Source organism: Streptomyces sp. NPDC001796 (assembly GCF_042892355.1).
Classification (GTDB): Bacteria; Actinomycetota; Actinomycetes; order Streptomycetales; family Streptomycetaceae; genus Streptomyces.
Window position 1 is genome coordinate 1 of record NZ_JBIAUC010000017.1, and the last position, 115,343, is coordinate 115,343.

The window sequence follows — 115,343 nt, forward strand, 5'->3', positions numbered from 1 at the left end:
AAGAACTCGTACCACGACCCGAACAACGCCCGCTCCCGCTCCACCACCAACGGCAACGGATCCGACGAAGTCACCAGTTCACGCAACGGAAACCGAGCCAGCACCGCATCCACCTCAGGCGTCAACGCCGCCGCGAGACGGGCGACCGGTGGGCGGGACTCGTCGCGCAGGGCGCGGGCCGCCGCGCGCAGCAGGTCCCGCCGCGGTCCCTGCGGCACTCCCCCGGCCGCGCGCTCGTGGAGGTCGGCGCCCTCCTCCAGGACCAGGGCGGCGTCGATGCGGGAAGGGACCTTGATCCGGGCGTGCCGGCGCCAGGTGGTGACCGGATCGCTCCATGCCTCGACGGCGTAGGTCCAGTGGCCGACCGACAGCGGGGTCACCTCGGCGCCCCAACGGTCGCTGCCGGGCTCCAACTCGCGCATCGGCGTCCACGGGCCGGGGCGGCCCCCGGGGTCGCACAGGACGACGTTGGCGCCGATCGCGCCCTGTCCCTCACCGAGGACCGTGGCGGTGACCTGGAAGGTCTCCCCTTCGACCGCCTTGGCGGGGCGGCGTCCGCCGTCGACGGCCGGACGGACGTCCAGGACCGGTATGCGTCCGATCGGAGCCCTCACGCCCCCGGCTACAGGGCTCGCCCCGTCCCGGTGCGCGGCCTGCGGTTCCATCGGTCCTCGCCTCCTTCGCCGTCGTCGAGCCCGGTGGGCGCCGGCTCCGCGGTCATGGGTCCAGGGCTGCGTACGGGGGTCTGGCCTACCCGTCCGCCGAGGCTGCCGGGGAGGGGCGTGCGGTCCGCTCACTGTGCGTGCGGAGATACAGCTCGGCGGCGTCGGCGGCCTCGCGTGCGCAGCGCTTCCCCATGAGCACGCACAGGCTGTGACCGGTGCTCTCGAAGGTGCCGCGCACCTCCCGGTTGTCGGGGGAAGCGAGCATCAGGCGCTCCCACTCCCGATACCGCTCGAGATGTCTGGCGACCTCGGCTCTGGCCGGCAGGGGCATGGCACCGGTCACCTCCGCTCTCAGCGCTGAGTGTTTCACCTATGGTGCACGGATCATCACTCAGCGTCCTGTTCAGGATTCAATCACTGGGGCTGGAGGGCTTCCTGTTGCACGAATGGAGTAGTGCTCGCACTCTGGGACTGACTCGAGAGCGACGACCGCTCACGCTTCGTGATCGGGGCACGGCCCACAGGGGCGAGGAGGAGCGAGAGCTTCGCCGGTGAGGAGCCAACGACAATGAAGACCGCAGCGCCCTGCTACTACCACCTCGACGTCGAGGTCAGCCCGGAGCGGATCGGGCAGGTCCGGCGGATCCTGGCCGCCCACCTCCGCTACTGGGATCTGGAGATCCTCGTCGAACCCGTCTGCCAGTGCGCCGAAGCGCTGCTGCGGACGATCGACGCCCACGCCGCGGACAAGAACACCACCATCGAGATGTGGTGGAACGGTCACCACCTGATCACCGCGGTCCAGGACAGTGAGCGCGACATCCGGCCGCACTACGCGCCGAGCGGCTGCCTGGTGCAGATCGCGGCGCTGAGCAACGGCTGGGGCTGCTGCGCCACCGACGCCGGCGGAAAGATCATCTGGTTCTCCCAACGGGCCCGGGCCGGCCATCCCTCTCCGCTCGTGCCGGTGGCCCCCGCGCCGAGTCTGCGCGAGACGCGCCCCCTCCCGCGCGCACTGCCGCTCACGGCGGACGCCACGGCGCGTGAGCGGGAGGCCGCGAGGGCCGGACGACTCGAGCCGGTCGCGACCCCCGCCTGACCGCCGCGGCGAGCCGAACCGTCGTCGGGCGGCACACCCACCGCCCGGCGACTGACGTGGACTCCAGCCGTGGCGGGCACCGCCGCCGGTGCTCCGTGGCGACCTGCGGGGGCCAGGTGAGGAAGGCCGACCTCGAGGCGGCGCGCTCGGGCGGCGGGACCGCCGGCTCACCCCGTCGATCCGCCGGAGGCCCCGTCGCGTGGACAGCACGCCCCCGCGTGATCGACACTCGGCGGATGGCGAAGTACTTCGACGTTCATCCCGACAACCCGCAGCAGCGCACGATCGGCCAGGTCGCCGACAGCATCCGTGACGGTGCGCTCGTGGTGTATCCGACGGACTCCTGCTTCGCGCTGGGGTGCCGGCTGGGCAGCCGGGACGGCATGGAGCGCATCCGTGCGATCCGCCATCTCGACGAGCGCCACCACTTCACGCTGGTGTGCCGGGACTTCGCGCAGCTCGGCCAGTTCGTGTACGTGGACAAGGACGTGTTCCGCGCGATCAAGGCGTCGACGCCCGGCAGCTACACCTTCATCCTGCCCGCGACCCGCGAGGTGCCGCGCAAGCTGCTGCACCCGAAGAAGAAGACGGTCGGGGTCCGCATCCCCGACCACGTGGTGGCTCAGGCGCTGCTGGCCGAGCTCGGCGAGCCACTGCTGTCGAGCACCCTGCTCCTGCCGGGCGAGGAAGAGCCGCTGACACAGGGCTGGGAGATCAAGGAGCGGCTCGATCACGTCGTGGACGCCGTGATCGACTCCGGGGACTGCGGCACCGAACCGACGACGGTCATCGATTTCTCGGGGGGCGAGCCCGAGATCGTACGCAAGGGAGCGGGCGACACCTCACGCTTCGAGTGACGTCGCACTCCCCGAGCCGCACCGGTGAGGTGGCCGTTCGGCCGATCCGGGGGACTACCGCCGGGTGCCGTTAACGCCCCGTTCGTCCAGGGAAACGATGTCCGGGCGGTGCAGGACTGCCACCAGCAGCCGCACAGCCGTCCGCCCCACACATCAGCCAGGTCACAGGGAGGCCGCCATGGCACACGGTGGCGACGTCATCGCCGAGCTCACCACCGACCACCGGGAGGTGGAAAGCCTCTTCCAGCGGATCGAGTCGCTGCCCAGCGGACACAAGGACCGCCGCAAGCTGGCCGACGAGATGACGATCGAACTCGTACGGCATTCCGTCGCGGAGGAGCAGTACCTGTACCCGGCGGTGCGGGAGCACGTCGAGGGCGGCGGCGCGCTCGCCGACAAGGAGCTCGCCGACCACGCGCGGGTGGAGGAGGCCCTCAAACAGCTGGAGGGGTGCTCCGTGGAGGACCCCGAGTTCGACCGGACGTTCATGACCGTGAAGAACGAGGTGACCTCGCACGTCCAGGACGAGGAGAACAACCTCTTCCCAAAGCTGCGGCAGGCCTGCGGCCAGGAGATGCTCGACCAGCTCGGCGACAAGATCCGCACCGCCAAGAAGATGGCCCCCACGCGCCCCCACCCGGCGGCTCCCGACACGCCGCCGCTCAACAAGCTGCTCGCGCCGGGAACGGGTCTGGTCGACCGGGTCCGCGACTTCGTCACCGGCCGCGGCCGCTCCTCCTGAGTACGGAGCCGCCCGCCTGAACACGAGCGCCGCCCGCTTGGACACGGTGGCCGTCGCCCGCGGTCGGCCGGTCGGGGGGCGACGGATGCGGGCGCCTGGAGATGGCCGCGATCCCGTCCCGCACGGTCACCGGGGCACCGAGTCACCCGGCGCCCTCGCGCCACAGCCGTGTCAGCCGGCGACCGGGTCCCCGAGATGGCCGCCCTCGTCCACGGGCTCGCCGTGCAGTCGCTTCACGAGGGAGTCCCGGTGCAGTCCGGCGAGCGGCGCCAGCAGGTCGGGGTGGCGCAGCAGGGGCGCCGCCCGGCGGTCCTGCTCACCGGGGTCGGTGAGCCTGCGGAAGTCGAACACCAGCCCCCGGACGTGCTCGCTGCCGTCGAGCGCCGCGACGGCGTCGTGGGCGAGGGACGGCACGGTCAGCAGGCAGGCCGCCCAGCTGGCGACCACCTCGTCCACCCAGGTCCGCCAGCCGGCGTCGGCCTCGTCGACGGCCGCCGCCTCAGCTCCGGTCAGCCAGTCCAGGCGGTCGGAGCCACCGGGCCCGACGAACACGACGAGGGCCGCGTCGGCCTCGGTGGGGTAGCGCAGCCAGGCGGCGACCATGACGGCCTGGGACGCCTGGGCCTCGGCGAGGGCGGCGTCCATGGCTCCTCCGGTCCCGGGGTAGGAGCGCAGCAGCCACTGGGTGGTGGCGGCTATGACGGGGGACAGATCGGCTGACATCGGCGTCACGCTACCGGCCGGCCGGAAACGGAGAAATGGCGCCAATCACACGGGGAGCCCACCAAACGGTGTGATCCGTCACAGGTATGGTCCGCGACCGCGACACGCCGGTGTGGACCGGGCCTGGAGACAGGCGCAGGCTGGAAGAAGCCGAAGAAGAGGGACGAACACCTCGTGGTACGGGGAAGTGATCCCGATGGAACCCAAGCAGTGGACCGTGGACATCTACATCACCGAGGACGGCGACGACACCCATGCCCGCGCCGTCCTGAGGACGCCTGACGCGTCGACCGTCGCCGGCAGAGGCGCGGCCCGGCGCAACCCCGTCGACCGGCCGATCCCCGAGATCGGCGACGAGCTCGCCGCCAGCCGGGCGCTGGAGGACCTCGCCATCCGGCTGCACGACGTCGCCTCCGAGGACATCGTCCAGATGGCGGGCCCAGCCGAACCGTGACGGGCGTACCGCGCGCCTGGCGGGCCATGGGGCCGATCGGCCCTGGTGGTCGCGGCGGGTGCGTGGTGTGCTGATGGTGACGGGAAGGACCTGCGAAAGACGCGGGGAAGCGGCCTGCGGCCGCGCACCGCGCAATCAGGATCCGAGAGAACCGGATGGGTCCTTCCCGCCCGTCATGCGTCCTGGGGAGTCCCGGCGCCGAGTGCGGCCTGCGCAGCCTTCCCGGCGGCAGGAACGAAAGGACGGTGAAGCCATGGCCTCTGTCACCACCGTGGGCGCGGCCCTTCCCGCCGAGCACCGCGAGCGGCTGATGCGGATCGCCCGCGAGGTCTCCTTCGACGAGGGGACCCGGCTCTTCGAGGAAGGCCGGCGGGCCGACCGGTTCTGGATCGTACGGACCGGGACCGTGGCCCTGGACGTGCATGTGCCCGGCCGTCGGCCCGCCGTCATCGAGTCGCTGGGTCACGGCGAGCTGGTCGGCTGGTCCTGGCACTTCGAACCGCACGTCTGGCAGTTGGGCGCCGAGGCCATGACCCCGGTGCGGGCCTTCGAGTTCGACGCGGTGACCGTGCGGGCGATGTGCGCCGAGGACCCCGAGTTCGGCCGTGCCGTCGCCATCTGGGTGGGCCAGGTCCTCGCCCACCGGCTGAACGCGGCCCGCATCCGGCTGCTCGACCTGTACGGCCCTTACGGCAGCGGCAGTCCCTGAGAGCCGGCGCCCGACCGCCGGGACCGCGTCCGACCCCGAGGAGGAACCGTGACCGTCGGCCCGCACGTCGTCAGCGACGTGATGACGCACGCCGTCGTCGCCGTCGGCCGTGACGCCCCGTTCAAGGACATCGTCAAACTCATGGAGCAGTGGAAGGTCAGCGCGCTGCCCGTGCTGGAGGGCGAGGGCCGGGTGGTCGGCGTGGTCTCCGAGGCCGACCTGCTGCCCAAGGAGGAGTTCCGCGACAGCGATCCGGACCCGTACACGCAGGTGCGGCGCGTGTCCGACCTGTCCAAGGCCGGGGCGGTGACCGCGGGCGAGCTGATGACCGCTCCGGCGGTCACCGTGCACGCCGACTCGACCCTCGCCCAGGCCGCTCGCATCATGGCGCTGCGCAAGGTGAAGCGGCTCCCCGTGGTGAACGACGAGGGGCTGCTCGAGGGCGTCGTCAGCCGCGCCGATCTGCTCAAGGTGTTCCTGCGGGAGGACAACGACATCGCCGACGAGATACGCCGCGACATCGTCGACGTCCTCTTCCCCGCACCCGTGGAGCCGATCCACGTCATCGTCGCCGAGGGTGTCGTCACCCTCACGGGGAAGGTGAGCGACACGACCATGATCCCCATGGCCGTCCGGCTGGCGCGGGCCGTGGAGGGCGTGGTCGACGTGGACTGCCACCTCTGCTGGGACGAGACGGGCTGACCGCCGACCGCGCGCCTCAGGGGGGAGCTAGTGCCGCCTCAGCAGGTCCCTATTGCCACTGCGGCCCGACACACTCCCACTCCCGGGCCCATTCCTCCATGCGCTGCCGCTCCAGGCGCCCGCGCACCAGCCACCCGCAGGCCAGCACCCCGCCCGCGACACCGCATCCGACGATCGTGCCGACGAGCGATGCCTGCAGCCGTGTCTCGGCGCCGGTGGCCGGTTTGGACACCAGGTTCCCGGCGTCGTCCGTCCACACGGTGACCGGGTCTCCCGCCTTCAGCCCGAGTTCGACCTTCGACAGACCCGTGTGCGGGCCGCCGGGTGCGCTCCAGCGGACGTTCGCCCACACGCCGCCGTCGCCGTAGGCGTGCACATCCTCCGTGGTTCCCGCAGCGTCCTGGGTCAGCACCGCCCGCACGGGGTGGGAGTGGGCGGCTCGCACTGCCAGGCCGTGTTCCACTGCCCCGGCCGCCGCCCGCCCCGCGAGCACCCCGGCCAGCAGGACCAGCAACCAGGTGACGAGGACGATCCAGGCCTCGAAGCGGTCGCTGCGCCGCAGCAGCGGATTGCGCCGCCACCGCCACAGCCACACCCTGGTCCCCGCCGTACGACAGGTCGTCGCCATCGATCGTCACCTTCTCGGGGCGCGTCATCCGACGCTGCCGGCTCTCCGGGGCCACCGCGACACCTCGTCGTGCGGGAAGTCGGCCTCGAGGTCGGGAACGCGGGGCGGCCCCATGAGCGCGCAGTCCACGTCCACAACACCGTCGACGCCCCGCACCAGCCGTGCGGTGACGGGCACGAGACCCGTGTCGCGGACGCGGCCGGTGAGCCGCACGACGCCGTCCCGCACCTCCACGCGGACCGGCTCCGACGAGGCGGGGAACAGACGGGCGACGATCTCGCGGCGGATCTCCTCGGCGATGTCCTCGTCGTCGCGCAGGTACACCTTGAGCAGGTCGGAGCGGCTGACGATGCCGAGCAACCCGCCCTCGTCGTCGACCACCGGAAGACTTTTCACCCTGGCCTGGGCCATGGTCCGGGCGGCCTGGGCGAGGGTCGCCTCCGCGTGGACGGTGACGGCGGGCGCGGTCATGAGCTCCTCGGCGGTCACCGCGCCGGCCTTGGCGAGGTCGGCCGCCCGCTCCGGCGACGCGTACCGGCCGGGTTCGCCGTCGTGGAGCTCCTGCTTGCGCAGCAGGTCGGCCTCGGACACGACGCCGACGACCCGGTTGCCCTCCCGCAGGACGGGCAGGGCGCTGACCTTCCACTGCCCCATGGCCTTGGCGATGTCCTTGAACGTCGCCGCGTGGCGGACGGCGACGACCTTGCGGGTCATGACGTCTCCGACGAGGTGGGGGGTGCCGTGCATGGTGTCCTCCGATGGGTGCGACAGGCGTCCGGGCGAGGGCCGCCGGCCGCTCACACGGTGATGCGCCGTCCGGTGATTCTGTGGGGATCGATACGGATCCACAGGTCCCGTTGCCCGCCCGCCCAGGGTGTGCTGTACGCCTGCTCCTCCAGTCGCCGGACGGAGTCGGGGTCCGTCACGGTGCGGGCGTGGCCGCACACGAGCACGCTCCAGCCCTGGCTGAACGATCCGTCGATGCGGTCGACCTCGAAGGCCACCTGGGAGTCGGCGGCCTGTGAGGGCACGGCCTCCGGGCTGGTCCTGAAGACGATCGAGTCGCCGACGACGCCGTAGTTGACAGGGACGATCACCGGCCCCGACTCCGTGGGCACCGCGAGCCGCCCCACGCCGTGCGTGCGCAGCAGGTCCCGGCACTCCCGGATGCTGAGTTCGGTGAACTTCGGGTGTCCTCCGGCCTGCCCGAGGCCGGGCGGCAGGTCGACGTCCCCGCCGGTGAGTTCGAGCACGGTGGTCTCGAGTGCGCCGGCCAGCCTCAGCAGGGTGCTGACGCCGGGCGCGGCGGTGGGTTGCTCCTCCAGGTACTGCAGATAGCTCGAGGCCATGCCGGCCCGGCACGCCGCCTCCTTGCGGGACAGTCCGAGCTCCTCGCGCCGCAGGGCGATCCGGCGTCCGAGATTCCCGGGCGGGTGGTGACCCTGGTGACCCTCCACCGCGTCCGGCGATGCGTGTGTGGCCATGGCGCGTCACTTCCTTCCGTCAGGTCGCCCGGACGGCGACGACTTCGTGCTGCTCCCCGCCCAGTACGACCTTGAGCGCGCCGGTGTCGGCGCCCCGGCCGAAGACGTCGTACGCCTCCTCCATCTGCTCCAGCGGGAAGGTGTGCGTCACCAGCGACGAGGTGGGCAGCCGACCGGCGGCCGCCATCCGCAGCAGCGTGGGCGTGGAGTAGGTGTCGACCAGGCCGGTGGTGATGGTGACGTTCCTGCTCCACAGGTCCTCCAGGTGCAGGGTCACGGGCCGCCCGTGCACACCGACGTTGGCGATGTGCCCGCCGGGCCGCACCACGCGCGTGCACAGCTCGAAGCTCTCCGGCACGCCGACCGCCTCGATGACCACGTCCGCGCCCAGTCCGTCGGTGAGGTCGGCGATCAGCTCCTGGGCGTCGACGGGTTCGGCCAGTGCGTCGGCGCCGAGCCCCTTGGCGGCGTCCAGCCGCATCGCGGCCGGGTCCACGGCGACGATCCGCTCGGGGGCGAACAGCCGGGCGGTGGCGATCGCCGCGAGCCCGATGGGGCCGGTTCCGACGACGACCACGCTGTCCCCGGGGCGGACATGTCCGTTGAGCACGCCCACCTCGTAGGCGGTGGGGAAGATGTCCGCGAGCAGCACGGCGTCCTTGCTGTCGACCGCGCCGGGCATGGCGTGCACGGACAGGTCGGCGTGGGGCACCCGGACGTACTCGGCCTGGGTTCCGTCGATGACATGCCCGAGGGTCCAGCCTCCGCCGCCGCGGCACTGGCCGTACGTCCGCTCCCAGCAGTAGCCGCACCGGCCGCAGGCGGTGATGCAGGAGACCAGGACGCGCTCCCCCGGCTGCACGGCGTGCAGGTCCCGTCCGGCCTCCACGATCTCGCCGACCGCCTCGTGCCCCAGCACCGTGCCGGGGCGCACCTCGGGCACGTCGCCCTTGAGGATGTGCAGATCCGTCCCGCAGATGGTGGTGGTCTCGACGCGCACGATCGCGTCGGTGGATTCCTTGATGTCCGGGTCCGGGACCTCCTCCCAGGCGGACTTTCCGGGGCCGTGGAAGACGAAGCCCTTCATGACGATCCTTCCTTCATCCCCCCGGGCCGGGGCCCGGGGACCGTCCGGAAGCCGGTACGGCGGTACGTCCGGCGTTGAGCCGGACCTCCCCATCACATCCAGCTTGTCCCACCTTGCGCGGATCCGCTTGGGCCGGACGGCCCCCGATCACCGGCCGGGCCCGAGCGGACCGCGCTGACGGAAGCGAACGGGCCTTTCGAGTACCCCTCTGCGGCACCTCCCTCTGCGGGCCACCCCGAAGCCGGGCGAGATCCTGGTCTTCGGGAGGTCACCGGCCCTGGACAGGCAGGGTCAGGCCGCCCACGTCCAGTCCGATACCTCCGGCATGTCCGTACCGTGTTCGCGGATCCACGCATCGTGGCGGGTGCGGGCGTCCGCCATCTGCTGGCGCACGGCGGCGGCACGCACCGCGAGGCCGGGGACGCGGTCGATGACGTCCATGACCAGGCGGTAGCGGTCGAGGTCGTTGCGGACCACCATGTCGAACGGCGTGGTCGTGGTCCCCGCCTCCTTGTAGCCGCGCACGTGCAGGTTCCGGTGGCCCGTGCGGCGGTAGGCCAGGCGGTGGATCAGCCACGGGTAGCCGTGATAGGCGAAGATCACCGGCTTGTCGGCGGTGAACAGGCCGTCGTACTCGAAGTCCGTCATGCCGTGCGGATGTTCCTCGCGCGGCATCAGGCGGGCCATGTCGACCACGTTGACCACCCGGACCGCGAGTTCGGGCAGGTGCCGCCGCAGGAGCTGCGCGGCGGCCAGCACCTCCTGCGTCGGCACGTCTCCGGCGCAGGCGAGGACCACGTCGGGCTCACCGCCGTTCTCGGTACCAGCCCAGTCCCAGATCCCCGCGCCGCGCGCACAGTGGGCGCGGGCCTGGTCCAGGGACAGCCAGTCGAAGCACGGCTGCTTGCCCGCCACGATCACGTTGACGTAGTCGCGGCTGCGCAGGGCGTGGTCCGCAACGGACAGCAGTGTGTTGGCGTCGGGCGGCAGATAGACCCGGACCACCTCCGGGCTCTTGTTGAGGACGTGGTCGACGAAGCCGGGGTCCTGGTGGGAGAAGCCGTTGTGGTCCTGACGCCACACGTGCGAGGTGAGCAGGTAGTTGAGGGAGGCGATGGGCGCGCGCCAGGGCAGCCGCCGGGAGGTCTTCAGCCACTTGATGTGCTGGTTGACCATCGAGTCGACGATGTGCACGAACGCCTCGTAACAGGAGAAGAGTCCGTGGCGGCCGGTGAGGAGGTAGCCCTCCAGCCAGCCCTGGCAGAGGTGTTCGGAGAGGATCTCCATCACACGGCCGTGCCGGTCGAGGTGTTCGTCGACCTGGAGCACCTGGGCCTGCCAGGCCTTGCCGCTGGCGTCGAGGACGGCCTGGAGCCGGTTGGAGGCTGTCTCGTCCGGGCCGACCAGGCGGAAGTCCCGCCGCTGCGCGGTGTCGTTCATGATCTGTCGCAGCAAGTCGCCGAGGACGCGGGTGGGTTCGTGCAGGGCCGCGCCCGGCTTCTCGACGGGTACCGCGAAGTCGTCCAGGGACGGGATGGGCAGGCCCCGCACGAGCAGCCCGCCGTTGGCGTGCGGGGTGGCGCCGAGCCTGCGGGCACCGGAGGGGACGCAGGCCAGCACGTCGGCGCGCGGGCGGCCGTCGGCGTCGAAGAGCTCCTCGGGCCGGTACGACTTCAGCCAGGCCTCCAACTGGCGCAGATGCTCGGGGTTCTCGCGGACGCCCGCCAGCGGCACCTGGTGGGCGCGCCAGGTCCCGGCGACCGGCTCGCCGTCCACCTCGGCGGGCCCGGTCCAGCCCTTGGGGGTGCGCAGCACGATCACCGGCCAGTGCGGACGCTCGGCCGCCTCGTCCTCGCGTGCCGCGCGCTGCAGTTCGGCGATGCGGTCCAGGGCGGCGTCGAAGGCCTCCGCCATGGCGCGGTGCACCTGCAGGGGGTCGTCGCTGCTGACGTGGATCGGTTCGTGGCCGTATCCCCGCAGCAGTTCGTCGAGTTCGGGCTCGGGGAGCCGGGCCAGGACGGTCGGGTTCGCGATCTTGTAGCCGTTGAGGTGGAGGATCGGCAGGACCGCGCCGTCGTGGACGGGGTCGAGGAATTTGTTGGAGTGCCACGAGGCGGCGAGCGGTCCGGTCTCCGCCTCGCCGTCACCGATGACGCAGGCGACCACCAGGTCCGGGTTGTCGAAGGCGGCTCCATAGGCGTGGGCGAGGGAGTAGCCGAGTTCGCCGCCCTCGTGGACGGAGCCCGGCACGTCCGGTGCGACATGGCTGGGTACGCCGCCCGGGAAGGAGAACTGCTTGAACAGCTTCGCCATCCCTTCCGCGTCCCGTGTCACGTCCGGGTAGGTGTCGCTGTAGCTGCCGTCCAGCCAGGAGCCCGCGAACACGGACGGTCCGCCGTGCCCGGGTCCCCAGATGCACAGGGCGTTCAGGTCGCGCGCCTTGATGACGCGGTTGAGGTGGGTGTACACGAGGTTGAGCCCGGGAGAGGTGCCCCAGTGGCCCAGGAGGCGGGGTTTGATGTGCTCGGGCCTGAGGGGCTCGGTCAGCAGCGGGTTGGACATCAGGTAGATCTGACCGGCGGCCAGGTAGTTGGCGGCCCGCCAGTGGGCGTCGAGGGTGTGCAGTTCCTCGTCGGTCAGTACGGTGCCGGGGTGCTCGGCGTCGGGCATCGGTGACTCCACACGTCGTCGGGGCGTTCATCGGGCGCGGCGGGCTGGGGTACCCGCTGTGCGGGGGTGCGAACGCCGCCGGTCCGTCCGCCGGAGGACGACGGCGACCTGGCGGCACGGTGCAGCGGGGCCGGACCGCCGTCCCGAGCCCGGTGTCAGGCATGTGGGACGACGGCGACCGGGCAGGCCACATGGTGGAGCACGGCGTGCGCGACGGAGCCGATGTGCGGGCCGAACACGCCGTCCCGCGTCCGGCGCCCCACGACGACGAGACAGGCGCGGGTGGAGGCACGCACCAGCTGCGGGGCGGGGCGGCCCGTGGAGACGGTCTCGGACACCGGGACCCCGGGAAACTTCTCGCGCCAGGGCCGCAGCGCGGCGTTCACGAGGTGTTCCTGTTCGGCCAGCACCTCCGGTCCGCCGGCCGCGTGCGCATGGACGTCACCGACGGCGTGGACCACGTGCAGCGCGGTGCCGCGGCGGCGGGCCGAGTCGAAGGCGAACTCGATCGGCTCGTCGAGCGGGTGCCGCGGGTCGAGCCCGAGCACGACGTCGCGGTAGGGGGTCTCGGGAATCTCCTCGGGCGAGACGCCGTCCAGGGCAGGCAGGTGCTCGTCGGCGGAGGCCTCACCGGCGCGTACGAGCACCACGGGGCGCGATGCCCTGGCGATGACACGCTGGGACACCCAGCCGACCACGAACCCGGCGACGCGGCCCAGACCACGGGATCCGAGCACCAGCATCTCCGAGTCCCCGGCCGCCGCGAGCAACGCGGCCACCGGGGACTCGGCCGACAGAAGAGCCTCCACCTCCAGCCCCGGATGCGCGGCGCGAACGCTGCGCACGGCCCGCTCCAGGGTCTGCTCCCCCACCGAGCGCCGGTCGTCCCCGCACCCGCCGGACGGCGCCGGGAGCGGCTGCCGCCTCCAGGCGTGGACGACGTGGAGCGGCGCACCCCGGCGCAGCGCCTCCCGGGCGGCCCAGTGGGCGGCCGCGAGGCTCTCGTCGGAGCCGTCGACTCCGGCGGTGACGGGCCCGGCCATGGTGCGCACCTCCTGTCAAGGGATCTGCTGTTCCTGCGTCGAGCCTGGCGCGGGAACGGCGTCGCGCGCAGGGGCCGCAGGGACCCATCAGGGGGGTCCAACGGCCCAACGTGCCCACACCCCGCCCGTCACCGTCCAAGGCCCCGGCCGGGGCCTTGGACGCAGGTGGCCGGGGTCGCCGGCGCGGTGCCGTACGTCCCGGCCCGGGGGCCGGGTGGCCCATGGCCCGGGGACGGGAGGCGGGGTCACGCTGGGAGCGTCGGGTCCCCACACCGCCCCTGGAGGCCGTGATGAACGCTCCTCCCACGACCAGCATGCTGCGTGCGCTGCCCCTCGCGCATCGCGAGCGGCTGATGCGCACCGCCCGTGAGGTGTCCTTCCCGCAAGGAACGCGCCTGTGCGAGGAGGGCGGACGCGCCGACCGGTTCTGGCTCATCCGCTCCGGCACCGTCGACCTCGACCTGCACGTGCCCGGTCGCCGCGCCGCCGTCATCGAGACCCTGGGGCACGACGAACTGCTCGGCTGGTCCTGGCTGTTCGGCCCACATGCCTGGCACCTGGGCGCCGAGACGACGACACCGGTGCGGGCGTACGAGTTCGACGCCGCAGCGGTCCGCTCGATGTGCCAGGACGATCCGGTGCTCGGCTTCGCGGTCGCCCAGTGGATGGGCGGCATCCTGTCCCACCGCCTCGGCTCGGAACGCACCCGGCTGCTGGACCTGTACGCCCCCTACGGCAGCGGCAGCTTCGGCTGACGAGGGCCCGGCAGGGTCGTGGTGACCGGGACGGTCCCCTCCGGTGGACGGCTCGCCGGCGGGGCCGCCGATCCGCGGCGCCAGGGCCGGAAAGGGCGCACGTCGGTGAGTGGGGCCGGTCGGCCCTAGTGCCTGCGGACGGGGCGCGTGATGATCGTCGGCAGTGGGCGGCCCGTGGTCCGTCCTTCGGCAGAGGTTCGACAGGGGAACGAGGAGTCGTCATGGCCGAGGCGCGTACCTTCAGCGAGCAGGACCCGATCCGGGTGTTCCTGCTGGACGACCACGAGGTCGTACGGCGCGGCCTGGCCGACCTGCTGGACGCCGAACCCGACATCTCGGTGGTCGGGGACGCCGACACCGTCGAACACGCGCTCGCCCGCGGTCCGGCGGTGCGGCCGCATGTGGCCGTCCTCGATGTGCGCCTGCCGGACGGCGACGGCATCACCGTCTGCCGTGAGCTGCGCAGCCACATGCCTGAGCTGGCCTGTCTGATGCTGACCTCGTTCGACGACGAGGACGCGCTGCTCGACGCGATCATGGCTGGGGCCTCGGGCTATGTCCTGAAGCAGATCAGGGGCTCCGACCTGGTGTCCGCGGTCCGCACCGTCGCCTCCGGCCAGTCGATGCTCGACCCGGCGACGACCGCACGGCTGATGCACTCGTTGCGCGCCGACCCCGCCGAGCAGCCGGCCCTGTCACCCGAACTGGCGAGCCTGTCCCCGCGCGAGCGTGACATCCTCGCGCTGATCGGCGACGGGCTGACCAACCGGGAGATCGGCAAGAGGCTCTATCTGTCGGAGAAGACGGTGAAGAACCACATCTCGCGACTGCTGGCCAAGCTGGGTGTGCAGCGCCGCGTCCAGGCGGCCGTCCTCGCCACCCATCTGCAACCGTCCGAGTCGGCGGAGCGCACCGCCCGCTGAGCAGTGCCGCAGGCACTTCGGGACGCCGCAGCGTCACTCGCCCACCGAGCCGCTCCGCCGGTCAGCCGCCGACCGCACCGGTCACTCCCCCGCCGGCCGCACCGGCACACGCCACACCAGCCGTGTCCCGCCGCCCTGCGGACGTTCTCCCACGCCGAGCGTGCCGCCGAGGGCGACGGCCCGCTCCTCGAGGTTCCGCAGACCGCTGCGGACGGCACCGGCCGGCACGCCGCACCCGTCGTCGGCCACCGTGAGCGTCAGATCGCCCCCGCCGAGCCGCAGATGGACGTCCACTGACCGTGCCCCGGAGTGCCGGGCCGCGTTGCTCAGGGCCTCCCCGAGCACCGCGGTCACATCGTCGGCGACGTCGCCCGGGACGTCGGTGTCCACCAGGCCCTCGATGCGCAGCGCGGGCGTGAAACCCAGCGAGTCGGCCGACGCCGTCACCGTCTCCGACACCCGTCTGCGCAGCCCGGAGTCCTCCCGCCGCCGGTCGCCGTGTGCGCGCAGCCCGAAGATGGTGGCCCGGATGATCTTGATGGTCTCGTCGAGGTCGTCGACGGTCCGCGAGAGCCGTTCGGCGGCCTCGGGGTGGTCGACGAAGCGCTGGGTGCTCTGCAGGGTCATGCCGGCCGCGAACAGCCGCTGGATCGCGAGGTCGTGCAGATCGCGGGCGATCCGGTCGTGGTCCTTCAGCAGCGTGATCTGCTCGGCGTCCCGGCGCCGCTCGGCCAGCTCGAGCGCCAGCGCCGCCTGCCCCGCGAAACCGAGCAGGGGGCCGGCGTCGGTGTCCGTGAACGGGGTGCGCCCCGCGGTGCGCCCCAGCACCAGGACGCCGATGGACTTGCCGCTCGCCACCAGCGGTACGCCGACCACGGGTCCGAGTCCGGCCCACAGCGCCGAGTCCGGGTCGATCCGGTGGTCGTGCCGGATGTCGGGGTTGACCACCGGTTCGGCGGTGCTCAGCGCGGCCTCCACGAAACCGTCCTGCCGTGACATCACGAGGCCGCGGCGCCTGTCGGCCTCGAGACCGACCGCGAGCAGCGGGCGCAGCACGTCCTCCCCGGGCACCCGTTCCGCGATCATCCCGACCTCTGCGGAGGCGATCCGGCGCGCCTGCTCGACGATCAGCTCCAGCACGTCCGCGCTCGGGGCACCCGACAACAGGGCGCTCGTGACCTGGGAGCTGGCTCTGACCCAGCGCTCACGCAGCCGTGTCTCCTCGTACAGCCGGGCGTTCTCGATGGCGACGCCGGCCGCCATCGCCAGGGCGGAGAGCACGGCCTCGTCCTCGGCGTCGAACTCCTCGGCACCGCGCTTCTCGGTGAGGTAGAGGTTGCCGAACACCTGGTCGCGAACCCTGATCGGCACGCCGAGGAAGGAGTGCATCGGCGGGTGGTGGGCCGGGAAGCCGTAGGAGGCCGGGTGGTCGGAGATCTCGGACAGGCGCAGCGGCTCCGGATGGCGGATCAGCTCGCCGAGGATGCCGTGCCCGCTGGGCAGCGCCCCGATCCTGGTCCGCGCGTCCTCGCTGACGCCGACGGTGAGGAACTGGGAGAGCGTGAGGTCGTCGCCGATGACGCCCAGCGCGCCGTACTCGGCGTCCACGAGCACCACGGCCGCCTCGACGATACTGCGCAGCACCTGCGCCAGATCGAGTTCGCGTCCCACCGACAGGACGGCCTGAAGGAGGCGGTGCACCCGGTCCTGGGTGCCGCGTGCCGCGTCGATGCGGGCCTGCAGTTCGTCCAGCAGCTCGTCAAGCCGCAGCTGCGGCAGGTGCTGCTCGGACCGCCCGCGCGCTTCCCCGCTCATCGATTCCTCCGGACGGATCGCGCAGACAGGGTGCGGGTCAACGGCGACTCTCCCGCCCTCACGATACTGACTTTCTGCCCGGACGGCGGGCTCCTGCGCTCGCTCGGAGTGACCCGTCGGCGGTGTGCGCGGGGTGCGGCCATGGCGTCGGCCGTGGGGGCGCATGGTGTGGCGGTCCGTGTGCGGTTGGTGCCTACTGATTCCAGCAGGTGACCGGCGGTCGGCGCGCGGGAGGTGTGGTGGCGGACGCGGGCGGGACGGGGCGGGGGCGGCGCAGAGTGGCTGTGGTACGGGGCAGCCGGCCGTCCCCGTCCGTGCGTCTCCCTCCGCGCGTCCGGACCGCCGAACAGCCGCCCGCGGCCGAGCGTGTCGTTCCCTGGCTGCGCGTCACCGCCGCCTACGCCTGGCGCCTGGTCGTCGTCGGGCTCGTCGTCTACGGCATCTTCACCATTCTGGGCCGCTTCCAGCTCATCGCCGTCTCGCTGTTCCTCGCACTGGTGATCACCTCGGTGCTGCGCCCCCTGGCCGACCTGCTCGGCCGCTGGCTGCCACGGCCCCTGACCGTCACGGTCTCCCTCGTCGGGAGCCTGCTGCTCCTGCTCGCCCTGTTCGCCCTCGTGGGTGAAGCGGTGGCGGGCGAGTGGGGAAACCTGACCGGGGAGTTCCGCGGCGGCATCACCAGGATCGAACGATGGCTCGAGCGCCCGCCGTTCCGGTTCAGTCACAAGAGTCTCTCGCATCTGCAGGACCAGATCGGCTCCTATATCTCGTCCCACCGGGCGGCCCTGTTCAGCAGCGCCCTCAGCGGCCTGACCCGGGTCGTCGAGCTGGTCACAGGGCTCGCCCTCGCGCTGTTCTTCGCCGTCTTCTTCATCCACTCGGGCGAGCGCCTGTGGTCCTGGGTGCGCGACCAGCTTCTCCCCCGGGGCGCCCGATCGGCGTGGGACCGGGCGGGGCACGCGGCCTGGCGGACCTTCGCCGGGTACACGCGGGGCATCATCATCGTGGCCGGCACCAACGCCATCCTCGTCGGCATCGTCCTGCTGTTGCTTCGGGTGCCGCTCGCACTGCCGCTCACCCTGCTGGAGTTCTTCGCCACGTTCGTGCCGCTGGTCGGCTCGCCGGTCGCGCTCGCCGTGGCCACCGTGGTCGCCCTGGCCGGGCGCGGACCGATCACGGCCGCGGCCGTGGTGCTCCTCATCGTCGTCATCGGAGAGATCGAGGGGCACGTCCTGCATCCCTTCGTGATGAGCTGGGCCGTCCGCCTGCATCCTCTGGTCGTCGCCGTCTCCGTCCTCGCGGGCAGCATCGTCGCGGGCGTGGTCGGCGCCGTGGTGGCCGTGCCGTTCGTGTCCGTCGCCTGGGCTGTGCTGCAGGCGCTGCGCCCGGCGCCTCCTTGAGGCACGCCCCTGCCTGCTGTGCCACGCTGACTCGCGGAGGGAGCGCCGGGCACTCCGAGCCGGAGGCACGGGAGGCGATGACGGGAGGCGATGTGGGCCCTGACCAGTGGGAGGTGCCGCGGCACGGGACGGAGCACATGCCGGGGCTGCGGCGCAGGACCTTCCTGGAAGCGTGCGCGGGCGCCGGGCTCGCCCCGGCGGCCGCCGCCTGCGACCCGGCCCATTCGGCGCACGACCATCCGCCGGCGGCCGCTTCGCACCGCCCCGAGGCGGAGCGCGACCACGCCGGGACACCCGATTGGCGTATCCGCTCCCGAGGTCCTGCGACGGCCGTCGTCGGGTACGCGGACCGGGTGAGCGTGACCCCGGGCGAGGAGTGCGGTCTGTACGTGTCGACGACCGCGTCGTCCTTCCGCGTCTCGGCCTTCCGCATGGGCTGGTACGGCGGGGCCGAGGCCCGGCTGGTCTGGTCCTCGGGGCGCATACCGGGCCGCGTCCAGGCGGAGCCGCACCTGACGTCCGGCACCCGCACCGTCCGCACCGACTGGAAGCGCACTCTCGCCTTCAGCACGGCGGGGTGGCCCGAGGGCGCGTATCTGCTGCGGCTGGACGCGGAGGGCGGCCACCAGCGGTACGTCCCGCTGATCGTGCGCTCCACGCGGGGCGAGGGCCGCACGGTGCTGATGCACGCCCCGGCGACCTGGCAGGCGTACAACCGGTGGGGCGGTTACAGCCTCTACGAGGGACCCTCCGGTGCGTATGCCGACCGGTCCCTCGCCGTCAGCTTCGACCGGCCCTACGACTCCAGCGGCGCGGAGAAGTTCCTGGTGTACGAGCGGGCGGCGGTGGTGCTGGCCGAACGGCTCGGTGTTCCCCTCGCCTACACCACCGGGATGGACGTGCACCGCGACCCGGACGTGCTGCGCGGCGCGAGGGCCGTCATCTGCCTCGGTCACGACGAGTACTGGACCCCGGAGCAGCGCCGGCACGTCACCCGGGCCCGCGACGCGGGCACCAACGTGGCCTTCCTCGGCGCCAACACCTGCTTCCGCCGGGTCCGGCTGGAGCAGAGCGAGGCGCGGGCCGACCGCACCGTGGTCTGCTACAAGTCCTCCTTCCGCGCGGACCCCTGTTTCACCACCCACCCCACGCTGGTGACGACGGACTTCCGTCAGTCCCCGGGGGCCGACCCGGAGTCGTCGATGACGGGCGTGCTGTACGAGGGTTACCCGACGGACGCGCCGTACGTCGTGCACGCGGCGGACCACTGGTTGTACGAGGGGACGGGCGTACGCCCCGGAGACGGTTTCGGTCATCTGGTCGGTGTGGAGTACGACCGGGTCACCCCGGGCGCCCCCGTCCCGGAGCCCTTGGAGATCACGGCCCACTCGCCGCTGGTGTGCAACGGCCGGCGCAGCACCAGCGACTCGGCGTACTACACGGTGCCGAGCGGGGCGGGGGTCTTCGCCACCGGCACCATGCGCTGGGTGGAGGCCCTGATGGCCGGCACCCCGGACGGCGGCCGCGACCACGGCATGGACGTCCGCACCCGCGCCTTCGTCACCCGGACGACGGAGAACCTGCTGCACGCCTTCGCGCTGGGCCCGGCCGCCCGTCATCGCCCCGCGCCGCGCCCGAACGTGAAGGAGGTGTACAAGGGCTCGGCGTGAAAGGAATTCCCGGTTTTCGCCGGCCGATCCTCATTCCAGGGACAGGGTCGCTCCATGGTCAAGAGCGATTCTCCTTCCCGCGTCTCCCTCAAGCGCGTCACTCCGGAGGTGTCGGGTGCCCGGGTGTGCGTTCTGCCTGGACATGCACACCAAGGACGCCCGCGCCCAGGGTGAGAGCGAGCAGCGTCTCTACGCGCTCGGCGCCTGGCGGGAGACGTCGTTCTACACCGAACGGGAGCGTGCCGCACTGGCGTTGACCGAGGCGGTGACCCTGGTGCACGACGGGCACGTCCCGGACGCGGTCCATGCCGGGGCGGCGGAGGTCTTCGACGAGGCGCAGATCGCGGCGCTGGTCTGGGCGGCCACTGTCATCAATGCCTACAACCGGATAGCGATTGCGACCCGCATGGTCCCGGGGGCCTATCAGCCCACCCGGAAGTGAATTCATCCGAAAACAACTCGTGCGGCGCGGGGGCCCGAAAATCGGGCCCCCGCGCCTCTTGACGCAATTCAGTTACTTTCCGGCAACGGCTCCATGATGTCGTCGAGCCAGGACCGCCATTCCGTAGCACGTGCGGCAGATCCCGCCGTCATGGACCGTTCCGTCCATTCCGTCACGGGCCGGATGCCGTGCAGGGCGTTCAGCAGCCACACCTCGCGGCCGTCGAGTTCTTCGACGGTGCGTTCGCGGTGGGCGACGCGGACGCCGGTCCGGGCAGCGCGTTCCTGGACGAGGGCGACGGTCACCCCGGCGAGGACGGGCAGGTGCGGTGAGGGCAGGCACAGGGTGTCCTCCTCCCACCACACCACGCTGGAGTGGGCGGCCTCCAGCACCACCCCGGACTGGGCGATCAGCACGGCCTCCTCGGCGCCGTGCAGCGAGGCCCGGTTGCGGACCCGGGCCAGCCGGTCCAGGTCCGGGCCCTTGCGGCGGGGCGCGGTCCGCGGGTCGGGCTGGCCCACCGCCCACACCCGCACATCCGGCGCGAGCGGCGGGGCCTGACGCAACCGCAGCCTCAACCGGGGTGGCCGGGCGGTGAGTTCGACCCGTGGGAACCACTCCCCCGTGCGCGGCAGCGCGGCGGTCACGTCCTGCCAGAACTCGACGAGCCGGCGCAGCGGCGGCCCGTCGCAGCCGGCGCAGGCGCGCAGGAAACGCTCGCGGTGGCGCTCGAAGCCCCGGACACGTCCGTCGCGCAGCAGCCAGGAGTCGGCGACGAGCAGCCGCTCGCCCGTGTCGGCTCCGGCGGACAGCCCGTCGGCCGGTGTCCAGTTCAGCAGGCCCTCGGCGATGGCCGGTCGGATCATGGGGTTCCTTTCTCAGTACCTGCGGCCCGGCGCTCGCCGGCGAGCCGTTGCGGGGCCCGTACGGGGCGTGCTCCAGCCAGGCGCCGCACCACGGCAGGACGGGGCCAGGGCGGCGGTGGCACGCTGTCCGACCCGTACGATCCGGCGCTCGGGCCGCAGACGGGCCAGGGCCGTACCCGCGGCGGCGCTGTTAGGTGAGGGAGACACCGAGGTCGGGACGGATGTCGAGCGGCCGGTCCAGCGTGACGAAGACCGCTCCGTGGCGGTTCGCGGCCCGCCGGAACATCGGGCCCGGATGGAAGGCGCGTGCGTCGGCCATGGTCACCACGCTCCCCTGCGGACCAGATGGCGGCGGAGCTTGCCGGTGGGGGTGCGCGGCAGTGACGGTACGAAGCTGACGCCGCGGGGCACCTTGAAGGCGGCGAGGTTCTCGCGGGCCAGGCAGATGAGGTCGGCCTCCAGGCCGACGGGTATCGGGGTGACGGGAACGACGAAGGCACGCAGCCGGCCCGCGCCCCGGTGGTCGGTGACGGCGGCGACCGCGACCTCCCTCACCGCCGGGTGCGTGCGCAGCAGTGCCTCCACCTCCAGGGGGGAGACTGTGATGCCGCCGACCATCTCCGTGTCGTCCGCGCGGCCGAGATGCGTGAAGGTGCCGTCGGGGATGCGGCGCGCCCGGTCCCCGGTGGCCAGCCAGCCGCCGACGAGGGTGCGGGCGGTCTCCTCGGGCCGGCCCAGATAGCCGGGTGTCACCGTCGGCCCGCGCACCCACAGTTCGCCGTCCTCGCCGTCGGGCAGCGGGCGTCCGGTGTGGTCGCGCACCTCGACCTCGAAGCCGGGCACGGGGCGGCCGACGGTGCCGGGGTGGTTGTGGTCGAAGCTGTTGGCGCAGAAGGCGTGTCCGGCCTCGGTGGAGCCGATCTGCTCCAGGACGGGGGCGCCGAGCAGATCGGTGATGCGCCGGCCGAGTCCGGCGGGCAGCCCCTCCCCGGCTGACACGGCGGCGCGGACGGAGGCGAAGCACGCCTCGTGCCCGTCGGCGCGCTCCGCGACCAGGGCCGCGTACTGGGAGGGCACGGAGTAGAGCAGGGTCACCCGGTGCCGTACGACGAGTTCGTCCACGGCGGCGGGGTTCGGGCGGCGGTCCACCAGGACCGCGGAGGAGCCGGAGAACAGCGGGAAGACGAAGGCGTTGCCGAAGCCGTAGGCGAAGAACATCTTCGACACCGACAGGGTGACGTCGTCCGGGGTGATCCGCAGCAGCCGGCGGCCGACGAGGTCGTGGTACGCCTTCGGGTCCCCGTGGCCGTGCACGACTCCCTTGGGGCGGCCCGTGGGTCCGGAGGTGTACTGGACGTAGAGCGGGGTGTGCGGGTCGGCCTGGTGGGCGGCGGTCGTGGGCGGTGCGGTCAGGGTGAGCGAGACGAGCTGGTCGGCGCCGAGCCGGACGCGGCGCGGGAGCCGGTCGTCGAGGCCCGGCCCGGTCACGCACAGCACGGCCTCGGTGTCCTCGGCCATGAACCTCAGTTCGGGCGGAGTGAGTTCCGGGTTGACCGGGACCGCGACGGCGCCGAGTCGCGCGGTGGCGAGGAACGCCGTCACCCAGGCGACGGAGTCGGGCAGCGCGAGCAGCACCCGGTCGCCGGGGCCGACCCCGTGGTCGGCGAGGACGGTGGCCGCGCGGGCCGCGAGGTCGTGCACCTGGCCGTGGGTCCAGGTGCGGTGGCCCTGGTGGAAGGCCGGCCGGTCGGTCCACTCGCGCCGCTCGGCGAGCGCGGCGAGCTGGGCCGCGAGGTTGCCGGGCGCCTCGGCGTCGGCGGGAATCAGCGTGGCCTGGGGTGTGGTCATCGGGCCGGCTCCTCCTCGGTGGCCGGGGCGGCGGTGTGCTCCCGGTAGGCGCGCATCGGGGCGGCGGTCTTCAGCAGCATCTCGTCGTACTCGGCGGCAGGGTCGGAGCCGAGGACGATCGCGCCGCCGGCGCCGAGGTGCAGCTCGTCGCCGGCGATGACGGCGGTGCGGATGACCATGCTCAGGTCGGCGCCGCCGCCGCAGCCGAAGTAGCCGAGGGCGCCGGAGTACACGCCGCGGGCCTCGGTCTCCAGGCCGTCGATGATCTCCATGGTGCGCAGCTTGGGCGCCCCGGTCATGGAGCCCCCCGGGAAGCAGGCACGGACGCAGTCCACGGCGTCCGCGCCCTCGCTCAGCCGCCCCTCGACGGTGGAGACCAGCTGGTGCACGGTGGCGTGCGTCTCGGTGGCCATGAGCCGGGTGACCCGTACGGACCCGGTCTCGCAGACCCGGCCGAGGTCGTTGCGGAGCAGGTCGACGATCACGAGGTTCTCGGCGCGGGTCTTGTCGTCCACGGCCAGCGAGTGCCGCAGCCGTGCGTCCTGCGCCGGGTTCTCCCCGCGGGGGGCGGTGCCCTTGACGGGTCTGGCCTCCGCGACGCCGTCCGGGGTGATCCGCAGGAACCGCTCGGGTGAGGAACCGGCCACGTCCAGGTCGCCGAACCTCAGGAACGCCGCGTAGGGGGCGGGGTTGACCCGGCGCAGTGCCCGGTAGAAGGCGTACGGGTCGCGCGGTGCCGGTAACCGCACGGCGTCGGTCAGGCAGACCTCGTAGCTGGTGCCCGCCCGGAGCGCGTCCTTGCAGGCCTCGATGTCCGCCAGGTAGGTGGCACGGTCCCTGACGAGCCACGGCTCGGCGGCGGTGGGGTCGGGGCCGGGCTCGTCGCCCGGCGGCTCGGTCGCCGTGTCCTGTCCCGACGGGCCGGAGACAAAGGTGAGCTGGGCCGTCGCGGCGTCCAGCCAGTCGGTCGCCTCCCACGTGGCCTGCGGGGTGTCCTCGGCGAGGCAGACCGCGTAGGTGGCGCCCTCCTCGTGGTCCACGGCGATGAGGCGGTCGGCGAACAGCCAGCAGGCGTCGGGGGTCCGGGCCCGGTGGCGGTTCACGGAGCCGCAGTCGGCTTTGGTCTCGTAGCCGAAGTAGCCGACATAGCCGCCGGTGAAGTCGAAGGGCAGCCCCGCGGCGTCGACGCGGCGGGTCGCGAGCTGCCGCTTGAGGTAGTCGAAGACACTCGCGCGCACCTTGCGCGGGGGCCGGCCGGGCCGTTCGACCTCGCACACGCCGGCGTCGACGTCGTAGCGCACGAACTCGGCGAGGGGGCCGGTGCCGTCACCGAAGAACGAGAAGCGGGCGAGGCCCGGCTCGACGCGCGAGCTGTCGAGCCAGAACGCGCGCGGGGCGTCCGCGCACATCCTGGCGAAGGCGGCCTCGGTGTCGACGGCGCCGGCCAGGCGGCGGTAGTGCAGCCGGTGGGCGGGGGGCGTGGCGCGGTGGGGACGGGGGATGGCCGCGGCACGGGGAATGGTGGTGTTCTTCGTACGGGGTCTGCGGGCGCGCTCGGCGGTGAGGTTGCGGAAGTTCACGAGCATGCGGTGGCCGTAGTCGGTGAGCACGGACTCCGGGTGGAACTGCACGCCCCACAGCGGCCGGGTGCGGTGTCTGAGGCCCATCACCACGCCGTCCTCGGCCCAGGCGGTGGCCTCCAGGGTGTCCGGCAGCGGCTCGGTGACGGCCAGCGAGTGGTAGCGCACGGCGGTGAAGTTCTGCGGCAGTCCGTGGAACAGGTCCCGGCCGTCGTGCCGGACGGTGGACAGGTGCCCGTGCCGGGGCTGCGGTGCGGGCGCGATGCGGCCCCGCTCCCCCGCCGCGATGCCCTGGTGGCCGAGGCAGACCCCGAGCACGGGGACGCGGGAGTCGGCGACGATCCGGGCGGCGATACCGAAGTCCCGGGGTTCGGCGGGGTGTCCGGGGCCCGGCGAGATCACCACGTTGTCGAACTCCCCCAGGTCCGGCACGGCGTCGGCTGGGGTGTCGTTGAGGATCACCACGGGCGGCTCGCCGTTGACCTCGGCGAGCAGCTGGAACAGGTTGTACGTGTACGAGTCGTGATTGTCGATGAGCAGGGTCTTCACCCGCCCACCTCCCTTGCGTCGTTCCCGGGCCTCAAGCGGGGTCCGCCGCTTGTGCCGTCCACGGAGCGCCTGGAGCGGCGGATACAGCCTGAACGGACGGAGTCCTCGCCCCCGAAGCGGTAGATCACATGCCGGTCCGCCTCTCCGTCGACGAGCACCCCACCACCGAGAAAACCGGGCTGCTGCGCGGTCGCACGCAGCAGGGACCATCCCCGCGAGTGGAAATCGGCCTCGCGGCCCGGCACCACCTGATATGCGACGGTGACGGTAACGGGATCCCTGGTCACACCATCGAGTACGGAAGGATCTCGAGTTACGCTCAAACCTTCAAAGAAGTTCTTTTCGAGTGTCCGGAACGTAACCTTCGCGGTCGCCGCGTCAACGCCCGCTTCATCGGACCTTCATGGTGATCCGCCACAGACGGCGCGGGAGTTCGCCCTCCTCGAAGGCGTGGACGGCCGGCGCGACCGGGCCCACCCGTACATGCCCGGGTGAGCACGGCAGGGGTCCTCCCGGTGCCGCCGCTGTGTGCCGGACGGCTCCGGCCCGATCCCGGCCATGCTCCTCCGCTCCCCCGGGCTCTCCGCTCAGCAGATCCTGGGCAGTTGCTCCCCCAGCGGCATGTCCACCACCCGTGTGCCCCCCAGCCCGGTACGGGCCACCACCATGCCGGGATGGTCCCGCACCACCTCGCCGATGATCGCGGCCTCGGCACCGCGCGGATGCGCACGCATCGCGTCCACCACCGCGTCGGCGTGCTGGCGGGGCACGAACGCCACCAGCTTGCCCTCGTTGGCCACGTACATGGGGTCCAGGCCCAGCACGGCGCAGGCGTTGGCGACTGCGGGCGGGACGGGGACCTTGCGCTCCTCGATGACGACCCCGGCGCCCGCGGCGGCGGCGATCTCGTTCAGGGCGGCCGCAAGCCCGCCCCGCGTGGGGTCCCGCAGCATGTGCAGGTCCCGGGTGACGGCCAGCATGGCGTCCACCAGTCCGCCGAGCGGCGCGCAGTCACTCACGATCTCCACGCCGAACTCCAGCCCCTCCCGCACACTCATGATCGCCACACCGTGCACGCCGATCGCACCGCTGACGATCACGACGTCACCGGGGACGACCCGCTGCGGCCGCAGGTCGACGCCCGCCGGGATGAGCCCGATACCGGCCGTGTTGATGTAGATGCCGTCGCCGTGGCCGGCCTCCACCACCTTGGTGTCGCCCGTCACCACCTCGACCCCGGCCGCCCGCGCGGCCGCGCCCAGCGCGTCGGCGACCCGGGTGACCGTGTCGATCTCGACGCCCTCCTCCAGGATGAACCCGCAGGAGAGGTAGGCCGCCCGGGCCCCGCTCACGGCGAGGTCGTTGACGGTGCCGTTGACGGCGAGGTCGCCGATGCTGCCGCCGGGGAAGAACAGCGGCCGCACCACGAAGGAGTCGGTGGAGAAGGCCAGGCGCAGGCCGCCGAGCGACAGGGCGGCGGCGTCGCCGAGCCGGTGCAGCACCTCGCCCCCGAACGCGGGCGCGAACACGTCCCGGACCAGTTCCGCGGACAGCGCCCCGCCCCCGCCGTGGCCCATCACGACGCGGGACTGGTCGCGCAGCGGGGCCGGGCAGGTCCAGGCCGCCGGGTCCGGCAGGGGCGCGGTCAGGTCGATGGCGTCAGACAACGGAGGTCGCCTCCCGGGCCGCAGGGGTGGTGTCCAGGCGCCGGTAGAGGTAGTACGCGGCGCAGGCGCCCTCGCTCGAGACCATCGTGGCGCCGAGCGGGGTGCGCGGGGTGCACACGGTGCCGAACGCCTCGCACTCGTGCGGCTTGAGCAGGCCCTGCAGGACCTCGCCGCTGCGGCACGCGGCCGGCTCCTCGGTCCGGATGCCCTCGACGGAGAAGCGGTGCTCGGCGTCGTAGTCGAGGTACTTGGCGGACAGCCGCCAGCCGCTGTCCGGGATCACTCCGATGCCGCGCCAGGAGCGGTCGGTGACCTCGAAGACGTCCTCCAGCATGGCCTTGGCGGCCGGGTTCCCCTCGGGGCGGACCGCGCGCGCGTAGGCGTTGTCGACGGTGTGCTCGCCGCGCTCCAGCTGCGCCACGGTCCGGCGCACGCCCTCCAGGATGTCGAGGGGTTCGAACCCGGTCACCACGATCGGGACCCGGTGGCGCTCGGCCAGCTCCGGGTACTCCTCGATCCCCATCACGCTGCACACGTGGCCCGCGGCCAGAAAGCCCTGCACCCGGCACTGCGGGGACCGCATGATCGCCTCGATGGCGGGCGGCACACGCACATGGGAGACCAGCATGCTGAAGTTCGGGACGCCGAGCCTGCGCGCCTGATACACCGTCATCGCGTTTGGGGGCGCGGTGGTCTCGAAGCCGATGCCGAAGAACACCACCTGCCGGCCGGGGTTCTGCTGGGCGATCCTGAGGGCGTCGAGCGGGGAGTAGACGACCCGTACGTCGCCGCCTTCGCCCCGTACCTGGAACAGGTCCCGCCCGGTCCCGGGCACCCGGAGCATGTCGCCGAAGGAGCAGAAGATCACCTCGGGGCGGGAGGCGATCTCCAGTGCCTTGTCGATGACCTCCAGCGGGGTCACGCACACGGGGCAGCCGGGCCCGTGGATCAGTTCGACCCGGTCGGGCAGCAGCTGGTCGATGCCGTGGCGGATGATGCTGTGCGTCTGCCCGCCGCAGACCTCCATCAGCGCCCAGGGCCTGGTCACCGTGGCGTGGATCTCGTCGAGGAGCCGGCGTGCCAGCTCCGGGTCCTGGAACTCGTCGATGTACTTCACTGCTTCCGCGCCTCCTCGCGCGCGGGCGGCAGCACCCCGCCCGCCTCAGCGGCCATTTCCCAGGGGTCGCCGAACTCCTCCTGCAGCATGCCGAGTTCGGCGAACAGCTCGAGCGTCTGCCGCGCCGACTCCTCGTCCAGGCGCTGCAGGGCGAAGCCGACGTGGACGATGGCGTACTCGCCGACCTGGAGGTCGGGCAGGTACTCCAGGCACACCTCCTTGACCACGCCGCCGAAGTCGACGGTGGCCATCCGGGTGCCGTCACGTTCCTCGATGTCCAGCACTCTGCCGGGTACCGCCAGGCACATGGGCCTCTCCTCGCTGTGGGTGGTGCGTCGCCCGGGGCTGCCGGGACGGTCGGTCAGTCCGGGGCCGCCCCGGCACGTGCGGCGACGACGAGCTGGCCGAGGGCCAGGCCGCCGTCGCCCGGCGGGACCAGGTGGTGGCGCAGCACCGTGAAGCCGTCCGCGCCCAGGGCCCGCGCGCAGGCCGAGGAGAGCGGGGAGTTGAGGAAGACGCCGCCGGTCAGGGCGACCGTGTCCACTCCGTGCCGCTCTCGCCCGAGCGCGCACACGTGGTGCACGAGACGGGCGACGGCCCAGTGGAAACGGGCCGCGACCAGCTCCGGTCCCGTGCCCGCGCGCAGGTCGTCGACGATCGCGGCGATCACGGGCGCCGGGTCGGCCCGGAGCGGGCGGACCCCCTCCGGGCCGCCGATCTCCTCCGGACCGCCGAACCTCTCCGCCCCGCCGTCCGTCCCCGGCTCCCGTACGGCGAACGCGTACGCGGAGGTGTCCCCGGCCGGTGCCCGCAGCGCGGCGGCCTCCAACTCGACCGCGGCCTGGGCCTCGTACCCCGCCCGGTGGCAGACGCCGGCGAGGGACGACACCGCGTCGAACAGCCGGCCCATGCTGGACGTGGGAACACAGTTCAGGTTCCGTTCCAACTGCCTTTCCAGCACCGCGCGTTCGTCCGGCGGACAGGCGGCCACACAGGGCAGCTCCGCCGACCAGTCGAGGCCGGCGGCGCGCAGATGCGCGAGCGCCATGCGGTACGGCCGGTGCACCGCGGCGTCGCCGCCGGGCAGCGGCACATAGGCGAGATGGCCGAGGCGGGAGAAACCGTCGTAGTCCGCGAGCAGGAACTCCCCGCCCCATACGGCCCCGTCGTCGCCGTAGCCGGTGCCGTCGAAGGCCACGCCGAGCACCGGCCTGCTGCCGTCGAGTCCGTGTTCGGCCATGGCGGCGGCGACGTGGGCGTGGTGGTGCTGGACGCGGACGACGGGACGGCCCGCCGCGTTCCGGGCGGCCCACCGGGCTGAGCGGTAGGCGGGGTGCCGGTCGGCGGCGAGCAGCCGGGGCCGGACGGGTGTGATCGACTCCAGTTGGGCGACGGCGCGTTCGAAGGCGTGCTGGGTGGCGAGGTCGTCCATGTCACCGATGTGGGCGGACAGCCAGGCCCGGCGGCCCTCGCCGAGGCAGCAGACGTTCTTCAGGTCGCCGCCGACGGCGAGGGCCGGGCGGACGGGCACCGGAAGGGTCAGCGGCAGGGGGGCGTAACCGCGGGCGCGGCGCACGATCAGCGGCCTGCCGTCGCACACGCGCACCACGGAGTCGTCGCACGGCACATGGATGGGCCGGTCGTGGGTGAGCCAGGCGTCGGCCAGGTGCGCGAGGCGTTCGAGCGCCTCCTCGTCGTCGGTGACGATCGGCTCGCCGGAGAGGTTGCCGCTCGTCATGACGAGCAGTCGCGGGCCGTCGCCGTCGCCGTCGCCGGGCAGGCCGAGCAGCAGATGGTGCACGGGGGTGTACGGCAGCATGACGCCGAGATCGGGGCTGCCGGGTGCGACACCGTCGGCGGGCCGAAGGCGGCCTCCACACGCGGGCGTCAGGCGGCGCAACAGCACGATGGGGCGGACGGTGCCGGTGAGCAGGCTCCGCTCCTCGTCGGTGAGCCGCACCAGGTGCCTGATGTCATCCGTGTCCCGGGCCATCAGGGCGAACGGTTTGTCCCCGCGGCCCTTGCGGCCGCGCAGCCGGGCGACGGCGGCGGGGTCCGTGGCGTCGCAGGCCAGGTGGTAGCCGCCCAGGCCCTTGACGGCGAGGATCGATCCGGACGCCAGCAGCCGGCGCGCCCCGGCGACCGGCTCGGTGTCCGTGACCGGTCGTGGCGGGCCGTCGCCGTCCCGGGGGCGGACGAGCAGCCGCAGACGGGGCCCGCAGGCGGGGCAGGCGACCGGCTGCGCGTGGAAGCGGCGGTCGGTGGGATCGGCGTACTCACGGGCGCAGTCGGGACACATCGGGAAGCCGGCCATGGTGGTCGCCGCCCGGTCGTAGGGCAGGCCGGTGACGATCGTGAACCGGGGGCCGCAGTGCGTGCAGGTGATGAAGGGGTGGCGGTGGCGCCGGTCGGCCGGGTCCCCGAGTTCGCGCAGGCAGGCGGCGCAGGTGGCGGTGTCCGGTGGGATCAGGGTGCCTGCGGGGCCGTCCGTGCGGGAGGCGAGGATGGTGAACGCCGTCTCGCCGGCGGCGGGCACGTCCTGGTGGTCGACGCGCTCGACGCGGGCCAGCGGTGGGGCGTCCTCGGCGATGCGGTCACAGAACCGGCCGACGGCCGCGGGGGTCCCCTCGACCTCCACCACGACACCCTCCGGGGTGTTCGTCACATGCCCAGACAGGCCGAGGGAGGTGGCGAGGGCGTGGACGTACGGCCGGAAGCCCACGCCCTGCACCACGCCCCGCACGGTGACCCTGCGGCGCACCGGCGCCTGGACGGCGACGGCCGTCGGGGGCGGAGCGCTCACGAGCGGGACTGCGCCAGGGCGCCGGCACGGTCCGCGTCGTCATGGGTGTGGCCGTGGGACGGCCGGGCCATGACGGGTGTGTGCAGTGGGGCGCCGTCCGCGGCGGCCAGCGCCCGGTCGAGCAGGGCGCCGGGCCCCAGGTCCCGGCGGGCGGAGGTGAGCAGCACCTCCACACCGGGGTTGACCTGTTCGACGTTCGCACGGAACGCCGCCAGGTCGAAGGCGACGGCCTCGGCGATGTCGGTCTTGGTGACCACCACCAGGTGGGCGAGGCCGAAGGCGGTGGGGTACTTCAGCGGCTTGTCCTCGCCCTCGGTCACCGATGCGAGGACGACGCGAAGGGTCTCCCCCAGGTCGTAGGAGGCCGGGCAGACGAGGTTGCCCACGTTCTCCACGAACAGCAGCCGGGTCCCCTCCGGCAGCCATCCCTCGAGGTGGCGGGCGAGCATGTCGGCCTCGAGATGGCAGAGCCCGTCGGTGAGGACCTGCTTGACCGGCACGCCCGAACGCGCCAGTCGTGTGGCGTCGTTCTCGGTGGCGAGGTCGGCGGTGAGCGCCGCGACCGGCACGGACCGCTCCCGAGCCAGGACGAGCTCGCGTTCCAGGAGAGCGGTCTTCCCGCTGCCGGGGCTGGACAGCAGGTTGACGACGGTGGTGCCGCGGGCCGCGAGCTCCGCGCGCAGCGTATGCGCGGCCTGGTCGTTCTTGGCGAGCACGGCCTGCTGCAGGTCGACCACTCGGCACATGGTTCAGCGCTCCTCGGGGACGGTTTCGCGGGTGGGTGCGTGCGTCCGGGCGTCCTCCCAGTGCACGCTGACGATCTGCAGTTCGCGGCCCGACAGCAGGTCGATGGCGGCTCCGTCGCACCGCGGGCAGCTCAGCAGGGGCGGCATGCCGACGGCCCATTCGTGCGCGCACGGCTCGCAGCGGGCTCGCCCCGGGACCTCGTCGGTGACGAGGTCGGCGCCCTCCAGCAGGGTCCCGGCGCAGGCCAGTTCGAAGCAGAAGGACAGGGCGTCGGGTACGACACCGGCGAGTTCGCCCACCTGGAGCCGTACCGAACGCACCGCCGTGACGTCACCGGCCCGCTCGGCCGCCTCTTCCACCTGGCCGATCACCGCCAGCGCGATGGACATCTCGTGCATGGGTCTCCGTCCCGGCGAAGGCCGGGCCCCCGCCCCGTGGGGACGGGGACCGCGTGCGCGGCCCGCCGGGAACCATTAGAGGTGAGGTACCCCGGGCCCGTGGACCGGCACGCCGTCGCCGCCCGGCGGCGTACGCCGTTCGCCGCAAAGCATCTGCTCGATCAGCCGGACGGCCTCGGGGACCGCGGCGGACACGGGTGGGCTGAGTCCGACGCGCTCCTCCACACAGGCCGGTTCGCAGCCGACCACCAGCGTGCGGCGCGGCGGTTCGGCTCCGGTTCCGGCGCACAGGGTGTTCAGCAGGGCGAGTACGGCGTCGGGGGTCATCCGGTGGCCGTCGATCACGGCCACTTCCAGATCGTCGGCGCCCGTGTCGGCGTGCTCGATGACGTACAGGGTGCCGGGGGCCTCCCCGCGTGCGGTGGCGTCCACCAGGATCAGGGTGTCGTAGCCGTCGAGGAGCTGGTAGGCGAGGTGTACTCCGCGCACCCCGATGTCCAGCACCTCGACATCCGCGGGCAGTACGCGCCGGGTGAGCGCGCGGACGGTCTCCACGCCGAAGCCGTCGTCCCCCAGGAAGACGTTCCCGATGCCGGCGACGAGGACGGTGCCGCTCATACCTGGTCCTCCAGCGGGGTGACCTCGTCGGAGCGGAAGTAGTGGAAGGTTCCGCGCTCGCGGCGGACGTCGGCGCCCGGGTCGTCGTCCACGGTCACCGCCAGGTGGACCGAGCCGTCCACGTCGTGGCGCACCGCCTCGACGGTCGCGGGGCGGCCCCGCAGGAACACGTCCTGTGCGTCGGTGCGCCGCAGCCCCGGGTTGAGCCGCACCCGGCTTCCGGGACCCACCGGCCGCCCGTTCACCACGACCCGTCCGCCGTCCGGTTCGCCACCGGGCTCGTCCGCCGGGTCCCACCACGGTGTGTCCGCGGGTGGCACGCCCCGCGCGTCGGTCCTCGGGTGGTCCTCCAGGATGACCGGTGAGGACAGCATCACGTCGGCGCGGCCGGGTTCACCGGAGAGGACGGGCCAGGTGTGCAGATTGCGGCAGGACGCGATCGCGGCCCGGGCCCACTCGGGGGGATCGCTCATCGACAGGAAGGATCCGGCGCTCAGCCCCATCAGCAGATGGGTGGAGACCAGGGAGTGCGGCAGCGCCGCACTCCGGTCGGCGCTCTCCCCGGCCTCGGGCGCCCAGACGCTGGTGTTCTCGACCACGGCGGTGAGTCGCAGGACCGGGCAGGGCCCCTCGAGCCGGTGTGCCGACAGCCGCAGCAGACCGCGGATCTCCTCGCCCCGGCGGACCGTACGGCCGACGACCCGGCCGTGCTCGTCGAGGATCTGCTCGTGCTCCTCCCCCGCGCGGCGACCGAAGGCGACGATGACCCCGTCGCCTTCGGTGAGCTCCTCCACGGTGACGGCCGCCTCGACGCGCTCCTCGGTGCCCTCGTCGCAGCACACCAGGAGCCTTTCGCCCAGCCGGAGTTCGGACACCGTCTCGAACTCACCGTCGGCGCGGGCCCGCTGCACCGTGCGGCGCCGGGCGCGCAGGAAGCGCAGCTCCACCGCGAGGGTGGCGCCGGGCCCCGGTTCCATCAGGCATTCGGTGTGCTGGAAGTCGTACTCCTCGCTGCCCGCGCCCCAGGCGGGCGGTACGAGCACCCCGCACTGCCTTCGCAGGTGGGTGCCGGGGGCGGAGGCCCGGTACGGGTGCAGCATGCAGCCCTCGAAGAGGACGGCGTCCGCCACCTTCCTGGCGAGGGCGAAGCGGGCCTCGGTCTGCGGGGCGAACGCGGTCTCGTTCATGGCGCTCCTTCCGGTGGTGCCGGCCGGGGAGTGTGCTCGTCTGCGGGAGTGCCGGACCGTACGGTTTCAGCCGTGGTGCGGGGGCCGGTGGCCCGGGCCAGGTGCGGGGGCGTGCACGACGGCTTCTCCTTGCGGACGAAGGCGCGTCTCAGGGCGTGGTAGGGGGCGTCCGGGTCGTGGAAGACGCGGTGCATCGCGGCCAGTTCCCGTTCCCGGAAGGCGGACAGGGGCTCGGTGCTCTCCTGGCGCTCCAGTGCCTCCTTCTTCGCCGCGATCCGTGCCCGTGTCCCCGGCAGCGACGCCAGCCGCGCCGCCAGCCGGCCGGCCTCCGCGGAGAAGTCCTGCGGGGCGCACTCGATCACCCGGTCGACGAGCCCGAGGCCGAGGGCGCCGGCGGCGCTCATCGGCAGCGCCTCGCGCACGATGCGGTCGGCCGCGGCGGTGCCCACCCGGCGGGGCAACGTGTACGTCCAGTACTCCGAGCCGGTGAGGCCCATCAGCCGGTAGTGCGGGTTCAGTACGCAGCCGGAGCGGCACCACACCTCGTCGGCGGCCAGGGCCAGCATCACGCCGCCGGCCGCCGCGTTACCCGCGAGCGCGGCTACCACCAGCCGGTCCGTGGTCGTCAGGACCGCCTCGACCAGGTCGTCGATGGCGTTGATGTTCGCCCAGGACTCGGCCGCCGGGTCCTCGGCCGCCTCGATGGCGCCCAGGTGGATCCCGTTGGAGAAGAAGTCCCGCTGCCCGCCGAGCACCAGCACCGAGGTGGGGCGCGCGCAGGCCTGGCGGTAGGCGTCCAGGAGCCGCCGGCACTGCGTGGTGCTCATCGCGCCGCCGGGGAAGGAGAACGAGAGGGAGCCGACGCCGCCCTCCTCGCGGTAGCGGATGTCCGTCCAGGTGGGCCACCGCGCGCCGGGGGGCACGGGCAGGTCGGGCAGCCCGGGCAGCCGGTCGCCGAGGGCCTGCACGGCGGGGAGCTTGACCGGGCGCGGCTGCCCGGGGCGGCGCCGCCGTCGCAGCTCGGGGATCCACACGGCGCCGTCGCGTGTCGCCCGGCAGATCGCCCCGGCCCGGGTGGCGAGCAGTTCCCCGGGGGCACCGCGCAGACCGTTGTCGGGGTGGCCGCCGTGCAGGTACCACTCCTCGCCGAGCAGCACGTCCAGCACGCCGGGCTGGGAGTCGGCGGCGCGCAGCTTGCGCACGACGGTGTCGGTCGTGTCGGTGTCCCAGTCGATGCGCCGCACGCTCTGGTCGAGGTAGGGACGGGGCCGCGACGTGTCCTGCCGCACGGGCGTGTGGGTCCCGGAGGCGAAGCGCTCGACGGCGAGGAGGACGGCGGCGAGGGCCGCGTCGGCGATCTCGCCCCGGTACAGGTCGCTCTTGGACAGCGGTGGGAGGGGGCAGGCGACGGAGGCCCACACGTCACCGGCGTCCATCTCCTCCTCCGCCTGGAGAACCGTCACGCCCCAGCGCTCGGCGCCCTCCTGGACGGCCCAGTCGAGCGAGGACGGCCCCCGGTCGCCGACGGGGCCCGGGTGGACGATGAGGCACGGGTACGCCGACCACACCTCGCGGGGCACGGCCGTCTTCAGCAGGGGCGCCAGGACGAGTTGGGGGGCGTGCCGCCGTACCGCCTCGGTCAGCGAACCGTCGGGCAGGGCGAGTTCCACCGCGACGGTGTGTCCGCGATCGCGCAGTTCGGCATGGACGCGCTGGGTGAGGCTGTTGAACGCACTGGCCACGAGCAGAATGTGCACGGCGTACTCCCGGCGGACGACGGTACGGACAGATGTGCCCGGCCGTCTGCGATCGTCGGCCACACCCGTGGGCCGCCTCCGCAGACAGGCGGCAAGTTCACCCGAAAGGCGGGTACCGGGGCCACCACTCGGCCGCGGGCAGGTCACGGGAGCCGCACCGGAACCGCCACCGTCTGTGACGCCTCTCGCCTCCCGGGGCGCGGCAGTGTAGACATGGCACATGGTCCGGCTTCCGGGTCGACCCGGTACCCGTCCGCCCCGTCGTCCCAGCGGTGTGCGCGCACCAGCGCACGACCGGGCTCCAGGAGCGTCCGCGCAGGGACCGGGGCGGGCGGCGCGCCGTTCGCTCGCCCGCCGCGAGCAGGAGGCGGGCCGGTCCCGGTCGGGACTGCGTGCGGCGCTGAGCGGGCGCAGCGTCGCCGGGCAGGTCTTCGTCCTGCAGGTCGTCATCGTGCTGTTGCTGGTCGTCGCGGCGGCTGCGGCGCTGCTGCTGCAGGTGCGGCACGACACCACGCAGGAGGCCCGCAACCGCTCCCTCGCCGTGGCCGAGACGTTCGCCAACGCGCCCGGCACCGTCGAGGCGCTCGGCAGTCCGCACCCCACGGCCGTGCTGCAGCCGCGGGCCGAGGCCGCCCGCAAGGCCACGAAGGTCGACTTCATCGTCGTCATGAACACCGACGGGATCCGCTACACCCACCCGAGACCGGACCGCATCGGCAAGAAGTTCGTCGGGAACATCCAGCCGGCGCTGGCCGGGGGCACCGAGATCGAGGAGATCAACGGCACCATCGGGCGGCTGGTGCAGGCGGTGGTGCCCGTCAGGGCGCCCGACGGCAAGGTCGTGGGCCTGGTGGCGGCCGGTGTCACGACGGAACATGTGGGTGGCGCGGCGAACCGGCAGATGCCGCTCGTCCTGGCCGCCGCGGCCGTGGGCCTCGCCCTGGCCACGGCGGGCACCGCGCTGGTCAGCAGGCGGCTGCTGCGCCAGACCCACGGCCTGGGGCCGCGCGAGATGACGCGGATGTACGAGCACCACGACGCGGTGCTGCACGCGGTACGGGAAGGGGTCCTGATCCTCGGCGGAGACGGCGACCTGCTGCTCGCCAACGACGAGGCGCACCGCCTGCTCGACCTTCCCAAGGACGCCGAGCGGCGCCATGTGTCCGAGCTCGGCCTCCCCCCGGAGACCGCCGCCCTCCTGGCGTCCGGACGGGTCGCCACCGACGAGGTGCACCTGGTCGGGGACCGACTGCTGGCCATCAACCAGCGGTCCACCGACGTGGACGGCGGCCCGCCCGGCAGTGTCGCGACGCTCCGCGACTCGACGGAGCTGCGCGCCCTGTCCGGCCGGGCCGAGGTGGCACGGGAACGCCTCAGCCTGCTCTATGACGCCGGTCTGGGCATCGGCACGAGCCTGGATGTGACGCGTACCGCCGAGGAGCTGACCGAGCTGGCCGTCCCCCGGTTCGCGGACTTCGCCAGCGTGGACCTGTTCGACGCGGTGCTGGACGGCGAGGAGCCCGAGGCGGGGAACGAGCTGCGCCGTGCGGCGTTCAGCGGTGTCCGCAAGGACACTCCCCTCTACTCGGTGGGCGAGCGGATCCAGTGGGTGGAGTCCTCTCCGCAGGCCGAGGCGCTGCGCGGCGCACGGGCCGTCCTCGAGCCCCGTCTCGGCGAGGCTCCGGGCTGGCTGGCGCAGGACGCGGAGCGGACCGCTCAGGTGGTGGAGTACGGGGTCCACTCGCTGATCACGGTGCCGGTGCGGGCGGGTTCCCTGGTCCTGGGCCTGGTCAACTTCTGGCGCTGCGAGAAGCCGGAGCCCTTCGACGCGGAGGACCTGGCCCTCGCCGAGGAGCTGGTCGCCCGCGCCGCGGTCGCCATCGACAACGCCCGCCGCTTCACACGCGAGCACAGCATGGCGGTGACGCTGCAGCGCAGTCTGCTGCCGCGGACGCTGCCCGAGCAGGGAGCCCTGGACATCGCCTACCGGTACCTTCCGGCGCAGGCCGGAGTGGGCGGTGACTGGTTCGACGTACTGCCGTTGTCCGGTGCCCGGGTGGCGCTGGTGGTGGGCGACGTCGTGGGCCACGGGCTGCACGCCGCGGCCACGATGGGGCGGCTGCGCACCGCGGTGCACAACTTCTCCGCGCTCGACCCGCCGCCCGACGAACTCCTAGGGCTGCTCGACGAGCTGGTCGGCCGCATCGACCAGGACGAGGCGGCCGATCCGGGCAGCGCCCCCGTCACGGGCGCGACCTGTCTGTACGCGATCTACGACCCGGTCACCCGGCGCTGCACCGTCGCCCGGGCCGGCCATCCGCCGCCGGCCGTGATCCGGCCCGACGGCGGCGTGGAGTTCCCCGACGTTCCCGCCGGTCCCCCGCTCGGCCTCGGGGGGCTTCCGTTCGAGACGGCCGACCTGGAGCTGGCGGAGGGCAGCCGGCTGGTGCTGTACACCGACGGACTGGTCGAGGACCGGGGCCGGGACATCGACGACGGTCTGGAACTGCTGCGCACCGCGCTGGCCGGAGCCGGGCCGTCCCCGGAGGACACCTGCCGGGCCGTCCTGGAGTCGGAGTTGCCGGACCGGCCGAGCGACGACATCGCCCTGATCGTCGCGCGCACCCGGGCCCTCGCCGCCGACCGGATGGCCGAGTGGCCGGTGCCGACGGACCCGGCGGCCGTCGGTGAGGTGCGTGCGTCGGTGACCCGGCAGCTGGCGCGGTGGGGTCTGGAGGAGCTGACGTTCACCACGGAGCTCATCCTCAGCGAGCTGGTCACCAACGCGATCCGGTACGGCAGCGCGCCCGTGCGGGTCCGCATGCTGTACGACCGCAGCCTGATCTGCGAGGTCTTCGACGGCAGCACCACCTCACCCCACCTGCGGTACGCGGCCATGACCGACGAGGGCGGGCGCGGCCTGTTCCTCGTCGCCCAGCTCACCGAGCGCTGGGGCACCCGGTACACGCCCCGGGGCAAGGTCATCTGGGCGGAGCAGCCGCTGCCCTGAGGAAACGTCCGGCTCATCTCCCGCTCTTCACCTCTTTACCAGGACCTTGCCCACCGCACGGGTGGACCGCACGCGCATCACTCTGATAGGAAACCTTCCTAACAGTGCACGACCCAAGTTCCCACCCCCCACCTTCACTTGGAGTCCCTGTGGTGCATCGCAACCATGACGCGGCAGACCCCGCCGGCACCTCGCGTCGCGCCGTCCTCGCCTTCCTGGGCGCCTCGCTGGCGGCCGTCCCGCTCCTCGACGCCCCGCGCGCCTCGGCGGCCCCCGAGGCGGCGAGGGCCGTCGGGCTCGACGACCCCGCGAAGAAGGAGATCGCCATGGAGCTGGTCTCGAGCGCGGAGAACTCCTCCCTCGACTGGAAGGCCCAGTACAAGTACATCGAGGACATAGGCGACGGCCGCGGCTACACCGCCGGCATCATCGGATTCTGCTCCGGCACCGGCGACATGCTGGACCTCGTCCAGCTCTACACCGACCGCAAGCCCGGCAACGTCCTCGCCAAGTACCTGCCGGCACTGCGCCGGGTGAACGGCAGCGACTCCCACGACGGACTGGACCCGAACTTCCCCAAGGACTGGCGCAAGGCGGCGCAGGACACGGCGTTCCAGCAGGCTCAGAACGACGAACGCGACCGGGTGTACTTCAACCCGGCCGTCCAGCAGGGCAAGGCGGACGGGCTGGGCGTCCTGGGGCAGTTCACGTACTACGACGCCATCGTGATGCACGGCGACGGGGACGACCCGACGAGCTTCCGCAACATCCGCAAGCGGGCCCTGCGCACGGCGAAGCCGCCGGCGCAGGGCGGCGGCGAGGTCGCCTACCTGAACGCCTTCCTCGACGCGCGGGTGTGGGCCATGAAGCAGGAGGAGGCCCACAGCGACACCAGCCGGGTCGACACCGAGCAGCGGGTGTTCCTGCGCAAGGGAAATCTGAACCTCGACCCGCCGCTGGACTGGAAGGTGTACGGGGACAGCTACCACATCGGCTGACTCCGTCACTCGCGAAGGAGCGAGACGCCGAACGGCCGGAACCCGACGCGGGACCGCGCCCCGTCGTGGGCCCACGTCACCTCGACACCGTCGTCGTCGACCCGCACGTCGGCGACCGCCTCCGCCAGGGGCGCCGGGTCGGGTTCCGCCGTGAGACTCGCCAGGCACACGTGCACGGTGGTGCCGCCGGCCCGACCGGTGAGCCGGGGGACCCGCGCCCAGCGCGCGTAGGCGGTGCCGCCGGGCGCGGGGACCGGCTCCGTGCCCTCGTCCCAGCCGTGGAGCCCGTGCAGCGCCGACACGAGGGGCTCCTCCGTGCCGGTGGCCCAGCCGGTGTGGGTGACCCGGGCGCCGTCCGGCGCGCCGATCACACGGTGGACGCGCAGCTCGTACCGTCCGCGGACCACCGTCACGCTCTCCACCGTCAGCCCGGGGACCATCGGCGGCCCGGCGGCGAACACGGGCCGGTGCCAGGAGGCGGCCCAGCCCCAGCCGTCACCGCCGCCCGCCCCCAGGGGGTGGACGCGCCGCCGTACGGTTCCCCGTCCCTTGACCTCGACGGACAGGTGGTTGTCCGGGAGGTTCCCGAGGGCCGTGGGTCCGGTGCGGGTGGAGTACGCCTGGCGCCCGTAGTGCGGATCGTCCTCGGCGACGAACTCGCCCTCGTGGGGCCGCACACGGTCGCTGCCGTGGTTGTGCAGCCGTACGATCCCGTCGGCCCGCGTGGCCTGCACCAGCAGCCCCGGCGCCGGCAGGGCGAGCGCCCGGTCGGCCTCCTCGGCCGGCGCGGGCTCCTCCCGGGCCGTCCACAGGGGATGGCCGACGGGTGCGAGCAGGGACACGAACGCCTTCGACGCCCAGTACGGGGACGCCGGACCCGAGTAGGTCTGCAGGGTCGCCTCGTGCGGGCCGTGCCAGCCGAGGCTCAGCAGCCCGTCCTCGCTCAGTGCGCCGTGCTCCAGGAAGTAGCGCACGCTGCCGCTCGCCAGACGCCGGGAGGTGCCCGGGGTCAGCGGGGTGTGGCCGGTGAGTGCGCCCAGGCCGACGGCGGCCGACGCGGCGAAGCGGTACGCGAGGGACCGGCCGAAGTGCAAGGGCGCGCCGTCCGCGCCGAACATCAGCGAGAAGCCGTCCAGGTGTTCCCGCAGCCGTGCCCCGTAGCGGGCGGAGGACTCCTCGTCGCCGGCGAGGTGGGCGTCGAGCACCGGGTACAGGTGCAGGGCCCAGCCGTTGTAGTGGTCGAAGGCGCGGCCGTCCCCGTCCGCGTACCAGCCGTCGCCCCGGTACCACTCCTCCAGCAGGTCCAGCGCCCGCTGCCGTGCCGCGGCCGTCTCCGCGTCGCCGCGGCCGACCGACTCGAGGAACCCGGCGACGGTGTACGGGAAGAGGTACCAGTTGTTGGGCGCGGGCGTGTGGCGCAGCGCCCCGCGCAGCCATCCCTCCGCCCGGTCCTGGACGTCCGCGTCGAGGTTCTTCCACAGCCAGGGCGCCGTCAGCCTGAGGCCGAGCGCGACCGACGCGGACTCCACCATCGGCTGGCCCTGCACGTCGTGGTCGAGGATCAGCGGCCAGGACTCGGTGTCGTCGCGGCCGGGGGTGCGGGTGCCGGCGGCGAGGCCGCGCGCGTACCGCTCCAGCCAGCCGTGCGGATCGTCCCCGGCGGCGCCCGCCACCCGGAAGGCGGCGGCGAGGAACGTGCGGGCGTAGCCCTCCAGTCCGTCGGAGCGCACTCCCGAGCGTGAGGGACGCCCGGGCAGGTGCAGCAGGGCGCAGCCCGGTGTGCTCCAGCGCCACGCGGACGCCAGCAGCCCGTCGGCGACGGCTTCCCAGTGGGCCCGCGTGTATCCGGTGTACGGGCTCGACTCGCGGTTGTCAGGGGGGAGTTCGAAGGGGGTGCCGGGGGTGCTCATGCCTGGAAGGCCAGCCTTTCGCGTCGTACCGGATGCAGGAAGCCGGCGCCGGAAGCCCACCGCGCGGTCTCCGCCAGAGCGAGGTCGGCGAGGCGCCGCCACTCGTTGCCCTGGGAGCCGGCCAGGTGGGGGGTGATGAGAACGTTGTCGCAGTCCCACAACGGGTGCCCGGGCGGGAGGACTTCGGGGTCGGTGACGTCCATGACGGCCCGGATACGGCCGGCCGCGGCGGCATCCGTGAGCGCGTCCTGATCGACGACCGCGCCACGGGCGGTGTTGATCAGGACGGCGCCGGGGCGCATCGACTCGATCAGTTCGCGGCCGACCAGGCCACGGGTGGCGGGCAGCAGCGGGGTGTGCACGCTGACGGTGTCGCTGCGGGTGAACAGCTCGTCCAACTCGACCCGCGGCACGCCGAGTTCGGCGGCGTCGGCGTCGGTGACGTACGGGTCGTGCAGGAGGACGTGGAGGTCGTGCGGGCGGAGCAGCTCGATGACGCGGCGGCCGGTGAGCGAGGCGGACAGGATGCCGATGGTGCGGCGGTGGTTGCCGATGGTGCGGGGGGTACGCAGCCAGTCGTCGCGGTTGCGGGAGGCGCGGTAGGCGCGGGCGCGTTCCAGGACGTGCTTGCCGGTGAGGAGGATCATCACGAGGGTGTACTCGGCGACCGGTACGGCGTTGGCGGATGCGGCGGAGGACACGTCGATGCCGCGCTCCCAGCAGGCGTCGGCGATGTGGCCGCGGATGCTGCCCGCGGTGTGCACGACCGCCCGCAGCCGGGGTGCCGCCGCGAGCGCTTCCTCGTCGAGCGGGGGGCAGCCCCAGCCGGTGACCAGCAGGTCGACGTCGGCGAGGACGGCCCGGGCCCGGGATGTGGTGAAGTCGTCCAGGACGGGCGGCGGGGCGAGGTCGCAGAGCGCGGCGAGCGCGTCCAGCGACTCGGGGTCGAGGACGGCCTCGGCGGCCTTGGCGGACATGGCGAGGGCGGCACGGGGGCGGAAGCCGGGGCCCGGCGTCGAGACGGTCATGTCGGTGGGAGAACTCCTGACGGGAGGGGCTGTTCCGGGAACTCCTGCGAGACGGGCTACTTGACGGCGCCGGCGGTCAGTCCGCTGCGCCAGAAGCGCTGCAGCAGGGCGAAGGCGAGGATCAGCGGGAGGACGGCGAGCAGCGAGCCCATGATCACCACGGGGTGGTACTCGGGCGACACGGAGGCCGAGCTGTTCCAGGTGTACAGGCCCAGGCTGACCGGATACAGGTCCTGGTCCGAGAGCACCTGCTGTGCTGGGTGGTGGACAGGCCCAGGGCCTTCAGGTCGGGCATGGTGCCGTCCTGAGCCGCGCGCACGGCGTCGACGAGGGTGCCCTGGCCGGCGCCGACGCGGGCGAAGGAGTCCTGCATCACCTTCCCGGTGGCGGTCATCCGGGGTCCCCAGACCCAGCCGTCGCGGATCTTGTGGGCCTCCTGCTCGAAGAGGCGGTAGATGTCCTGTCCGCCGTAGTACGACCGGTCGAAGGCGGCGCGTCCCACGGCGACGAGGGCGGCGGCCGCCGGGTACTGGCTGCTGGTGCCGCTGGAGAGGCGGGCGCGCAGCGCGTCCGGGTGGGAGACCTGCCACTCGATGAACTCCATGGCGGCCTCGGGGTGCCTGCTGTCCCTGGTGACGGCGAAGGTGGAGCCGCCGTGCGTGCCGACGTAGGGCCGGCCGGTGTCCCACTGGGGCAGCGGGGCGATCCGCCACCGGCCCTTCTGCGCGGGCCGCGCCTTCATCTGGGCACCGGCGTCCCAGGCGCCGCTCAGCCGGGTGAGGACCAGCCCGTTGCCGATCTGCGCGTCGGACCGCCGGCTTTCGACGGCGTTCACGAACACCACGTCGTCGTCGATCAGCCGCTGCCAGTACGCCGCGACGCGCCGGGTGGGGGCGTCGGCGAGGGAGACGTTCCAGGCGCCGTGGGAGGTGTCGAACCAGTGGGCGCCCGCCTGCCAGGAGTAGGCGGCGAACTGCGTGGCCCCGTCGGTGGGGAACAGCACCAGCCACCGCCCCGGGGCCTTGCGCCTGACGGTTCGGGCCAGGTCCGCGAACTCCTCCCAGGTACGCGGCACTTGGAGTCCGTACTGCTCGAACAGGTCCGCCCGGTAGAGCATGACCATCGGCTCGACGTCGAGCGGGACGCTGAACACCCGCCCCTGGAACGTGGTCAGGCCGAGGGCCTGCGGGAGCAGTTCGGCACGCAGCGTGTCGCTGACGAGCGCGGTGATGTCACGGGCGACGCCGTCGATGGCGAAGCCGGGGACTTGCGGGTACTCGATGGTGGCGACGTCGGGCGCGTTGCCGGCCCGGGCGGCGTTGCTGAGTTTGGCGTAGCCGCCCTGCCCTCCGGAAAGGATCTGCTGGAAGTCGACCTGGATGCGGTCATGCGTGCGATTGAACGCGTCCACCACCTCCTGACTGCCGCGCAGGGCGGACCAGAAGGTGATGCGCGTGGTCCTGCCGGTGCCGCGCGACGGGGAACCCGCCGTGCCACTGCAGGTGCTCACGACCCCTGTCAGCGGTAGTGCGGCCATCGCGGCGAGCACGGATCGACGGCTCTGTCGACCAGGCATGGTGCCTCCCGCGACTGCTGGTGTCCGTGCGGACACGACCTGCTCGAATCACGGGAATCCTCACGGCCGCACAAGAAACGGTCAAGAGATCAATCAGAAGAAAATGAAACGGTCAAACGCTCACTTCCGTGCACGGGGGCTCCCCGGTGGAGTCGCGGACCGTCAGCGTGGGCAACAGCTCGATGCGCTGCACCGAACGGAGCGCGCCGTTGCCGGAGCCCTCGAGCCGTCGCAGCAGCAGTTCGGCGGCGACGCGGCCCACCTCGCCCTTGGGCGGCGAGACGGCGGTCAGCCGTGGAGTGCCGAGTCCTGCCACCACGTCGTCGTACGCCACGACCGAGCAGTCCTGGGGGACCCGCACACCGTTCTCGGCGAGCTGCTGAACCAGCATCAGGGCGTCGACGTCGCCGTGCAGCACGGCCGCGGTGGCCCCGAGTTTGCGCAGCAGAGCGGCCAGGTCCGTCGGCCCGCCCTCCCCGGCCGCGGGCGAACTCAACGCCCAGGCCCACTCCTCGACGAGCGGATGCGCCTCGGCGACCTCGCCCAGGGCGGCCCGCAGGGTGCGTGCGGTGGGGCTGTCGTCACGTGTCGCGAAGACGATCCGCCGATGCCCGAGACCCACCAGGTGCTGCACGGCGAGATGGGCGCCGTGCCAGTGGTCCGAGCACACCGAGTCCATCGCGTGCAGGGCGCTGCCCTTGCGGGGCCGCCGTTCCATCAGCACCGTCGGCACGCCCAGGTCCGCGAGCCACTCGTGGTCGGCTTCCTCGGCCTCCGGAGTGCGCCACCGCGGCGCGAGGAGAACACCGCGTACGCCCTCCGCCAGCGCCCGCTCCACCTGCGGGCGTTCCGCTCCGGGCACCTGCGGCGCGATGTGCAGGGCGATGCGCAGGCCGGCGTCCTCGAGCGCGGTGCGGGCGCCGTGCAGGGTCTCGTAGAGGTACGAGTGCCGCTCGGGCACCACCACGGCGACGGTGTCCCCTTCCGCGACGGGGGTGCCCGGCACCTCCTGGGCGGGAAGCGTCGAGCGGACCACCCCGTGACCGCGCCGCAGCTTCCCCTCCCGGGTCAGCTCCTCCACGTCCCGGCGGATCGTCACCACGGAGACCTGGAGCTCGGCGGCGAGGTCCCGCACCCGCGCGGCACCGCGCGACTGCACCGCGGCCAGGATCCGCCGACGCCTGAGATCGACCGGCTCACGCATGAGGCCTCCCCGCCCTTGAATGTTCGTTTGAGCGATTCGGGACCAGCATACGAGCGAATGCGACGACGGGCGTCGTGTCGTCGGAGCCTACGCCTCGACTCGCTCCAGCAGCTGAGGGCCGTTGTTCCGGACGTCGTTGACGGCCGTGGAGACGGGGCGGGCATCCAGTCGGCCGTCCGCGGGAGGGTTCAGCAGGGCGCGCAGCCGTGCCGGGTCCTGGTGCGCGGGGTCGAGCCAGGCGTCCTGGTGGCCGGGGGCGACGGCCAGCGGCATCCGGGGGTGGATGCGGCCCGCGGCGTCGGTGGCCTCCGTGGTGAGGACGGTGCAGGTCGTCCACCAGGCGGACTCGTCGTCCTCGGCCGCCGAGGGGTCGCGCCAGAACTCGTACAGACCCGCCATGGCCATGACCTGGCCGTCCTGCGGGCTGATGAAGTACGGCTGTTTACGGGCCTTCCCCTTGTGCTTGTCACCGTCCGGCACCTGCTGCCACTCGTAGAAGCCGTCGGCGGGCAGCAGACAGCGCCGCCTGAGGAAGGCCGCGCGGAAGGCGGGCTTCTCGTGCACCGTCTCCATCCGCGCGTTGATCATCCTGGCGCCGATCTTCGGGTCCTTCGCCCAGGACGGCACCAGGCCCCACCGCAGCGGGCGCAACTGCCGCCGGACGGCTCCCGAGCCGCGAGGTGCGCGTTCGAGAACCGCCCACACGTCGTCCGTCGGAGCGACGTTCCAGCTCGGCGGCAGGTCGTCCCGCTCGTCCCAGTCGGTGACCCTGAACAGTCGTACGAGGTCCTGGGGGCCGCGGGTGGAGACATATCGACCGCACATATGAAACCACTCCTCCGACCTGCGAAAGCACTGGAGCCACCTGGACACGTCCAAGGGTGGCAGATCGGTGCTGAGCATCGTCTTGGCGAGCGAGTGTCGCAGCTCGTGGGATGACCGACGGAACACGCCTGCCGCGCTCCTGGGCAACGCGGCCAGCGTGTTCGCCCCGAAGCCCTTCGTGGACCACGCATACGAGGACTACGACCGCTACCAGGCCCTCAACCGGGGCTTCTTCTTCCTCACCCGGACCGTCGCGGGTGACGTGATCATCCACGGCACCAAGTGGTGCCGCGGCCACAACGGATGACCCCTCGTCTGGAGGTTCCCATCGATGCTGCCCGCGTGCGATGCGGCGACTTGCCGATGACGGTCGTCCCCGGGCCGCCGAGGATGACGTAGCCGGGAGCCGGAGTACAGCGGTGCCCGCGCCCACGCCGGACGCTGCACGCCGCGCACACAAGCCCCACCGCATCCCGGCGGGGCTTCGATCGTCTCACGCGCTCTCACACAGGTTTCACCAACCCGTCGCTCCGCTACCGACAGACGCAGTGGTCGACCACGCCGTAGGGAGATTTCAATCCCTGAGCGTCCGCGACCTCAGTGCCATGTCACCCCAGAACCGGATGAGTTCCTTTTTGCGCGTGTCCTGCCACGCTGCCCGGTGCCGTACCGGATTCTGGAGCCACCACAGGGGCCGGCTCCACCTGCGAGAAGGGCGCAACAACGATTGTTGTTGTCGGCAGAACGTTTCTGGGAATTCCGCTCGCTGTTGCTGCCCTTTCGCTGGGTAGGGACACATTTCGAAGGGGCAGTCCGGCATGCACATGCTGCCAGGCGGGGCATCGTCTGCTCTGCCTACCGTGCGGTCGGGATGCAGCGGTTCGCGGCTCTTGGCGAGACAGGGTGGCAGAATCGTCTGGTTCGCCTTCTCGAGACGCGCATCCACTTCGTCCGGATCTCCCTCCCGTTCCGCAAGATTGAGGAGCAAAAGCACATCGGCGAGCAACTGCTGGGCGCGGGGATGGAGAGTGCTCCAGCCAACCGCAGGTGAAATCCAAAGCTTATGCTTTCGGGCGGCATGCGGGTTGGTCGGCGCGGATCCAACATTCTCCATGACCCCCTTTTCATCGATCCAAATGTACCTTTCAGGATGACCGGTCTCGATTGCCAAGGCAGCTAGCTCGGCGGCTTCCGCCACGAAGGGATGCAACCGTTCCCTCCCCTCGCTGGTGATGTCTCCCGGCTTGATGCTCCTAGGGTCTCGTTTACTGCCTGCCATTCCCAACCAGCGACCCACGATGCGCGAAGCATCACGTCTCGAGCCATCCTTGCCGACACCCGCTGCCGTCTGTCCCGGATCATCGGTCAGCTCCCACAGACACAATGCGTGGATGAGCGTCAACTGCGAGTACCAGTAGCGAGCGCGAGCCAGCATGAACTCAGCGTGCTGCACCATGAACTCACGGGTCTCCTCGTTAGCACATGCATGACGGCGACGCCGATTCGCGGCGAATTTGAAACCTTGCGCGAGGGAAATCTCCAGAATGATCGGCAATTCCGCCCGGTCGGCACCTGGCCTGTCACAGTCCAAGTGCTGAAGCCACAGCCCCACCCTCTCCCCTGCCTGTCTCCGAAACTTCTTGGTGACCGATCCCACCATCATTGGCACCAGCCATGCCCGCGCAATGTATTCTCGGCGGATCTTCGACTTTTGATCGCGGTAATAGCGCTCACGCTCTCGGAACGTGACGTCTACCGATCTCCCTGTTCGGGCACTTTCGCGCATCAGCCGGTCGAGTTCCAGACTTTCCTCTCTTTGGACTGACCGGTACCTGTCCTGATACTGGGTCCACGGGTCGTAATCGGTGGGCGGCTGTTGCTCGTCGCCGGAGAGAGGGAATCGTTGACGAAGCACCTCGAATGCGTCGTCGCCGGAGGAACCGAATTCCTGCGCCACAGCCAAACGGATCGGATACATCGGCTCATTCAGCACAATGTCAAGAAGCTGACCATAGGCCGGCTTCTTTTCGTACGCCGGATCCCTCTTGTCTTTACTTGCCTCACTGATCTCCCGAACCGTCTCCCCCACCCTGTGGACAAGGTTCTCCTTCGCCGCATTGATTGACTGTCGATCACCAACGGTAACCGTATTCCAGTGCCTGAGGAGTGCTTTTGCGATCCTCAGGTGCGAATTCCTTCCAGTTTCGCTGTCCATGCGGTCGATTTGCAGAGCAGCGGCGTACATGTCGAACGCCTTCGCATCCCTGCGTTGCTTGAGTACACCCCGCAGCAAGCATACTGTGCCTCTTCTCCGACTCTGCTGCCGTATCCGCCACTTGGGGGTCGAACCCATAGGTGCGTCCTGCAATTCTGCCGGCATCCGCGAGTTGAGCACCAGGGCGATAAGCATTTCCCGACCAGGCCTGGGCTCGCGCAACGCCTCCACGAGGCGACCATCAGAAATTTCATTCAGAAAGCGGGCTCCAAGGTACGCCTGAATGATGCTGTGATGGAATCGGACTTTGTCGCCCTTCGTCTCAATCAAACCCAGGTGCTCACCCTGAGTTGCGTAGAGGGAAAGAACATTGCGGCATGCGGATACGTCACTGCCGCGCGGTAGGGGATTCTCACTGAAATTAGCGATACGGCGTTTAAGGGCATTCCAGATCTCAGGGAAGTTGCCCTGACTTTCGACGGGTGAAGATGCAGCTTTACCCATCTGCATTGTCAGGCCCTCTGCCGGGTCGATCAACCGGCTGAAGCCGACTTCCAGAGTGTCGTCCAGCAGGCCCGCACACGCCAATGCTGAAACGACCTCGACCGTCTCATAACGCTGCCTGGCCGTCAGGGCGTAGTTCTCGTAAAGGTGGCCCTTGATCAGTGCATATTTCCACTCGTCAAGCAGACGGAGCCTCAGCGACCAACGGTCGGCACGACGAGTGTCAAGGTCTTCCCATTCTTTCCTGTGAGTCAGGTATTCCAGTCGGTGATGCTCACGCAATCGTCGCGCAATCTGCAGATACAGGGGTGACTCGGAGACCACTGCGGTTTCGACGAGCCAGTCCAGCCGTAGCGCGTCCGGAGCCGGGGACGTTTCAACCAAATAGTCAAGTGCCGCTTCCTCGCTGAGCGGCTCCAAATGAATGATGGCCGCATCAGATTCTTCCAATGGCGAGTGAGGGCGGGAAGCAATCACCAGCGGCAGTCGCTGCTCTTCTGCCAATTGTATTGCGTTCCGAATTGCTATGTCCCGCTCCTTTTGCTGGTTCCCTTCCACGAACAGTTCCTCGAGTCCGTCCGCAATGACGACCGCTCTTTCGTCGGTGAGGAGCTGCCGCCACACCCTTTCGCCATGTTGTCCGGTGGCGAGATCAGAATCGACCATCTCGCAGAACCTTTTCTGGCCGGCCTTTGCGAAATCGAGCGACGAATCGCCCTGATAGACATCGCGAAGACGTATCGGTACGGGCACAGCCTTCTTCTGTGCCAACATTTGAGTGAGCTGAACGAGAACGGCCGTTTTCCCGGCTCCGATACTGCCTACCAGGATATGAGGCCGACGCATTTTCCGGTCATGCAGTGCTCGTGTCAGGACCTGGCACAGCTCATGACGGCCGACTACATCCTCGATGATTGTGCCGGCTGTCGGAACCAGAGAGCGCGGATCCCTCTTGGCTTTTCTGCGGGCCTTTCCGGCAGCTCGAGGGTAGAAGGCGATGAGGAAAATCGTCGTTGAAAACCCGACGACGAGCAACGGGCTCAGGCTGCTGCTGATGATACTGCAAGACATATTGCCGTCACACCAGCTTGCCAGCAAACTTCTGCGATAGCCGACCACCAGAGCATGGACTCCCAGCGCGAACCAGAAAAGAAAAAGCACAGCGAGCACTGCTGCGGCACATTTCCACAAGCTGCGTCCTGACCATTTCATGCCCCATACCCTCAGATTTGGTACTCGCCGCCGAGCCACCAGATACATTCGAGCCGAGTTCCATATGCGGGTGAGGTGCTGCCAGCCGTGACTGGCGTAGCTCCTCAGGAACAGAGGGATCCTGGAGCGGTGCTGCCAGTCCTTGCCTTCGGGTTCCCTGACGATTCTCGGCATGATCTTGGACCTCCACCCTGACCACTGGACTCGGTGACACGCGACTGCGGCACACGTCGCTCGGTACACGTCACTGCTGAACCGCGCCAATCAGGAGACGGCGGCCGAGAGGAAGCAACCGCCGGCGAAGTCTCTTCACCGCCGCCGCCGGCCAAGCGCGCCCAGACTCGGTGAAGACGGTCCCCTTGTCGTTGACGAATCAACTCTGTATTCCTCAAACAGACATACGGTCCATCTTCGTCAAGCATGCGACGGTTCACAGGCTCACGCACGTGGCCGCACATGCGTCGAAGGAACCGACGACAAGCTACAGATGGTGGCAGGTCCGTGCCGGACGCCCAATGGCCACGCGCGCTTTCGATCGACTCGCCATCATGCATCCCGGGGCGCAGGATGGATACAGAAGTTCTCGCTGACGCGGTCGGGCGCGAGACCACTGTCGGTGTCTGGAAGGCCGGCCATGACCAACGCGTATTCCGCAGGGTCGTCACGGACTCCGGGCGCGATTCGGCCCGACAGCGTCGAATCAGAGGACCACCCCTGGAAGATACGCCTCGTCGACCACCCGCCACGCTATGAATCTCCGTACTTCAGAACCGCGAAGAAGATTGCGCAGAAGCTCCTCGCCGACATGCGTGACAGCGACCTGCCCTACGGTCCCCGGCCAGCCGGGGCTGAGCACTGGGAGATGCACCACGGAGGCAGCCTGTGGGTCAAAGGGCCGAGTAGCTGGCGGATGTACCGCGCGCGAGTAGGCATCGAATGGAGCATGCAATTCTGCGCCGACCCGGCGAAGGTCGATCGGCTTCGCCAGGAGGCCGCCGAACTCATCGACGCCTTCCCGCTCACACTGCCCGCCTTGAAGGCACTGGGATACACGAACGCCGAGGAACTTCTGCGCACTCCGATAACGAATGCCGAGGGCGTCGAGAAGTGGACCGACTCCCTCTTCAACGCGTGCGTGCCGCTGAGTCACGGCAACCACCGGGGAATCCTGCCCAAGGTTCCACCCGGTGAGCACCACTATCCCTGGCCTGTCAAAGGCGGGGATTTCATCCGGTACGACGATTTCCAGCTTTGGGTGAGCCTGCCTGACGGAACTCATGGGGCGGTCGCTCCCGTGGCGCGACGGGGCGAGGGCGACGGACGTGTGCGTCTGCTCCACGTCCCGGAAGGCAGCGAAGCAGCCGGCACCCTGGCGCAGGCGCAGGAGACAGGGAAGATGGCAGTTCTCCCGCCGGACAGCCCCGTCGCACGCCAAGCGTTCGCGCGGCAGAACGAAAGCGGCTGACGCACGGCATCCAGGCCCTCTCCTGCATCACCGCGGTCGGATCGAGGCCCGAACTGAGCGAGGAGGCGGACGTGCCACGTAGCATCGTGATCTGTCTCGACGGGACAGGCAACCAGGTGGGTGCCAGTCACCCCACAAACGTCGTGAGACTGTTCGAGATGCTCGAGGCAGAGGACCCGTCCCGGCAGCTGCTCTACTACGACCCGGGCGTCGGGACCATGTCATCGGCGACCGCGCGCGGAGCGGGCGGCCGTTGGCTGTCGCGTATGTGCGGCCTCGCGTTCGGCACAGGCCTCAGGACCAACCTGGCCGAGGCGTACACCTATGTGATGCAGCACTGGCACCCCGGCGACATGGTGTACGTCTTCGGCTTCAGCCGCGGCGCCTACACGGCGCGGTCACTTGTCGGGATGCTGAACAAACCCGGGCTCATGCGCCCCGGCTCGGAGAACCTCGTTCCGTACGCCGTGGCGAAGTACGCCTTCAACCAGGACATCGACAAAAGTGAGCAAGAGGTCGCGCGGTTCTCCCATGCCTTCTGCTGGCGCACCGAGAACGAGCCGCTCTGGGCGCAGGTGAAGCGCAACAACCCGCGGCAGGTCTCCCACCACGCCCTGCCGGTGGCCTACCTCGGCATCTGGGACACCGTGAAAGCGGCCGGCATCCTGCGCCCCGGCAACCTGCGATGGCCGTACACCCGCCAACTGCCCAACGCGGCTCGCATCCGACACGCCGTGTCCCTCGACGAGAAACGTCGTCCCTACATCGAGTACCTGGTGAAGCCAGACCGGCCGACGCAGCTGCAGGATACCGTCCAGGAGGTCTGGTTCGCCGGCGTGCATTCCGATGTCGGCGGCACGTTCGCGCATCAGGAGGGGGAACCGCTTCTCTCCGCGATCCCTCTCAAATGGATCACGGACGGTGTCGCCCAGGACCTGATGTTCCGTCCCGGCGCTTACGCGGAATCCTGCACTGTGACCGAGGCATTTGCCTACGCCCCGATTCACAAGAATGGATGGCTCTGGATCCTCACGGGCCGTCACTCACGTCAACTGCCCAGGGACGCACTGCTGCACGCGAGCGTTCGACTCCGCCGCGAGCGAGACCCCGAGTACCACCGGGAGCTACCCGATCCGCAGGAGGCATGGCGGTGGGTCGACCATGACTGGACCAGCAGTACTGCCGCCCGGCAGTTGGTGGACAAGCCGTCGGAAGGCTGGCAGTGACAGGTGGGCGCCCCTTCGGGGTGCCCACCCGAGTTACGTTCGCCCGGCATGGTGTGTTCGTGTGGGAGAAAGTATGGCGGTGGGCTGGAGTTCAGGCCCGAGAGAGCTCCAGTCGGTGCCGCAGATCAGTCCTTGCGAAGGCATTCCGGTCAGGATCGTCCCTCGCCGCTCCTCCGCACTCCGCGTTCGATCGGTGTGGTGCGCAGTCATGCGCCTCTGCTGATTCTTACGCTTTCGGATTCGACGAGGCGTCTGCGGGCAATCCCGATGGCGTTACCGACAGGCGTGGCATACCAGACGTTGCGGGTGATGCGGACAGCGGCACCGGATACGCGGTGCGGGTCGACGGGCAGGACATGGCCGTCGGCGGCACCAGTGCGGTGGCTCCCCTGTGGGCCGCTCTGGTCGCAAGGCTGGCCGAATCGAAGAACCGCACCCTCGGGCTCATCCAGCCCCAGCTATACGCCGGCATCGCCCCCGGCCAGACCGTCCCCGGCTTCCGGGACATCACCGACGGCGACATCGGCGACTACGGGGCAGCGTCCGGCTGGGACGCGTGCACCGGTCTCGGCGTCCCCATCGGCACCGATCTGCTGACTCGTTTCCAGGGGCGGCCGCCAGAAGGCTGATGGCATGCTGCTCGTCGTCGTAACCCGCCCGTGGAAGACGGCGGACGGCGCGTGGGTGTCCTGCTCGCCTTTCACGCGAAACGGGTCGGGTGAAGTGGCATCACACAGTCGGCAGGGGCAGCCCCGGATCACTCCAGGGCTCCAACGCAGCGACCTGCACGTTCCATCAGGAACGATCGCTGTTACGTCGCCGTCTCAGATGCCGACCGCACATGAGCCCACTGTGCCATGCGTGGTGAGGGGAAACGCAGGCTCGCATCAGGCGGTGGTCACGTGCGTCGGCAGCCGCTGCCCGCCGCGGGCGGCCGGGCGGCGCCGGGCGGGGCCACCGAGGCGAAGGCCATGCGGAACAGGTCCCAGGCGCTCGCATCACCGACCGGTGTGCTGCCGCCCTGCGCGGCTCGCAGTCGCCGGTACGCCGGTTCGGTGAACGCGGTACCGGAGCGAGCCGGTTCGGAGCCGACCGGGATCATCTCCACGGACACCCCTTCCTTCCGTACGCGCCGTCCAGGGACCGACGGCCCCACACGGCGCGCGAGCGTGGTGCCGCCCGGCAAGGCCGGGACCAAGGGGTGTCCGACCATTCCCCGCCGGGCGCGCGACACGAATTATCAGACACCCTCTAGCCCGGACGGCCCTGACCCGAGCCCGCAGCCTGCCACCCCGGCACCCCTGCACGCGCCCCCGCCCCGCATACGCGCCGCACCGACTTCGACGCGACCACCCGAACGGCCCAACGCCCGGCGCGGCCGAGCCGCCCGGGTCGCCCCCGCGCTCCGGGCCTCTGAACCCCGTCGCCCCTCACCGGTCGGATGCCGGCCTCACTCAGTCGGTCCCTTGTCCCCCTCGCCCCTGCGCACCCCCGTCGGAACGGCCTCCCTCGCCCGGTCCAGTGCGTCCGCCGACGCCTGGCCTGCGGCGCGTACCCGGTTGCGGGCCGCGACGCCCAGCGTTGCCGCGCCCGTGGTGTAGGCGCAGGTCAGTACGGCTGACGCGCGGGCGCCCGGCAGGGCCGACTCCAGTGTCCGCAGGGCCGTCTCGTGGGCCGACCACAGGGCCAGCAGGCCGCAGACCCCGGCGGCGCCCAGCAGCGCGCCACCCGTTCCGATCCGGCGCAGCGCCGCCCTGACCTCGCTCTGCACCGCGAGTATCTCGTGGCGCGCGAGCTGCGCCGTGTCCTGGGCCAGCCGCGCCGCCGCGTCGCCCACTCGGCTCCTGCCCTCCGCCGGGTCGTCGCCTTGCATCCACATCGCTGCCGCCTCCGTCTCGTTCCGCATCGGGTTCCCGCCGAGGCCGACGGCCGTCAGTCATCTCCCCGCAGTACCCGCTCAGACCGTGCCGACACGACGACTCCCCGCCCCTCTCGACGCGCCACTCACCCATACGCGCTCAATACGCGCCTATCGCAATAAAAGGTGTGATCGTTGTAAACCACTGCAATACGCACAGCTGGTCAGTGAGGAGTTACGGTGAGCGACCCCTTGGGCGAAACCGTGAGCCTGCATTCCGCGGTCGAAGAGGCGTGCGCCGTGGCCGACGCCGTCCTCTACGAGGGATACCTGCTCTACCCGTACCGCCGCTCGTCGGCCAAGAACCGGGTGCGCTGGCAGTTCGGCGTCCTCGCCCCCCGCGCCTGGGCCGAGGCCCACGGCCCGGTGACGGCGGGCGTCTCGGGGTCCGTGGAGTCCTGGCAGCAGCAGACCGAGTGCCTGTTGCGCGCGCGACCCGGTGCCGTGGTGCGGGTGCGCGTGCGCTATCTGCAGATGCAGTACCGGGGCGTGGAGCGACGGGACGAGGACGGCCACTACACGCCCGTGGACTCACTGGAGACCGCCGGTACGGTCCATCTGTCCTTCGACGAGGCGATGCCGCGCGAGACCGACCTCACCGCTCCGCTCGCCGAACTCCTCGCTCACGACGCGGAGTTCGCCTTCGGTGCCCCCGGCGGCCATGAGACCGAGCCCCTGCCCGCAGACGCGGGGCGCCTGGTGCGCCACCGCTCCCCCGTCGAGGCGCGCACCACTTTGCACCTCGAACCCGTCCCCGGCGCCGACTCCTTGTACCGCCTGCGCGTCCGCACCGAGAACACCGGCCGTACGACGCCGCCCGACGCACCCCGCGACGAGGCCCTGCGGCACTCGCTCATCGCGGCGCACACGTTCGTCGGCGGTGAGGGGCTCGGCTTCTACTCCTCGATCGACCCGCCCGAGGACGTCGCGCCGCATGTGAGGGAGTGCCGCAATCTGCACACCTTCCCGGTGCTCGCAGGTCCGGAGGGGTCCGACTCGCTCGTCCTGTCGTCGCCGATCATCCTGCCCGACCACCCGCAGGTGGCTCCGGAGAGCCCCGGCGACCTGCACGACGCCGCGGAGATCGACGAGATCCTGACCCTGCGGACGCTGCTGCTCACGGACGACGAGAAACGCGAGGCACGCGCCACCGACCCGCGGGCCGCACGGATCCTCGACCGGGTGGAGACCATGCCGCCGGAGGTGCTCGCCCGGCTGCACGGCGCCATCCGCTCCCTCGCCCCCTCCCCGGCCCCGTCCCCCTCTTCCGCCTCCTAGCCGGCGGATCCGTCCCACGTCTGTGCCGCCACCGTCCCCGACCAGGAAGGCCGTAATGGACGCCATCGAGTTGCTGATGCACGACCACCGGATGGTCGAGCAGCTGTTCCGCGACTACCACGCCGCCGCCTCCGCAGCCCAGCGCCGGGCCGTGGTGGAAACCCTGGTCCGCGAGCTGTCCAAGCACGCGGCGCTCGAGGAGCTGATGGTCTACCCGCTGGCCAAGAAGGTCCTGTCGGACGGGGATCAGCGCATCCGCGAGCACCTGAGCGAGCACAGGGCGGTCAAGGAGACCCTCCTGGCCCTGGACAAGCAGTCCGGGGACGACGAGCGCACGAGCGAACTCATGGACGAGCTGCGCCGCGAGGTCGAGGAGCACATCCGCGAGGAGGAGGGCGAGCTGATGCCCCTGCTCCGCGACGCGGTCTCCGAGGAGGAGCTGTTGCGGCTCGGCAGACTCCTGGCCCGGTCCAAGCAGACCGCCCCGACCCGACCGCACCCCAACGCGCCCGACGAGCCTCCCGCCCTGGCCTTCGCCGGACCGGTGGCCGCGGCCTACGACCGCCTTAGGGACCGACTGCAAGGGAGGCCGAGGACATGACCGTCGAAAGCGGCACCACGGAGGTCAGCGAGCAGCCCACGAGGGCTGAACAGAGGAACGGCTTCGACGAGGTCCATATCCTGTGGATCTCCGAGGGCATGAGCTGTGACGGGGACACCGTCTCGATGACGGCGTCCGGCCAGCCGGCGATCGAGGACATCGTCGCCGGGCTGGTGCCGGGCCTGCCGAAGGTGAACCTGTACAACAAGGTGCTCTCCCCGAGCCTGGGCGGCGAGGACTTCCTCGCCCCCTTCCGCGCGGCGGCCCGCGGTGAACTGGCGCCGTTCATCCTCGTCATCGAGGGCTCGATCCCCAACCAGAACATCATCGAGGGCGACGGCTACTGGACGTCGTTCGGCAACGACCAGGACACCGGCGAACCGCTCACCCTCAACTGGTGGATCGACAACCTCGCGCCCAAGGCCTGGGCCGTCGTCGCCGCCGGCACCTGCGCGACGTACGGCGGGATCCACGCGATGGCGGGCAACCCCACGGGCTGCATGGGCCTCGCGGACTACCTGGGCTGGGACTTCAAGTCGCAGGGCGCGCTTCCGATCGTCAACGTGCCTGGCTGCCCGATCCAGCCGGAGAACTTCATGGAGACCCTCACCTGGGTGCTCTACCACGCGGCCGGGTCGGCGCCGCCGCCCCCGCTGGACCACATGCTGCGCCCGCAGTGGTTGTTCGGGAAGACGGTGCACGAGGGCTGCGACCGGGCCGCCTACTACGAGCAGGCCGACTTCGCCAAGGACTACAACTCCCCCAAGTGCCAGGTGAAGATCGGCTGCTGGGGCCCGGTCGTCAACTGCAACGTGCCCAAGCGCGGCTGGATGGCCGGCATCGGCGGCTGCCCGAACGTCGGGGGCATCTGCATCGGCTGCACGATGCCCGGGTTCCCGGACGCCTTCATGCCGTTCATGGACGAGCCGACGGGCGGCACCCTCTCGTCCGCCGTGATCAGGCCCTACGGGGCCGTGATCCGGCGGCTGCGCGGCATCACCAACATGGCCGTCAACCGCGAGCCCAAGTGGCGCCACAACAAGGACAAGTTGACGAGCGGCTACGACCCGTACTGGCGCCCCGACGGGCACCGGCGACAGCGAGAGAGAGCGAGGTAGGCACGGACATGACGGCAACCGAAGCGCGGGCCGCGGCGCGGAAGCCCGCGCAGATCGTGGACATGTCCTGGGACCCGATCACCCGGATCATCGGCAATCTCGGCATCTACACGAAGATCGACTTCGCGAACCGCGAGGTGGTGGAGTGCCACAGCACGTCCTCGCTCTTCAGGGGCTACTCCGTCTTCATGAAGGGCAAGGACCCCCGTGACGCGGGGTTCATCACCTCGCGCATCTGCGGGATCTGCGGTGACAACCACACGACGTGTTCCAACTACGCCCAGCAGATGGCCTACGGCGTCAAGCCGCCGCGGCTGGCGGAGACCATCGTCAACCTGGGCGAAGCAGCCGAGTACATGTTCGACCACACCATCTTTCAGGACAACCTGGTGTTCGTCGACTTCTGCGAGGCCATGGTCAAGGCCACCAACCCGACCCTCCTGGCCCGGGCCCAGCGCACGGAGGCCCGCAACGGCTACATCCACGGCTACCGGACCGTGGCCGACATCATGCGCGCCTTCAATCCGTTCGAGGGTGAGCTGTACAAGGAGGCGCTCAAGGTCAGCCGGATCACCCGGGAGATGTTCTGCCTGATGGAGGGGCGCCATGTGCACCCGTCCACGCTGTATCCGGGCGGGGTCGGCACCATGCCGCAGCCGACCACGTTCACCGACTACCTCTCCCGGCTGCTGCGGGTCCTGGACTTCATCAAGCAGGCCGTGTCGATGAACGACGACGTCTTCGACTTCTTCTACGATGCGCTGCCCGGCTACGAGGAGGTGGGCCGCCGCCGGATCCTGCTCGGCTGCTGGGGTGCCTGGCAGAACCCGGACGTCGTGGACTACCGCTACGAGACGATGAGCGACTGGGGCAAGGCGATGTTCGTCACCCCGGGCATCGTCGTGGACGGCAGTCTCGTCACCAACGACCTGGTCGACATCAACCTGGGCATGCGGATCCTGCTGGGCAGTTCGTACTACGAGGACTGGGTGAACGAGGAGCCGTTCGTCACCCACGACCCGCTCGGCAACGCCGTCGACATGCGCCACCCGTGGAACCAGACGACGGTGCCGGTGCCGCAGAAGCGCAACTTCGAGGGCAACTACAGCTGGGTGATGAGCCCGCGCTGGTACGACAAGAACAGCGCCCAGCACCTGGCGCTGGACACCGGTGGCGGTCCGCTGGCCCGGCTGTGGTCGACGGCGCTCAACGGGCTGGTCGACACGCCGTATGTGAAGGCCACCGGGCACAGCGTGCGCATCTCGCTGCCCAAGAGCGAGAAGCTGCCGGAGATGACGTTCGAGTGGAAGATCCCCCAGTGGAGCAACACGATCGAACGCGACCGGGCCCGGCCGTACTTCGTGGCGTACTCCGCCGCCATGGCCTTCTTCTTCCTGGAGCGGGCGATGGACCACGTCCGCAGCGGTGACACCAAGATCTTCGAGAACTACGAGGTGCCCGACGAGGCGATCGGCTGCGGCTTCCACGAGGCGGTGCGCGGTGTCCTCTCCCACCACCTGGTGATCAAGGACAAGAAGATCGCGAACTACCACCCCTACCCGCCGACTCCGTGGAACGCGAGCCCGCGGGACCACTACGGCACCCCCGGACCGTACGAGGACGCCGTGCAGGGCCAGCCGATCTTCGAAGAGAACGGCCCGGAGGACTTCAAGGGCGTCGACATCATGCGCACCGTCCGGAGCTTCGACCCCTGTCTGCCCTGCGGTGTGCACATGTACCTCGGCAAGGGCAACACGCTGACCAAGCTGCACTCGCCCATGTTCGGAGCGGCTCATGGATGACTCCGTGCGGCTCGACGAGGCGGCGGTCGTGGAACGGCTCTCCCGCCTCGACGGACTGCTCGAGCAGCTCGAAGGCGCTCCGGGCCCGATGGCCGGAACGGCGATCGAGGCGGTGCGGACCCTCACCGAGCTCTACGGCGAGGCCCTGGCCCGCGTCCTGGACGCCGCCGACCCAGCCCTGGCCGGCCGTATGGCCGCTGACGACCTCGTCGGTCACCTCCTGGTGCTGCACGACATCCACCCCGAGCCACCCGAGGTCCGGGCGGCCCGTGCCGTCGAGGGGGTGCGCCCGGCGCTGCGGGAGCGGGGCGGGGACGTGGAGCTGGCGGGCGTCGAGGAGGGGGTCGCCCGGGTGCGGCTGGCCGCGAAGGGGTGCGGATCGTCCTCGGCGGCGCTGGAGGAGGCGGTCCGCGAGGCCGTGCTCGCCCTGGCACCGGAACTCTCCGGCGTCGAACGGGCGCCGGGTGACGACGCCAGGCCCCCCGCCTTCGTCCCGGTCGACACGCTCACCGTGCGCACGGTGTCCGCCGGGGAGCGGTCGTGACCACCGGCGCGCTGGCCCGCGTCATCCGCTCGGCCGCCGGGCGGCGGCCGGACGCGGAGCCGTGCGACCTGTGCGGCGCCGACGTCGGGCCCGAGCACCGCCACCTGTACGACACTGGGCAGGAGGAGGTGCTGTGCGCGTGCCGGCCCTGCTCCCTGCTCTTCGTGGAGGAGGAGGCGAGCGAGGGGCGGTACCGTCTGGTGCCTCGGCGCCGGGTGCGACTGCCCGAGGTGGACACCCGGGAACTCGGCGTCCCGGTGGGGCTGGCGTTCTTCGTACGGCACTCGGACGGCACCGTGAGCGCGCACTACCCGAGCCCCGCGGGCGCCACCCGCTGGGAGGCGGACGCCGAGGCCTGGCGTGACGTGGTCGCCCGGTGTCCCCCGCTCGCCGGTCTCGCACCGGAGGTGGAGGCACTGCTGGTGAACACCGCACGCTCCGCGAAGCACCACTGGATCGTGCCCGTGGACGACTGCTTCCGAATGGTCGCGCTCGTCCGGCGGGAGTGGCGGGGCCTGTCCGGCGGCAGCCGGGTGTGGCCCGCCGTCGAGCGGTTCTTCGAGGAGCTGACCGAACAACCGCAGGACCCGGCAAGGAGCTGACGATGGGCATGATCCGAGTAGGCAGACCGCAGGTCAGAACCTATACGCCCCGGCACGTCACCGGGCTGCACCAGGGGAACAAGGGCCCCTACAACCGCCAGCCCGGACACCACAAGGACGGCACCGCAGACGCGCGGCGCTCGACCGGGATCCACTGGAAGAAGCACAACGCGATCATGAAGATGATGCCGAGTCTGTCACCGGGGTGAGGTTCGGCCACGGCCGCGCCCGACTCGGGCGCGGCCGCACACACGACGAGTGAGGAGTGCTGAAGATGACGGCCAGACGAGTGCTGATGGCGGAGGCGCTGATCGTGGGCGGCGTGGCGCTGACCCTGCTGGTGAGGGAGATGCCCGGAATCATGCGCGAGGTCAGGATCTGGCGGATGGTTGCCTTCCGGCACGGCTCCCGGCACGCCCGCTGAACCGTGGGCGTGCGGTGTGTCACCTGGCCGGAAAGCTCCGCTCGCCCGTAATGTCCGTTCCTGTTCACGCGTCCGGCGCGACACAACAGGAGCCCCATCCCATGACCACGCGGCAGTTCTTCGGGACGGTGTTCGCCCTAGAGTCCGCCCTCGCCGCGTTCGTGTTCGCCGTCGTCGCGCTGCTGGTGTTCCTCGCCGTGGTACGGCGCCGGGCGGGAGCCCGGCGCCGCCCGTCGCACCGACTCGAACACGCCCGACCCGAAGCCTTCTACGTCGCCGTGCTGGTCGCCGTGGCGGCCTTCCTGGTGGTCTACACGGCCCGGCAGAATCACGAAGAGCACCACGCGGCGGCGCACGGCGATCCGGTCGAGGTGACCGTCACGGCCTTCCAGTGGTGCTGGCGGTTCGACTACCCGCAGGCCAGGAAGCCGCTGCGGGTGAGTGCCGACTGCCGGGCGGGAAGGCAGCCGACTCTCGTGGTGCCGACGGGACGGCCGATCAGGTTCACGATGGCCTCACCGGACGTCATCCACTCGCTGTGGGTGCCCGATCTCCGCTACAAGCGGGACATCTTCCCGCACCACGTGAACACCGTCACCCTCACCGTGGACCGCGAGGGCCGCTGGGTCGGCCGGTGCGGGGAGTTCTGCGGCGACCGCCACCACACGATGGACTTCTGGCTCAAGGCGGTCTCCCCCGCGGCCTACGACAAGTGGCTGGCACAGCACGCGGGGGCGCCGGCGGGCGGTACGCCCGCATGACGACCGCTCAGGCGCCGGGCGGGTCCAAGGAGGTGGCGGCGGGAAACTGGCTCGGCTGGGCGACCAGCACCGACCACAAGCGGATCGGCCTGCTGACCGTCGCGACTTCGCTGGTGCTGCTGCTGGTGATGGGTGTCTTCGCTCTGATCATGCGCGGTCAGCTCGCCCGGCCGGAGCTGGACCTGGTGCTGCCGCACACCTACGACCAGCTGTTCACCCTGCACGGCTCGGGGATGATCTACCTGGTCATCACGCCGTTCGCACTCGGGATCGGTGTCTACCTGGTCCCGCTGCAGATCGGTGCCCCGGCCATCGCCGCGCCCCGCACCACGTTGCTCGGCTACTGGCTCTACGTGTGCGGGGCCGTCCTGGTGCTGGTCAGTCTCGCCGCCGCCAACGGCAGCGCGAGCTCGGGCTGGTTCTCGTATCCTCCGCTGGCCGACAGCGACTTCTCCCCCGGCGTGGGACCCGACCTGTGGATCGTCGGCGTGGTGCTCTCCACCACGGGCATGATCCTCATGGGCTGGACCTTGCTCTGGACGGCACTGCGCAAGCGGACCCAGGGGATGACCATGCTGCGGATGCCCGTCTTCACCTGGTCCATGGTCGCCAGCTGCCTGATGGTCATCGGCTCCTTCCCCTCGCTCCTGGCCGCGATGGCCCTGCTCGCCGCGGGCCGCGCCGACCCGTCCGTCTTCCACGCGAACGCGTGGAACATCGGCTACCAGCACCTGTTCTGGTTCTACGGCCACCCGGTCGTGTACGTGATGTTCTTCCCCTATCTCGGGGCGGTCGCCGAGGTACTGGCCGTCTTCTCCGGGCGTGCCTTCTTCGGCTACAAGGGCACGGTCCTGTCCCTGCTGGTGTTCGCCGCCCTGTCAATGAGTGTGTGGGCCCACCACATGTTCGCGACCGGGCAGGTTTCGAACGACTACTACTCCCTGACGTCGATCAGCCTGCTGGTCCCGGCGGGCGTGGAGTACTTCGCCATGATCGGCACGGTGCTCGGCGGCCGGCTGGTCTTCCGCACCCCGATGCTCTTCGCCCTCGCCTTCCTGCCGCAGTTCCTGATCGGGGGCCTGACCGGGATCATGGTCGGCACCCCGGTCCTCGACTACCACCTGACGGACAGCTACTTCGTGGTGGCCCATCTGCACTATGTGCTGTTCGCCGGCAGCGCCTTCGGGCTGTTCGCGGCCGTCTACTTCTGGTTCCCGAAGGCCACCGGTGTGGAGCTGGGCGAGCGCCTGGGCCGTCTGCACTTCGTGCTGCTGGTGATCGGCACCAACCTGACCTTCCTGCCGATGTTCGCCCTCGGTTACGAGGGCATGCCGCGCCGCGTCGTCAGCTACGCGCCCTTCGACGGATTCGGCCTGCTCAACCTGCTCGCCAGCTGCGGAGCGGCCGTGCTGGCGGCGGGCATGGTCGTGTTCGTCGTCAATGTGCTGTGGACGCTGCGCAAGCGCTCGCTGGGCCGCCATGTGCCCGCGCCGCCCGACCCGTGGGGTGCGGGCACCCTGGAATGGGCCACCTCCTCGCCCCCACCGGCCACGAACTTCACGCCGGAGTATCCGGTGCCGCCGGTGCACGGCCACGCCCCGCTGCTGACGCTGCGAGAGGGGCGGGGGAAGCCGGACGACCGGGCAGCGCTGTCCGGGAGCCGCGGGTGAAACGGCACGCGACGGCGGTCGTGGTGGCGGGATGGGGGCTGCTCAACGGCGTGCTGCTCGCCGTCCTCGCCGTCTACGGGGAGGCGAGCCTCGTCTACTGGCTGTGGGGCTCGGTGGTGGTGCTGCTCGAACTGGCCGCGCTGCTGGTGCTCGGCTCCTCGGAGGCCGGGCCGGAGCAGCACACCCGCTACCGGCTGCCCCGGGGCGGCGCGGCGGCGGTCCTGCCCGCGGCGGCGGGGATCACCCTGGGCGTGCTCTCCGCCGTGTACGGCCTGTGGCTGCTGGTCGTGGCCGTCCCGATGCTGGGGGTGGCCGCCGCCCTCGCCGTACGGGGCGCCTCCACCCCGGGCGAGGGATGAGGCGTGACCGGGCACGCGATGGCCGGGCACGTGTGGAGCATGGCGGTGACCGGGCTGTCGGTCTCCGCGCTGGTCCCGGCCGTCATCCGGGCCACCCGGCGGCATCCGCTCTGGTGGCGCCTGTCGCTGCCCGCAGGGGCCGCGCTGCCGTTCTTCCTCGTGCTGCACGCCGCGGCGACGCTCGCGCACACGGGGGCTGCCCGGCCTCCGGGGCCCATGACCTGGTGGGAGGCGGCCGTGGTGGTGGCGGCGCTGTGGTTCTGGCTGCCGGTCGTGGGGATCCGGCACCGTCTGACGGACCCCGGCAGGTGCCTTTACCTCTACCTGTCCATGCCGTTGCTCGACCTGCCCGCCGTGGGGCTGATCGCCGCGGGTGAGAACGCGGCCGGACTCACCATGGTGGTGTCCATGCTGCCGGTCGGCTTCGCGGCGCTGACGGTGACCTGGCGGTGGATCCACGCCGAGGAGGCCCGGGAGCTGCGGCGCACCGGCTGACCCCCGCGAGCCCTCAGGGGCCTCCTTGGGCGCTGTGGGCCTTCTCGGCCTCCTCCGGGTCGGCCGTCACGGCCCGTACCGCCCGCATCTGCCAGTCCCCGGCGGGCAGTTCGACGCGGTCGCCGAAGTACCAGGCGCTCAGCCGGTTGCGCACCCGGTGCCGGCGGAAGAGCCGCCACGCCTCCGCGCCGTGCGCCCTGGGGCGGGGGGTGTCGCGCACCAGGATCCGGTACGCCTCCTCGGCCGGGAGCGGTGTCCGGCCCTCGCGGTAGCCGCCCGCCGCGGTCCGCCGTACGTCCCCGGTGCCCCCTCCCTCCCGCAGCCTGCGCCGGTCCGCCGCCTGAAGCCCCAGGCACAGACGCCGCGTCGCCCAGTAGGCGAAGAGGGGCCCGGCGAACAGCAGGGTGCGGAAGGCGTACGTCAGGTACTCGACCGGAACGTGGAAGACGTACCCGAGCACGTCCTGGCCCCCGGCCATCAGCAGCACCGCGTAGACCGTCACACCCACCACACCGAGCGCCGTGCGCGTGGGCTGGTTGCGGGGCCGGTCGCACAGGTGGTGCTCGTGGGACGGTCCCGTCAGCCAGCGCTCGAACAGTGGATAGCAGTAGAGGACCCCGAACAGCACGGCGGGCAGCACCACCCCGGGCAGGAACACGTCCCAGGCGATCGTGTGGCCGGCGAAGTTCATCTCCCAGGCCGGCATCAGTCGCTGCGCGCCCTCCAAGTATCCGACGTACCAGTCGGGCTGCGAGTCCAGCGACACCTGGTCGGCGCGGTAGGGCCCGAAGGCCCAGATGGGGTTGATCTGGAACAGGGCCGCCATCAGGGTGAGGACACCGGCGACGGCGAAGAACAGACCCGCCGACTTGGCGGCGTACTGGGGGAACAGCGGCTTGCCGACCGCGTTGCGGTTGGTGTGGCCGGGCTCGGCCCACTGGGTGTGCTTGAGCTGCACCACGAGCCCGAGGTGCACCCGGACCAGGAGCAGCAGCAGGCCGGGGACCAGCAGGACGTGCGCGATGAACAGCCGGGAGATGATGGCGTGCCCCGGGTACTGGCCGTCGAAGACGAAGAAGCTCAGATAGGTGCCGACGACGGGGATCGACAGCACGATCCCCTGCGAGGTGCGCAGCCCCGTGCCGGAGAGCAGGTCGTCGGGGAGCGAGTAGCCGCAGAACCCTTCGAACAGGGCCAGCAGGAACAACGTCACCCCGATCATCCAGTTGACCTCCCGGGGGCGGCGGAAGGCGCCGGTGAAGAAGATGCGCAGCAGATGGCAGCCGATGGCGGCGACGAAGACGTCCGCTCCCCAGTGGTGGATCTGCCGGATGAGCAGCCCGCCCCGGACGTCGAAACTGATGTGGAGAGTCGAGATGTAGGCCTGGGAGGCCCGGGTGCCCCGCAGCGGGGCGTAGGAGCCGGTGTACGGGGTCTCGGTCATGTCCGGGTGGAAGTAGAGCGTGAGGTAGACCCCCGTCACGACCAGGACGAGCAGGCTGTACAGGGCGATCTCGCCGAGCAGGAAGGACCAGTGGTCGGGAAAGGCTTTGCGCAGGTACTCCCGTGCCGGCGTCCGCAGCGGCATGCGCCGGTCGAGCACCGACACCAGGCGCTCTCCGCGGCGCTCCGCCGCGCTGGACCGCTCATCCTCTGACGCCGGCACGCGCTCGTCCTCCCGGGGCAGCCGTCCGCTTCCGATCGACACAGCCGTGTCCTCCAGTGGCGCGGGCGAAACGCCCGCTGCGCCGTACGGGTGCCCGCGTCCGGCTCTCCGTCGGCGGCCGGAGACTCCTGGAGGAACCTGCGCCAATGGGTGGAAAAAGCGGTCCGGCGGGACCTATTCGCCCCGGCGGCGGTCGGGGACGGCCAGGCCCGGGGCAGGTCTCGTCACAGCACATGTGCTGGGAGGACTCATGGCCGTGGTTTCGGAAGTCGTACGGGAGCGCCTGCGCGCCTGGGGCGTCGTCCGGGTGTACGGCTATCCGGGACAGGGGGCCGACCCGCTGCTCGAGGCCTTCCGCCGGGCAGGGCGGGAGCCGGAGTTCGTCCAGGCACGGCACGGCGAGGCCGCCTCCTTCATGGCCTGCGGGCACGCGCGGTTCACGGAGACGGTCGGCTGCTGCCTCGCGCCGTCCGGGCCGGGGGCCGTGCAGGTCCTCAACGGCCTGTACGACGCCCAGCTGGACCGGCAGCCGGTGGTGGCCCTGCTCGGCGACTCGCCGCGGACCGGCCCGGGGGCACGCCGTCCGCAGGCGGTGCACCTGGACCGGCTGTGTGCGGACGTGTCGGAGTCCTGCGAGGTGATCGTCTCTCCGGACCAGGCGGGGCCCGTCCTGGACCGGGCCTTCCAGACGGCGTCGGCCCGGCGCGGTGTGGCCGTGGTGATCCTGCCGGCCGACGTCCTGGACCAGCAGGCCCCGCCCTCGGCCGGGACGGCGGTTCCGGCGGATGTCGTCGCGCCCGGACCGGGCCGGCCGCTCCTGATGCCGGAGGAGGGGGAGCTCCGCCGTGCGGCCGGCATCCTCGACGAGGGCCGGAAGGTGGCCGTGGTCATCGGGCGGGGCGCGGCGCGGGCCGGGGCGGAGGTCGAGCGGGCGGCCGAGCTGCTCGGTGCCGGGGTGGCGAAGGCGCTGCTGGCGCTGGACGTTCTCCCCGACGACCTGGGGTACGTGACCGGTCCGGCGGGCCGGGTCGCCAGTCCGGCCAGTGAGAGGCTGGTGCGTGCCTGCGACACCCTGCTGCTGGTCGGGGCGGGGCCCCGTGAGGCCTGGCTGCCGCCGGGCCGGTGGGCGGTGCGGAGCGTCGAGATCAACCCGGAGGCGGGCGTGACCGCTCCGTGCAGGCCGGGGGACGTGCGTCTGGTCGGCGATCCGAAGGCGACGCTCGAGGCGCTGCTGCCCCTGCTGCACCGCAAGAAGAGCCGCGCCTGGCGCCGAAGCGTCGAGAAGAGCGTGCGGACCTGGCACGGGAACCGGCGCACCGAGGCCCGGCAGCACTTCGGTCACCTCATCAACCCGGCCGCCGTCGCCACCGAGCTCGCCGACCGGCTCCCCGACCGGGCGCTGCTCACGGCCGACGCGGGCTCCAGCACCGTGTGGTGGGCGCGCCATCTCCGCCTGCGTTCCGGCATGCGCGCGGCGCTCTCGGGGCACCACGCGGCCATGGGCACCGCCGTCCCGTACGCCCTGGCGGCCCGCTTCGCGCATCCCGACCGGCCGGTCATCGCCTTCGTGGGCGACGGCGCCTTCCAGATGAGCGGGATGGCCGAGATGATCACCGTCAAGGACCATCTGGACCGCCTGTCCGGCGGCCCCCCGCTGGTCTTCTGCGTGTTCAACAACCGCGACCTCAACCAGGCGACGTGGGACCGGCGGGCGGTCACCGGCAATCCCCGGCTGAGCGGCACCTCCTCGGTCCCGGACGTGCCCTACGCCGACTACGCCCGCCTGCTCGGTCTGGAGGGCGTCCACTGCTACCGCCCGAAGGACATCGGCGCCGCCTGGGACGCCGCTCTCGCCGCGCGGCGACCCGTGGTCGTGGAGTTCGTGGTGGACGCGGAGACCGAGCCGCCGCGCCCTGCCGGCCTCGCTGAAGAGGGTGCACGCCGACGGTTGCGTGCGCTCCTGCGGGGCCGAAGGGCCTGAGCGGGCGGCTCTGCTGCCGCGGTCGGTTCCGTCGCCCCCGTCACGAGGAGTGTTTCGGCGGCCGGACCCAGCCCAGGGACCGCTCGACGGCCCGCTGCCAGTTCTCGTACTCCCACTCCCGCCGCTCGGGATCCATGTCGGGCAGCCACTGGGCGGCCCGGTGCCAGTTGCGGCGCAGCACCTCCAGATCGGGCCAGTAGCCGGAGGCCAGTCCGGCGGCGTAGGCGGCGCCGAGGGAGACCGTCTCGGCGACCATCGGCCGTACCACGGGAACGTCGAGCACATCGGCCAGGAACTGCATGAGCAGGTTGTCGGAGGTCATGCCGCCGTCCACCTTGAGCTGCTTCAGGGCGAGCCCGGAGTCCGCGTTGATCGCGTCGACGACCTCCCGCGTCTGCCAGCCGGTGGCCTCCAGGACGGCCCGGGCCAGGTGGCCCTTGGTGATGTAGGAGGTGAGCCCGACGATGACGCCACGGGCGTCGCTGCGCCAGTGGGGGGCGAACAGCCCGGAGAACGCGGGGACGATGTAGCAGCCGCCGTTGTCCTCGACGGTGCGGGCCAGGGTCTCGATCTCGGGTGCGCTGTTGATCAGGCCGAGACGGTCGCGGAACCACTGGACGAGGGAGCCGGTGACGGCGATCGGGCCCTCCAGGGCGTAGACCGTGGGATGGGGGGCGATCCTGTACGCGACGGTGGTGAGCAGCCCGTGCCGGGACCGCACGAGGTCGGTACCGGTGTTCATCAGCAGGAAGCTGCCGGTGCCGTAGGTGCACTTCGCCTCGCCGGGCGAGAAGCAGGTCTGCCCGAACAGGGCCGCCTGCTGGTCGCCGAGTGCGGCCGTGATGCGCACGCCCGGGAGTACCGAGCGGGCCTCGGCGTAGATCTCGGCGGAGGAGCGGATCTCCGGCAGCATCGGGCGGGGTACCCCGAAGAACTCCATCAGTTCCTGGTCCCAGGTCAGCGTCCGGATGTTGATCAGCATGGTGCGGCTGGCGTTGGTGACGTCGGTGATGTGCAGACCGCCGTCGGTGCCGCCGGTCAGGTTCCAGATCAGCCAGCTCTCGATGGTGCCGAACAGAACCTCTCCGGCCCGGGCCCGCTGCTCGAGGCCCTGGACGTTGTCGAACAGCCAGCGGATCCGGGGCGCGGAGAAGTAGGTGGACGGGGGAAGGCCGCAGCGGTCGAGGAAGAACTCCTCCCCCGGCCGGTCCATGAGGTCCTCGACCATCGGGCCGGTACGGGTGTCCTGCCAGACGATCGCCCGTCCCAGCGGGGCCCCGGTGCGCGGATCCCACAGGACGGTCGTCTCACGCTGGTTGGCGATCCCGATCGCGGCGACCTGTCCGGGGTCGATACCGGCGTTGGTCAGCGCCTCGGGCACCACACGCTGCAGGTTGCGCCAGATCTCCAGGGCGTCGTGCTCCACCCAGCCGGGCTTGGGGAAGTACTGCTGGTGCTCCCTCTGGGCGACGGACACCAACCGCCCGCGGTGGTCGAACAGGATGCACCGCGTGGAGGTGGTGCCCTGGTCGATGGACACCACATACCGCTCAACCATGATCGGGCCTGCCTTCCCATGCGTGGCCGGGGTGCCCGGACCTACCAGCGGGCCGCGCCCAGGTCTCTGGAGATCGCCCGCGCGGCCTCCCGGAGCAAGGTGATCAGGGCCGGCAGGGGCCGGCCTTTGGTGTCGCAGATCCGCTCGACGGGGCCGGACAGGCCGATCGCGCCCACGACCAGACCGCCGTGCCCCCGGATCGGCGCGGCGATCCCTCCCTCGCCGACGCTCATCTCCTGCACCTCGGCGCCCCAGCCGAGCTCCCGGATCTCGCCGAGCGCCCGGGTGAGGTCCTCCGGACGGACCAGGGTGTGCCGGGTGTACGCCTCCAGTTCCCTCTCCAGCAGTGGTCCCACGGGTGCGGCCCCGAAGGCCAGCAGAACCTTGCCGAGCGAGGAGGCGTGCAGCGGCAGCAGCGCGCCCACGTCCAGGGTCTGGAGCGTGTCGTCCGGCCGGAAGACGTGGTGGACCACGAGCACCTTGCCCTCCAGGGGGGTGCCCAGGCGGACCGCCTCCCCGCTGCGGGCGGCGAGGGCGTCGGCCCAGTTGATGGCGCGCGACCGCAGTTCGTTCACATCGAGGTAGCTGGTGCCGAGGTGCAGCAGGGCCGCCCCGAGCTGGTACTTCCCCGTCGTCGCGTCCTGCTCCACGAAGTCGACGTGCTGCAGGGTGCGCAGGATGCCGTGGGCGGTGCCCTTGGCCAGGCCCAGCGAGGACGCCACCTCGCCGAGTCCGAGCCGACGGGGGCCGGCGGCGAGCAGACGCAAAATCGCCGCCGCCCTCTCTATGGACTGGACCGGGCCTGCCATGAAGCGATCATAGTCCCGATTTGTCCCGATTAAGGACTCGTGTTCGGCAATGCCGACCGCGGTTCATTGACCGGCAACATTTCGGTCCTTAGCGTTCCATCACGCCCGGCTCCCGGCCGAGGGCGCTGCCAGGAGGAGGAAGGCCCATGATCACAGCGCAGCTCAACGCCGCGCCGTGCGCGGAGGTGGAACACGTTTTTCCGCTGCCGTACGCGCCCAGGGCCGTCTCAGCGGTACGCCGACGCGTACAGGCGCTCCTCACCCGCTGGAACGTGCCCCAGGACGCCGCTGACGACGTGCTCCTCGTGACCTCGGAGCTGCTCACCAACGCGTTTGTGCACGCCCTGCCGCCGGCCACGCTGAGAGTGTCACGGGTCCTGGTGGACGGACACGGTGCCGTACGGGTCGACGTGACCGACACGGGGCCCGCGCGTACGACCTGCGAGGTCGACCCGGACGAGCACGGCCGGGGCATCGACATCGTCACCACGCTGTCGGCGCGGTGCGGTGTGCACACGTACCAGGGCGGGACCAGCCGCTGGGCGGACGTGCTCGTGGGGTGAGGGAGCGCGGTCACGGCCGGGGGAACGTCGTCAGGGCCTGGGCGAGGCCCGCGGCGTCCGTGCCGATCTTGCGGTAGGTGGAGGAGAGCAACTGCCTCACGCCCTGCTCGGTCAGATGCAGCTCCTTGGCCACGACCGACGCCGGGTGGCCCTGGGCGGTCAGTTCGGCGGCGGTGCGTTCCTGAGCGGTCAGGGTGTCCGACTGGGCGTAGCGCAGGGGCAGCGAGGGCAGTCCCGCCGCGGACAGCTCCGCCCTGGCCCGGGTGGCGACGCCCTCCGCGCCGCAGTGGACGGGGACCTCAAGCCCGCGGTAGAGCCGGTCGGCGGCCTCCTGCACCCTCGCGCCCCGCAGCAGTGCGGCTCCGTGCCCGACCAGGGCCCGGGCCAGCTCGTACGGCGCCGGTGAGCGCTCCAACTGGGCCACGGCCTCCGCATGGGGGTCGAGCGCGGCGGCGCCGCCGGTCACCTCGGCCTCGAGGTGCAGGGCCTGGCCGATCACGGAAGGCCGCGCCGAAGTCCCGGGCCCGCTTGACGGCCTCCTCGGCCAGGCGCGCCGCGCGCTCGGGGGACCTGGTGGCGAGGGCGGACGCCAGGTCGAGCTGCCAGGGGCACCAGGCCGGATTGCGCCAGGCCGGGGACTCCAGCCACTCACCGACAGCGGACAGCAGCCTCTCCGCCTCCTCGTCTCGTCCCTCCGCCAGGAGCAGTTCGGCGTACACCGTGCGGGGGTCGGGGTAGACCACGGCGCGCGGGACGATCTCGCCGTAGCGGTGCGCTCGGCGACCTGGCGCGCCTCGGCGGTGCGTCCCCGGGCCAGCAGGATCTGGATGAGGATGCCGATCGCGAACCACTGCGCCGGAACCGCCTCCCGCACCCGTTCGGCGATGTGCAGCCCCTCCCGTACCAGGTCCTCCACCCCGGCGAGGCAGCCGCGGCGGTAGCGGATGTAGCCGAGGAGGGTCTGGCCGAGCGCCAGGTGGGAGCCGCGCCAGCCCTTCGCCTCGCACTCCGCGATGCCCCGGGTGAACAGCTCCTCCGCCCGTCGTGGCTGGTCGCAGTACATGAACGTGAGGGCGACGGAGACGGGCACCTCGAAGCCGCGGTTCTCCTCGGTCCAGCTCAGTCCCCCGCGCAGGGCCTTCTCGGCGTACTCCAGGACCGTGCTGCGCGGCTCCCCGCACAGGAGGGCGTCCCAGGACCTCAGCCCGAGGATGTAGCGCTCCTCCAGGTTCCGGCCGGGCAGCCGGGCCGCCAGCCGGGCCAGCCGGCGGGTGCGGGCCCGCGAGTCGGGTTCGTCGGTGCGGCAGGAACTCCACTGGAAGTGGTCGGCCTGCATCCTCAGGCGCGTGCGCGAGTGCGTCGCCCGGCGCGCCTCTTCGGCGGCCACGGCCGCGGCCTGGGCCACCTGGTCGGTGTGCGCCAGCGCCTGTGTCAGCCGGTAGACGATACGGGCGCGCAGCTCGTCGTCGATCACGGGCTCGGCGAGCGCCGCCCGCAGATGGCCGACGGTCGCCACCGGATCGATCAGGAACGTCGCACCGGCAAGTTCGTGGAGCAGCGCGGCACGCTCCTCCTCGGCCGGCGGCTCGCGCAGTGCCCCGGTTCAGGACGCGCCGGGCGGCCTCGGGGGCTCCGGCGCGCAGGTGGTCACGGGCGGCCTCGCGCAGGCACTCGACCGCGTCGGCGTTGCCCTCGCAGGGGACCTCCAGCAGATGCCGGGCGGCCGCGACGGCCCCGAGGCCGGCCGTGCGGAGGGCCTCCGCGGCCGCGTTGTGCAGCCCGACCCGCACGCCGGGCGGGATCGCCCGGTAGACGGTGGTGGCGATCAGCGGGTGAACGAACTCCAGGGCACCCTCGGGGCCCTCCCCCTCCGCCAAAACGCGGGCGGAGCGCAGCCTCTCGACCGCCTCGGCGGCCTGCTCGGTGCCGACCAGCGCGATGGCGGCCGCGAGGTCCCGCGAGATGGAGCTGCCGAGCACGGCCGCGGCCCAGGCGAAGCGGACTGTGGGCGTACCGAGTTGCCGCAGGCGTGCGAGCAGTCCGGGGCCCTTGACCGCGGAGGCCAGTTCCCGCATCAGGGGAAGCTCCTCCCGGGTGCCCTTCACCTGGCGCCGGCCGAGACGGATCGCGAGTTCGACGGTCTCGAACGGGCTGCCGCCGGTGATCTGCCGGCATTCGTCGCAGAACGCGTCCTCGGCGTCCTCTCCCAGTTCGTCCCGCAGGATCCGCGCGACGCCGTCGCCGGTGAGCGGCGCCAGGGTGTGGGGGCGTTCTCCGTGGCGTTCGGTGAGGGGGCCGAACGCGGTCGCCCCGGCGGGAAGTTCTTCCGGCCGGTAGGCGACGACGACGAGCAGTGGCAGGTCGTGGGCCCGTGGCGCGAAGGAGGCGAGCCAACTCAGGGACTCGTCGTCGGCCCAGTGCATGTCGTCCAGGAGCAGGACGACGGGCGCCTTGAGCACCGTCAGGCGGGTCATGACCCAGTCCAGGCCGTCACGGACCACGGTCGGGTCCGGCACCGGTGCCGCGCACTTCGCCTCCAGACCGAGGGCGGCAGAGACGACGTCGTACCAACTGCCCAGCAACTCCCGGCGGTTCGCGCCGTCCATCGTCGCGAGAACGGGCTGCAGGAGCTGCCGGACCACGCGGAACGCCAGGCCCTGTTCGTTCTCGCCGCCCTTGCCGGAGAGGACGGTGCATCCGCGGGCCACGGCGCGGGCGCGCACTTCCGCGAGGAGGGTGGTCTTGCCCATGCCGGCCGATCCGGTGAAGGCGAGCAGTCCGCCCTGCTCTGCGGGCGCGCCGCCGTCGGGGGCGTCGCACAGGTCCGCCAACGCCGAGTCGATCGACTTCAGTTCCCCGTCCCGCTCGAGCAACGTCCGGTGCCCGGTGATGGGTTGCCGTGGTCCGTGCGCCATGTGCCCCGCCGCTTCCTGCCGTCAGCTGTCGGAAGACAGCGCTGAGCGTACGTCCTGGTGGGCGCGGTCAGGAGGCTTTCGAGCGGCATGGCGTATGGAAAGAATGAATCATCAACGACGGCGTTTTGCCCGTCCTCACCTCGGGTATCGCCGCGAACCGGGCTCCTTGCGGGAGCCCGGCGGGGAGCGCCCGTCGAGGCGCCGCCGCCACACGCAGCAGCGCTTCCGTGTCGTACGTCAGCCGACGGGGACGGCCGCGATGTCCGCGTAGCGCGGCACGTCGCGGGACCAGTAGTAGCAGCCGCGGATCCAGCCGGCCATGCCGTCCACATAGCCGAGGGCGGCGGGGCTCGATCGCGGCCGGATCTGCTCGGAGAGCCGCTCGAACTCCCTGATGGCGCGGTTGATCGTTCCGATGGCGAGCCGGGCAGCGGCCGCAGACGCCAGCGGCGGGCCACCGTCGCCACGGCCAGGGTGGCCTCCGCCATGGCGAAGGTGTCCCCGACGCGTTTGCGGCTGCCGGCGGCGAAGGGCAGCAGGGCGCCGGTTGCGCACGGCCGCGGACTGCCCGGGCAGCCAGCGCTCGGGCAGGAACCGGTCGGGGTCGGGGAACGACGCGGGATCGTGGTGCAGGACGTAGGGGCTGTACAGGACCGTCGTCCCCTCGGGAAGCCGGACGCCGGCGAGGTCGGTCTCCTTGGTGGTGGTCCGGGTGAAGAGCCATCCCGGCGGATACATCCGGAGCGTCTCGGTCACCACGCCGCGGGTGTACACCGGGCGCCTCAGCTCCTCCGAGCCGGGCGGCCGCCGCTGGGCGAGCACCTCGTCGACCTCCGCGTGCAGCCGGCGCTCGACCTCCGGATGGCGGGGCAGCAGGGCGAACAGCGAGCCGAGGCACATCGCCGTGCTCTCGACGCCGGTGAGCAGGAGCGTGATCAGCTGGTCGTGGATCTCCCGACCGGTGACCCCCGCTCCCCCACGGCCTCGCTCGGCCTCCAGCAGGCTGCCCAGCAGGTCGTCCCGGGGACGGCCCCGCCGCCGTTCGTCGATGACGGAGTCGACGATCGCGTGCAGGCGGTCGAAGGCGCGGCGGTAGCGGCGGTTGGCGGGCGAGGGGAGCCGGAACAGGGGGGCGAGCGGCACGACCGTACGGACGAACAGGCCCCGGACGAGGGCCGCGAGGCAGTCCCGCAGCTCGGCGACGGTCGCGGGGTCCAGCACGTCGGAGAGCAGGAAACGGCTGGTCACCCGGGTGGTCAGGGCCAGCATCGCCCCGCTCACGTCGGCCTTCTCGCCGGGCCGCCACGCGCCGAGGACGGACTCGGCCTCCTCGCCCATCACCCGCGCGTGGTCGGCGACGCGGGCCGGGTGGAAGGCGGGCTGGATCAGCTTGCGCTGCCGTCGGTGCTCCTCGTGGGCGCAGGTGACCAGGCCGTCGCCCATCAGCGGCCGCAGCCTGTCGTACTGCGGACCGCCCTTGTCGAAGGTACGGGCGCCCATGAGGACCCGGTGCACCAGCTGCGGGTGGCACACCAGCCAGGCACGCTGGGGACCGAGGCGTATCTCGACCAGATCCCCATGACTGGAAACGGAATTCAGAAAGGCCAGTGGGTTCCGGAACAGGGTGATACCGTGACCGACGAATGGGAATATGCCCGGCGCAGTGGCCACCGTCCACACTCGCCGGGTCTGGGGCAGGGAACCGCTCATCGAATACCACCTTCCGCGGTCGACACAGGAAATCGGTGAACGTTCCTCGGACGTGGAGCATGAGTCCTGTCCTGCCCAGTCCAACCCGCTGCCCGCTTCCCGCGCGCTTTTCCCGGGGGGCGCACAGGAGCACGAAGGCGCATGGCACCGGCCACTGTTGATGCCGGCTACACCGACCGGCAATTCTTCCTTCTCCGGATTCGCCGCCGGCTTGACCCGGCCGGGCGCCGTTCCGGGGCCGGGCGAGAGACCATGAGAAGTGACCCGGGAATGCCCCGCCGCCGGGCACCGGGTGACATCGCACTGGTGGGAGGAGGCGGTGCGTGGTGATCACGCGAGTGCGGATGCCGCACCGGCATCTCACGCCACCGGCCAAGTCAGGGCCGCCCCGGGGCGCGCCGAGGCCGCCCGGGAACCAGCGGCCCACGCCGGGGGGCCGGCAGTGGTGGATCGTCCCGCTGCTGTGGGTGGCCTTCCTGGTCGTCATCATGCTGGTGCGCGCCCCGTCGGGGACCCCGCCGGCCCACCTGACGTACAGCGACTTCACCGCCAAGGTCGGTGCCGGGCAGGTCAAGACGGTCGACATCAACGACAAGGGGGCGGTCAGCGGCAGTCTGAAGAACGGCACCAGGTTCACCACCCAGCTGCCCACCGCGCTGGGGACCGGGTCGCTGCAGCAGCAGCTCCAGGCCGAGCACGTCCAGATCACCGCCTCGCAGAGCAGGAGCGGCGGCAACCCGTTCCTGTCGTTCCTCGTCGCCTTCCTCCCGCTGCTGCTCCTGGTCGGCGCCTTCTTGTGGTTCGGGCGCCGTGCCGCGCGCTCGGTGACCGGTGGGCTCAGCGCGATCGGCCGCTCTCGGGCGAAGATCATCGAGGCGGAGCGGCCCACCACCCGGTTCGACGACGTGGCCGGGTACGACGGGGTGAAGCAGGAGATCAGCGAGGTGGTCGACTTCCTGCGCAACCCCATGCGCTACGCGGCGGCGGGCGCCAAGGGCCCCCGTGGAGTGATCATGGTGGGACCGCCTGGCACCGGCAAGACGCTCTTCGCTCGTGCCGTCGCCGGTGAGGCCGACGTGCCGTTCCTGTCGGTGACCGGGTCCGCGTTCGTGGAGATGTTCGTCGGCGTGGGCGCCTCCCGCGTGCGGGACCTGTTCGACGAGGCCCGCAAACGCGCGCCGTCGATCATCTTCATCGACGAACTGGACGCCGTGGGCGCCCGCCGCTCGGGCAGCGGCCACATCGGCGGCAACGACGAACGTGAGCAGACCCTCAACCAGCTGCTGGCCGAGATGGACGGCTTCGACCAGTCCACCGGCATCGTCGTGCTCGCCGCCACCAACCGGCCGGAGGCGCTGGACCCGGCCCTGCTGCGCCCGGGCCGCTTCGACCGGCAGGTCACGGTGCCCCTGCCCAACCAGGTCGAGCGGGCCGCCATCCTGACCGTGCACGCGCGCGGCAAGATCCTGTCCCCCGACGTCGACCTCGGCACGGTCGCCCGCGCCACCCCCGGCTTCTCCGGCGCGGACCTGGCGAACCTGGTCAACGAGGCCGCCATCAACGCCGTACGGGCCGACCGCGTGCTGATCGAGCCGCACGACCTGGACGCCGCCCGCGACCGGGTGCTGCTGGGCCGTCGCGAGGCGTCCAACGCCCTGCTGCCCGAGGAGCGCCACTCGGTCGCCGTCCACGAGTCGGGGCACGCCCTGGTCGCCGCGCTGTGCGAGCACGCCGACCCCGTCGCGAAGGTCACCGTCCTGCCGTCGGGCATGACGCTCGGGGTGACCGAGCAGCTGCCCGAGGCCGAGCGCCATCTGTACAGCGAGGCCTATCTGACGGATCTGCTCGCGGTGCGGCTCGGCGGCCGGGCGGCCGAGCTGGTGGTCTTCGGCGCGGGCTCCAGCGGCGCCGCCAACGACCTGGCCGGGGCCACCCAGATCGCCACGCGCATGGTGCGGGACTTCGGTCTGTCCCCGGCGCTCGGCCCGGTCGGCTACGCCGCCGCCGGCCCGCACTACCTGGGCGAGACCCCGGAGGACTCGATCCGGCAGCCGTACTCGGAACAGACCCAGCGGATCATCGACCAGGAGGCGGCACGCCTGCTGCGCGAGGCCGAGGAGCGGGCGACGGGGCTGCTGCGGGAGCACCGCCGGGCCCTGGACCGGCTCGCCGGGCTGCTGGTCACCCGCGAGACCATCGACGGCTCCGCAGTCCTGGAGGTCCTGAGTCAGGAGCGTGAGCAACTGCGGGAGGCGGACGGAAACCTTCCGGAGCACGCGGTCCAGGATCTACGGGCCGCGGCGCCACCGGTCCGCGTTCAGGGAGAAGTTCCCGGGCAGGAAGATCAGGGCGGCGCCGCCGGGACCGGCACCACCACCGAGACCGGGACCACCACCGGCACCGGAACCGGCACCGGCTCCTAGCCGCTCACGCATGGGGGTCGTGCGGCACCGTGATGACGGGGCAGTGGGTGTGGTGCAGCACGGCCCGGCACACGGAGCGCGGGGGCGGATGCCTCGGTCGGCACCTTGACGGGGTCCGGGTGCGCGTGCGCGCCCGGACCCGTCGCTCAGGCCGCGAGGGCGTGACCGGGGTGCAGCACCACCTTGGTGTAGCCCTCGATCCTCTTGTCGAACTTCTCGTACGCCTGCGGCGCCTGGTCCAGCGGCAGTTCATGGGAGACCACGAAGCTGGGCTTGGCCCGCCCCGCGATGATCAGATCACGCAGCTGGCGGTTGTACCGCTTGACGTTGCACTGGCCGGTGCCCATCTGCTGGCCCTTTTCGAACATCCGGCCGATGGAGACCAGCAACTGGCCCCGCTTGGCGTGCTCGTCCGGCCCGCCGGGGTCGGAGGGCACGTACAGGCCCGGGACACCGAGCATGCCGGTGGGCCGCACCGTCTCCACGAGCTCGTTGAGGACGATGGCGGGTTCCTCATGGCTGGCGTCGTGCGCCTGGGCCTGGTAGCCGACGGCATCCACTCCCTTGTCGGTGCCCTCTCCGTTCGTCTGCTCCTTGATCTGCTCGGCGGGGTCGCCCTTGGTGAAGTCGATGGGAATGGCCCCGATCTCCTCCGCCTTGGCGAGCCGCTCGGGCACCCGGTCGACGGAGAACACCTTCGACGCCCCGCGCAGCAACGCGGAGTAGGCGGCCATCAGACCCACCGGTCCGGCACCGTAGACGGCCACGCTCTCACCGGGAGACACCTGGGCCAGTTCGCATCCGTGATAACCCGTCGGGAAGATGTCGGCGAGCAGGACGAAATCGGTCTCGAACTCCTCGCCGGGTGGCAGTTTCAGGCAGTTGAAATCGGCGTAGGGCACCTTCAGCCGCTCGGCCTGGCCACCGATGAACGGGCCCATCGCCACATACCCATAGGCGCCGCCGGCGAATCCGGGATTCACCGTGAGGCAGAATCCGGTCTTTCCGGCGAGGCAGTTCTTGCAGAATCCGCAGGCGACGTTGAAGGGCATCACGACCCGGTCACCCTCGGACAGGGAGGTCACGCCGCTGCCGACCTCTTCGACGATGCCGAGGTTCTCGTGTCCGAAGACGATGCCTGACTCGGCCGCCGTGCGGCCCTCGTACATGTGCAGGTCCGAACCGCAGATCGCGGTCGACGTGACCCGTACGAGCACATCGTTCGGGTGCTCGATCCGGGGATCCTGGACATCCCTCACAGCCACGCTGAAGGGCTTCTCGTAGACGACGGCTTTCACCTGCGTCACCTCCGCGTCGAACGCCGGCTGACGGTGGCGGGACGGAGCCGCTACCGGGGGAGGCACTACAGGCGCGGGCCCTCGGCTGTGCCGTGGCCCCGTTCGCGCTCTTTCACCGCCGGACACTTCCAGAAAACGCCCGTACGGCAGGGGCCGCAACCCACGTCGCGGCGGTCCGCCGCGGGGTCCTGCGACCAGCTCTCCGGACCGTCCCCGTCGACGGGTGACCGTGCCACGGCGCTTTCTCCCTTCCCTTCTGCCGTCCCGGAGCAATCCGCACCTTTCTCGAAACGTCTCACCATGCGAACGCGCTCTTACTCCCCGCCGCAGCATCTCGTTCAATGGCTTTTCCGCCGGCTTCCGTCAGCGAGAGGAGACGCGCCGTGGGTGAACATGTTCACGTGCGTATCGGAAACGGTCTGAGTGTGAGCGAGAACGGCGAACTGATCGAGTCGTCCCGCTGCCGCTGTGGCGCCACCTGGACCAGGACGTACCGGGTGGACGAGGACGCGCCCGAGGAGTGACGGGAACACGGGACCGGCTTTTCGCTCACGCGACGACGGCGCCCGCCCCGGGTACGGGCAGGCCCAGGCGGGACAGCGCACCGCTCAGCCAGGCCGTCAGCGCGGCGGCCGCCGGCACGCGCGCGTCCTCCCCGGGAGCCTCCGCCCCGGCGTCCTCGCCCCCGGCGGGCAGCCAACCCGCGTCGGCCATGCGCTGCGAGAGCGGCTTCAGCGTCCCGTGGAGGAGCGTGGCGGTCGCGATGGACGCCACAGTGGTGCACCAGCCGACGGGGCCGAGCGGAGTGGACCCGAAGAACCGGCTGATGCCCGGGGTCTGGACGATGCCGACGAGCACGGCGGCCGAACCGAGGGTGGCGGCGAGCACCTGGAGGTCCGCCCCGCCGCTGGTGAGGGTCTGGGCGAGCTGGGTGCCGACCACCGCGACCAGCGCCACCGTGGCGGCGCGGCGGCGTGTGCCGGTGAACCGGGCGGCCGTCCAGGCCAGTCCCGCGCCGAGCGCCGTGGTGAGCCCGCGCTGCACCATCTCCTGAGTGAGCGAGGTGCCCAGCGACTGGTGCGGTCCTTCCCGGAGCAGTTGCTCCCCGGTGCTCTCGGCCGGCGTGCGGACGGCGATGGACAGCGCCGGGGCGAGGTCGGTGAGAAGGTTCACCAGCATGATCTGACGGGCGCTGAGCGGTGAGCTGCCCGCCGCGGCCGAGGCGAGCACGCTGAAGGTGACCTCGCCGAGGTTGCCGCCAATCAGGATGGCCAGCGCGGTCCTGACCGAGGTCCACATCGCCCGGCCCTCGGTGAGCGCGGCGACGATCGTCTCCAGACGGTCGTCCCCGATGACGAGATCGGCCGCGGCCGTCGCCGCGGGCGTGCCGCGCCGCCCCAGGGCGATGCCGACGTCGGCGAGCCGGATGGCCGGGGCGTCGTTGGCGCCGTCGCCGGTCATCGCCACCACGCGGCCGAGCCGCTGGAACGCCTCGACGATACGGACCTTGTGGTGCGGGGTGCACCGCGCGATCACGTCCACCGTGGGCAGCAGCGCGTCGAGTTCGTCGTCGTCGAGCGCGTCCAGTTCCGGCCCCGTGCGGACCTTCTGGTGCGGCTCGCCGGTGACGGATGCCGCGATGGCCTCCGCGGTGGCGGCGTGGTCCCCGGTGAGCAGGACGGTGTGCACGCCCGCCGCGCGCAACCGGGCGGTGGCCGGCGCGGCTGAAGGGCGTACCGGGTCGGCGAGGACGACGAAGCCCACGAAGACCAGGTCGCGCACCGTGTCGTCGGTCAGCTCCTCGCCCTGGCCCAGGGTGCGTTCGGCCACTGCGAGGACGCGGCGGCCCGCGCCGGCGAGCTCCTCCGTGGCCCGGGCGAGAGCCCTGCGCCCGGCGTCGTCGAGCGCGCTCTCGGCCCCGTTCCGGCGTCTGCGCCGGCAGCGGGCCAGTACGGTCTCCGGGGCGCCCTTGACGCTCAGCAGGGCGGAGCCGGCGGTGCGGCCCACCGTGGCGTGGTAGGCCCGGGACGGGTCGAAGGGCAGGGTGCCGGTGCGCCGCCAACCGGGCGCGCCGCGGCCGACGGACACCCCCGCCCGCCGGGCCCCGGCGTCCACCGCCCGGTCGGTCTGGTGGGCCATCGGCTCGGACTGACGGGCGGCGGGAGTGGCCCGGAGCGCCGCGGACAGGATCGCCTTGTGCCGCGCGCCCAGCCGGTCCACGGACACGTTCCGCTCTCCGTCGCTGACCGCGACGAGTTGGAGGTTGCCCTCGGTGAGGGTGCCGGTCTTGTCGAAGCAGAGCACATCGGCCCGGCCGAGGGCCTCGATGGTGCGCGGGTTGCGGACGAGGGCGCCCTGCCCGGCCAGGCGGCGGGCGGAGGCCAGTTGGGCGGCGTTGACGAGGAACGGCAGCCCTTCGGGGACCGAGGCGACGGCCAGGTTCACCGCGGAGGCCAGGCTCTGGGCGAGCGGGCGCCCGTGCAGCAGTCCCGCCCCGGCCACCGCCACCGCGGACGCCGTCGCCACGGGCAGGCTGGCCTTGGTCAGCGACGACAGCCGCGCCTCGACGCCGGTGACCGGTGCGGCCTCCCGCGCCGTGGCCATGGTGCGCCCCACCTCGGTGGCCGAGCCGGTGGCCACCACCACGGCGACCGCCTCGCCGGCGGAGACCGTGCTGCCCTCGTAGAGCATCGAGGAGCGCTCGGTGAGTTGCGCGGCGACCACGGGGGCCGGGGTCTTGGCGACGGGCAGGGACTCCCCGGTCAGTGACGACTCGTCGACCTCCAGACCTTCGGCGTGCAGCAGCCGGCAGTCGGCGGGCACCACGTCCTCGGGCCTCAGCACGACGACGTCCCCCGGGACCAGCTCCTCGGCGGTGACCAGCCGCTCGACGCCCCCGCGCCGCACCCTGGCCCCGACCGCGGAGCGGGCGGTCAGCTCGGCGAGGGCACGCTCGGTGCGGACCCTCTGCGCACCACCGACCAGGGCCGAGGTCGCGGTGACCGCGGCGACCAGTGCGGCGTCCGCACCGGACCCGACGGCGGCGGCCAGGGCGGCCCCGCCGGCGAGCACCGGTGTCAGCGGATTGGCCAGTTCCTCGACGAACGCGGAGAGCAGGGTGGTGTGCGGCGCGGCACCTGCCCCCGAGGGGTTCTTGGCCCGCGCGGCGGCCTCCTCCGGGGAGAGCCCCTCGGCGGACGTCCGCAATCTCTCGAGGACCCGCACGGCAGGCATCAGGTGCCAGGGGATGGTCGCCACGGAGGGGGTGACGGGGCGGGAGCAGAGTTGCCGGGCGCGCCAGACGCCCAGGCAGAAGGCGATCGCGCCGGCCGTGTTGCACGCCGCCTGCCCGCGCGAGCACGCCTCGGCGGCCGGTGCCCGCAACGCCGCCACGGCGCCGATGCCGCTGCCGCCGGTGGACAGCACGGCGCTGTCCCGGTCGACCCGGCGAGCCACGCCGACGCCGGAGAGGATCAGCGCGACCGACTCCAGATCGGTGCCGACCAGCAGGTGTGCGCCCCAGGCCGGCGGCTCCCCGTCCCGGTGCACGCCGATGCCGCAGTCCGACGCCGCGAGCGCCCGGCGGTTGCCCGACACCAGCAGCACCACCGCGCCGTCCGCCTGCAGGGCGCGCACCGACGCCACCAGATGGCGCCCCGCGGGCACCGTGGCGTCGGCGAAGCCGAGCCGCGGGTCGGTGCGGTCGCCGGCGAGGACAACCCGGATCTGGGAACGGCGGGCGGCCGCGACGAGGGCCTGCGCGCCCGGAAGCGTCTGGGTCGCCACGCCCGCGACGGCCATCAGGCGGCGCCGCAGGACGAGTCCCAGCACCCGTTCGCTGCCCCGGGACCGCAGCCGCTCGGTGGCCCGGCCCCCGGTGCGGCCGGCCGGCTCCAGATCCTCCAGCGGGCCGAGCACCCAGCCTTCGCCGTCGCGCCGGACTCGTGTCGGCGCGGCCGGGTCGAACAGGGCGAAGAGCCGGTCGGAGCACTGCTCGGTGTCGGAGCCGTCGAGCGGCACCAGATCGGTCAGCTCGTACCGCCCGCCGCGCAGCACGTCCACGTCCAGCACCACGGTGTCCACCTGGCCCAGGCGGCGCAGCGCACTGCGGTCCATGGCCACGACTCCACGCAGTGCGAGGAACCGACCGAGGCTGGTGGCGAAGCCCTCCCGCCCGGCCTCGGGAGCCTTCGGCATCCCGGCCAGCGCCACCGCGAGCGCGCGCCGCGGACCCGCGTACGGCGCGGTCAGGGCACCCACGGCGGCGCCCGCCCCCAGGGCCCGTTCGGCGTAACGTGCCGTCACGTCGCGGTGCGCTCGCGGCCGTTCCACGACGACCGGCTCGGCCTGCGCGTCCTCCGGTCCCCGCACCAGTCGCGGCTCCGCGTCCGCCCACGCCTCGAGGGCCGCGTTCGCCTCCCGCCACTGCGCGATGCGCTGCGCGGTGTCGAGCATCAGTCCTCCGCCACGGGTGGCCAGGCCCTGGACGAGCGCGTTGACCGTCAAAACCACCGACTCAGGGCGTTCCAGTTCCGTGAGGCCCGATGTGACCAGCCGGCGCAGCCAGGGGTGGCACTGGACCGCGGTGGCCAGCGCCCCCACCTCCGCCGGCAGCGGTGTCCACGGCGACAGACGGGTGGCGACCGTGAGGAGCAGGCCCGCGATGTCCGCGGCGAGGACCGGGAGTGCGGGCCGGCTGCGGGGCGCCTCGCAGGGGTGGTGCGGCCCGGGGCACCATTCGTCGTGCTCGCCCGGCTCCGCGGTGGCGGCGGCTTCGTGGGCCTCGGCGTGGGCGACGATCCGGAGCAGTTCCTGCCGCGACGGTGGCGGCGAGGCCAGTTCCACGACGACCCGTTCCGCCGGTGCGTTCACGCGCGCCCACAGCACCCCGGGATGCTCCTCCAGAGCGCGCTCCACCATGCGGCCGACCCGCATACCACCGGGACCGTGCACGCCGCGGAGCCGGATGTGGCAGCGGCCGGGGCGGGACCACACGTCCCGCCGGTCGAGGCCGAGCAACGTCACGGCCGCCTCCACGGCACCCCGGGCACCGGCGGCCAGGCCGTGGGCCAGCGGGCCCGGCAGTGGCAGACGGGTCCCTGACAGCAGCGACATCCGTGCCACCTCCCGAGCGGGCCGGTACTCGTACGGATCCGATCATCGCGCGCACGGCGAGCGCCCGCCCGGCGGGCTGATCCGAACGGCTTCCCGGCTCGCAGACCCCTTGTCCCGCCGGTACCGTCTGCCTCGGTGGGGGGCGATGTCCCGGACCCACGAACGGATGTGAACCGTGACCACGCCGAAGACCGCGCGAAAGTCCACGCAGAAGCGCCCGGTGAAGACCGCTCAGAGACGCACTCTGACGAGCAGCACGAAGGCGGGGCAGCCCTCCGCCGCGGCGCGCACGAGGCAGCGCTCCGCCGCCTCGTCGGCCGTGCGACGGCCGGTCGCCGGACAGCCGGACGCGACACAGCCGACCACAAGACAGCCGACCGGAAGACAGCCGGCGACAAGGCCGGCGACGACACGACAGGCGGCCGCGACACCGTCGAGGACGAGACAGTCGACGAGCCAGGCGACGACGAGGTCGTCCGCACGACAGTCGTCCGTGAAACGGCCGGTCGCACGACAGTCGTCCGCGAAACGGCCGGTCGCACGACAGTCGTCCGCGAAACGGCCGACGACGAGACAGGCGACCACGAGACAGGCCGCAGCGCGACAGGCGACCACGAGACAGGCGACCGTGAGGCAGGCCGTCGCGACTCGGCCGGTCGTACGGCAGTCGGCCGTGAGACGGCCGGAGAGGAAGCCGCCCGCCGCCTCGGGCGGGCGCACGATCACGCTGACCGTCCCCTCGCTCGGCGAGGCCGCCACCTGGGCGGTCGACGCCGTCGCGGTTCCGGTTGCCGCCGCGCGCCGGGTCCTGCCCGCAGCGCACGGCCTGCCCCTGTACCTGGGTCTCGGCGCGCTGGCCGTCGTGGGCGCTCTCGAGGCGCCGGTGGCTCTGGGGCTCGGCATCGGCTACGCCGTGCTCCGGCACAAGGGGCCGCTCGCCCGGTTCTCCAGTTCGAAGTGACGGCGGACGCCGCGGGCGCGGGACGGCGGGCCCTCGGCCGGTCGTCCGCCCGCCGACGGACCTTCGCCTCCCGGACACCGTGCCGTCACACCGGGCGGGAACGTTGCTCGCGTCCCCCTGCCTCGCCTTGCGTCCGTCCGCCGCGTAGCCGCGGGAGTGATGGGGAAGGACGATGTGCGCCGTGTCCCTGCTCCCGCTCGACGACCTCTCCCGAACGCTCCCCGCCCCCGCCCGCTCCCTTTCGTACGCGCGCCTGGCCCGCCGCGCCCTGAGCCTGGTCCCGCTCCTGCTGATCGGGGCGTGGGCGGCGGCCGACTGGCGTGCCGTGCGCGACGGCACGGCACGGTTGGCTTCCGCCGACCCCTGGTGGCTGCTGGCCGGGGTCTTCTTCACCTGCCTGGGCTGGGTGACCGCGGCGTGCGCCCGCCAGGGCGCCGTACCGGAGCGGCTTCCGCCGCTGCCGCTGCTCGCGTCCCAGTTCGCCGCCGGGGCGGCCAACCACGTGCTGCCGGCGAGCATCGGCGCCCATGCCGTCACCCTGCGGTTCCTGCAGGCCCGCGGCATCCCCCTCGCCCGGGCCACCGCTTCCCTCGCCCTGTACTCACTGGTCAAACCGATCGCGAAAACGCTGGTGCTCCTGGTCTTCGTCCTGGCGTTCCCCAAGATGCTGAGGCTCGGCCGACTCGTCCCGGACGAGGGGACGTTGCTCCTGGTGGCCGCAGGGGCGACCCTCGGTGTCGGCGCGGCCGCAGTGCTCCTGACGGCCCTGCGTCCGCTGCGCCGGGCGACGCTCGGCTTCGCCCGCACCGCCCTGACCGACGCGCGGCTGCTGCACACGCGGCCCAGCCGGGTCCTGGCCCTGTGGGGCGGTTCGGCCGCCGCCCCGGTGCTCCAGGCGAGTGTGGTGGCCTCGGTCGGTGCGGCGCTGGGCCTGCCCGTGTCCTGGCCGCAGATGATCTTCGCCTTCCTTGCCGCGAGCACGGCGGCGGGGGCCGTCCCCGCACCGGGCGGCATCGGCCCGGTCGACGCGGCGCTGGTGGTCACCCTGGTCGCGTACGGCGCACCGGTGGACCTGGCCACCGCCACCGTGATCGGCTACCGGGTCCTGACGGTCTGGCTGCCGCTGCTCCCGGGCGCCTTGGCCCTCGCGGCCCTGGTGCAGCGCAAGGTGCTGTGATCCGGGGGAGAGCCGTCAGGGCGCAGCGGGGTCCCCCCGTGCCGTCCCACGTTTGTCCCCCCGCCCCCCGATCACCCGTCATGCATCGGCGGGGCACCCAAGGAGCGGGAGGATGATCGCGGAGCGGGCCGTGAAACTGATCCGGCAGGCCGTGCACCACATGTGGGACCGGCTCAAGACGTACGACCTGGTCCGGCGCGGCCGTGAACTGGAGCTGATGCACCGCGCCCTCGGCTTCGCCACTCTGGCCCTGGTGACGCTGGCGCCCCTGCTCATCGTGGTGGCGGCCGCCGACCCCCTGGCGCACGGGGGCTTCACGACGTGGCTGGTCGACGGCATGGGGTTGTCCGGCCGGTCCGCGCACGTGGTCACCGACATCACCACCGCGCCGCGCAAGGTGATCAGCGCGACCAGCGTGTGGGGCGGGATTCTGCTCGCCGTGTTCGGGGTGTCCTTCGGCGGGAGCGTCCAGAACGGGTACGAGCGGATCTGGAACCTGCCTCCCGGCCCGTGGCACCGCATCTGGCGCCAGGCCACCTGGCTGATCGTGCTCACCGCCTACCTCTACCAGGAGGTGCAGACACGTCTGGCGTTGCACGGATGGCTGCGGGTCGTGGCGTCCCTGGCGACCGGCGTGCTGTTCTTCTGGTGGGGCCAGCGCTTCCTCCTGGGCGGTCAGGTCCGCTGGCGACAGCTGCTGCCGGGCGCGCTCGCCACCGTGGTCGGGCTGATCGGTCTGCGGGTCTTCTCCTATCTCGTCTTCACGCCGCTCATCGTCAGCAACGCGGTCAGTTACGGACCTCTCGGAGTCGTCCTCGTACTGGAGTCCTGGCTGACCGGTGTCGGGTTCGTGGTCTTCGGCGGTGCGCTGTTCGGCCGCTGGTTCTGCGAACACCACTGGCGGTCGCACATCACGCACTGATCGGTCCGCCACCGCACCTGCCGCGGTTCAAGCCGGCCGCACCCCGTACACGCGGTACGGCTCGGCGTCGGCCCACTTGACGTCCAGTCCGAGCCCCGGGCGTCCGGTGTCCGGTCGCAGGGCGCCGTCCGCGGGCGACAGGGTGCCGTCGAACAGCAGGTCCTCTACCCGTACGTGGTCGTGGAAGTACTCCAGGTGCCGCAGCCGTCGTACGGCGCAGAAGGCGTGCGCGGACACCGCCGGGGCGCAGTGCGCCGACAGGTCGAGGTCATGGGCCGCCGAGAGGCCCGCCACCTCCAGGACGCCGGTGATGCCGCCGCAGCGGGTGACGTCCGCCTGGAGGCAGTCCACCGCGGGGCGCTCCACGAGGTTGACGAAGTCCCGCATCGTGTAGGCGTACTCGCCCGCGGCGATCTCGAGTCGTTCCGGTCCGCGCTCGCGCAGCAGGCGCAGTCCTTCCAGGTCGGCGGAGCTGACGGGTTCCTCGAACCAGCGCACGTCCCACTCGTCGTGGAAACGGCGCGCCCAGTGGAGCGCCTCCTTGCGGCCGAGCGCTCCGTTGGCATCGGTGAACAGCTCGGGCTCGTCACCGATCGCCTTGCGCACCGCGGTCAGCCGCAGCGGGTCGCGCTCGGGTTCCCGCGAGGTCTTCAGCTTGACGCGCGGGATGCCCTGCTCCACCCATCCGGTGAGCTGGTCGGTGAGGCGGGCCGGCGAGTAGTTGGTGAAGCCGCCGCTGCCGTAGACGGGCACGCGGTCGTGGTAGGCCGGGAGCAGCCGGACCAGGGGCAGCCCCAGCAGCCTCGCCTTGAGGTCCCACAGCGCCACGTCGACGGCGGACACCGCCATGGCTCCGACGCCCGGACGCCCGGCGTTGCGGATCCGCACGCCCATCCGCTGCCACAGGGCCGGCGGCGAGGTCGCGTCCTGGCCCTTGATCGCAGGCGCCAGCTTGGATTCGACGAACGAGGCGGCCGACACGTCCCCGTAGGTGTACCCCAGTCCGGTCCGCCCGCCGGCGTGGACCCGGACCAGGACGACCGTGGTGGACTCCCAGTCCAGCGTTCCGTCCTGCTCCTTGCCGTCCGGGCCGTCGGTGGGCACCTCGAAGGCGTGCACGTCGACCGCGTCGATGCGGAACTCGGCCGGCGCCGGGCCGTGGGTCCCGTGGTCAGTCCCCGTGGTGGCGTCCAACGTCATGTCTGCTCCCTCGCCACGCACCTCTGCCGACACGATGAGTGACCCTCTCGGGGGGCGCGTAAACGGCACGGGCGACGCGGCCACCCTCACGTCGCAGGCGCCACAACCCGCACGCACGGCCGCCGCCCGGCGGTCAGCCTGCCGTCTCGGGAGGGTCGTCGGAGTCCGAGGGCGGGCTCGGGGGCGGACCGAAGCGGACCCTGATCTTCTGGAAGCCCTTGAAGGCCTCGGTGGCCGCGTACGACTGGTAGGCCCGCCGGTCGGCCGGAGTGAGCTGCACCCGGTCGGTGAACGGGGTCAGCAGGCTGCGCGGCCACAGCCGCATGATCCGGACCACGCTGACCTCGGCCGTCATGAGGAAGATCAGTGCGCCGAGGTAGAGCCAGGCCAGCAGACCGAGGACGATGCCGAACAGGCCGTAGGTGGCCGTGGCGCCGTGCAGCACCTTGCTGACGTAGTAGGAGCCGCCCCACTGCAGCAGCTGCCAGGCGAAGGCGCCGCCGAGGACGGCGCCGAACAGACGGCGCAGCGGCAGCCGGCGCCGGATCAGGGTCCGGTAGATGAGCAGCAGCAGAGCCGCGTTGAGGACGACGGCCGCGGCCGCGGCGGCGACTCTGACGCCGGTCTCCAGCCGGGCGCCGAAGACGCTCGCCCGCGACTCCGCGACGGACAGCCCCGTGGTCAGGCACAGCCCGAGCGCGAGGATCGACAGGAACAGCAGGCCCCTGAGCCGAGACCGGAACGGATCGGGGCGCGCGTGCCGTGGCACGGCCCAGATCTTGTTCAGCGCGTGCTGTGCGGCCTGGGCCACGCCCAGGGCGCCGTAGAGGCTGCCCAACACGCCCACCACGAGGGCGACGCCGCTGCCGTGGAAGGAGTGGATGTTCTCGCCGAGCTGGTCGCCGATGACGGGGAATTCGCTGAGCGCGGAGTTCAGCACGCGTTCCCGCAGCTGGGGGTTGCCGCTGAGCAGCGTGCCGAGGACGGAGACGAGGATCAGCAGCAGCGGGAACAGCGACAGGAACGAGTAGTAGGTGAGGACCGCGGCGAGATAGGTCGCCTGGTCGTCGTAGAACTTGTACAGCACGGCGAGCGGCAGCCCCGCCCAGCGGTGGCGCCGCTGGTACGCGTCCACGCGGGCCGCGACTCCCATGGTCTGCCTCGTGCGCTCCGCCGGGCACCCGCCGGCACTACATGGCTTCCTGGTGGCGAGGATATGCCGAATGGCATGCACCCGCCACTTGACGGCTGACCGACACGAGGAGCCATTCAGCCGCATGCGCGTGCGCAACAAGCACGGTTACGGGATCTTTGACCGCGTAATTCCCATTCGCGGCTTTTCCCGTATCTGGAGTTGTTTCGATGACCGCACAGACGGAGCCGGCCACCCTCGTACCGGTCGAGGGGCGTCGCCACCCGGGGCGCGTGGTCGTGGCGTGGCTGACGACGACGGACCACAAGAAGATCGGGCACCTGTACCTGATCACATCGTTCGTCTTCTTCCTGATCGGCGGGGTCATGGCGCTGCTGATCCGTGCGGAGCTGGCACGCCCGGGCCTGCAGATCGTGTCCAAGGAGCAGTACAACCAGCTGTTCACGATGCACGGCACGATCATGCTGCTGCTGTTCGCCACCCCGACCTTCGCCGGCTTCGCCAACGCGGTCATGCCGCTGCAGATCGGCTCGCCCGACGTCGCCTTCCCGCGGCTGAACATGCTGTCGTACTGGCTGTTCCTGTTCGGCGCGCTGATCGTGCTGAGCAGCTTGCTCACCCCCAACGGGGCGGCGGACTTCGGCTGGACGGCCTACACCCCGCTCAGCGGCCCCGAACGCACCGTCCAGGTCGGTGGCGACCTGTGGATCATGGGGCTGGCACTGGCGGGGTTCGGGACCATCCTGGGTGCGGTCAACTTCCTCACCACGATCGTGTGCATGCGCGCCCCCGGCATGACGATGTTCCGGATGCCGATCTTCACCTGGAACGTGCTGCTGACCTCGGTCCTGGTCCTGTTCGCCTTCCCCGTGCTGGCCGCCGCCCTCTTCGCGTTGGAAGCCGACCGCCGCTTCGGCGCCCATGTCTTCGATCCGGCCAACGGCGGGTCGGTCCTGTGGCAGCACCTGTTCTGGTTCTTCGGGCATCCTGAGGTCTACATCCTCGCCCTGCCGTTCTTCGGCGTGATCACCGAGATCATCCCCGTCTTCGCCCGCAAACCGATCTTCGGCTACATGGGCCTGGTCGGTGCGACGATCTCGATCGCCGGCCTCTCGGTAACGGTGTGGGCCCACCACATGTTCGCCACCCAGGCCGTGCTGCTGCCGTTCTTCTCGTTGCTGACCTACCTCATCGCCGTGCCGACCGGCGTGAAGTTCTTCAACTGGGTCGGCACCATGTGGCAGGGCTCGCTGTCCTTCGAGCCGCCGATGCTGTGGGCGGCCGGCTTCCTCGTCACCTTCCTCTTCGGCGGGCTGACCGGCGTGATTCTGGGCTCGCCGCCGCTCGACTGGGAAGTCACCGACAGCTACTTCGTGATCGCGCACTTCCACTACGTTCTCTTCGGCACCATCGTGTTCGCCATGTTCGGCGGATTCAGCTTCTGGTGGCCGAAGATGACCGGCACCATGCTCAACCACCGCCTGGAGTACATCCACTTCTGGACGCTCTTCGTCGGCTTCCACACCACGTTCCTGGTCCAGCACTGGCTCGGCGCCGAGGGCATGCCCCGCCGCTACGCCGACTACCTGGCCGCCGACGGCTTCACCTGGCTGAACACGGTCTCCAGCATCGGCGCCTTCCTGCTGGGCCTGTCCACCCTGCCGTTCCTGTACAACGTGTGGAAGACCGCGCAGTACGGCGAGCGCGTCCAGGTCGACGACCCCTGGGGTTACGGCCGCTCGCTGGAGTGGGCGACCTCCTGCCCACCGCCACGCCACAACTTCACCACCCTGCCCCGGATCCGCTCCGAGTCCCCCGCCTTCGACCTGCACCACCCCGATCTGGCCGAGATCGACTACGCGGCCTACACCGGCAAGCGCGACGTCATCGAGGCACCGGGGCACCAGGGGCCCCCGCGGTGAGCGCCGCACCGGACGACAGGGCACCGCACGCCGAGGGCCCCGCCCTCGCCGCCGAAGTCGAGGGTTACCTGCTCGCCCACGCCGAGTACGACAGGGCGCACCGCGAAGCCGAGGCCCTGTGCGCCCGGCTCCCCTGGCTGACGACCGCACAGGCCGAGGACCTGGTGCGCCACTACGTCAGCCAGCGTCTCGACATCACCCGCCAGACGCTGGCCACCATCGCCCGGCGCGCCCGGCAGCTGCGGGACGAATACGAGGCCCGGTACGCCGCGCTGCGGCGCGCCCTGTTCAAGGCCCACGCGGCGTGCGCCTGCGCCCTCCTCGTCATCGCAGGCCTGATCACGGCCCTGTCCCCCCTGACACGCTGAGCACATCTCCCGCACACCTCCCCCTGTGATGCACGGCACAGGGGGCTGGACAAGTTTTTCCCAAAGCAATGATCGATGCGGCTGGCGCCTACGTACTTCCTGCTGTACAAGCCGCTCGCGCATGGAGGCAGCATGCCCATATCCCGCAACATCGCAGGAACCCTCTTCGTGGCCGGGGCGCTGGGCCTGACCCTCACCGCCCTCGCCTACCCCGCCATGCTCGGCGTCCAGACCACGTCCAGCTCTCCGGACCGCGTCATCGCCAACACCCAGTACGGGCCGCTGACCGAGTCCGACCGCGACTTCGTCGTCAAGGTGCGCTCCGCGGGGCTGTGGGAGTACCCCCTGGGCGAGATCTCGCTGCAGAAGGGCGCGTCGCCGGAGATGCGGGAAGCCGGCAAGCACCTGATCGTCGGGCACGCCGGACTCGACGAGTTGTGCCGCAAGATCGCCCCGGAGCTGGGCATCACCCTGCCCAACCGGGCGACACCGCAACAGCAGCAGTTCGTGGCGACCGCGCAGGCCGCGAACGGCAAGGAGTTCGACTCCACCGCCGCCAACATCATGCGGGTGACCCACGGCCAGATCTTCCCGGTGATAGCCAAGGTCCGCGCCACCACCAAGAACACGCTGGTGCGTCAGCTCGCCGACCTGGCCAACGACACCGTCCTGGACCACCTGACCATGATGGAGAAGACGGGCACGGTCAACTTCGACCAGGCCAACTTCCAGCAGACGACCCCGCCCAAGCTCCCCAAGGACCAGCTCACCCCGCCGGCGCCCCAGCCCGGAGAGCCGATGGTCGTCCTCACTCCGCGCCCGGACCTGAACATCAACACGGCCTCCCCCACGCCCAGTCCGTCGGCCAACTGACGTCCGCCCGCGCCACGGAATCCCCCGAGGGTGTTTCCGGCGAGCGCGCCCGGGGGACTCGTGCCAGGCTCGAAAGGCGAGTGAGCGCCGGGCCCGACGGGTGCCGGTGACGACAGGGCCTAGGAGGTCGGGGCATGACGCGTGGCAGCGCCGCGGAGGCCGGCGGGGCAGGCGAGGATGCCGTGCGCGCCAACCTGCTCTTCGGTCCGCAACCCGACGTGGCGAAGGCGGCCGGGTACACCGACACCCCGCCGCGCATGGGTTTCTTCACGGACACCTCCGTGTGCATCGGCTGCAAGGCGTGCGAGGTGGCGTGCAAGGAGTGGAACTCCGTACCCGAGGACGGCCTGGAACTGACCGGCATGTCCTACGACAACACCCAGGGGCTGGGCGCGGACACCTGGCGGCACGTGGCCTTCGTCGAGCAGCGCAAACCGCTCGGCGGTCAGGAGCCCGGTGCCGGTCACCAGGACGTCGACGTGTTCGACGCCGCCCGGAGCCTCGGCACCTCCCCCTCCTCCCCCGGCCCGGGAGCCACGGCACCCACGCCCGGCTCGGCACCCCCCGGCGCACCGGCCGGGGAGATCTCGCCCGTGTCGCCGGACGGACGCACCGAACTCCGGTGGCTGATGGCCTCGGACGTCTGCAAGCACTGCACTCACGCCGCCTGTCTCGACGTGTGCCCGACCGGCTCGCTGTTCCGGACGGAGTTCGGCACGGTGGTGGTCCAGGAGGACATCTGCAACGGCTGTGGATACTGCGTGCCCGCCTGCCCGTACGGCGTCATCGACCAGCGTCCCCGGGACGGGCGGGTGTGGAAGTGCACCCTGTGCTACGACCGCCTCGGTGTCGGGATGGAACCGGCGTGCGCCAAGTCCTGCCCCACCGAGTCCATCCAGTTCGGCCCGCTCGACGAGCTGCGCGAACGCGCCGCCGCCCGGGTCGCCCGGCTGCACGCCGCCGGCGTCACCGATGCCCGCCTGTACGGCGAGAGCCCCGAGGACGGTGTCGGCGGCGACGGCGCGTTCTTCCTGCTGCTGGACGAGCCGGAGGTCTACGGTCTGCCGCCTGACCCGGTCGTCACCACCCGGGACCTGCCCTCGATGTGGCGGCACGCGGCGGCGGCTGCCGCATCGCTCGCGGCGCTGGCCGCCGTCAGCTTCGCCAGGAGGCCACGATGACCGGATCGGACGTCACCCGCGACGGCGTGGAGGGGGCCCGCCCCGGACGCGAGGCTGTCACCGGCGCGGACACCGGACGCCGTCGGCGACGTCGCGGGCGCGGTGAGCGGGCCATGGTGCCCGAGGCACGGTTCTCCTCCTACTACGGCAAACCGATCCTCAACAAGCCGGTCTGGAAACCCCTCGACATCGCGGGCTACCTCTACCTCGGTGGCCTCGCGGGCGCGTCGTCGCTGCTCGCCGCCGGGGGCCAGGCCACCGGGCGGCCGGCGCTGGCCCGTACCGCGAAACTGGGCGCCGCGGGCGCGATCTCCCTGTCGCTGGCCGCGCTCGTGCACGACCTGGGGCGCCCGGCCCGCTTCGTCAACATGCTCCGCGTATTCAAGCCGACCTCACCGATGAGCGTCGGCTCCTGGCTGCTGGCCGGTTACGCGCCGCTGACGGTGGCCGCCGCGGCCACCGACGTCGCGGGCCGCTACCGCATGGCCGGGGCCGCCGCCGCGGCGGGCGCGGCCGTCCTGGGTCCGGCGGTCGCCACCTACACCGCCGTCCTGATCTCCGACACGGCGGTGCCTTCGTGGCACGAGGGCTACCGCGAGATGCCGTTCGTGTTCGCGGGGTCCGCCGCGAGCGCGGCGGCCGGACTGGGCCTGGTCGGCGCCCCGGCGGCGCAGGCGGGGCCCGCGCGCCGTATGGCGGTACTGGGTGCCGCCCTGGAACTCGGCGCCTTCCGGCTGATGAAGCGGCGCACGGGCCTGGCGGCGGAGCCGTACGAGCAGGGCAGGCCCCGTACGCTGCTGCGGGCCGCGGAGGCGCTCACGGCGGGCGGCGCCGCGCTGGCGGCCCTGGCGGACCGGCGTCCGGGCCGCCGTCTGTCGGCGATGGCGGGCGCGGCGCTGCTGGCCGGCTCGGCGGCCCTGCGGTTCGCCGTGTTCCACGCCGGTGTGGTGTCCGCCGAGGACCCCAAGTACACGGTCGTACCGCAGCGGGAACGGCTGGACGCCCGCGGTCGCTGACGGCCCGGCGCCCGGCAGGGCGGCCGTTTCACCGGCCGCGCGGCGGGTACCCAGGACCAGCCGGGCCGGAAGGAGATGGACGTCATGCCCAGCCGGAGCCAGGTGTTGGACCTGCTCTCGGACGGCCTCGACTACGAGGAGGCCGCCCGGCGGCTCGGCATACCCGCGGGGCAGGCCTTCCTGATCGCGACGGGACTGCCCGCGGACGGCGGCGGCACCCTCACCACCGCGGAGCAGCACCGCCCCGGAATGCCCCGGGAGTCCACCCAGCACCTGTCCAACCCGCCGGCCGAGAACCCCACCGGCAAGGACGCCGTGCGCCAGTGGGTCAGGCACCGCGCCGCCGCCGACCGGCAGATGCGGCGGGCGGCCGAACAGCGGGATCTCCGTCCCCCGGGCGAGCGGGCTCCCGGTGACGTGCACGAACTGACCACGGTGCTGACGCGCGACCACGACCGGGTGACGGCTCTGCTGAAGCAGGTGCAGGCGCTGCCGGGCGCCAAGAAGGGCGGCTCGAACGCCCAGCGGTCGCGCAGGGGATCCCTGGTCGGCCTGGTCGCCGAGGCGTTGCGGAGTCATGAGCCGGCCGAGCAGCGCCACCTCTGGCCGGCCGTACGGGAGGCGCTCGACGACGGGGACCGTCTGGCGGATCAGGGACTGCAGCAGGAACGGGAGGGCACCGGCACCCTCACGGCCCTGAGCGAGGCGTCCCCGGACACGGAGGACTTCGACGACCTGGTCGAGGAACTCGTGGACCGACTCCGCCGGCACGTGGCGTTCGAGGATGCCGTGTTCGCCCGCCTGCGGGAGAATCTTCCGCAGGCGGACCGGGAACGTCTGGGGTCCGGCGTCGTCCGCGCCTGGGAGGCCGCACGACGAGGAACCGAGCGGGAGGAGTAGCAGACATGGGCGTACGCACATGGATCGACTCCTGGCCGGTCTACCGCCAGCTCAAGGGCACCGACCCGCTGGGCCGCGGGGCCGCCGCCAAGAGCGCCGCCAGCGCGCGGCTCACGCCCCGGGTGGCCACCGCCGAACGGGTGGTCAAGTCGGTCTGCCCGTACTGCGCCGTGGGCTGCGGCCAGAACGTCTACGTCGAGGACGAGCGGGTCACTCAGATCGAGGGCGACCCCGACTCCCCCATCTCCCGCGGCCGTCTGTGCCCGAAGGGCGCGGCGAGCCTGCAGCTGACCACCGGCGACGCGCGCGAGCACCACGTCCTGTACCGGCGCCCGTACGGCACCGAGTGGGAACGTCTCGACCTCGACACCGCGATGGACATGATCGCCGACCGGGTGATCGCGGCGCGCCGGGCCGGCTGGCAGTGGGAGGTCGACGGGATCCGTACCCGGCGCACGCTCGGCATCGCGAGCCTCGGCGGGGCGACCCTCGACAATGAAGAGAACTACCTGATCAAGAAGCTGTTCACCGCCCTGGGAGCGATTCAGATCGAGAACCAGGCGCGTGTTTGACACTCCTCCACCGTTCCCAGTCTGGGAACCTCGTTCGGCCGCGGCGGCGCGACCACCTTCCAGCAGGACCTGCAGAACTCCGACTGCATCGTCATCCAGGGCTCGAACATGGCCGAGTGCCATCCGGTCGGGTTCCAGTGGGTGATGGAGGCCAAGGCCCGCGGGGCGAAGGTGATCCACGTCGACCCGCGGTTCACCCGCACCAGCGCGCTGGCCGACCTCCATGTGCCGCTGCGCGCGGGCTCGGACATCGCCTTCCTCGGCGGGATCGTCAACTACGTCCTGAGCAACGAGAAGTACTTCCGCGACTACATCGTGGCGTACACCAACGCGCCGGTGGTGCTGCGGGAGGACTTCCGGGACACCGAGGACCTCGACGGCGTCTTCTCGGGTCTGGACGCCGACAGCCGCAGCTACGACAACAGCAGCTGGCAGTACGAGGGCACGGAGACCCAGGCGGCCTCCGGCGAGCGCGACCAGGAGTACGAGGAGCGCACCCGTGGCGGCCGCTCGGTGTCGGAGGCGGCGCGCGGTGAGGCCCACGGTGCGGGCGGCGCCGCGATCCCGGAGGGCGAGCCCGAACGCGACGAGACACTGACCCACCCGCGCTGTGTCTTCCAGGTGCTCAAGCGCCACTACGCCCGCTACACACCGGAGATGGTGGAGCGGATCTGCGGGGTGCCGCAGGACCTGTTCCGCCAGGTGTGCGAACTGGTGACGGAGAACTCCGGACGCGAGCGGACCACCGCCTTCGCCTACGCGGTCGGCTGGACACAGCACACCGTGGGTGTGCAGTACATCCGCGCGGCCGCCGTGCTGCAGAGCCTGCTCGGCAACATCGGCCGGCCGGGTGGAGGCATCCTCGCCCTGCGCGGGCACGCCTCCATCCAGGGTTCGACGGACATCCCGACCCTGTTCAACCTGCTGCCCGGGTACATCCCGATGCCGCACGCGCACAAGAACGAGGACCTCGACGCCTTCATCGAGGCCGAGGCGGCCCACAAGGGCTACTGGGGCAACATGCGCTCCTACCTGGTGAGCCTGCTCAAGGCGTACTGGGGCGATGCCGCCACCCCCGGCAACGACTTCTGCTTCGACTACCTGCCGCGTCTGACGGGCTCCCACTCGACCTACGAGACGGTGATGGCCCAGCTGGAGGGAACCTGCAGGGGCTACTTCCTGATGGGCGAGAACCCGGCGGTCGGCTCGGCCAACTCCAAGATGCAGCGCCTGGGCATGGCCAACCTCGACTGGCTGGTCGTACGCGACTTCTCCCTGATCGAGTCGGCCACCTGGTGGAAGGACGGCCCGGAGATCGAGACGGGTGAGCTGCGCACGGAGGACATCCGCGCCGAGGTGTTCTTCCTGCCGGCCGCCGCGCACACCGAGAAGGACGGCACGTTCACCAACACCCAGCGTCTGCTGCAGTGGCACCACCAGGCGGTCGAACCGCCCGGCGAGGCGCGCAGCGACCTGTGGTTCACCTACCACCTCGGCCGCATCATCCGGGAGAAGCTCGCCGGGTCGGCCGACGGGATGGACCGCCCGGTGCTGGACCTGACCTGGGACTACCCCACGAAGGGCGAGATCGCCGAACCGGAGGCGGAGGCGGTTCTCGCGGAGATCAACGGCTACGACGCCGAGGGCAACCCGCTGGCGTCCTACGAGCAGCTGAACGACGACGGTTCCACCGCCTGCGGCTGCTGGATCTACTGCGGGGTCTACGCCGACGGCGTGAACCAGGCGGCGCGCCGTAAGCCGGGCAAGCAGCAGGACTGGGTGGCGAGCGAGTGGGGCTGGGCCTGGCCGGCCAACCGCCGCATCCTTTACAACCGCGCCTCCGCGGACCCGGACGGCAAGCCGTGGAGCGAGCGCAAGGCACTGGTGTGGTGGGACGAGGACAAGGCGCTGTGGGTGGGCCACGACATCCCCGACTTCGCGAACAACAAGTCCCCGTATCACCAGCCTCCGCCGGACGCCACGGGCGCCGAGGCGCTGTCGGGCACCGACGCGTTCATCATGCAGGCCGACGGCAAGGCCTGGCTGTTCGTGCCCTCCGGGCTCACCGACGGGCCGCTTCCCACGCACTACGAGCCGCAGGACTCGCCCTTCACCAACCTGCTGTACCCCCAGCAGCGCAATCCCGTACGGCAGTTGCTGCCGACGCACCCGGACAACCGCTACCAGCCCAGCGGCGACGAGCCGGGCACAGAGGTGTTCCCGTACGTCGCCACCACCTACCGGCTCACCGAGCACCACACCGCGGGCGGCATGTCGCGCTGGCAGCCCTACCTGGCCGAGTTGCAGCCGGAGTTCTTCTGCGAGGTGTCACCCGAACTCGCCGCCGAGCGCGGCCTGGAGCACACCGGCTGGGCGACGATCGTCAGCGCCCGGAACGTCATCGAGGCGCGGGTGCTGGTGACCGACCGGGTACCGCCGCTGACCGTGCACGGCCGCACTCTGCACCAGGTCGGTCTGCCCTACCACTGGGGGCCGAACGGCTACAGCACGGGCGACGCGGCCAACGAGCTGGTGCACATGTCCCTCGACCCCAACACCCACATCCAGGAGACGAAGGCGTTCGCCGTCGACATCCGGCCCGGCCGGCGTCCCAGGGGCCCGGCGGCCGTCGAGCTGGTGCGCGCCTACCGGGCCCGGGCCGGCATCGACGACCACACCGGTACGGAGGTCTGAACCACCGTCGTGGAGCTCACTTGAGTACCACCGAGTGCGTTCCGCGCGGGACGAGTTCCCCGATCACCGGCGCGCCGGGTACCTCCCCGGCGACGAGCAGGCCGCCGGAGGTCTGCGCGTCGGCCAGCAGCAGGCGGGTGTCGGCGTCCGTGTCCCCGAAGTCGGTGTGCGGGGCGACCCATTCGAGGTTGCGCCGGGTGCCTCCGCTGACGTAACCGTCCCGTACGGCTTCCCGGGCGCCGTCCAGGTAGGGCACGGCGGCGGTGTCGACCACGGCGGTGACACCGGAGGCACGGGCCAGCTTGTGCAGATGGCCGAGGAGGCCGAAGCCGGTGACGTCGGTGGCACAGGTGGCCCCGGCGGCGAGGGCGGCCCGGGATGCGTCCCGGTTGAGGGCGGCCATCGTGGCGACGGCCTGCTCGAACCGTTCACCGGTGACCTTGTGCCGGTTGTTGAGCACACCGATGCCCAGGGGCTTGGTCAGCGACAGCGGCAGTCCGGGCCGGCCGGCGTCGTTGCGCAGCAGCCGCTCGGGGTCGGCGACACCGGTGACGGCCATGCCGTACTTCGGTTCCGGGTCGTCCACGCTGTGCCCGCCGCCCACGTGGCAGCCCGCCTCGGTGGCGACGTCCAGTCCACCGCGCAGCACCTCGCGGGCCAGGTCGAACGGGAGCCGGTCGCGCGGCCAGGCCAGGAGGTTCACGGCCAGCACGGGCCGGCCGCCCATCGCGTACACGTCGGACAGGGCGTTGGCGGCGGCGATGCGCCCCCAGTCGTAGGGGTCGTCCACGACCGGGGTGAAGAAGTCGGCGGTGCAGACGATCGCCGTTCCCCGGTGGGTGACCACGGCCGCGTCGTCGCCGGTGGCGAGGCCGACCAGCAGCGGGGTGTCGCCCCCGGCGAGCGGTGGCACGGTCAGCCCCGCGACCACCTCCTCCAGCTCTCCGGGCGGGATCTTGCAGGCGCAGCCGCCGCCATGGGCGAACTGCGTGAGGCGGACGGTCTCTTGGCGGGTCGGTGTCATACCTGTCTCCTGGGGCACTAGCCTGGCGAGCGGTGGAGGCGTGTGGGTGCCTGGTGGCCCTCCCGGTCTTCAAAACCGAGGTGTCCGAGGATCTCGGGCAGGCGGGTTCGATTCCCGTCCGCCTCCGCTGCCCGGCTCGGGCCGGCAGCGCCGGCGCTGGTCGTCCACCCGCTCGGTGCGTCCCTGCGCGTCCAGCAGTTCCAGGAGCGGCACGGCCACCCTGCGCGTGGTGTCCAGGGCCCGGCGGGCCTCGCTGAGTGTGAACGGCTGGGGCAGCCGGCGCAGGACGTCGGCGGCCCGGGCGTCCGCTCCCGGAAGCAGCACGATGCCCTCGGCCACCGCCAGCAGTGCTCCCGCCGAGACCGCGGCGGCCATCGCCTTACGGGTGAGCCCTAGTTCCCTCAGGCGGTCGGCGTCCGGTGCGCGGAACGGCGTCCGCGTCAGCTCGCGTCGTACGGCGTCGACGGCGGTCTGGAGAGGCGGTGGCAGTGCCGGCCGGAGGCTGCCGGGACCGTACAGCCGGCCTTGCCGGCGCAGCAGCCGGGCCCGGCCCGGTGTCTCGGCGAGCGCGTCCACCAACGTCCGGTCGGGCAGGCCGAGCAGGCGCCGGGCCGCCTCGGTGGGCAGGCCCGGTTCCAGCGGGTGTTCCTCGGCGTACCGCTCCACCTCGGCGGCCAGACGCTCCCGCAGTGCCGCCCAGTGGGTCTCGTCGACCAGCCATTCCCCGGCGACGGGCGCTGTGGGCGGCGGCACTCCCATCGCCAGCAGCTCCGAGCGGCGGACGAGCCGTCGGCGCCGCAGCTCCGCGGCACCGTCCGGGCGGCCGGTCATGGCCGCCAGTTCCGCCGCCCTGGAGCGTCCCGCGCCCCGCCGGGCCAGTCGCGGCGGGCGTACGTCGAGCACGGTCACCCCGCACGGCCTGCGCTGCCCGCCCGGCTCCCGCAGCACGGCCCGGTCCCCGACACGCAGGGGCAGGGCCCGGTTCAGGGTCAGCCGGGCGGTGTCCTCGCCCAGTGGGCGGACCGTCGCCGGGACGGCGGCCGTACCGATGTGGAGGGTGACCGTGCGGGGCAGGTCGGCGACCGGTTCTCCGGTGACGCGCACGTCGATCAGGTCGGTGAGCAGCCAGCGGTCCGGGGTCAGCAGCACCTGTCCCCGCCGCAGGGCGCCGTCCACGGAGCCGTGCACGTTGACCGCCACCCGCGCCACACCGCTGACGGCGGACCGTTCCTCGTGCAGGCACTGCAGCCCGCGCACCTTCAGCGGGGCCGGGCCGTCGCCCGTCACCAGCCGGTCACCGGCGCGCAGGGTGCCCGCGCCGAGCGTGCCGGTCACCACGGTGCCGTGGCCGCGTACGGTGAAGGCGCGGTCCAGCCAGAGTCGCACGTCCGCGTCCGCGGGCGGCACCGGCAGCGAACGGGCCAACCGGGCCAGTTCCGCGCGCAGTTCGTCCAGTCCGGCGCCGGTCACCGCGCTGACCGCCACCGACGGCACGGTGCCGAGCGAGGTGGCGGCCAGGCGCTTCACGGCGTCGGCGCGCACGGGCCCGGGGTCCGCCAGGTCGCTGCGGGTCACCGCGAGCACGGCGTGGCGTACCCCGAGCGCGTCGAGGATCGCCAGGTGTTCCTCGGACTGCGGTTGCCAGCCCTGGTCGGCGGCCACGACGAACAGCACGGCGGGCACGGGTCCGACCCCGGCCAGCATGGTGGCGACGAACCGCTCGTGTCCCGGCACGTCGACGAAGGCCAGATGGTCCCCGTCCGCGCCGAGCCGGGTCCACACGAAACCGAGGTCGAGGGTGAGCCCCCTGCGCCGCTCCTCCTCGAAGCGGTCGGGTTCCATCCCGGTCAGCGCCCGCACCAGAGCGGACTTGCCGTGGTCGACGTGCCCGGCGGTGGCCAGCACCCGCATGGCGCCTACCTCCCCGCCGCCGACCGCACTGCCCCGGCCAGCCGCTCGTCGTCCTCCGGTGGCACCGTCCGCAGGTCGAGCAGACAGCGCCCCGCCTCCAGACGCCCGACGACGGGGACGGCGCCGGTGCGCAGCGCGGCGGCGTAGGACTCGGGCAGGGACAGGGCGGCGCTGGGCAGCGTCACCCCGGGGGCGCCGCCGCCTCCCACGGTCGCCGTGCTGTCGACGGCGTGTACGTCGATGCCGTCGGCGCTCAGCGCCTCGGTGAGCTCCTCGGCGCGGGCCATCAGCTGTTCGGGGTCGGCGGCCAGGGCGGCGGCCGTCGGGGTCCGCGGGCCGGTGAGCGTGGCCTCGAGCGCGGCCAGGGTCAGCTTGTCCACGCGCAGGGCGCGGGCCAGGGGGTGCCGGGAGACGGTGCGGACCAACTCCGCGTCGCCGAGGAGCAGTCCGCACTGCGGGCCGCCCAGCAGTTTGTCGCCGCTCGCGGTGACCAGCGAGGCACCGGCCCGCAACTGGGTCTCGGCGTCGGGCTCCTCTGGCAGCGATGGGTGGGGGGCGAGCAGCCCGGAGCCGATGTCGGAGACCACCGGGACGCCCAGTGGCGCCAGTTCGCCGGCATCGGCGGCGCGGGTGAAACCGGTGACGCGGAAGTTGGAGGGGTGCACCTTCAGCACGAACCCCGTCTGAGGTCCGATCGCGGCGGCGTAGTCCGCGGCGGTCGTGCGGTTGGTGGTGCCGACCTCGCGGAGCCGGGCCCCGGTGGAGACCAGAAGGTCCGGGAGCCGGAAGCCGTCGCCGATCTCCACCATCTCCCCCCGGCTGATGACGATCTCCTTGCCGGCGGCGAGCGCGGTGGCGACCAGCACCAGCGCGGCGGCTCCGTTGTTGACGACGTGCGCCGCGGCGGCGGAGGGCACCCGGTCGCACAGCGCCTTCAGAGCCGTGCGACCGCGGCGGGCCCGGACGCCGGTGTGCAGGTCCAGTTCGACGTCCGTGGGCCCGGCGGCCTCCAGCACCGCCTGCCGGGCGGCGGCCGACAGTGACGCCCGGCCGAGGTTGGTGTGCAGCACCACCCCGGTGGCGTTGATCACCGGGCGCAGGCCGCCGGCGGTGCCCGGGAGCAGGGCGAGGGCTGCGTCCCGCACCCGCTCCGGCGGAATGCTGCCGTCGCGTGCCTGCTCCTGCGCCTGCCGCACGGCCGCCTTCACCACGCGCGGCCCCAGCCGGCCCGCCGCCTCCGCCAGGCGCGGATCGCTCAGCAGGGTGTCGGTGCGGGGAATGCGCCGTCGCGTGTCGACCGCGCCGCTTCGCCGGGGCGCGTGTCCGACGCCGGACGCGACCGCCCCGGTCCCGCCACCGGCTCCCTCCGGTGTGACCCCCTGCTCCATACGGCCCCTGCCTCTCCGGCCCCGGCCCGGCTGTCCGAGGAAAACCCATCGTCTCCCAGTGCCCACGGCCGCCCGCTCGACACGCCGGGACGACAGGGCCCCGGGCCGTACGCGGAGTAGCTCGGCATGCGGGCCCGGCCCCCGGGGGCGAGGCTGGTGCCATGGCCGAGCGTCGAGTGATCGTGTACCCACCGGGCGAGAGCGGCGGCCGGCGTGTGCGTACGGACGGTGAGATCCTCGGCACCGCCTATTCGCTGCATGACTTGACGGTCTTCCTGCAGCACGCGGGGCTGGAGGGCGTGGACGAGGTGGACGTGGCCGACTCGCCCTTGATCGAGTGGCACGGCGGTGGCCCCGAAGTGTGGGAGAGGGAACGCTGACGGCTTCAGATCGATCGGTCCCGGTGCGCGCAGCGGTGCTATGAAGGGAACATGAGGGTACGTTTCGGGCGAGACCGGACCCAGGCGCGGCCCCCGCCCGCCGCACACGCGCCTGAGCGCCGCGCTTCCGTGCTGAACCCTCGCAGTGCGGCCGGGCAGGTGTTCCTTCTTCAGATCGTGATCGTGGTGTTGCTGGTCCTGGCCGCGATGGCGAGCGTGGTGCTCCAGGCGGCGCGGGACGCGCTGCAGCAGGGACGCCGCGTGTCGGTCGTCGCGGCGCAGTCGTTCGCGAACGCGCCCGGTGTGGCCGAGGCCCTGCGCAGCCGGGACCCGTCGGCGGTCCTGCAGCCGCGTGCCGAAGCGGCGCGAAAGAAGGCGGGCGTGGATTTCGTGGTCGTCACGGACACGAAGGGAACTCGTTACACGTACCCCTACCCGAAGGAGATCGGGCAGAAGTTCGTCGGCGACATCAAACCAGCGCTGGAAGGCCGTACCGTCATCGAGCAGGCCGGTGGGCCGCCCCTTCCCGCCGGCAAGGGCACGGCCGTGCAGGCGGTTGTCCCGGTGAACGACTCGCACGGCACGGTCGTCGGCCTGGTTTCGGCGGGCATCACGGTCACGAACGTGTCACGCCTGTGGATGCCGCAGCTGCCGATCATCGTCGGCAGCGGCGCGGCGGCGCTGGCACTGGCCGCGACGGGGACCACGCTGGCGTCGCGGCGACTGCTGCGGCAGACGCGCGGCCTGGCCCCGGTGGAGCTGGCGCGGCTCTACGAGCACCACGAGGCGGTGCTGCACGCGGTGCGGGAAGGGGTGCTCATCACCACCCCCGACGGGCGGCTGCTGCTGGCCAACGACGAGGCCCGGCGGCTGCTGGGCCTGCCGGCCGAGGCGCAGGGGCGCCCGGTGCGGGAGCTGGGGTTGCCGGAGCAGATCACGCGGCTGCTGATCTCGCCGGACGCGGTGACCGACGAGGTGTATCTGGCGGAGGACCGGCTGCTGGCGGTGAACAAGCGGCCCACGTTCCCGCACGGGGGCCCGGGAGGCAGTGTGGTGACGCTGCGCGACACCACCGAGCTGGCGGCGGTCTCGGGACGGGCCGAGGTGGCGCGGGAGCGGCTGAAGCTCCTCTACGAGGCGGGGCTGCGGATCGGGACGACGCTCGATGTGGGGCGTACGGCGCAGGAGCTGGCGGACGTGACGGTGCCGCAGTTCGCCGATCTCGTCACCGTCGATCTGCTGGATGCCGTGCTGCGCGGTTGGGAGCCGACGGCGGAGGGATGGCGGCACCTGCGGCGTACGGCGATCAGCGGGGACCGGCAGGTGATGCCGGTGTACCCCATAGGCGAGATGATCACGTTCTCGCCGGGGACCCCGCAGATGCACGCGCTCCAGGAGGGCCGGGGGATGGTGGAGCCGGACCTGCGGCAGGCGCACGGCTGGCGGGCGCAGGATCCGGAACGCGCCCGCAAGGCGCTGGAACTCGGGCTGCATTCGCTGGTGACCATGCCCTTGCAGGCTCGGAACGTGCCGCTCGGCGTGGTGAACTTCTACCGGACGACGGACTCCCCCGCGTTCGAGCCGGACGACCTGTACTTCGCGGAGGAGCTGGCCGCGCGGGCGGCGGTGGCCATCGACAACGCCCGGCGGTTCACACGCGAGCACGAGATGGCGGTGACGTTGCAGCGCAGTCTGCTGCCGCGGGGGCAACCGGAGCAGGACGCGCTCGAGGTGGCCTGGCGGTATCTGCCGGCCGCGACGGGGGTGGGCGGGGACTGGTTCGACGTCATCCCGCTGCCGGGCGCACGTGTGGCGCTGGCGATGGGCGACGTCGTCGGTCACGGGCTGCACGCGGCGGCGACGATGGGACGACTGCGCACGGCGGTGCACAACTTCTCCACGCTGGACCTCCCCGTGGACGAGGTGCTCGGGAACCTGGACGACCTGGTCGCCCGCATGGACAACGAGGAGGACGCCGACGAGGCCGCCGACGGCCGCGAGGGCGAGGGCGTGACCGGAGCGACGTGTCTGTACGCGATCTACGACCCGGTGACGGGGGCGTGCACGATGGCCCGCGCCGGGCACCCGGAACCGGTGGTGGTGCGTCCGGACGGAACCGTCACCTGTCCCGGCGTACCGGCGTCGGCACCGCTCGGCCTGGGCGGCTACCCCTTCGAGACCGCCGAGCTGCGCTTGAGCGAGGGTTCCCAACTGGTGCTCTACACCGATGGTCTGGTGGAGGAACGCGCCCGTGACATCGACGTCGGCCTGGATCGGCTGCGCCGGGCGCTGGGCGCTGCCGGAAGGCGCAGTCCGGAGGAGACGTGCCAGGCGGTGATCGATGCGGTCGGGCCGGCGCGCCCCGCCGACGACATCGCCCTGCTGGTGGCGCGGACCCGGCTGTTCCCGCGCTCGTGCGTGGCCGAGTGGGGCGTGCCGCCGGACCCGGCGGTCGTGCCCGCGGTCCGGACACGGTGCAGGGACAAGTTGCGGGAGTGGGGGCTGGAGGGGATCGGGTTCACCACGGAGCTGATCATCAGCGAGTTGGTCACGAACGCGATCCGGCACGGGTCGCCGCCGGTGACCGTGCGGCTGCTGTACGGGCGCTGCCTGATCTGCGAGGTGGCGGACGGCAGCAGCACCTCGCCGCGGCTGCGGCGGGCGGCCACCACGGACGAGGGCGGGCGGGGGCTGTTCCTGGTGGCGCAGTTCGCCCAGCGGTGGGGGACGCGTTACACGGCCCAGGGCAAGGTGATCTGGGCGGAGCAGACCCTCCACGACGGCGCGTCCGCCGCGACGGATCCCACGCCGGTCGACGTCCTCCTGGAACAGTTCGGCGACCCCGCCATGTGAGCGCGGATCTCCTCCTCGGGCGCTCACAGCAAGGACCGCTTGCCCGACTACCCGACCGTGGTGGCGCCGGGCCGGCACCCTGAGCCGCACCCGCCCGAGGATGACCGGGTGAAGGCACCGATCAGCCGCCCCAGCCCGCGGCCCTTTCCCACTACGACCGAGCCGGGCGACCCCTTCGCCGTCCTCGGGTGGGAGCCGGGGGACGCTATTCCGTCTCCGTGTCGGCCTCGCCGCGAAGCTGCCCTTCTTCTCCGCGACCGCTCTGGCCGGCGAGCAGGGGGGAGCGGGTCAGCAGTGTCACGGCGATGGCCACGACGGCTGCCCCCGCGACCGACAGGATGGTGTAGACGCCGCCCCGGACCGCTTCGCCGAAGACGAAGACGCCCCACAGGATCGCGACGACCGGGTCGGACATCGTCAGCCCGGGCTGGCTGGCGAGCAGCCGTCCGGCGTGCATCGCGGACTGCAGCAGGAACATCGCGCCGGCGCCGGCCACGATCATGGCGTAGAGCTGCCAGCTGGTGAACAGCGCGCCGATGCCGTGGGTGAACGCCTCCGTCATGCCCTTGATCAGCGCGGCGGTGAACCCGAAACCGCACCCGGTCGCCACGCCCAGGAGGGCCGCCTTACGGGCCCCGGGATCGGCGAGACGGGCCCACACCACCATGGCGGCGACCAGGAGCACGTTCACTCCCGAGGCGATCGCCCACCTCAGAGCGGTGGCGTGTGCGGCCGAGCCCTGTGAGGGGGACAGGGAGAACAGCAGCCCGGCCAGGCCGGCGGCCATCATCACCGAGGCGCCCCATTCCCGGACGCCCAGCCGGCTCCTGAACACCAGCGATGCCAGCAGCAGGGTGGCGGGCAGTTCCAGCACCAGCATCGGCTGCACCACGGAGATCTGGCCGTTGCCCAGCGCCGCGGCCTGCAGCAGGAATCCGGCGATGATCGAGAGGGCGCCGGCGAACCACACCGGCCGGTGCAACAGGTGCCGTACGAGCCGCCAGCTCAGGCTCTCGCTCTCCGGGCGGTCCCGTGCCGCCTTGCGCTGCAGTACGGAGGCCAGGGCGTTCGCGATCGCCGCCAGGACGGCGAGCAGCACACTCAGCACGGCGCGCCGCCCCCGGGTGCCACCGCCCCCGCAGCGACGATCATGTCTCCTCCACACCAGGCCGGCAGGGCTGCGGGCGCCCCACGAACTCAAGTCCACGGCGTCGAGCGGAGGCCCGCAACCGCGGGGCCGCCGTCCGGGAGGCGCGGCCCGGTGATCGGCCAGCGGCCGCCGTCCGGAACCGGTCACCCTCGAGCCGTCCGGTACGCCCGGAGACGGCAGCGGTGCCTCCCGCCGCACTCTCACGACGGCGACAAGGAGTTGAACGCGGCGACGACGGTTCCGCCGCCTTGGACGTCGTCCGCGTCGGCATCGACGGCTGAAGGGCCGGCGGCCGCCCCGCCTCAGACGGAGCCGGCGTTGCTCGGCGGGTAGGACGGACGCATCGGCACCGGGTGTTCGGGGACCGGCAGCGGCGGCAGCGCCGCCTCCTCCACCCACGCACGGAACAGGTCGTCCAGGGGACGGGACGCGAACCGTGCGGCGTGGGCGGTGAAGGCGCCGGTCGTCACGGTCCCGCCCCGGTGCACACCGGCCCAGCCGCGCAGCATCCGGAAGAAAGCCTCGTCGCCCAGCGCGCAGCGCACCACGTGCAGCACCAGGCCGCCGCGTTCGTAGAGGCGGTCGTCGAACATCCGCTTGCGGCCCGGGTCGGCGAGTCGCAGGTCCTGGGGCAGCGAGGACAGCTTCCGGTGCGCCGTCGCGGCCAGTTGAGCGGCCGTGGGTCCTCCGGACCGCTCCGACCAGAGCCATTCCGCGTACTTCGCGAAGCCCTCGTTGAGCCAGATGTGCCGCCAGTCGGCGACGGTCACGCTGTTGCCGAACCACTGGTGGGCCAGCTCGTGCGCCACCAGTCGCTCGGAACCGCGGGCGCCGTCCACGTGGTTGGCGCCGAACAGCGACAATCCCTGTGCCTCGACGGGGACGTCGAGTTCCTCCTCGGTCACCACCACGGCGTACTCGCCGAACGGGTAGGGACCGAACAGCTCCTGGAACAGGGCCATCATGGCCGGCTGGCGCGCGAAGTCCCGGGAGAACCGCGGGAGCAGGGGCGCCGGGATGTGCGCATGCTGTGGCACACCGTCCTCGCCCGGATCGCCGAGCAGCACGGTCTGGTACCTGCCGATCGACAGCCCGACGAGATAGCTGGAGGTCGGCGCGGGCTGGTCGTACACCCAGGTCGTCGTCGACGCCTTCGTCGTGCGGGTCAGCAGGCGCCCGCCGGTCACGACCGAGTACGCCGACGGCGTGGTGACCGAGATCTGGTAGGACGCCTTGTCCGCCGGGCGGTCGTTGCACGGGTACCACGAGGGCGCCCCGACCGGCTGGCTCGCCACCAGAGCCCCGTCCTGCAGCTCCTCCCAGCCGACGCCGCCCCAGGGGGTGTTGACGGGCTTGGGATTGCCGGACCAGTGCACCTCGACGGTGAACGCGGCACCCGCCCGGACGGGCTTGGACGGGCGGACGCGCAGCCGGCCGCCGCGGTGCGTGTAGTGCGCTGCCCGGCCGTCGACCTTGACCCGGCCGACGCGGAAGTCGGCCAGGTCGAGCTGGAACTCGGTGAGCGGGGCCCGGCCCGCTATGGCGTTCAGACGCGCCGCCCCCGCGAGCCGGTTGGGGCCGGGGCGGTAGTCCAGCGTGAGCTCGTAGCGGTGGACCCGGTAGCGGGGGTCGCCGTTGTCGGGGAAGTACGGGTCTGCTTCCGCCTTCTGCTGAGGGCTCACTGGTGCGTCTGCTCCCTGCGCTGTGCTCGTACGTCGTGCCGGTGCCCCGTCCTCCGGCCCGATACGGGTCACGTCGCTCGCTTCCGGGGGCGCCATGCCTCGATCGGGTTGCCCAGCCAGCGGGTGTCGTCGGGCACGGACTCCGCCGCCATCACCAGGGAGGCGGGACCCAGCGTGGTACGGGCCCCGACCGTGCTGCCGGGCAGGACGATTCCGCCAGGACCCAGCGTGGCGCCCTCACGGAGGACCACAGTATCCGTCCGCAAGATCCGGTCGTGGAAGAGGTGGGTCTGCAGGACGCAGCCCCGGTTGACCGTGGCCCCGTCCCCCAGCGTCACCAGGTCCGTCTCGGGAAGCCAGTAGCTCTCCAGCCACACTCCCCTGCCGATCCGGGCGCCGAGCCCGCGCAGCCACAGCGTCGTCAACGGCGTGCCCGGCACCGATCCGGCGAACCACGGCACGGCCACGACCTCGACGAAGGTGTCCGCCAGTTCGTTGCGCCAGACGAACGAGCTCCACAGCGGGTGCTCCCCGGCCCGGTGGCGGCCCACGAGCAGCCACTTCGCCACGACGGACACGGCACCGGCCACCAGCCCCGCGCCCAGCAGCACCACCCCGCACAGCAGCCAGGCCCAGCCGCCCAGCGCGCTGAGCGCCGCGGCCGTCAGCACGGCGAGCCCGGCCGAGCAGAACACCGGCACGATCCGGCACAGCTCCACCAGCCCGCGCGCCCACAGCAGCCGGGCCGGCGGTTCGTAGGTGCGGCTCCGGTCGCCGTCGGAGACCGCGCGCGGCAGCTTCACCGGCGGCAGGCCCAGGTAGGAGCTGCCCTTCTTGGCCTTCTTCGGCGTCGCCGACAGCACACCGACCAGCCCGCCGTCCGGCACGCTGCGGCCCGGTGCGGTCATCCCGGAGTTCCCGAGGAACGCCCGCCGGCCGATCTCCGCGCGCCCGATCCTCACCCAGCCGCCGCCCAGCTCGTACGGCGCGGTCAGCGTGTCGTCCGCGAGGAACGCCCCGTCGCCGACCGTGGTCAGACTCGGCAGCGCCAGGACGGTCGACACCTCGGCGCCCCGCCCGATCCGCATCCCGAGCAGCCTCAGCCACACCGGAGTGACCAGTCCTGCGTACAGCGGGAAGAGCATCTCGCGCGAGCGGTCCATCAGCTGGGTGACCGTCCAGGCCTGCCAGCCGGTCCGGCTGTGCGTCGGATGTGTGCCCTCGCGCAGTCCGAGACTCGTCAGCCGTACGGCGACCAGAAGCGACAGCGCATACGTCAGACCGAAGGCGAGCGTCGCGGGCACCAGTGCCACGGCGGCGCCCCGCAGGGCCGCGCCGAGACCGGCGGCCGGGTCGACGAAGAGGTGCGCCACCAGGAGCGCGGCCAGCCCCGCCGGCACCGGCAGCGCCGTCAACGCGAAGCCGGTGACGCCGTACACGGCCCGCCACCCCGTACCGCGGTGCGGACGCTCCTTGGGCCAGTTGTGCTTGGCCCTGCCGAGCTTGACGGCGGGCGCGCCCGCCCAGCGCTGACCGGTCGGGATCTGACCGACGACGGCCGATCCGGGGGCGACCTCGGCGCGCTTGCCCACGCGCGCGCCCGGGAAGAGCATGCTGCGCGTGCCGACCACGGCGTGCGCCCCCACCTTGACCAGGCCGATCTCCAGCACGTCGCCGTCCAGCCAGTGGCCCGCCAGGTCCACCTCGGACTCCACGGCCGCGCCCCTGCCCAACTTGAGCATGCCGGTCACCGGCGGCAGCGAGTGCAGGTCCACGTCCGCACCGATCTTGGCGCCCAGGGCACGGGCGTACCGCTCCAGCCACGAGCCCGTCAGCGAGGTGGCCCCGCTGAACTCGGCGAGCCGTTCGGCGGCCCACAGCCGCAGGTGCACTCCGCCGCCGCGGGCGTACCGGCCGGGCTCGACGCCCCGCAGCAGCAGCCGGGCGCCGCCCGCGGCGATCGCGAGCCGCCCCGGCGGGCTGAAGAACAGCAGCGCGCCGGCCGCCACGGCCCACCAGGAGGTCGTCGGCGCCCACGGATACGGGCCGAACCAGTGCAGGACGTTGCCGAGCGCGGCCAGCGCCACGGTCCAGCGCAGCCCCAGCACGGTGAACAGGGGGACCAGCAGGAGGAGCTGGAGTGCTCCGGCCCGCGCCGGAACGGGAGCGATCACGCGCTGCGCCCCGTCGTCCTGTGCCGACTCCTCCAGGTGGCGGGCCAGTTCGCGCAGTCTGGGCTGCTGGTAGATGTCGAGGACGGCCGCGCTGGGATAGCGGGTGCGCAGCCGGGTGGTGAGCTGGGCGGCGGCCAGGCTGCCGCCGCCGATCGCGAAGAAGTCGTCGGATGCGCCGGTCACCGGGATGCCGAGGACCTCGGTCCACTGCTCGGCGAGCCAGGCCTCCGTGCCGTACAGCTGGGCGGCGGGGCCTTCCAGGCCCTCCAGCGGCCAGGGCAGCGCGCCCCGGTCGACCTTGCCGGACGTGCGGGTCGGCAGGTCGTCGACGGGTGCGAGCAACGGGACGAGCGCGGCGGGCAGTTCGGCGCGCAGCCTCTCGACGGCCGCCGTGTGGTCCCAGCCCTCCTGGGTGACGACGTAACCGACGAGGAGCTGGTTGCCGCTGCGCGCGGTCCGTACGGCCGCGGCGGCGCCGGCCACCCCGGGCAGGGCCTGCAAGGCCGCGTCCACCTCGCCGAGTTCGATCCGCCGCCCGCCGAGCTTGATCTGCTCGTCGGCGCGCCCGAGGAAGATCAGGCCTTCGGGCTCGGCGCGGACGAGGTCCCCGCTGCGGTAGGCGCGTTCCCAGCCGAGGGATACAAGGGGCGCGTACTTCTCGGCGTCCTTCTCGGCGTCGAGGTACCGGGCGAGGCCGACGCCGCCGATCACCAACTGGCCGCTCTCCCCCATCGCCACCGGCTGCCCGGCGTCGTCCACGACGGCCAGTTCCCAGCCGTTCAGGGGCAGCCCGATCCGGATCGGCTCCTCGCCGGTGAGCAGCGAGGCACAGGCCACCACGGTCGCCTCGGTCGGCCCGTAGGTGTTCCAGACCTCGCGTCCCTCGGTGACCAGCCGCTGCGCCAGCTCGGGCGGGCAGGCCTCGCCGCCGAAGATCAGCAGGCGGACGTCGTTCAGGGCCTCCGGCTCCCAGAGCGCGGCCAGCGTCGGCACCGTCGAGACGACGGTGATCTCCTGCTCGGCCAGCCAGGGGCCGAGGTCCGCGCCGCCGCGCACCTGCGCGCGCGGTACGGGCACCAGGCAGGCCCCGTAGCGCCAGGCCAGCCACATCTCCTCGCAGGAGGCGTCGAAGGCGACGGAGAGGCCCGCCATGACCCGGTCGCCGGGCCCGATCGGTTCCTTCGTCAGGAAGAGGTCCGCCTCGGCGTCCACGAACGCGGCGGCACTGCGGTGACTGACGGCGACGCCCTTGGGTTTCCCGGTCGAGCCCGAGGTGAAGATGATCCAGGCGTCGTGCTCGACGCCGGGGCGGGCGGCGGGGACGTCGGACGTGCCGGTGGCGGTGATCCGGTGCCCGGCGCCCACGACCGCGCGCACCTGCGCCTCACCGAACACCAACTCGGCCCGCTCGTCCGGGTCCTCCGCGTCCACGGGAACGTAGGCGGCACCCGCGGCGAGCACGGCGAGGATCGCCACGTACAGGTCGTTGGTGCCGGACGGGACGCGCACGCCGACCCGGTCGCCGAGACCGACACCCGCGTCCGCGAGGCGCCGGCGGAGGTTGTCGACCTCGACGGCGAGGGAGCGGTAGGTCAGGCAACGGCGGCCGTCGTCGAGGGCCGGCTCGTCGGGGTACGCGCGTACGGAGGCGTCGAGGATGTCCACGAGCGTCCGCGGCGCGGCGGCGGGGGCGGAGCAGAAGCGGGCGCGGTCATCGAACCGGGCGTGCATCTCGTCGTCCGACGGGGCGACTGCGGGGCCTTGCCGGAGGGCTGCCATCGGGTCCTCACGTGTCGTTCCCGGAGGGTTCCGGGCGCTGGTGGGCCCGCAGGGATGCCTGGGGATCTTCCGGTCCAGCTCCAAACAAGCGGTCAACTTTAGTACGTCCCCGCTGAGACCAGGACGTTCCGTTGTGCAGCGGGTCGGCCGGAGCCGTCCGGAATCAATCATTCCGGCGCGCTGACATGGGGATGTGTCATCGTGACGAGATATCCCCCACATCTGGCCGTGACCGGGCTGAGGGCCGCGAGGACCACGGCCTCGCGGCCCTCGCAGTCATCACTCATCCATTGGCTGCGAAGGGACTTGACGTGGCGCCGGGTCGCCCGCCGGTCATCAGTGGCGGCCGGCCGGCAGCACCTGGACCGTGTCCCCGACCGCCCGCTCACCGGTGGCGTCCGAAGGGCGGTTGACGAGGGCGCCGTCGACGGCCATCGCGGTGGACCCGCCGCCGTCGAGGTTGAGGGCCTCGACGGCGCCGAGGGACCGCATGAACTCCGCGGCCTCCCGCAGGGTGAAGCCCTCGCTGCCGCCGGTCAGCCGCCCGTCCACGGTGACCAGCAGAAGCCGTCCCCGGGCGTCCACGCCCGCCATGGTGCGCGGCTGGCGTACGTTCGCCCACGCGTAGCCGAAGGACAGATCCTGCGGGTCGACGGTGCCTTCCGTGGCGGCGTCGATGTCCACCCGGCCGTCCTTCACCAGCGTCGGCGCCGCGCTGACGATGCTGTCGCCGTGGCCGAGCCGGACGCGCCTGCCGTCGCTGTCGCGGACTGTCTCGTCGACGCCGATCCGCTGCCCCGGCCGGGCGTGGGCGGTGAGCCAGTCCGCGGCCGAGCCGATGCCCTGGAGCACCGTGCCGCCCGCGGGGACCCGGCCGCCGCGGGCGCCCACCGAGACCACGCGTCCCTTGCCGTCGAGCACCGCCTGGACACCTGTCCCGGTGGGCAGGCCGGTGCCGAAGGCGGGGGTGAACAGGACGAGGTCGTCGGTCTCGTGGCAGGTGACGTCCTGCCAGGGCAGGCTGCTGGGGGTGGCACCGGGCCGTCCGCAGTCCCTGACGATGCCGGGCACCCGGTCGATGCCCTGGACCGCGTACGCGGAGCCGTCGGCCCGGGCGGTGACGGTGCTCGTGAGATCGGCGACACGGATGTGCCGACCGTCGTCGCCGAGGACCAGGGCCGCCCGCGCGCCCGATGCCATCGACTCCAACTGCCCGTCGTAGGCGGCGATGCCGGACTGGGTGCCCTGCACCCCGTCCGCGTCCGACGTGACGAAGAAGCCGCCGTTGACCCCGACGAGGGAGCCCAGCTTCGCGGCGACCGACGAGGTGGTCTCGCGTTGCGCCACATCGCCGTCGTGGGTGGCCTCCACGGTGCCGGTGAAGGCACGCGGGTCGACCACGGCGACATGGATGTTCTCCACGTCGGAGGGCCGCTCCGCGTCGTACCCCGTCCAGGCGGCCGCGGCGTGGAAGCCGGCCGCCGCCACCGCGTTCGCGGCGCTCTGCGCCTGCGCCTGCGTGGTGTAGGAGCCAACCCGCACGCGCAGGCCCATGGTGCCCTGCGGTGTGTCGGCATACGCCGGCCAGCGGACGGTCTCCACACGCGGCTGGAAGCCGGCCTCACGCAGCAGCGAGGCGGTGGCGTCCGCCCAGGAGCGCGGGCCGACCTCGGCGTCCACCGGGGCGCCGGTCAGCCGGCTGGTCACCGGACGCCTGACGGCCACGGTCCACGACGGCGCCGCACCGGCGTTCCGCAGGGTTCCGGTGCGGACCTCCACGCCGGGGGCGAGCGCCTGTGTCGTCCACTCCCCGACCGCTGGGGCGGGGGCATCGGCCTGTGCCGCGGAGCCGACGCCGAGCGGTGCGACGGCGGCCACCACGGCCAGCGTGGCGTGCAGAGTGCGGACTCGGGCGGAGGTGCGTCGTATGCCGGGCATGGGACCTCGTTCGATACGTCCGGGATGTGATGGCCAGATCCCATCCCTTCGACGCGACGGCGGGGCGAAGCAGCCGTGAACGGTTGCCCAAGGCGGTGCGGACGTCCAGGCCCGGCAGGCGCCGCGACGCCGTTTCCGCCTGTGCCCCGAGGGAACCCGAGGGTGGTCCCGAGACCGACCGGAGAGACCGACCGGAGGCACGGACATGAGTGATCGCAAGGACCACCGCGGCAGCGGGCACGCACGGGGACGTGACCCTGGCGAGCCGGGCGCCCACTCCGGCGCGGAGAGCCAGGCGCAGGAGCGCACGGTGCCCGGTACGGCGAGCGCCAAGGAG

The 115,343-nt window shown here is 71.9% G+C and carries 91 protein-coding genes, 1 tRNA gene and 3 pseudogenes (1 of these 95 running past the window's edge); 46 read left to right on the forward strand and 49 right to left on the reverse strand.

From position 1 onward, the window contains the following. Both ACFYZE_RS27460 and ACFYZE_RS27465 read right to left on the reverse strand, forming a co-directional pair. Positions 1 to 665 (reverse strand): maltotransferase domain-containing protein (locus tag ACFYZE_RS27460; protein ID WP_388999408.1); only part of this gene is annotated, 665 nt, incomplete at its 3' end. A gap of 85 nt (positions 666 to 750) precedes the next feature. Further along, entirely contained in the window at positions 751 to 996 is a 246-nt protein-coding gene (locus ACFYZE_RS27465) for a DUF5133 domain-containing protein (protein ID WP_388999411.1), read from the reverse strand. Between the two features lie 237 nt (positions 997 to 1,233). On the opposite strand from ACFYZE_RS27465, the gene ACFYZE_RS27470 reads away from it, so the two are divergent. From ACFYZE_RS27470 to ACFYZE_RS27480, 3 genes are all read left to right on the forward strand, one after another. Then, the gene (locus ACFYZE_RS27470; protein ID WP_388999414.1) at positions 1,234 to 1,764 is read left to right on the forward strand and encodes a pep a2; all 531 of its coding nucleotides are present in this window, start codon (positions 1,234 to 1,236) and stop codon (positions 1,762 to 1,764) included. A gap of 236 nt (positions 1,765 to 2,000) precedes the next feature. Continuing rightward, complete coding sequence (locus ACFYZE_RS27475; RefSeq protein WP_388999417.1) at positions 2,001 to 2,621, forward strand: L-threonylcarbamoyladenylate synthase; 621 nt, start codon at positions 2,001 to 2,003, stop codon at positions 2,619 to 2,621. A 178-nt stretch (positions 2,622 to 2,799) separates the two neighbouring features. Beyond that, a complete protein-coding gene (locus ACFYZE_RS27480) occupies positions 2,800 to 3,363 on the forward strand; it encodes a hemerythrin domain-containing protein (RefSeq protein ID WP_388999420.1) in 564 nt (187 codons plus the stop codon). 171 nt (positions 3,364 to 3,534) lie between these two features. Here the strand turns inward: ACFYZE_RS27480 and ACFYZE_RS27485 are convergent, their stop codons facing one another. After that, positions 3,535 to 4,086 carry a hypothetical protein gene (locus ACFYZE_RS27485; protein ID WP_388999423.1) on the reverse strand — a complete coding sequence of 184 codons (552 nt, stop codon included), beginning with the start codon at positions 4,084 to 4,086 and terminating at the stop codon, positions 3,535 to 3,537. A gap of 196 nt (positions 4,087 to 4,282) precedes the next feature. Between ACFYZE_RS27485 and ACFYZE_RS27490 the strand changes: the two genes are divergently transcribed. The 3 genes from ACFYZE_RS27490 to ACFYZE_RS27500 all read left to right on the forward strand — a co-directional run bounded on the left by ACFYZE_RS27490 (position 4,283) and on the right by ACFYZE_RS27500 (position 5,951). Further along, positions 4,283 to 4,540 (forward strand): DUF1876 domain-containing protein, encoded by a 258-nt coding sequence (locus ACFYZE_RS27490; protein WP_388999426.1) that lies wholly within the window; start codon positions 4,283 to 4,285, stop codon positions 4,538 to 4,540. Between the two features lie 253 nt (positions 4,541 to 4,793). Next, positions 4,794 to 5,249 (forward strand): Crp/Fnr family transcriptional regulator, encoded by a 456-nt coding sequence (locus tag ACFYZE_RS27495; protein WP_388999429.1) that lies wholly within the window; start codon positions 4,794 to 4,796, stop codon positions 5,247 to 5,249. Between the two features lie 81 nt (positions 5,250 to 5,330). Continuing rightward, positions 5,331 to 5,951 carry a CBS domain-containing protein gene (locus ACFYZE_RS27500; RefSeq protein ID WP_388999764.1) on the forward strand — a complete coding sequence of 207 codons (621 nt, stop codon included), beginning with the start codon at positions 5,331 to 5,333 and terminating at the stop codon, positions 5,949 to 5,951. A gap of 49 nt (positions 5,952 to 6,000) precedes the next feature. Here the strand turns inward: ACFYZE_RS27500 and ACFYZE_RS27505 are convergent, their stop codons facing one another. The 6 genes from ACFYZE_RS27505 to ACFYZE_RS27530 form a co-directional block, all read right to left on the reverse strand. Then, the gene (locus ACFYZE_RS27505; RefSeq protein ID WP_388999432.1) at positions 6,001 to 6,579 is read right to left on the reverse strand and encodes a hypothetical protein; all 579 of its coding nucleotides are present in this window, start codon (positions 6,577 to 6,579) and stop codon (positions 6,001 to 6,003) included. A gap of 24 nt (positions 6,580 to 6,603) precedes the next feature. Continuing rightward, on the reverse strand, positions 6,604 to 7,326 hold the full coding sequence (locus ACFYZE_RS27510; protein ID WP_388999435.1) for a CBS domain-containing protein: 723 nt from the start codon (positions 7,324 to 7,326) through the stop codon (positions 6,604 to 6,606). A 50-nt stretch (positions 7,327 to 7,376) separates the two neighbouring features. Then, complete coding sequence (locus ACFYZE_RS27515) at positions 7,377 to 8,063, reverse strand: helix-turn-helix domain-containing protein (protein ID WP_388999438.1); 687 nt, start codon at positions 8,061 to 8,063, stop codon at positions 7,377 to 7,379. Between the two features lie 19 nt (positions 8,064 to 8,082). Next, positions 8,083 to 9,150: a zinc-dependent alcohol dehydrogenase family protein gene (locus tag ACFYZE_RS27520; protein WP_388999440.1), complete on the reverse strand. Its 1,068-nt coding sequence runs from the start codon at positions 9,148 to 9,150 to the stop codon at positions 8,083 to 8,085. Positions 9,151 to 9,441: 291 nt separating this feature from the next. Next, positions 9,442 to 11,820 (reverse strand): phosphoketolase, encoded by a 2,379-nt coding sequence (locus ACFYZE_RS27525; protein ID WP_388999443.1) that lies wholly within the window; start codon positions 11,818 to 11,820, stop codon positions 9,442 to 9,444. 155 nt (positions 11,821 to 11,975) lie between these two features. Continuing rightward, positions 11,976 to 12,863, reverse strand: coding sequence for a universal stress protein (locus ACFYZE_RS27530; protein ID WP_388999446.1), 888 nt, complete (start codon positions 12,861 to 12,863; stop codon positions 11,976 to 11,978). 290 nt (positions 12,864 to 13,153) lie between these two features. On the opposite strand from ACFYZE_RS27530, the gene ACFYZE_RS27535 reads away from it, so the two are divergent. Both ACFYZE_RS27535 and ACFYZE_RS27540 read left to right on the forward strand, forming a co-directional pair. Further along, positions 13,154 to 13,618, forward strand: a complete 465-nt coding sequence (locus ACFYZE_RS27535; protein ID WP_388999449.1) for a cyclic nucleotide-binding domain-containing protein — start codon at positions 13,154 to 13,156, stop codon at positions 13,616 to 13,618. 221 nt (positions 13,619 to 13,839) lie between these two features. Beyond that, entirely contained in the window at positions 13,840 to 14,541 is a 702-nt protein-coding gene (locus tag ACFYZE_RS27540; RefSeq protein WP_388999452.1) for a response regulator, read from the forward strand. Between the two features lie 81 nt (positions 14,542 to 14,622). On the opposite strand, the gene ACFYZE_RS27545 is transcribed toward ACFYZE_RS27540, so the two are convergent. Beyond that, entirely contained in the window at positions 14,623 to 16,356 is a 1,734-nt protein-coding gene (locus tag ACFYZE_RS27545) for a GAF domain-containing protein (protein WP_388999455.1), read from the reverse strand. 314 nt (positions 16,357 to 16,670) lie between these two features. Between ACFYZE_RS27545 and ACFYZE_RS27550 the strand changes: the two genes are divergently transcribed. The 3 genes and pseudogenes from ACFYZE_RS27550 to ACFYZE_RS27560 form a co-directional block, all read left to right on the forward strand. Next, positions 16,671 to 17,756: an AI-2E family transporter gene (locus ACFYZE_RS27550; RefSeq protein WP_388999458.1), complete on the forward strand. Its 1,086-nt coding sequence runs from the start codon at positions 16,671 to 16,673 to the stop codon at positions 17,754 to 17,756. 137 nt (positions 17,757 to 17,893) lie between these two features. Beyond that, positions 17,894 to 19,426 carry a N,N-dimethylformamidase beta subunit family domain-containing protein gene (locus ACFYZE_RS27555; RefSeq protein ID WP_388999767.1) on the forward strand — a complete coding sequence of 511 codons (1,533 nt, stop codon included), beginning with the start codon at positions 17,894 to 17,896 and terminating at the stop codon, positions 19,424 to 19,426. 118 nt (positions 19,427 to 19,544) lie between these two features. Beyond that, positions 19,545 to 19,868, forward strand: a pseudogene (locus ACFYZE_RS27560) (carboxymuconolactone decarboxylase family protein); the annotation flags it as partial. 68 nt (positions 19,869 to 19,936) lie between these two features. Here the strand turns inward: ACFYZE_RS27560 and ACFYZE_RS27565 are convergent. The 13 genes from ACFYZE_RS27565 to ACFYZE_RS27625 all read right to left on the reverse strand — a co-directional run bounded on the left by ACFYZE_RS27565 (position 19,937) and on the right by ACFYZE_RS27625 (position 35,005). Next, on the reverse strand, positions 19,937 to 20,734 hold the full coding sequence (locus tag ACFYZE_RS27565; protein WP_388999461.1) for an aminotransferase class IV: 798 nt from the start codon (positions 20,732 to 20,734) through the stop codon (positions 19,937 to 19,939). A gap of 190 nt (positions 20,735 to 20,924) precedes the next feature. Beyond that, on the reverse strand, positions 20,925 to 21,053 hold the full coding sequence (locus tag ACFYZE_RS27570) for a hypothetical protein (protein ID WP_388999464.1): 129 nt from the start codon (positions 21,051 to 21,053) through the stop codon (positions 20,925 to 20,927). A gap of 2 nt (positions 21,054 to 21,055) precedes the next feature. Next, positions 21,056 to 22,582 carry an AMP-binding protein gene (locus ACFYZE_RS27575; RefSeq protein ID WP_388999467.1) on the reverse strand — a complete coding sequence of 509 codons (1,527 nt, stop codon included), beginning with the start codon at positions 22,580 to 22,582 and terminating at the stop codon, positions 21,056 to 21,058. Further along, entirely contained in the window at positions 22,579 to 24,711 is a 2,133-nt protein-coding gene (pabB, locus tag ACFYZE_RS27580; RefSeq protein WP_388999470.1) for an aminodeoxychorismate synthase component I, read from the reverse strand. The genes ACFYZE_RS27575 and pabB overlap by 4 nt, the downstream gene beginning before the upstream one ends. A gap of 587 nt (positions 24,712 to 25,298) precedes the next feature. Beyond that, a complete protein-coding gene (gene hypE / locus ACFYZE_RS27585; protein ID WP_388999473.1) occupies positions 25,299 to 26,378 on the reverse strand; it encodes a hydrogenase expression/formation protein HypE in 1,080 nt (359 codons plus the stop codon). Continuing rightward, positions 26,371 to 27,495 (reverse strand): hydrogenase formation protein HypD, encoded by a 1,125-nt coding sequence (hypD, locus tag ACFYZE_RS27590; protein WP_388999476.1) that lies wholly within the window; start codon positions 27,493 to 27,495, stop codon positions 26,371 to 26,373. The genes hypE and hypD overlap by 8 nt, the downstream gene beginning before the upstream one ends. Continuing rightward, complete coding sequence (locus ACFYZE_RS27595; RefSeq protein ID WP_200422860.1) at positions 27,492 to 27,803, reverse strand: HypC/HybG/HupF family hydrogenase formation chaperone; 312 nt, start codon at positions 27,801 to 27,803, stop codon at positions 27,492 to 27,494. Before ACFYZE_RS27595 ends, hypD begins: the two co-directional genes overlap by 4 nt. A 53-nt stretch (positions 27,804 to 27,856) precedes the next feature. Continuing rightward, positions 27,857 to 30,298, reverse strand: a complete 2,442-nt coding sequence (gene hypF / locus ACFYZE_RS27600; protein WP_388999479.1) for a carbamoyltransferase HypF — start codon at positions 30,296 to 30,298, stop codon at positions 27,857 to 27,859. Further along, positions 30,295 to 31,044: a hydrogenase nickel incorporation protein HypB gene (hypB, locus tag ACFYZE_RS27605; protein ID WP_388999482.1), complete on the reverse strand. Its 750-nt coding sequence runs from the start codon at positions 31,042 to 31,044 to the stop codon at positions 30,295 to 30,297. Before hypB ends, hypF begins: the two co-directional genes overlap by 4 nt. Positions 31,045 to 31,047: 3 nt before the next feature. After that, positions 31,048 to 31,443, reverse strand: coding sequence for a hydrogenase maturation nickel metallochaperone HypA (gene hypA, locus ACFYZE_RS27610; protein ID WP_388999485.1), 396 nt, complete (start codon positions 31,441 to 31,443; stop codon positions 31,048 to 31,050). Positions 31,444 to 31,518: 75 nt separating this feature from the next. Further along, positions 31,519 to 32,061, reverse strand: a complete 543-nt coding sequence (locus tag ACFYZE_RS27615) for a hydrogenase maturation protease (RefSeq protein ID WP_388999488.1) — start codon at positions 32,059 to 32,061, stop codon at positions 31,519 to 31,521. Then, positions 32,058 to 33,248, reverse strand: coding sequence for a hypothetical protein (locus ACFYZE_RS27620; RefSeq protein ID WP_388999491.1), 1,191 nt, complete (start codon positions 33,246 to 33,248; stop codon positions 32,058 to 32,060). The genes ACFYZE_RS27615 and ACFYZE_RS27620 overlap by 4 nt, the downstream gene beginning before the upstream one ends. Next, a complete protein-coding gene (locus ACFYZE_RS27625; protein ID WP_388999494.1) occupies positions 33,245 to 35,005 on the reverse strand; it encodes an enoyl-CoA hydratase-related protein in 1,761 nt (586 codons plus the stop codon). Before ACFYZE_RS27625 ends, ACFYZE_RS27620 begins: the two co-directional genes overlap by 4 nt. A 220-nt stretch (positions 35,006 to 35,225) precedes the next feature. Between ACFYZE_RS27625 and ACFYZE_RS27630 the strand changes: the two genes are divergently transcribed. Together ACFYZE_RS27630 and ACFYZE_RS27635 are read left to right on the forward strand one after the other, a co-directional pair. Next, positions 35,226 to 38,015 (forward strand): SpoIIE family protein phosphatase, encoded by a 2,790-nt coding sequence (locus ACFYZE_RS27630; protein WP_388999497.1) that lies wholly within the window; start codon positions 35,226 to 35,228, stop codon positions 38,013 to 38,015. Between the two features lie 149 nt (positions 38,016 to 38,164). Further along, complete coding sequence (locus ACFYZE_RS27635; RefSeq protein WP_388999500.1) at positions 38,165 to 39,013, forward strand: chitosanase; 849 nt, start codon at positions 38,165 to 38,167, stop codon at positions 39,011 to 39,013. Positions 39,014 to 39,018: 5 nt separating this feature from the next. Here ACFYZE_RS27635 and ACFYZE_RS27640 read toward each other — a convergent pair whose 3' ends face one another. The 5 genes from ACFYZE_RS27640 to ACFYZE_RS27660 all read right to left on the reverse strand — a co-directional run bounded on the left by ACFYZE_RS27640 (position 39,019) and on the right by ACFYZE_RS27660 (position 45,556). Then, on the reverse strand, positions 39,019 to 40,923 hold the full coding sequence (locus ACFYZE_RS27640) for a DUF2264 domain-containing protein (RefSeq protein ID WP_388999503.1): 1,905 nt from the start codon (positions 40,921 to 40,923) through the stop codon (positions 39,019 to 39,021). Continuing rightward, positions 40,920 to 41,951: a hydroxyacid dehydrogenase gene (locus ACFYZE_RS27645; protein WP_388999506.1), complete on the reverse strand. Its 1,032-nt coding sequence runs from the start codon at positions 41,949 to 41,951 to the stop codon at positions 40,920 to 40,922. The genes ACFYZE_RS27640 and ACFYZE_RS27645 overlap by 4 nt, the downstream gene beginning before the upstream one ends. 154 nt (positions 41,952 to 42,105) lie before the next feature. Then, a complete protein-coding gene (locus tag ACFYZE_RS27650) occupies positions 42,106 to 43,527 on the reverse strand; it encodes an ABC transporter substrate-binding protein (RefSeq protein WP_388999509.1) in 1,422 nt (473 codons plus the stop codon). 112 nt (positions 43,528 to 43,639) lie between these two features. Continuing rightward, entirely contained in the window at positions 43,640 to 44,731 is a 1,092-nt protein-coding gene (locus tag ACFYZE_RS27655; protein WP_388999512.1) for a substrate-binding domain-containing protein, read from the reverse strand. Between the two features lie 87 nt (positions 44,732 to 44,818). Then, positions 44,819 to 45,556, reverse strand: coding sequence for an SOS response-associated peptidase (locus tag ACFYZE_RS27660; protein ID WP_388999515.1), 738 nt, complete (start codon positions 45,554 to 45,556; stop codon positions 44,819 to 44,821). Between the two features lie 157 nt (positions 45,557 to 45,713). On the opposite strand from ACFYZE_RS27660, the gene ACFYZE_RS27665 reads away from it, so the two are divergent. Next, entirely contained in the window at positions 45,714 to 45,863 is a 150-nt protein-coding gene (locus ACFYZE_RS27665; protein WP_388999518.1) for a hypothetical protein, read from the forward strand. A 267-nt stretch (positions 45,864 to 46,130) separates the two neighbouring features. Here the strand turns inward: ACFYZE_RS27665 and ACFYZE_RS27670 are convergent, their stop codons facing one another. Continuing rightward, positions 46,131 to 49,661 (reverse strand): ATP-binding protein, encoded by a 3,531-nt coding sequence (locus tag ACFYZE_RS27670; RefSeq protein ID WP_388999520.1) that lies wholly within the window; start codon positions 49,659 to 49,661, stop codon positions 46,131 to 46,133. Between the two features lie 460 nt (positions 49,662 to 50,121). Between ACFYZE_RS27670 and ACFYZE_RS27675 the strand changes: the two genes are divergently transcribed. The 3 genes from ACFYZE_RS27675 to ACFYZE_RS27685 all read left to right on the forward strand — a co-directional run bounded on the left by ACFYZE_RS27675 (position 50,122) and on the right by ACFYZE_RS27685 (position 52,807). Beyond that, the gene (locus ACFYZE_RS27675) at positions 50,122 to 50,952 is read left to right on the forward strand and encodes a DUF6424 family protein (protein ID WP_388999523.1); all 831 of its coding nucleotides are present in this window, start codon (positions 50,122 to 50,124) and stop codon (positions 50,950 to 50,952) included. Positions 50,953 to 51,023: 71 nt separating this feature from the next. Continuing rightward, positions 51,024 to 52,178: a DUF2235 domain-containing protein gene (locus ACFYZE_RS27680; protein ID WP_388999526.1), complete on the forward strand. Its 1,155-nt coding sequence runs from the start codon at positions 51,024 to 51,026 to the stop codon at positions 52,176 to 52,178. 335 nt (positions 52,179 to 52,513) lie between these two features. Next, positions 52,514 to 52,807 (forward strand): hypothetical protein, encoded by a 294-nt coding sequence (locus ACFYZE_RS27685; protein WP_388999529.1) that lies wholly within the window; start codon positions 52,514 to 52,516, stop codon positions 52,805 to 52,807. 269 nt (positions 52,808 to 53,076) lie between these two features. Here ACFYZE_RS27685 and ACFYZE_RS27690 read toward each other — a convergent pair whose 3' ends face one another. Further along, entirely contained in the window at positions 53,077 to 53,286 is a 210-nt protein-coding gene (locus ACFYZE_RS27690) for a hypothetical protein (RefSeq protein ID WP_388999532.1), read from the reverse strand. Positions 53,287 to 53,628: 342 nt separating this feature from the next. After that, positions 53,629 to 54,084, reverse strand: coding sequence for a phage holin family protein (locus ACFYZE_RS27695; RefSeq protein WP_388999535.1), 456 nt, complete (start codon positions 54,082 to 54,084; stop codon positions 53,629 to 53,631). A gap of 192 nt (positions 54,085 to 54,276) precedes the next feature. On the opposite strand from ACFYZE_RS27695, the gene ACFYZE_RS27700 reads away from it, so the two are divergent. The 12 genes from ACFYZE_RS27700 to ACFYZE_RS27755 all read left to right on the forward strand — a co-directional run bounded on the left by ACFYZE_RS27700 (position 54,277) and on the right by ACFYZE_RS27755 (position 63,750). Continuing rightward, a complete protein-coding gene (locus ACFYZE_RS27700) occupies positions 54,277 to 55,374 on the forward strand; it encodes a hypothetical protein (protein WP_388999538.1) in 1,098 nt (365 codons plus the stop codon). Positions 55,375 to 55,429: 55 nt separating this feature from the next. Then, on the forward strand, positions 55,430 to 55,975 hold the full coding sequence (locus ACFYZE_RS27705; protein WP_388999541.1) for a hemerythrin domain-containing protein: 546 nt from the start codon (positions 55,430 to 55,432) through the stop codon (positions 55,973 to 55,975). After that, entirely contained in the window at positions 55,972 to 57,093 is a 1,122-nt protein-coding gene (locus ACFYZE_RS27710) for a hydrogenase expression protein HypE (RefSeq protein ID WP_388999544.1), read from the forward strand. The genes ACFYZE_RS27705 and ACFYZE_RS27710 overlap by 4 nt, the downstream gene beginning before the upstream one ends. A gap of 8 nt (positions 57,094 to 57,101) precedes the next feature. After that, the gene (locus tag ACFYZE_RS27715) at positions 57,102 to 58,895 is read left to right on the forward strand and encodes a nickel-dependent hydrogenase large subunit (protein ID WP_388999546.1); all 1,794 of its coding nucleotides are present in this window, start codon (positions 57,102 to 57,104) and stop codon (positions 58,893 to 58,895) included. Then, on the forward strand, positions 58,888 to 59,439 hold the full coding sequence (locus ACFYZE_RS27720) for a NifU family protein (protein ID WP_388999549.1): 552 nt from the start codon (positions 58,888 to 58,890) through the stop codon (positions 59,437 to 59,439). Before ACFYZE_RS27715 ends, ACFYZE_RS27720 begins: the two co-directional genes overlap by 8 nt. Continuing rightward, the gene (locus ACFYZE_RS27725; protein ID WP_388999552.1) at positions 59,436 to 60,041 is read left to right on the forward strand and encodes a DUF5947 family protein; all 606 of its coding nucleotides are present in this window, start codon (positions 59,436 to 59,438) and stop codon (positions 60,039 to 60,041) included. Before ACFYZE_RS27720 ends, ACFYZE_RS27725 begins: the two co-directional genes overlap by 4 nt. 2 nt (positions 60,042 to 60,043) lie before the next feature. Continuing rightward, positions 60,044 to 60,250 carry a hypothetical protein gene (locus ACFYZE_RS27730; RefSeq protein ID WP_388999555.1) on the forward strand — a complete coding sequence of 69 codons (207 nt, stop codon included), beginning with the start codon at positions 60,044 to 60,046 and terminating at the stop codon, positions 60,248 to 60,250. 65 nt (positions 60,251 to 60,315) lie between these two features. Next, positions 60,316 to 60,465 (forward strand): hypothetical protein, encoded by a 150-nt coding sequence (locus ACFYZE_RS27735; protein ID WP_388999557.1) that lies wholly within the window; start codon positions 60,316 to 60,318, stop codon positions 60,463 to 60,465. A gap of 101 nt (positions 60,466 to 60,566) precedes the next feature. Continuing rightward, positions 60,567 to 61,226: a cytochrome c oxidase subunit II gene (locus tag ACFYZE_RS27740; protein ID WP_388999560.1), complete on the forward strand. Its 660-nt coding sequence runs from the start codon at positions 60,567 to 60,569 to the stop codon at positions 61,224 to 61,226. Continuing rightward, the gene (locus tag ACFYZE_RS27745; protein ID WP_388999563.1) at positions 61,223 to 62,896 is read left to right on the forward strand and encodes a cbb3-type cytochrome c oxidase subunit I; all 1,674 of its coding nucleotides are present in this window, start codon (positions 61,223 to 61,225) and stop codon (positions 62,894 to 62,896) included. Before ACFYZE_RS27740 ends, ACFYZE_RS27745 begins: the two co-directional genes overlap by 4 nt. After that, positions 62,893 to 63,255, forward strand: a complete 363-nt coding sequence (locus tag ACFYZE_RS27750) for a hypothetical protein (protein ID WP_388999566.1) — start codon at positions 62,893 to 62,895, stop codon at positions 63,253 to 63,255. Before ACFYZE_RS27745 ends, ACFYZE_RS27750 begins: the two co-directional genes overlap by 4 nt. A 3-nt stretch (positions 63,256 to 63,258) precedes the next feature. Then, entirely contained in the window at positions 63,259 to 63,750 is a 492-nt protein-coding gene (locus tag ACFYZE_RS27755; protein WP_388999569.1) for a hypothetical protein, read from the forward strand. 13 nt (positions 63,751 to 63,763) lie between these two features. On the opposite strand, the gene ACFYZE_RS27760 is transcribed toward ACFYZE_RS27755, so the two are convergent. Further along, the gene (locus ACFYZE_RS27760) at positions 63,764 to 65,338 is read right to left on the reverse strand and encodes a cytochrome bc complex cytochrome b subunit (RefSeq protein ID WP_388999769.1); all 1,575 of its coding nucleotides are present in this window, start codon (positions 65,336 to 65,338) and stop codon (positions 63,764 to 63,766) included. A 328-nt stretch (positions 65,339 to 65,666) separates the two neighbouring features. On the opposite strand from ACFYZE_RS27760, the gene ACFYZE_RS27765 reads away from it, so the two are divergent. Continuing rightward, positions 65,667 to 67,397: a thiamine pyrophosphate-dependent enzyme gene (locus ACFYZE_RS27765; protein WP_388999572.1), complete on the forward strand. Its 1,731-nt coding sequence runs from the start codon at positions 65,667 to 65,669 to the stop codon at positions 67,395 to 67,397. Between the two features lie 40 nt (positions 67,398 to 67,437). Here ACFYZE_RS27765 and glpK read toward each other — a convergent pair whose 3' ends face one another. Then, a complete protein-coding gene (gene glpK / locus ACFYZE_RS27770; protein ID WP_388999575.1) occupies positions 67,438 to 68,955 on the reverse strand; it encodes a glycerol kinase GlpK in 1,518 nt (505 codons plus the stop codon). 41 nt (positions 68,956 to 68,996) lie between these two features. Next, on the reverse strand, positions 68,997 to 69,764 hold the full coding sequence (locus ACFYZE_RS27775; protein ID WP_388999577.1) for an IclR family transcriptional regulator: 768 nt from the start codon (positions 69,762 to 69,764) through the stop codon (positions 68,997 to 68,999). A gap of 146 nt (positions 69,765 to 69,910) precedes the next feature. Between ACFYZE_RS27775 and ACFYZE_RS27780 the strand changes: the two genes are divergently transcribed. After that, positions 69,911 to 70,327: an ATP-binding protein gene (locus ACFYZE_RS27780; protein WP_388999579.1), complete on the forward strand. Its 417-nt coding sequence runs from the start codon at positions 69,911 to 69,913 to the stop codon at positions 70,325 to 70,327. Positions 70,328 to 70,337: 10 nt separating this feature from the next. Here the strand turns inward: ACFYZE_RS27780 and ACFYZE_RS27785 are convergent, their stop codons facing one another. The 3 genes and pseudogenes from ACFYZE_RS27785 to ACFYZE_RS27795 form a co-directional block, all read right to left on the reverse strand. After that, positions 70,338 to 71,843, reverse strand: a complete 1,506-nt coding sequence (locus ACFYZE_RS27785; RefSeq protein WP_388999582.1) for a helix-turn-helix transcriptional regulator — start codon at positions 71,841 to 71,843, stop codon at positions 70,338 to 70,340. A gap of 886 nt (positions 71,844 to 72,729) precedes the next feature. After that, a pseudogene (locus ACFYZE_RS27790) lies at positions 72,730 to 73,242 on the reverse strand (AAA family ATPase); the annotation flags it as partial. Between the two features lie 237 nt (positions 73,243 to 73,479). Beyond that, on the reverse strand, positions 73,480 to 74,952 hold the full coding sequence (locus ACFYZE_RS27795) for a cytochrome P450 (protein ID WP_388999584.1): 1,473 nt from the start codon (positions 74,950 to 74,952) through the stop codon (positions 73,480 to 73,482). Between the two features lie 323 nt (positions 74,953 to 75,275). Between ACFYZE_RS27795 and ftsH the strand changes: the two genes are divergently transcribed. Beyond that, a complete protein-coding gene (gene ftsH, locus ACFYZE_RS27800) occupies positions 75,276 to 77,375 on the forward strand; it encodes an ATP-dependent zinc metalloprotease FtsH (RefSeq protein ID WP_388999586.1) in 2,100 nt (699 codons plus the stop codon). Positions 77,376 to 77,521: 146 nt separating this feature from the next. Here the strand turns inward: ftsH and ACFYZE_RS27805 are convergent, their stop codons facing one another. The 3 genes from ACFYZE_RS27805 to ACFYZE_RS27815 form a co-directional block, all read right to left on the reverse strand. After that, a complete protein-coding gene (locus ACFYZE_RS27805) occupies positions 77,522 to 78,673 on the reverse strand; it encodes a glutathione-independent formaldehyde dehydrogenase (protein WP_388999589.1) in 1,152 nt (383 codons plus the stop codon). Positions 78,674 to 79,222: 549 nt separating this feature from the next. Continuing rightward, positions 79,223 to 83,788, reverse strand: coding sequence for an HAD-IC family P-type ATPase (locus ACFYZE_RS27810; protein WP_388999592.1), 4,566 nt, complete (start codon positions 83,786 to 83,788; stop codon positions 79,223 to 79,225). Between the two features lie 231 nt (positions 83,789 to 84,019). Continuing rightward, positions 84,020 to 84,403: a hypothetical protein gene (locus ACFYZE_RS27815; RefSeq protein ID WP_388999595.1), complete on the reverse strand. Its 384-nt coding sequence runs from the start codon at positions 84,401 to 84,403 to the stop codon at positions 84,020 to 84,022. Positions 84,404 to 84,461: 58 nt separating this feature from the next. On the opposite strand from ACFYZE_RS27815, the gene ACFYZE_RS27820 reads away from it, so the two are divergent. The 3 genes from ACFYZE_RS27820 to ACFYZE_RS27830 all read left to right on the forward strand — a co-directional run bounded on the left by ACFYZE_RS27820 (position 84,462) and on the right by ACFYZE_RS27830 (position 86,848). Next, positions 84,462 to 84,749 carry a hypothetical protein gene (locus ACFYZE_RS27820; RefSeq protein ID WP_388999598.1) on the forward strand — a complete coding sequence of 96 codons (288 nt, stop codon included), beginning with the start codon at positions 84,462 to 84,464 and terminating at the stop codon, positions 84,747 to 84,749. 181 nt (positions 84,750 to 84,930) lie between these two features. Continuing rightward, positions 84,931 to 85,926: a YbhN family protein gene (locus ACFYZE_RS27825; protein WP_388999601.1), complete on the forward strand. Its 996-nt coding sequence runs from the start codon at positions 84,931 to 84,933 to the stop codon at positions 85,924 to 85,926. Between the two features lie 160 nt (positions 85,927 to 86,086). Beyond that, on the forward strand, positions 86,087 to 86,848 hold the full coding sequence (locus ACFYZE_RS27830) for a ribonuclease BN (RefSeq protein WP_388999772.1): 762 nt from the start codon (positions 86,087 to 86,089) through the stop codon (positions 86,846 to 86,848). Positions 86,849 to 86,875: 27 nt separating this feature from the next. Here ACFYZE_RS27830 and ACFYZE_RS27835 read toward each other — a convergent pair whose 3' ends face one another. Next, positions 86,876 to 88,048, reverse strand: a complete 1,173-nt coding sequence (locus tag ACFYZE_RS27835; protein ID WP_388999604.1) for an enolase C-terminal domain-like protein — start codon at positions 88,046 to 88,048, stop codon at positions 86,876 to 86,878. Positions 88,049 to 88,181: 133 nt separating this feature from the next. Further along, positions 88,182 to 89,201 carry a YihY/virulence factor BrkB family protein gene (locus ACFYZE_RS27840; protein ID WP_388999607.1) on the reverse strand — a complete coding sequence of 340 codons (1,020 nt, stop codon included), beginning with the start codon at positions 89,199 to 89,201 and terminating at the stop codon, positions 88,182 to 88,184. A 209-nt stretch (positions 89,202 to 89,410) separates the two neighbouring features. On the opposite strand from ACFYZE_RS27840, the gene ctaD reads away from it, so the two are divergent. The 7 genes from ctaD to fdh all read left to right on the forward strand — a co-directional run bounded on the left by ctaD (position 89,411) and on the right by fdh (position 98,727). Further along, a complete protein-coding gene (gene ctaD, locus ACFYZE_RS27845) occupies positions 89,411 to 91,123 on the forward strand; it encodes a cytochrome c oxidase subunit I (protein ID WP_388999610.1) in 1,713 nt (570 codons plus the stop codon). Next, a complete protein-coding gene (locus ACFYZE_RS27850) occupies positions 91,120 to 91,491 on the forward strand; it encodes a hypothetical protein (RefSeq protein ID WP_388999613.1) in 372 nt (123 codons plus the stop codon). Before ctaD ends, ACFYZE_RS27850 begins: the two co-directional genes overlap by 4 nt. A 132-nt stretch (positions 91,492 to 91,623) precedes the next feature. Then, a complete protein-coding gene (locus ACFYZE_RS27855) occupies positions 91,624 to 92,364 on the forward strand; it encodes a DUF4142 domain-containing protein (RefSeq protein WP_388999616.1) in 741 nt (246 codons plus the stop codon). 134 nt (positions 92,365 to 92,498) lie between these two features. After that, complete coding sequence (locus ACFYZE_RS27860; protein WP_388999619.1) at positions 92,499 to 93,545, forward strand: 4Fe-4S dicluster domain-containing protein; 1,047 nt, start codon at positions 92,499 to 92,501, stop codon at positions 93,543 to 93,545. After that, positions 93,542 to 94,561, forward strand: coding sequence for an NrfD/PsrC family molybdoenzyme membrane anchor subunit (gene nrfD / locus ACFYZE_RS27865; protein ID WP_388999622.1), 1,020 nt, complete (start codon positions 93,542 to 93,544; stop codon positions 94,559 to 94,561). The genes ACFYZE_RS27860 and nrfD overlap by 4 nt, the downstream gene beginning before the upstream one ends. An 84-nt stretch (positions 94,562 to 94,645) precedes the next feature. Next, a complete protein-coding gene (locus tag ACFYZE_RS27870) occupies positions 94,646 to 95,461 on the forward strand; it encodes a hemerythrin domain-containing protein (protein ID WP_388999625.1) in 816 nt (271 codons plus the stop codon). A 5-nt stretch (positions 95,462 to 95,466) separates the two neighbouring features. Further along, on the forward strand, positions 95,467 to 98,727 hold the full coding sequence (gene fdh / locus ACFYZE_RS27875) for a formate dehydrogenase (RefSeq protein WP_388999628.1): 3,261 nt from the start codon (positions 95,467 to 95,469) through the stop codon (positions 98,725 to 98,727). Positions 98,728 to 98,743: 16 nt separating this feature from the next. On the opposite strand, the gene selD is transcribed toward fdh, so the two are convergent. Then, positions 98,744 to 99,751, reverse strand: coding sequence for a selenide, water dikinase SelD (gene selD / locus ACFYZE_RS27880; protein ID WP_388999631.1), 1,008 nt, complete (start codon positions 99,749 to 99,751; stop codon positions 98,744 to 98,746). A 34-nt stretch (positions 99,752 to 99,785) separates the two neighbouring features. Between selD and ACFYZE_RS27885 the strand changes: the two genes are divergently transcribed. Further along, positions 99,786 to 99,879: transfer RNA gene (locus tag ACFYZE_RS27885), tRNA-Sec, on the forward strand. 34 nt (positions 99,880 to 99,913) lie between these two features. Here the strand turns inward: ACFYZE_RS27885 and ACFYZE_RS27890 are convergent. Next, positions 99,914 to 101,662: pseudogene (locus tag ACFYZE_RS27890) on the reverse strand (SelB C-terminal domain-containing protein); the annotation flags it as partial. A 5-nt stretch (positions 101,663 to 101,667) separates the two neighbouring features. Then, positions 101,668 to 103,050, reverse strand: coding sequence for an L-seryl-tRNA(Sec) selenium transferase (gene selA / locus ACFYZE_RS27895; protein WP_388999634.1), 1,383 nt, complete (start codon positions 103,048 to 103,050; stop codon positions 101,668 to 101,670). Between the two features lie 161 nt (positions 103,051 to 103,211). On the opposite strand from selA, the gene ACFYZE_RS27900 reads away from it, so the two are divergent. Together ACFYZE_RS27900 and ACFYZE_RS27905 are read left to right on the forward strand one after the other, a co-directional pair. Next, positions 103,212 to 103,430 (forward strand): hypothetical protein, encoded by a 219-nt coding sequence (locus ACFYZE_RS27900; RefSeq protein WP_388999637.1) that lies wholly within the window; start codon positions 103,212 to 103,214, stop codon positions 103,428 to 103,430. Positions 103,431 to 103,481: 51 nt separating this feature from the next. Continuing rightward, the gene (locus ACFYZE_RS27905; protein WP_388999640.1) at positions 103,482 to 106,283 is read left to right on the forward strand and encodes a SpoIIE family protein phosphatase; all 2,802 of its coding nucleotides are present in this window, start codon (positions 103,482 to 103,484) and stop codon (positions 106,281 to 106,283) included. Between the two features lie 205 nt (positions 106,284 to 106,488). On the opposite strand, the gene ACFYZE_RS27910 is transcribed toward ACFYZE_RS27905, so the two are convergent. The 4 genes from ACFYZE_RS27910 to ACFYZE_RS27925 form a co-directional block, all read right to left on the reverse strand. Further along, a complete protein-coding gene (locus ACFYZE_RS27910) occupies positions 106,489 to 107,391 on the reverse strand; it encodes a DMT family transporter (RefSeq protein ID WP_388999643.1) in 903 nt (300 codons plus the stop codon). A gap of 344 nt (positions 107,392 to 107,735) precedes the next feature. Beyond that, positions 107,736 to 109,115, reverse strand: coding sequence for a M1 family metallopeptidase (locus tag ACFYZE_RS27915; protein WP_388999646.1), 1,380 nt, complete (start codon positions 109,113 to 109,115; stop codon positions 107,736 to 107,738). 68 nt (positions 109,116 to 109,183) lie between these two features. Next, positions 109,184 to 113,068, reverse strand: a complete 3,885-nt coding sequence (locus ACFYZE_RS27920; RefSeq protein ID WP_388999649.1) for a Pls/PosA family non-ribosomal peptide synthetase — start codon at positions 113,066 to 113,068, stop codon at positions 109,184 to 109,186. A gap of 336 nt (positions 113,069 to 113,404) precedes the next feature. Continuing rightward, entirely contained in the window at positions 113,405 to 115,006 is a 1,602-nt protein-coding gene (locus ACFYZE_RS27925; protein WP_388999652.1) for a phosphodiester glycosidase family protein, read from the reverse strand. A 205-nt stretch (positions 115,007 to 115,211) separates the two neighbouring features. On the opposite strand from ACFYZE_RS27925, the gene ACFYZE_RS27930 reads away from it, so the two are divergent. Beyond that, positions 115,212 to 115,343, forward strand: the 5' portion of a protein-coding gene (locus tag ACFYZE_RS27930; protein ID WP_388999655.1) for a hypothetical protein. Its footprint extends 114 nt past the window's final position; the window shows 132 of its 246 coding nt (coding positions 1-132); it begins with the start codon at positions 115,212 to 115,214; its stop codon lies beyond the right edge, outside the window.

What these genes read in the sequence shown, in the direction of transcription:
- ACFYZE_RS27465 (WP_388999411.1), bottom strand. Translation starts at nt 996, where the DNA reads ATGCCCCTGCCGGCCAGAGCCGAGGTCGCCAGACATCTCGAGCGGTAT.
- ACFYZE_RS27470 (WP_388999414.1), top strand. Translation starts at nt 1,234, where the DNA reads ATGAAGACCGCAGCGCCCTGCTACTACCACCTCGACGTCGAGGTCAGC.
- ACFYZE_RS27475 (WP_388999417.1), top strand. Translation starts at nt 2,001, where the DNA reads ATGGCGAAGTACTTCGACGTTCATCCCGACAACCCGCAGCAGCGCACG.
- ACFYZE_RS27480 (WP_388999420.1), top strand. Translation starts at nt 2,800, where the DNA reads ATGGCACACGGTGGCGACGTCATCGCCGAGCTCACCACCGACCACCGG.
- ACFYZE_RS27485 (WP_388999423.1), bottom strand. Translation starts at nt 4,086, where the DNA reads ATGTCAGCCGATCTGTCCCCCGTCATAGCCGCCACCACCCAGTGGCTG.
- ACFYZE_RS27490 (WP_388999426.1), top strand. Translation starts at nt 4,283, where the DNA reads ATGGAACCCAAGCAGTGGACCGTGGACATCTACATCACCGAGGACGGC.
- ACFYZE_RS27495 (WP_388999429.1), top strand. Translation starts at nt 4,794, where the DNA reads ATGGCCTCTGTCACCACCGTGGGCGCGGCCCTTCCCGCCGAGCACCGC.
- ACFYZE_RS27500 (WP_388999764.1), top strand. Translation starts at nt 5,331, where the DNA reads ATGACGCACGCCGTCGTCGCCGTCGGCCGTGACGCCCCGTTCAAGGAC.
- ACFYZE_RS27505 (WP_388999432.1), bottom strand. Translation starts at nt 6,579, where the DNA reads ATGGCGACGACCTGTCGTACGGCGGGGACCAGGGTGTGGCTGTGGCGG.
- ACFYZE_RS27510 (WP_388999435.1), bottom strand. Translation starts at nt 7,326, where the DNA reads ATGCACGGCACCCCCCACCTCGTCGGAGACGTCATGACCCGCAAGGTC.
- ACFYZE_RS27515 (WP_388999438.1), bottom strand. Translation starts at nt 8,063, where the DNA reads ATGGCCACACACGCATCGCCGGACGCGGTGGAGGGTCACCAGGGTCAC.
- ACFYZE_RS27520 (WP_388999440.1), bottom strand. Translation starts at nt 9,150, where the DNA reads ATGAAGGGCTTCGTCTTCCACGGCCCCGGAAAGTCCGCCTGGGAGGAG.
- ACFYZE_RS27525 (WP_388999443.1), bottom strand. Translation starts at nt 11,820, where the DNA reads ATGCCCGACGCCGAGCACCCCGGCACCGTACTGACCGACGAGGAACTG.
- ACFYZE_RS27530 (WP_388999446.1), bottom strand. Translation starts at nt 12,863, where the DNA reads ATGGCCGGGCCCGTCACCGCCGGAGTCGACGGCTCCGACGAGAGCCTC.
- ACFYZE_RS27535 (WP_388999449.1), top strand. Translation starts at nt 13,154, where the DNA reads ATGAACGCTCCTCCCACGACCAGCATGCTGCGTGCGCTGCCCCTCGCG.
- ACFYZE_RS27540 (WP_388999452.1), top strand. Translation starts at nt 13,840, where the DNA reads ATGGCCGAGGCGCGTACCTTCAGCGAGCAGGACCCGATCCGGGTGTTC.
- ACFYZE_RS27545 (WP_388999455.1), bottom strand. Translation starts at nt 16,356, where the DNA reads ATGAGCGGGGAAGCGCGCGGGCGGTCCGAGCAGCACCTGCCGCAGCTG.
- ACFYZE_RS27555 (WP_388999767.1), top strand. Translation starts at nt 17,894, where the DNA reads ATGCCGGGGCTGCGGCGCAGGACCTTCCTGGAAGCGTGCGCGGGCGCC.
- ACFYZE_RS27565 (WP_388999461.1), bottom strand. Translation starts at nt 20,734, where the DNA reads ATGATCCGACCGGCCATCGCCGAGGGCCTGCTGAACTGGACACCGGCC.
- ACFYZE_RS27570 (WP_388999464.1), bottom strand. Translation starts at nt 21,053, where the DNA reads ATGGCCGACGCACGCGCCTTCCATCCGGGCCCGATGTTCCGGCGGGCC.
- ACFYZE_RS27575 (WP_388999467.1), bottom strand. Translation starts at nt 22,582, where the DNA reads ATGACCACACCCCAGGCCACGCTGATTCCCGCCGACGCCGAGGCGCCC.
- ACFYZE_RS27595 (WP_200422860.1), bottom strand. Translation starts at nt 27,803, where the DNA reads ATGTGCCTGGCGGTACCCGGCAGAGTGCTGGACATCGAGGAACGTGAC.
- hypB (WP_388999482.1), bottom strand. Translation starts at nt 31,044, where the DNA reads ATGTGCCGAGTGGTCGACCTGCAGCAGGCCGTGCTCGCCAAGAACGAC.
- hypA (WP_388999485.1), bottom strand. Translation starts at nt 31,443, where the DNA reads ATGCACGAGATGTCCATCGCGCTGGCGGTGATCGGCCAGGTGGAAGAG.
- ACFYZE_RS27615 (WP_388999488.1), bottom strand. Translation starts at nt 32,061, where the DNA reads ATGAGCGGCACCGTCCTCGTCGCCGGCATCGGGAACGTCTTCCTGGGG.
- ACFYZE_RS27620 (WP_388999491.1), bottom strand. Translation starts at nt 33,248, where the DNA reads ATGAACGAGACCGCGTTCGCCCCGCAGACCGAGGCCCGCTTCGCCCTC.
- ACFYZE_RS27630 (WP_388999497.1), top strand. Translation starts at nt 35,226, where the DNA reads ATGGTCCGGCTTCCGGGTCGACCCGGTACCCGTCCGCCCCGTCGTCCC.
- ACFYZE_RS27640 (WP_388999503.1), bottom strand. Translation starts at nt 40,923, where the DNA reads ATGAGCACCCCCGGCACCCCCTTCGAACTCCCCCCTGACAACCGCGAG.
- ACFYZE_RS27645 (WP_388999506.1), bottom strand. Translation starts at nt 41,951, where the DNA reads ATGACCGTCTCGACGCCGGGCCCCGGCTTCCGCCCCCGTGCCGCCCTC.
- ACFYZE_RS27650 (WP_388999509.1), bottom strand. Translation starts at nt 43,527, where the DNA reads ATGCCTGGTCGACAGAGCCGTCGATCCGTGCTCGCCGCGATGGCCGCA.
- ACFYZE_RS27655 (WP_388999512.1), bottom strand. Translation starts at nt 44,731, where the DNA reads ATGCGTGAGCCGGTCGATCTCAGGCGTCGGCGGATCCTGGCCGCGGTG.
- ACFYZE_RS27660 (WP_388999515.1), bottom strand. Translation starts at nt 45,556, where the DNA reads ATGTGCGGTCGATATGTCTCCACCCGCGGCCCCCAGGACCTCGTACGA.
- ACFYZE_RS27670 (WP_388999520.1), bottom strand. Translation starts at nt 49,661, where the DNA reads ATGCCGAGAATCGTCAGGGAACCCGAAGGCAAGGACTGGCAGCACCGC.
- ACFYZE_RS27675 (WP_388999523.1), top strand. Translation starts at nt 50,122, where the DNA reads ATGACCAACGCGTATTCCGCAGGGTCGTCACGGACTCCGGGCGCGATT.
- ACFYZE_RS27695 (WP_388999535.1), bottom strand. Translation starts at nt 54,084, where the DNA reads ATGCGGAACGAGACGGAGGCGGCAGCGATGTGGATGCAAGGCGACGAC.
- ACFYZE_RS27705 (WP_388999541.1), top strand. Translation starts at nt 55,430, where the DNA reads ATGGACGCCATCGAGTTGCTGATGCACGACCACCGGATGGTCGAGCAG.
- ACFYZE_RS27710 (WP_388999544.1), top strand. Translation starts at nt 55,972, where the DNA reads ATGACCGTCGAAAGCGGCACCACGGAGGTCAGCGAGCAGCCCACGAGG.
- ACFYZE_RS27715 (WP_388999546.1), top strand. Translation starts at nt 57,102, where the DNA reads ATGACGGCAACCGAAGCGCGGGCCGCGGCGCGGAAGCCCGCGCAGATC.
- ACFYZE_RS27720 (WP_388999549.1), top strand. Translation starts at nt 58,888, where the DNA reads ATGGATGACTCCGTGCGGCTCGACGAGGCGGCGGTCGTGGAACGGCTC.
- ACFYZE_RS27730 (WP_388999555.1), top strand. Translation starts at nt 60,044, where the DNA reads ATGGGCATGATCCGAGTAGGCAGACCGCAGGTCAGAACCTATACGCCC.
- ACFYZE_RS27735 (WP_388999557.1), top strand. Translation starts at nt 60,316, where the DNA reads ATGACGGCCAGACGAGTGCTGATGGCGGAGGCGCTGATCGTGGGCGGC.
- ACFYZE_RS27740 (WP_388999560.1), top strand. Translation starts at nt 60,567, where the DNA reads ATGACCACGCGGCAGTTCTTCGGGACGGTGTTCGCCCTAGAGTCCGCC.
- ACFYZE_RS27745 (WP_388999563.1), top strand. Translation starts at nt 61,223, where the DNA reads ATGACGACCGCTCAGGCGCCGGGCGGGTCCAAGGAGGTGGCGGCGGGA.
- ACFYZE_RS27760 (WP_388999769.1), bottom strand. Translation starts at nt 65,338, where the DNA reads ATGCCGCTGCGGACGCCGGCACGGGAGTACCTGCGCAAAGCCTTTCCC.
- ACFYZE_RS27765 (WP_388999572.1), top strand. Translation starts at nt 65,667, where the DNA reads ATGGCCGTGGTTTCGGAAGTCGTACGGGAGCGCCTGCGCGCCTGGGGC.
- glpK (WP_388999575.1), bottom strand. Translation starts at nt 68,955, where the DNA reads ATGGTTGAGCGGTATGTGGTGTCCATCGACCAGGGCACCACCTCCACG.
- ACFYZE_RS27775 (WP_388999577.1), bottom strand. Translation starts at nt 69,764, where the DNA reads ATGGCAGGCCCGGTCCAGTCCATAGAGAGGGCGGCGGCGATTTTGCGT.
- ACFYZE_RS27780 (WP_388999579.1), top strand. Translation starts at nt 69,911, where the DNA reads ATGATCACAGCGCAGCTCAACGCCGCGCCGTGCGCGGAGGTGGAACAC.
- ACFYZE_RS27795 (WP_388999584.1), bottom strand. Translation starts at nt 74,952, where the DNA reads ATGAGCGGTTCCCTGCCCCAGACCCGGCGAGTGTGGACGGTGGCCACT.
- ACFYZE_RS27810 (WP_388999592.1), bottom strand. Translation starts at nt 83,788, where the DNA reads ATGTCGCTGCTGTCAGGGACCCGTCTGCCACTGCCGGGCCCGCTGGCC.
- ACFYZE_RS27830 (WP_388999772.1), top strand. Translation starts at nt 86,087, where the DNA reads ATGTGGGACCGGCTCAAGACGTACGACCTGGTCCGGCGCGGCCGTGAA.
- ACFYZE_RS27835 (WP_388999604.1), bottom strand. Translation starts at nt 88,048, where the DNA reads ATGACGTTGGACGCCACCACGGGGACTGACCACGGGACCCACGGCCCG.
- ACFYZE_RS27840 (WP_388999607.1), bottom strand. Translation starts at nt 89,201, where the DNA reads ATGGGAGTCGCGGCCCGCGTGGACGCGTACCAGCGGCGCCACCGCTGG.
- ctaD (WP_388999610.1), top strand. Translation starts at nt 89,411, where the DNA reads ATGACCGCACAGACGGAGCCGGCCACCCTCGTACCGGTCGAGGGGCGT.
- ACFYZE_RS27855 (WP_388999616.1), top strand. Translation starts at nt 91,624, where the DNA reads ATGCCCATATCCCGCAACATCGCAGGAACCCTCTTCGTGGCCGGGGCG.
- ACFYZE_RS27860 (WP_388999619.1), top strand. Translation starts at nt 92,499, where the DNA reads ATGACGCGTGGCAGCGCCGCGGAGGCCGGCGGGGCAGGCGAGGATGCC.
- nrfD (WP_388999622.1), top strand. Translation starts at nt 93,542, where the DNA reads ATGACCGGATCGGACGTCACCCGCGACGGCGTGGAGGGGGCCCGCCCC.
- ACFYZE_RS27870 (WP_388999625.1), top strand. Translation starts at nt 94,646, where the DNA reads ATGCCCAGCCGGAGCCAGGTGTTGGACCTGCTCTCGGACGGCCTCGAC.
- selD (WP_388999631.1), bottom strand. Translation starts at nt 99,751, where the DNA reads ATGACACCGACCCGCCAAGAGACCGTCCGCCTCACGCAGTTCGCCCAT.
- selA (WP_388999634.1), bottom strand. Translation starts at nt 103,050, where the DNA reads ATGGAGCAGGGGGTCACACCGGAGGGAGCCGGTGGCGGGACCGGGGCG.
- ACFYZE_RS27900 (WP_388999637.1), top strand. Translation starts at nt 103,212, where the DNA reads ATGGCCGAGCGTCGAGTGATCGTGTACCCACCGGGCGAGAGCGGCGGC.
- ACFYZE_RS27905 (WP_388999640.1), top strand. Translation starts at nt 103,482, where the DNA reads ATGAGGGTACGTTTCGGGCGAGACCGGACCCAGGCGCGGCCCCCGCCC.
- ACFYZE_RS27920 (WP_388999649.1), bottom strand. Translation starts at nt 113,068, where the DNA reads ATGGCAGCCCTCCGGCAAGGCCCCGCAGTCGCCCCGTCGGACGACGAG.
- ACFYZE_RS27925 (WP_388999652.1), bottom strand. Translation starts at nt 115,006, where the DNA reads ATGCCCGGCATACGACGCACCTCCGCCCGAGTCCGCACTCTGCACGCC.